The following is a 112,194-nucleotide window of genomic DNA, read 5'->3' as shown; positions in this document are numbered from 1 at the left end:
AGAGCATTTCGGTACGGCGCTTTTTCGCCGCCAGGGGCGAGGACTGGTCCTGACGCTGCCCGGCAATGCCTATTTCCAGCAAATCAGCGTGCATTTTGACGGCCTGCGGGCCGCCGGACAGATACTGGATCGCAGCGCCGGACGCGCGGTCATCCGTCTGCACTCGTTTACTACCTTTGCCACCCGCTGGCTTATCCCAAGGCTTGCTAAATTCCAGCTGGCGAACGCCGATATCGACGTTCGGCTGACTACGGCTTCGCAATGGGACGATGAGATGAACTACGATGCCGCCATTCGCCTGGGACGGGGAGACTGGCCGCGCAGCCGCGCCGTGGCGCTGGTGAAAAACATACTGGTTCCTGTGTGCCGGCCGACGCAAGCGCGCAGAACGTTAGATCTTAGCGATCTGGCAAAGCACAGGCTGCTGATGGTGCGCGGAAGGCCGGACGACTGGTCGCTGTGGTGTCACGCCTTTGGCGTGGATATGAAAACGCTGCTGCGACGCCAGGAGATGGAGAGTTCGGCGCTGGCCTACCAGGCGGCGCTGGAAGGGCAAGGCATCGCTCTTGCGCAGCGCGTGCTGGTTGAAGAAGAGCTGCATTCCGGCACGCTCATCGCGATGGAAAATCACCAGTGGGACTGCGGCGAGCTGACCTATTACCTGGTCTCGGACGAGGATAGCCCGAAAAGGTCGACGATTATGAGGCTGGAGAAGCATCTTACCCGCCAGGCTTAAGGCATTGAGCGCTCGTCACGCATGCTGTGGCTTTGCCGACATTCCCTTAACCACCAGCAAATAAGCCAGCGCGATGGCGACCATCAGCACCACAAACAGCGTCGACGGCGCAAACCAGGTCAGCAGCAAACCCGTGACCAGCGGATTGCACGCGCCGCCAAGCCAGCCGAGCTGCTGCGCTGAGAAGTAGCTCGCTTTCAGGCCCGGCGGGGCGATGCCATCGACCAGCATGTATTCGCCCGGCGCGTAAATCAGCTCGCCCACGGTAAACACCGCGGCGGAAAGGCCCCAGAACAGCAGGTTGCTTCCGGACAGCATGAATCCCGCAAGGCCGGCTATAAAAAACAGCGTGCCGCAGAGCATCAGCTTTTTAATGTTGTCCGCACGGATCCTTTTGCCCACCAGATACTGAAACACCACCACCACGAAGGCGTTGACCGGCAGCACCACGCCCACCACTTTTTCAGCAAGCCCGGAATCGGAAATGGCGATGGCGTATTGCGACAGGCAGGCGGCAAAAGATCCGTAAACCAGCGAGCCGAGAAACGCGGAAAAGGTGAAATACCTCAACGCCCTGTCTTTGAGCATGCTGCGCGGGGAAAGCACGACGTTTCCACTTTGCCCGGGCGCGCTGACAGGGGAGCTGTAAACATAGCGGCTGATTAAGATAAAAGGGATAACCGCCGTCAGCCCGGATAGCCAGAAAGGTAAGTTAGTGCTGTAGAGCACGGCGAGCGTGCCGATCGGCGGCCCGACGGTCCAGCCGATATTTGAAAAGGTGTAGTTGAGGGAAAATATTTTGGGTTTTTGGTGCAGTGTCAGGGTGTCGGAAAAATAGCCCTTCAGCACCGTAGAAAATACCGAGTAGGCGCAGTTAATAAGCGAGTAAAAAATTACTACCAGGACGGAATTATTAACCAGCGGTATGGCAATAAATCCGGCAAGAAAAATGGCGATGGCCAGCAGCATATATTTTTTCTTATCAAATCTGTCCGCCAGAATACCGAACCACAGGCTGAAAATAACGCCTGCCGTTAGCGCAGCGGTTAATGCAAAACCGATCTCTTTGAGCGGCATAGCGTACTGACGCGAAAGATAGATGGTCATAAAAGGCAGGGTCAGACCGCGGCCGACGGTCAGCAGCAGGGAGGCGATAAGTAAAACGCTTGTTGATAATTGCTTGCCGGAAAATAACTTCGCGAGGGTTGCCATTGTTATCGGTATCTGCGCAGGGCGTGGAAGACAGCGCTCAGATTTATCATGAAGAAACAGTGAAGTACAGGCCATGCTTTTAGCCAGTGCACCGGATGACGCATCTGTATGGCTGTGATTTACTGCGATCTGTATCTGTTCATCCGCCGCTTTTAGGCTTAGCTTTTAACAAATTTATAAAATAAACAGGGGCGGGTATGACACGTAAAGACGGGCTGCTGGCGATGCTGGTGGTGATAGTTTGGGGGCTTAATTTCGTGGTGATTAAGATGGGGCTGCACAATATGCCGCCGTTGATGCTGGCGGGGCTGCGCTTTTTACTGGTGGCGTTCCCGGCGCTGTTATTTGTTGCGCGCCCGAAAATCCCTTTTCGCCTGTTAGCGGCCTATGGCCTGACAATCAGTTTCGGCCAGTTCGCCTTTTTATTCTGCGCGATTAAATTCGGCATGCCCGCAGGCCTTGCGTCGCTGGTATTACAGGCGCAGGCGTTTTTCACCATTATCCTCGGCGTTTTTGTTTTCGCGGAACGGCTGCAGATAAAGCAGATAGCCGGCATCGCCCTTGCCGTTATTGGGGTACTAATTCTTATCGAGGGCAGCCTTGGCGGACAGCACGTGGCGCTGCTGGGCTTTATGCTGACGCTGGCCGCGGCGTTCAGCTGGGCGTGCGGCAATATTTTCAATAAAAAAATCATGCAGCTCGAGGCCCGCCCGCAGATTATGTCGCTGGTGGTGTGGAGCGCGCTTATTCCGGTGATCCCGTTCTTCGTCGCCAGCCTGCTGATGGACGGCCCGGCCTTGATGCTGCAAAGCCTGGTGGCTATCGATCTCACCACCATTTTATCGCTGGTGTACCTGGCGTTCGTCGCCACCATCGTCGGTTACGGCATCTGGGGAAGCCTGCTCGGGCGTTACGAAACCTGGCGCGTGGCGCCGCTTTCACTGCTGGTGCCGGTCGTGGGCATGGCGAGCGCCGCGCTGATCCTTGACGAAAAGCTCAGCGCCACGCAGCTGGCTGGCGCGGCGCTGATCATGGCCGGGTTGTATATCAACGTGTTTGGACTGCGGGTGCGTAAGGCAGCGCTCGGCCGATCTTAGGGCGGGCAAGCGCTAAGGCTGCCCGACGCCTGTGTTTTATTCGCGGCCGTGGTAATAGGGCGCGCCCAGCTGTTCTGATTTATCGCTGAGGGTATTGCTGGCCGCGCTGCGGCTGTCGGAAGGGGGGATAATCATCCCGCCCTGGTTGGCGTGGGCTGCGTTAAAGCTGCCCGGTTGTTCCGCCCACAGATTGCCCGATGCCAGAGCTAAAAGCACGGCGGCCCGCGCAGACAAAGCGTTTCATGACTTCCTCGTTTACGTCCGTTTGCACAGACGGTTATGTTACTTGTACAGCTTAATGGTTTAGCGGGTGGATATACTTTCCGTCGCCGGTCAGGTGCGTTACGCGATACTTGTGCGGCGGCACGGAAAAGTAGTTTTTAAACGTGCGGGTGAGCGTCTGCTGCGACTCAAACCCATAACGTTCCGCTAAGTAGAGAATTGGCTCGTTGCTGTCTTTAAGCTTCAGAGCAATCTCGGTCAGTTTGCGATTGCGGATGTACTGGCCTAATGAATGGCCGGTTTCTTTTTTGAACATCCGCTGCAGGTGCCACTTCGAGTAGCCAGAACGCTGCGAAACCTTCTCAAGCGAGAGAGGGGTTTCCAGGTTCTCTTCTATCCAGTCCAAAATGCTGTTTACCGTTATCGCATCGTTATTGCGTCTGGACATCGTCTCACCTCTTTTCAGGTTTACGGCAATACCTTTTTTAGCAGGTAATGAAGCGTATCGACTTCATCTGCCGTCAGGTTTTTTGTCAGTTCCTGGTGCAAATCTTGCCCCACAAGGCTGTGGCACTGCTCACACAACATTTTCCCTTCAGGCGTAAGCCTGACCAGAACGCCGCGCTTATCATTCGGGTTCGGCAAGCGCTCAATCCACCCTTTGCAAAGCAAACGATCGAGCATGCGGGTAAGTGCGCCGAGGTCGACCGACAGCACTTTTTTTAACTCCACCGGGGTAATACACACTTCGCAATGGATGGAGCACAGCACCTTAAACTGCGTTGAGGTGATATCCAGCGGTGAGAGATAAGTGTTGAGCAGGCGGTCCTTGTGCTGATTAACCATGTGAATCAGGCGCCCCAGCGGGATCATTTCGTTAAAGAGATCACTTGTGCTTTTCACTATGGTTGCCCAGGCAAGTAGATTAATCACGCGAGATATTATTGCCCGGGCAAGTATAAGTCAACGTGATGCTTCCCCGACGGGACGCGAATGCCACAAATAGCTAAAACGGTTCAGTCAGCGCGCCGTTTAAGGGAAGTTAATGCTTTTGATGCTTATACTTGGCTGGATTGCCGCTACCGCAGAGAAAGGAAAGAAAATGATGGATTTAATGAGGGCCATTGGGCTGGGGCTGGTGGTTCTGCTGCCGCTGGCCAACCCGCTGACCACGGTTGCGCTGTTCCTGGGCCTTGCCGGGAATATGAACAGCAAAGCCCGTAACCGTACGGCGCTGATGGCCTCGGTAAACGTGTTTATCATTATGATGGTGGCCTACTACGCAGGCCAGGTGGTGATGAGCACCTTCGGGATTTCGATTCCCGGGCTGCGTATCGCCGGGGGGCTAATCGTCGGCCTGATTGGTTTTCGTATGCTCTTCCCGCAGCAAAAAGCGCACGAGTCGCCGGAGTCAAAAACCAAATCGGAAGAGCTGAGCGAAGAGCCGGACGCGAATATTGCCTTCGTTCCTCTGGCAATGCCGAGCACCGCGGGACCGGGCACCATCGCCATGATCGTCAGCTCCGCGTCGACGATTAAACACGGCGTGGATTTCACTCCCTGGGTTGTGCTGGTCGCGCCGCCGTTGATTTTCGCGCTGGTCAGCGTGATTTTATGGGCCAGCCTGCGCAGTTCGGGGGCTATTATGCGCCTCGTCGGCAAAAGCGGCATTGAAGCGATCTCGCGCCTGATGGGCTTCCTGCTGGTGTGCATGGGCGTGCAGTTTATTATTAACGGCGTACTGGAAATCATTACGACCTGGCCAAAATAAGGGAAGGGAATGAAGAATTTAAAGCTACCTGAGCAAGAGTATAAAAACGTCGTCGCGCATATCGTCGACTATATGGAAGACAAGCATGACCTGCAGCTGGGGCAGTTTGAGGCCGAGTTTTTCCTTGATGAGCTGGTAAAAAAAATCGCGCCGCTTTTTTATAACCAGGGCCTTAATAAGGCGATGGACGTGATTCACAATAACGTGCTGACGCTTGAGGAGCTGCTGGATCTGGAGAAGGAAGTTTGAGGCGGACAGGTCCGCGACAAACTTATCATCCGCATTCACTCCGTTAAATTTTAACGGCTTACAATTTAATCCAGACCTGGAACGCGTGCTTTAGCCCGATGAGCTACGGCCATTGCCACGGTTAACGGCGGCGTGAATACCGCCGTTAACCGTGATGAGGCTGCTCTTCAAGCGCGACCGGCCAGCGGCGGAAAATCAGCACCGACCAAATTAGCGCCGCCAGCGCGGGCACGGCGCCTGCCAGGCCAATGCTGGACATGGAAAAATGCAGGCTGACCTGATTTCCCAGCAGGGCGCCGGCGCCGATCCCGATATTAAAGATGCCTGAGAAGAGCGACATCGCCACGTCGGTGGCATCCGGCGCCAGCGCCAGGACTTTTACCTGCATGCCCAGCCCAATCACCATAATGGCGATCCCCCAGAACATGCTCAACACCGTGAGGTTAACGTTGCTGGTGGAGGCGGGCAGCAGCAGGACCAGGCACAGCACCAGCAGCGTTATCGCGCCGCTTATCAGCGACGAGGCGTATTTGTTACCCAGCCTGCCAAACACAAGGCTGCCCACAATACCGGCGCCGCCCAGAACCAGAAGCAGCAGGGTCGCAAAGTTAGCGCTCAGCCCGGCGACGTTCTGTACAAAGGGTTCTATATAGCTGTAGGCCGTGTAATGCGCCGTGACGACGACCGCCGTCAGCACATAGATGCTGACCAGCGCCGGGCGACGGAACAGCTCGGGCACGCTCGAAAGGGAGCCCGAATGTTCGCTTGGCAGCCTGGGCAGCAGCTTCATCAGGCAGAACAGCGTGATGGTCGCCACCACGCCTATCGCAAAGAAGGTCGTACGCCAGCCGAAGTACTGGCCGACGATGCGGCCCAGCGGCAGCCCTAATACCATCGCCAGCGCGGTGCCCGTCGCGAGCAGGCTCAGCGCCTGCGCTTTTTTACCCGCCGGGGCCATGCGGATAGCCAGCGAGGCGGTAATCGACCAGAAAATAGCGTGGGCAAAGGCGATGCCGATGCGGCTTATCACCAGCACGGTAAAGTTCCAGGCGAGGAAAGAGAGCGCGTGGCTGCCGATAAACAACACGAAGATGCCGATAAGCAACCTGCGGCGCTCCACCTGGCTTGTCAGCAGCATAAACGGCAGCGACATCAACGCCACAACCCAGGCGTAGATGGTGAGCATAATGCCAACCTGCGCGGTTTCCATGCCGAAGCTGCCCGCAATATCCGACAGCAGCCCAACGGGTACGAATTCGGTGGTATTAAAAATAAAAGCCGCGACAGCAAGGGTAACGACCCGCAGCCACGCTGTCCGGCGTGAGACTGTGCTTAGTGTCATAAAATAGTTTCGCGTTGGTGAATGGAAAGTCAGAAGAGGAGGCGATCATAAAACCATCAACCCGGGCATACAACCTATTTTGTGATTTATGTCTCATTTTTTTGCCCGACTGTGAGCGCATAAAAAAACACATGCGGATACCGGGTCTCTCATGGCATGGTAGAGGTCACGCAGCCACCAGTAACAACACGGGATTTATGCTATGCAACCAATTGACTTTTATATGGTAGACGCCTTTGCGGATACCACTTTCGGCGGCAATGCGGCGGCGGTATGTCCGCTCACGGAATGGCTGCCGGACGCCACCTTATTAAAGATGGCAAAGCAGCATAACCAGTCGGAAACGGCTTTCTTTATCACCACCGACGAAGGGTTTGAGCTGCGCTGGTTCACCACCCAGGGCGAGATCAATTTGTGCGGCCATGCGACCCTTGCCGCAGCGCACGTTATCTTCGAATACTTCGATTACGCTGAGACGTCGATTCACTTTTCCACGCATTTTGTCGGCCCGCTTAGCGTTACGCGCAGCGGCGAGTGGCTGACGCTCGATTTCCCGGCGTGGGGCACGGAGCCGGTCATGCCGCTGCCGCTGCTGCTTGAGACGCTGGGCATCAGCGAATGCAAAGAGGTCCGCGTGGCGCGCGATTATATGGTCGTGCTGGAAACCCAGCAGCAGGTCGAGGCGGTGCGGGCGAATATTAACGCCATGATCCCGCTGGAGAAAATGGTCTGTATCACGGCGCCCGGCGAGGGCGAATATGATTTTGTCAGCCGCTTCTTCTGTCCTGGCGAAGCGGTGGCGGAAGATCCGGTCACCGGTTCCGCGCACAGTATGCTGATCCCCTACTGGGCAGAAAAGCTGGGCAAGACGCAGATGCTCGCCCGTCAGGTATCTGAACGCGGAGGGGATTTACGCTGCCAGCTGGCAGGGGATCGCGTGCTGATCGGCGGCAAGGCGGCGACTTACCTGATTGGCAAAGTGCTGCTGCGTTAATAGCTATAAAGCGCCCTTCGGCGGGGCGTTTTTATTTACGGCAAACGCTGAATATTCGCTTTAATCACCGTCAGCGAATGCGCGAACTTCTGCTGCTCGTCCGGGGCAAGCTGGAGTTCGATAATCTGCTGCACGCCGCTTTGCGCCAGCACCGCGGGCACGCCAACCGCCACGTCAGACTCGCCGTACTCCCCGTCCAGGATGCACGAGATCGCCAGCGCCCGGTGGCTGCCGGTGAAGATATTGCGGCAGATTTCGGCGATGGTGCCGGCAACGCCGTACTCGGTGCAGCCCTTGCGGCTGTAAATCTCAAATCCCTGCTTACGTACTTTTTCGGCAAGGCTCGCCATATCCAGCGCCTGACCCGTTTTGCGTTTATACACATCGGCGACCGGCGAGCCGTACACCGACGAATGCGACCAGACCGGGAACTGGGTGTCACCGTGCTCGCCGAGAATAAACGCGTCAATGCTTTGCGCGCCGATGTCCAGCGCCTCGGCCAGCGCGCGGCGCAGGCGCGTTGTATCCAGCCAGACGCCGGTGCCGATCACCTGACTGCGCGGCAAGCCGGAGAGTTTCCACACCTGGTAAGTGATGATGTCGCAGGGGTTGGTGGCAATCAGAAAGATGCCGTTGAAGCCGCTGCTCATCATGTCCGGAACAATTTTCGCCACGATGCGCGCGGTATTGGTCAGCTCATCAAGACGGGTCTGGCCGGGTTTCAGCGCGCCGCCGGAGACGGCGATAACCGCGATGTCTACATCCGCGCAGTCGCGGGATTCGCGGGTGCTGATTTTCATCATGCCGGGCATATAGGCCGCGGCGTCCGCTAAATCCTGGCAGTGGCCTTCGACGCGCTGCTTGTCCAGGTCCACGAGGATCAGCTCTTCGCAGATATTCTGGTTGAGCAATGCATAGGCCGCGGACGCGCCGACGTTTCCCGTGCCGATAATCATGACTTTGCGAGCTTTGGTATTCATTAGTGGCTCCGGCCTGCGAGTTATTTTCTGCTTTGTGAGTAAATTACACCGAAGCCGGAAAGGGAAAAATCAGTTTTTTTCCGCCGCCTGCTCATCAAGCGTAACGGCCCGATCCAGCAAGCTCATAAACGCATCCAGCTGGCGGGTTTTCGCGCCGCGCCGCCAGATAAGCCAGGTTTTCAGGTAGCGCCAGTCGGGCGACAGGGGCCAGGCGCTCGCCTGATGGCTGCCGGGCATGCTCTCAAGCATGCTGCGCGGCATCAGGGCCAGGCCCGCGCCGGCAATGACGCAGGCCAGCATGCCGTGGTAGGACTCCATTTCATGGATTTTCCCCGGAATCGCCTGGCCGTGATGAAACCAGCTTTCAAAGTGCCGGCGGTAGGAGCAGTTCGCCCGGAAGGCGTAAAGATTTGCGCCGTTGACCTGCTGCGGATCGGTTATCGGAGCGTGATCGGCCGGCGCTACGATCACCATTTCTTCTTCGTAGACGGCTAGTCCTTCCAGCGCGGGGTGCAGCACCGGCCCGTCGACGAAAGCAGCCGACAGCCTTCCTTCCAGCACGCCGTCTATCTGATCGCCGGACGGCCCGGTGGAAAGCGAAAGCTGTATTTTAGGATACCGTTGATTAAAAGCCGCCAGCAGGCCGGGAATGCGCACCGCGGCGGTACTTTCCAGCGAACCCAGCGCCAGCATGCCCTGCGGCTCATGACCGGAAACGACCATTCTCGCCTCGTCCACCAGCTCAAGGATGCGTTTGCTGTACTGCAGAAAGCTGTGGCCGGCGGGGGCGAGTTTCAGACGCTGGTTTTCACGGATAAACAGGTCGACGCCCAGATCCGCCTCAAGCTGCTTAATGCGCGTGGTGAGATTAGACGGCACGCGGTGCACCTTCAGGGCGGCGGCGTTGATGCTGCCGGTTTCCGCTACGGTGGTGAACATCTCAAGCTGAACAAGATCCATGATTCATTCTCATTTTGTGAATAACTGACTCAACATTATTCATTTTCCATCACTTCACCGCAAGCGTAGGGTAATTACACATTCTTTAATGAGGCGACACCATGCATTCTGTTACCGCGCAAACCCACGCGATCTCTGTTAACCCGGCGACCGGCCAGCAGCTCGCCGCCTATCCTTATGCGTCAGACGCCCAGCTGGATGCGGCGCTGGTGCGGAACCACAGCGCTTTTGCAGCCTGGCGGCAGGTGCCGGTTATGCAGCGCGCGCAAAAACTCCGGGATCTGGCCACGGTACTACGCGCTAATGCCGAAGCTGTGGCACAGACGATCGCCGCTGAGATGGGCAAACCTGTCGTGCAGGCGCGGGCGGAGGTCGCGAAGTCGGCCAGCCTGTGCGACTGGTATGCGGAGCACGGCCCGGCGATGCTGGACACCGAATCCACGCAGGTAGAAGAGAACAAGGCGGTAATTGAATACCGTCCGCTGGGGCCGATTCTTGCGGTAATGCCGTGGAACTTCCCGCTGTGGCAGGTGCTGCGCGGGGCGGTTCCCGTGCTGCTGGCGGGCAACAGCTACGTGCTTAAGCATGCGCCGAACGTCATGGGCTGCGCGTTGCTTATCGAAGAGCTGTTTATTAAAGCGGATTTCCCGGCGGGCCTGTTTGAAGTCATCAACGTGACGCCCGCAGGCGTGAGCCGGGCGATAAAGGATCCGCATATTGCCGCCATCACCGTGACCGGCAGCGGACGAGCCGGCGCCGCAATTGGCGCGCAGGCAGGAGCGGCGTTGAAAAAATGCGTGCTGGAGCTTGGCGGTTCCGATCCTTTTATCGTGCTTAACGACGCGGACCTGGATGAGGCCGTAAAAGCGGCGGTAGCCGGGCGTTTTCAGAACACCGGCCAGGTCTGCGCCGCGGCGAAACGATTTATCATCGAGGAGGGCGTTGCCCCGGCGTTCACCGAAAAGTTTCTTGCGGCCACGCAGCAGTTAAAAACAGGGGATCCTACTCTTGAGTCGACGCAGGTCGGGCCGATGGCGCGCTACGATCTGCGCGACGAGCTTCATCAACAGGTGACAACGTCACTTAAAGAGGGCGCTACGCTGCTGGCAGGCGGCGAGAAACTGGTCGGAGAGGGCAACTATTACGCGCCGACGGTGCTGGGTAATGTAACCCGGGAAATGACGGCGTTCCGCCAGGAGCTGTTCGGCCCGGTCGCGGCGATTAGCGTGGCCCGGAATGCCGAACATGCGCTTGAGCTGGCCAACGACAGCGAGTTTGGGCTTTCCGCCACCCTCTTTACCGCGGACGGCGATCTGGCCTGCGAGATGGCCGCACGCCTGGAATGCGGCGGCGTATTTATCAACGGCTACAGCGCCAGCGACCCGCGCGTGGCGTTTGGCGGCGTGAAAAAAAGCGGCTTTGGGCGCGAGCTTTCTCATTTTGGCCTGCATGAGTTTTGCAACGCGCAGACCGTGTGGAAAGATCGCCGATAATACCGCCGGGTGGATGACGGCCCGCGTCATTCACCCTTTCATAAATCTGAAATGGTTCTGTCATTTTCGCCAGCTACACTCGGCATCCTCAATGTGTTACTGAAGAAAATCATGAACATAAGTAAAATTTTCAGGGCAGGGAAGCCAGCCAGCCGGTCCTTTGGGCTCCTGAGCGGCGTTGTCTGCGTTATCGCGCTGTTTTCCGTTTTACAAATCATGTCGACCTTTCTCCTGTCCGCTATTTTGCGCGATACCCAGCGCGATGTTCTCGCAAGCGATCGGCGGCACGAACAGCAGGTATTTATGGATAAAGCGCGCAGCTCGCTGCTGATGGCAAGCGATCTGTTAAACCGGGCCGGCATCTATTTTCTGCAGGATAAAGAAACGGGCTCCGTGGGCAGCTGGAACAGCCTGCTGGACGAGGCGCAGGAAGCGCTCAAAGCTTCGGCCGCTGATTTTAACCGCTACCAACGGCTGCGCGACGCTAACAGCGAGGGGGAAAAGCAGCACAGCGAAGCGCTGGTCGGCAGCTACAGGCTATTTTTTGACGGCCTGAAAGAGCAGGCGGACGGCCTTGCGCAAAGCAGCGCCATCGACGCCTTTTTCGCCGTTCCGGTGCAGGCGTTTCAAAGCGATTTTAACGAGCGCTACGCCAGTTTCCAGAATGAAAACGAGCAGCAGACTCGTGCGGCCAGCGGCTCGCTGCTGCGGAGTCTCGGCCACGCTCAGAATATGTTTATCGCCGCGCTGGGCGTATTGATGCTGGTAGCGCTCGGCGTCTGGCTGGCCGTGACGCGCTGGGTTATCAGGCCGCTCAGCGAGGTGATCGCCCATATTGATGTCCTTGCCGCAGGCGATCTTTCACGCGCGCCGCCTGTACAAACGCACGTGAACCGGGAAGTGAATCAGCTGGGCGGCAGCGTGGTGGCGATGCAGCAGGGGCTGCAGCATCTGGTTGAGGAAGTACGGGACGCCGCCGCGACGATGGCGCTGAACATCAACCAGCTGGCGGAAGGGAACCAGAAGCTGTTCAGCCAGTCCACGCGGCAGGAGCAGGAGCTGCAGAGCGTGACCAGCCACATCACCGAGCTGGGTTCGCGTGTAAAGGAGAACAGCGACTATGCACGGCTTGCGAACCTTCGCGCCGACGAGGCCCGTGAAATCGCCGCCGGCGGCGACCGGATGATGCAAACGGTGAATGACTCGATGCAGGCTATCGTTACGCAGTCCTCCGAGATGCGCGGCATCGTGGCGATGATTGACGGCGTGGCGTTTCAGACCAATATCCTGGCGCTTAACGCCGCCATTGAGGCGGCGCATGCGGGCAACCACGGAAGAGGGTTTGCGGTGGTGGCCAAAGAAGTCGGGCTGCTGGCGCAAAAGAGCAGCCGGTCCACGCGTAATATCCAGGCCCTGATCAACGACGCCGTGCAGGGGGTTGAGCAAGGTTCGGACGCGGTAACGGTGCTGGAGACAAATCTGCAGAAGGTCATCGCCGTGGTGAATAAACTCAGCGGCCTGCTAAGTGAAATCTCCGCCGCCACGCTCAATCAGGGAGAGAGCGTGCACCACGTAACGAAACGTATTGCCGCGCTTAATGAAGTGGCGACGCAAACCAACCGGCTGATCCGCGAAACCTCTGGTTCATCAAGGCTTCTGCGCGACGAATCATCTCGCCTGGAAAGCGCGGTGGCGCGCTTTAATCTGCCGGCGCCGCAGCGTTACACATTGTAAAACTTTATCGAGGATATTAACGGCGTCGCGGCGCCGTATTCCTGTCGGTTTTACCCTTTTTATACCATGCTTTATTCACCCTCTATTTGCTGTGAATGCAACATCATGGACATAGAATCACGTCGTCAACTCAGTGAATTACGCAGGCAGGGCAAGCGGGAACGCGAGGAGCTGCTCGCCGATCCTGCGGATTGTGAACCGGAAACTACCTTCGGGCAGCGAATGGCGGATGTGATAACCGGCGGTATCGCCACCTGGACTTTTATCCTGGCGCAAACCGCCATTATTATCGTCTGGACCACCTACAATCTGCTCTCCAGGAAAAGCGGCTTTGACCCTTATCCGTTCGTATTATTAAACCTGTTTCTCTCATTCCAGGCGGCTTATACCGCGCCGGCTATTATGATGAGCCAGAAACGGCAGAATATTAACGACAGCCGCCGCACGGAAATGGAATCCAACGTTAACGTTAAAACCGATCTTGAACTCTATGCGCTGCATGAAAAAATCGATGCGATAAAAGATAAGGACATCGCTGAATTAAAAAACTGCGTTAACGAACTGCTCGAAGAATTAAGAAAGGTACGCCCACCCACGGCCAACAGCGCCTGACGGTCTCTTACGCCATCCCTGGCCCGTTTTCACCTGCCTGCGAGCGATACTCTGATATAATCCGGGACCTTAAGCCCCCGCCGCTCAGGAGATTGTGGTGCCAGGTTTGTTGGATAATCCATTGCTGGAAGAGATTCTGGCGCAGGTCAGACCGCTTATCGGTCAGGGTAAAGTTGCGGATTATATTCCCGCGCTGGCGGAAGTCCCCGCCGATAAGCTAGGCATAGCCGTCTGTACCGTTAACGGCGAAACGTTCTGCGCCGGCGACGCGCAGGAGCGTTTTTCTATCCAGTCTATCTCGAAAGTGCTGAGCCTTGTGCTGGCGATGGGCCGCTACGAAGAAGATGAAATCTGGCGGCGGGTGGGAAAAGAGCCTTCCGGTCAGCCCTTCAATTCGCTGGTGCAGCTGGAGCTTGAACAGGGCAAGCCCCGCAACCCCTTTATCAATGCCGGCGCGCTGGTGGTGTGCGACATGCTGCAAACGCGCCTGAGCGCGCCGAGGCAGCGCATGCTTGAAGTGGTGCGCCTGCTCGCCGACAAAACGGATCTGGCTTACGATACGCGGGTTGCGAAATCGGAGTTTGAGCACTCCGCCCGCAATGCGGCCATCGCCTGGCTGATGAAGTCGTTCGGTAACTTTGATAATGACGTCATCACCGTTCTGCAAAACTATTTCCATTATTGCGCGCTGAAGATGAGCTGCCTTGAGCTGGCTAAAACCTTTCTTTTTCTGGCCAATCAGGGGCGCGCGCTACAGCTTGATGAGCCTGTTATCAGCGCCCGGCAAACGCGTCAGATAAACGCCCTGATGGCGACAAGCGGAATGTACGACGGGGCCGGCGAATTCGCCTTCCGCGTTGGCATGCCGGGCAAATCGGGCGTCGGCGGCGGGATTATTGCCATCGTGCCGCACGAGATGTCGATTGCCGTCTGGTGTCCGGAGCTGGACGCCTCAGGGAACTCTCTGGCCGGCACCGCCGCGCTGGAGATTCTTGCGCAGCGCATCGGCCGCTCTATTTTTTAAGGCGGCCGGCTATCTGCCGCAATCGGCCATACCAGCGCTATAAGTATTTCCTCTGGCGCGCCTTATTGACGTCTTTTCGCAGGTCAGCCAGATTACAGAGCACTCTGGTGCTCTGGATCCTACAAAATGTCCGATTTTTTTATCCGTCCGCTGCCTTTTTCTGAATTTGACTCCCGCCTTGCTGAACTCAATGAAGTACTGATCGGCTGCGTGGCGGACGGCGCTTCGGTGAGCTTTATGCATCCGCTCTCCGGCGAGAAAGCCGCGAGTTTCTGGCAGGGCGTTGCCCGCGGCGTAGCAAAGCAGCAGCGCGTGGTTCTGGTCGCCGAAAATGAGCTTCAGCAGATAGTGGGCACCGTGCAGCTGATTCTCGACCAGCCGGAAAACCAGCCTCATCGCGCCGACGTGGCGAAGCTGCTGGTTCACCCGCGCGCCCGTCGTCGCGGCGTCGCACAGCGGTTGATGCAGCGGCTGGAGGCCTGCGCTCAGGAAGCCGGAAAATCCGTGCTGGTGCTGGATACCGCAACCGGAAGCGATGCGGAGATTTTCTACCGCCAGCTTGGCTGGATACGGGTAGGGGATCTGCCTAAGTACGCCCTGATGCCTGACGGCGCGTTCTGCTCAACCACTTTCTATTTCAAACATCTTTAGTTATTCAGAAGAAAGAGCGCCGGTTAACGGACGGCGAGGCTCTTCTGAACTGACCTGTCAGGTGAAAAACTTGGTATACATCTCATGCCGGGAACGCCTTAATTGGTATAACAACTTTCCTTGATCAAAACGGGGTTTCACCTTTTTTCCTTCTGCTAGTGTTGACGGGACCTGATTGCTGGTTCGTCACCTCTGATGCTAACGAAGGAACATAACAGTGAATACGCTAAACCGTCATGATTTTCCCGGCGCGCAATATCCCTCTCGTATTATCCAGTTCGGAGAAGGCAACTTTTTACGCGCCTTTATCGGCTGGCAGATAGATTTACTTAATGAGCACACGGATCTTAATGCCGGTATTGAGATTGTACGCCCCATCGACAGCGCTTTTCCGCCGTCGCTATCAACCCAGGACGGCCTTTACACCACCATTATTCGCGGCCTGAACGAGCAGGGCGAAGCCGTCAGCGACGCGCGTCTTATCCGTTCGGTCAATCGCGAAATCAACGTTTATCAGGACTATGACGAGTTTTTGCAACTTGCGCATAACCCGGATATTCGCTTCGTGTTTTCGAATACCACCGAAGCGGGCATCAGCTACCACGCGGGCGATAAGTTTGAAGATAAGCCGGCGGCAAGCTATCCGGCCAAACTGACCCGTTTGCTGTTCGAACGTTTCTGCCGCTTTGATGGCGCAGCCGACAAAGGATGGGTGATCGTTCCCTGCGAGCTTATTGATTACAACGGCGAAGCGCTGCGGGAGCTGGTGTTGCGCTATGCGCAGGAGTGGGCGCTGCCGACGACCTTTAGCCAATGGCTGCAGGAAGCCAATACCTTCTGCTCCACGCTTGTCGACCGCATCGTTACCGGCTACCCGCGCGACGAGGCCGCCGCTATTGAAGCGCAGCTTGGCTATAAGGATGCTTTCCTGGACACCGCGGAGCACTTCTACCTGTTTGTTATTCAGGGCCCCGCCTGGCTGGCAAAAGAGCTGCGCCTCGATCGTTATCCGCGTAACGTGCTTATCGTCGATGACATTAAGCCCTATAAGGCGCGCAAGGTCGCTATTCTGAACGGCGCCCATACGGCTCTGGTGCCGGTTGCCTGGCTTGCGGGTCTGAACACCGTCGGCGAGGCGATGAAAGATGCGGAAGTTTGCCGCTTTGTGGAGCAAACCATCAGCGAAGAGATCATCCCGGTGCTGGATTTACCCCGCGACGAACTGCTGTCGTTTGCCCGGGCCGTCACCAGCCGGTTCCGCAACCCCTACATTCAGCATCAGCTTTTATCCATCGCGCTAAACGGCATGACCAAATTCCGCACGCGTATTCTGCCGCAGCTTTTAGCGGGCCTTGAAGCCACCGGCAAACTGCCGCCGCGCCTGACGTTCGCTCTTGCCGCGCTGATTGCGTTTTATCAGGGCGAGCGTAACGGCGAAAGCTATCCGCTGCAGGACGACGAGCGCTGGCTGGTGCTTTATCAACAGCTGTGGGCGGATCTGCGCGACCAGCAAATTAATATGCAGCAGCTGGCGCACAGGGTGTTAAGCGACAGCAGCCACTGGGAGCTGGACCTGACCCAGGTGCCGGGCTTAGTCGACCGGGTCGCTGAGGAACTGCTGCTGATTCAAAGCCGGGGCATGCGCGCGGCGCTGGCTCGTTACCGCTGATTTTTACATGTTATAGTGCCTGTCATTTGGTCTGGCAGGCGCTGTACGCATGGAAAATTCCGCCCTCTGGTTTCGCAAATTCGGCCAGCCCGAACGGGTGCTGGCCCTCGAAAATGCCGCTTTAACGCCGCGCGCCGCGGGTAAACTTCGCGTGCAAATGCTTTATTCCCCCGTTAACCCCTCCGATCTTATTCCCGTTACCGGCGCTTATCGCCATCGTGTTGTTCCGCCTCGCGTTGCCGGCTATGAAGGCGTGGGGGTGGTGGCCGGCGCCGACGATCCGGCGTTAATTGGCCTGCGGGTGTTGCCTTTGCGAGGCGAGGGAACCTGGCAGCGCTGGCTGGACTGCGATCCCCTGTGGGCGGTGCCCGTACCTGATGCCGTGCCCGACGTTCTTGCCGCGCGCGGTTATATCAATCCGTTAGCGGCCTACGTGATGCTCAGAAAGTGGCCGGTGCGCGGAAAAAAGGTATTGCTGAGCGCCGCAACATCTTCCTGCGCGGGGCTACTGGCGCAGTGGGCGATAAGCCAGGGAGCGCAAGCGGTGTTCGGAGTTTATCGCCCGCAAAATCAAAGCGCGGCGCCTGATCTGGACGGGATTATTCCCGTCAGCATTGACGATACAAGCGGGCTGCGGCTGGCCGCCGGGCAGGCTGACGTTGTCTTCGACGCCGTTGGCGGCGAGCTGGCAACGGCTTTGCTGCTGCATATGCGGCCGGGCACGGAGTTTGTTTCATACGGCCTGCTCAGCGGCAGGCTTTATCAGCTAACGGGCGGAAGCATTCATCCGCAGCGCTTCCATCTGCGCGATACGCTCGCCGTCACCGCGCCCGATGAGTGGCAGCGGTGGTTTATTGATTTGTGGAAGATGCTAGCGGTAAGCCGGCTGCCGGAAGTACGCTTGTTTCCGCTGGAAAACTGGCGCGAGGCTTTAGAAGCGTTTGCCGTTCCCGGAAGGCGCGGCAAACCGATGCTGAGGATGTAGCGCCCGAAAGGGCGCATTATCTTAAGGCTTATCGCCCATAATCGCCTGCAGGGCCTCGTCGTCCGGCAGACCCTGATGCTGCTGAAGGCGACCGTCTTTATTGAGATAATAAATAGAAGGGGTGGCGCTGCCGCCCAGCTCATCCATCAGCGCCAGGTTGTTTTTCAGCGCTTCGGTAATTTGCGGGGTGACGGCCGCAGGGGCCGTGAGCGCCATTTTTCCCTGGCTGTTTTCATAATCCGCCAGGGTTTTCACCGGGTCCCTGGCCATCATGATTGCCGCCGCCTTTTGGGCGCTGTCCGGACGCAGCATGCCGACCATCAGCACCCGCAGCTGTACCTTGCCCGAGGCCAGCCAGGGCTGCGCCTGGTGCCAGAACTGGGTGCAGTACGGGCAGTAGGGATCGGCAAAGGCATAGACGATATGCGGCGCATCCGCTTTACCCGCTGCTATCCAGCGGTTTTTTTCCAGCTTCTGCCACATCTCTTTGGCCATCGGGGCGTAAACCCACTTTTCGACCTGCTCATCGCTAAGGTTCCTGCCGGATGCGTCGACTAAATTGCCCATAATCGCATGCTGCTTATCAGGGGTCAGATAGACGGTGGTGCCTTGCCCCTGGTACTGCATGGCATAGCCCTGAAGATCGCCCGGCGCTTTAAATTCGCCTTTAAGCTCAAAGCCCTGCTTTTGCAAAGCTGCAATCGGGGCAGGAAGCGTGGGTTCCGCCGCCGTCACGGAGGCGGCGGCGAGAAGCGTGAGAGGTAAAACCCAGCCTGCTGCAGTTTTCATTAGTCGTCCTTAGCCCGGTTAACGGATTTTGACCAGCGTTCGTCCCTGGATTGCGTTGTTCAGAAACGCCCCGGCAACCGCAGGCGCTTCTTCGAGCGAAATTTCCGTTGCCGCATCTGCATAGAAGCTTTCCGGCAGCACTTCCGCCAGTCTTTGCCATGCCGCGGTACGGCGGGCAAGAGGAGCGCTGACAGAGTCCACGCCCTGCAGGCGAACGTTACGTAAAATAAACGGCATAACGGTAGTCGGCAGTTCGAAACCGCCGGCCAGGCCACAGGCCGCCACGCAGCCGGAATAATTTATCTGCGCCAACACTTTCGCCAGCACCGCGCCGCCAACCGTATCTACTGCGCCTGCCCAGAGCTGTTTTTCCAGCGGACGGGTTTGCGCAAAATCGCTGCGCGGAACAATCCGGGCGGCGCCAAGCTTTTGCAGGTAATCGTGCGTGCTTTCACGGCCCGTTACGGCGGCAACCTGGTAACCAAGCGCATGGAGCAAGGCTACCGCGGTGCTGCCCACGCCGCCGCTTGCGCCTGTCACTACCACTTCTCCTGATTCGGGCGTCACGCCTGCTTCTTCAAGAGCCATCACGCACAGCATTGCTGTCAGGCCGGCGGTGCCGATAATCATCGCCTTGCGGGCGGTTAAACCCGCGGGAAGAGGGACCAGCCAGTCGCCCTTCACCTGCGCCTGTTCCGCCAGGCCGCCCCAGTGGTTTTCTCCCACGCCCCAGCCGGTTAAGACAACCTGCTGGCCCGCGCTGAAGCGCTCGTCGTTGCTGTGGTTCACTACGCCTGCGAAATCAATCCCCGGCACCATCGGGAAGTTGCGAATAATTTTGCCTTTTCCGGTAATCGCCAGCGCGTCTTTATAATTGAGCCCGGACCAGTCGACATCAACCAGCACCTCATCGGGGCCCGCAGCGGGAAGCGCGGTTTGTTTTACGCTTGCCAGGGTTTTACCTTCGGCCTGCTCAAGAACTATCGCTTTCATTATTTATCCTCGTTAATCATTAAATGGCGTTAGCAGATATTGGCTTGCAGGGCGCGTTTGAAAAACGCCCAGAAATCATCCAGCGGTTCCGTGCTGCAATAGAGCTTTGCGCGCATGACCGCGCCTTCCCAGCCCGTCCAGAAAGTGATGGCCAGTTCAGGGGCAGGCCGCGTGTCCGCGATCTCGCCGCAGCTGATGGCTTCCTGCAGGCAGCGGGCAATGCGCGTTTGCCAGTCATAAAGGACAGACCTGAGCACTTCGGCAAAGGTGTCCGGCAGCAGCGGCGATTCCTGCAATAAATTGCCGACCAGGCATCCGCGCGTGAAGTTAAAACGCGCCATGCCAGCGCCCGCGGAACGCACGAAGTCATCAATGCGGGCAAGGGGAGACAGGTTATCGTTTAGCAGATGCTTATCGAGCTTTTGCGCAAAGTAGACCTGATAGGCCGCAAGCACGGCCAGGCCAAAGGCTTCTTTGTTGGTGAAGTAGTGGTAGAAGGAGCCTTTCGGCACGCCGACAGTTTTGACGACGCTATCAATGCCTGTAGAGAGAAAGCCGCTTTCGGTGACCATCGCCACGCCGGCGCGGATCAGCGCTTCACGGGTATCCGTAAACTCTCTGTCTCTTCTTGGGGGCCGTCCCCGACGGGGTTTCATCACTGCAGCGTCTGTCATCAGAATTTAGACCGATCGTTTTTTAATTGCCATTACCCTATGCCTGTTTGGCTAAGCAATCAATATTGCGCCGCAAAAGTTGCAGAATAGTTTGATTTCGCTCAGTTTAAGGAGGTGGACTATTCCCCTGGAGGCAGACCTTCAGCCATCTGAAAGAGCGGGATGCACCATCCTGATTTCCTCTATGCGCCTTTTTCCCATGTTGATCTGGCAGCTTAATGCTATTAATCCATAACCATTAATTCCTTCAGCCCCTGTGCTGGCTGCCTTACAATAGTCCTGACGATACTTAAGCCATAACGCCTGACTATGGATAAAAGATTTCTTCATCTCTTCACGTTGCTCTTGTTCCCCCATCCACCATTGGCTGTAATCGTAATTTGAAATTTCTTTTAATTTATCCTGATAGATGTCATTCAATTCTTTTTCTGTTCGCTTACTTAACGAGCTCAGGCATTCACTATTAATATCACCATTTTTTTCTGCGCAGGCATCCACATCCTTGTTTTTGATAATGGTCGATGAATTTAATTGGCCATGGCAATTCATAGTCGAAAAGGATAAAACTATGCCAAAGATGGACTGTGAAAAATATTTACTCATTTACCTAAGCTCCTCAACCTTATTTCATTTCTGCGTCTATTGTCCTTACATCATCGGGATAATTGGAACCACAAATTCAGGTTGAATGGTTTTTAGGAAATTTGCCCGGGGTTTTATCCTGGTTTTGTTCAGAATATTCAGCATGCCTTCATCGTTCATCGAGCGCGGGGTTGCAAGAACCATTACCGTTTGGCTAAGCAGTCAATAATGCGCCGTGGGAGTTGCAGAATAGTTTAATTTCGCTCAGTTTAAGGAGGTGGACTATTCCCCTGGAGGCAGAGCATGAAAGTCAGGCTGGCATCACCCCATGAGGCGCACGCGCTGTGGAATATCCGCAACCAGGCGATAAGATACGGCTGTCGCGAAAGCTATACGGCAGAGACGATCGCGGCCTGGACGCCTGAAGCAATGCCCGCAACTTTTCCCCGCGCCGTGGCGAATAATCCTTTCTTCGTCGTAGACGCTCCCACAAACCACAGGCCCGCTGCTACCGGCTTTCTGGATCTGGCCTCCGGTTCGGTAGAGGCCGTCTTCACGCTGCCGGCATTTTTAGGGCAGGGGATGGCCAGCAGGATTTTGCAGGCGATAAAAGAAGAGGCGATAAAACGAGGGTTCACCCAGCTAACCCTTTCATCAACGCCGAACGCCTACACGTTTTATGAAAGAAACGGCTTTACCCTTATTCAGGAGGCGCTTTATCCGTCATCTTTGGCTGGAACCAGCCTGCGCTGTATGGAGATGGTTTGCGTACTGGATGACTAATCCGCTTATTGCACAAGGCTTTTAGAGTCAGTAAGGTGTGCGCAATTTCTCAAGTATCGCAGGAAAAAACATGACCACACATTCCTCAAAAGATCCGCTGCACGGCGTTACTCTTGAAGCATTGCTGACCGATCTGGTGGCTAAATACGGGTGGGCAGAACTGGCGAAGCGTATCAACATTAACTGTTTTAAAAGCGATCCGAGCATCAAATCCAGCCTGAAATTCCTGCGCCGCACGCCCTGGGCGCGCAAGGAAGTGGAAGAACTTTATATTGATTCTCTGTCAGACAAATCCGCGCCAAAAGAGCCGCCAGCCGATAACCCATGGGCAAACTGGCAGGGCAAAAAGAACCAGCAGTCGTGAAAATACGAAAAACTAATGAAAAAGACATTGAGCGTTTAGCTGCAATTGAACGCTCGGCGGATCGCGCCTTTTTAAGCTTACCGACGCTGGCCTGGGTGGCTAACGACGGGGTAATGCCGGTTGAAACTCACCGGAGATTGATTGCTGAGGGATTTTCCATCGTCGCGGTTGATCAGGATGATACGCCCGTCGGATTTCTTAGCGCAGAATGTAAAGATGGCGAGATGCACATCCTCGGGCTGGCTGTTGAGCAAGGCTGTCAGGGTCAGGGAGTCGGTACACAATTGCTTTCCCGGGCGATTGAAGATGCAAAACAGGAACACAGGCAAGCCATAACGCTGACTACATTCCGGGATGTAGCCTGGAACCAGGGATTTTATGAACGAAATGGATTTAAGGTGCTAGACAAAGATGAACTGTCTGCGCAGCTAAAAGAAATTCTGCTCCATGAAATAGAACATGGCTTCCTGGCTGAAACACGCTGTGCAATGCAGCTTAGTCTGCCGAAGCCAATTTGATTGAGCGACGATCGTTGAAAGGCGCAGGAGGCTGCATCCAAAGTGAAAATCATCGTTATGCGAGCCGACATGAGGATTGCTGTATGAGCACAACCAACGTGGGCAAATCCTTAGCGCAGCCAGATATGATGACCTTGGTGCGCATAATGTATATTATGTTAAATAGCATATCCTGATAAGTAGCTTCATAAAGCCAACCCTCGCTTATAGCCTTCTCCTCTGTAACAATGAAAAGTATCAATGCGTTCTGAGTTTCCATCAACCTCGCCACAGGTTAAGACTCTGAACCTCTCCCGTATTCGGGGATACGGGAGATAATCGATTTAACGCTTCAGCTTTTTCTCAAGAAACTGGAAAACTTTATCTAAATTCTCTTTCGCCTCAAATTCGGCTGTGCCGTGTCCTGCGCCCTGAAGCTGAACGTAGGCAACATTATCTTCACCAATCATAGCTTGTAACGCTGCGGCAAAATTTTCGCTTTGTTGGGTTGGCACGATGGGATCTTCCGTACCATTCATCAGAAAAAATGGAACGGTATCCTTGGAAATATAGCTCTGCGGATTAGCAAATTTTACTAAATGGGGAATTTTACTGATTTGCACACCCATATATTGTGATTCCCCCGAGTCCGCGGCATTGTGAATTTGCAATGACTTTTTACCGCTGGCTTTGAATTGAGCATCCATCGCACTAAAGTCGGTCGGGCCAAAGAAGCTGACGACTGCATTCACGCGGCTACTTTGCTCTGCATTGCCCTGGGTTAAATCTTCCAGCGCAGGATTGCCTGTCGTTGTGCCAAGCATTGAGGCTAAATTGGCCCCTGCTGAATCCCCCCACGCCACCACCTGGTTAGCATCTAAGCCATATTTTTCCGCGTTCGCTTTGACAAAACGCACCGCAGCTTTCACATCGTACACTGCCGCGGGGAAAGCCGCCTCGCCCGCCAGCCGGTAGTTGATCGACACTACGGCATAGCCCCGCTTTAGCCCTGTCATTGGGGCGTCTACTTCGCTAGTGCGTTTATCGCCTGAAATAAAACCGCCGCCGTGAATGGCGACGATCACCGGATATGGCGCTTTGCCTTTGTTGGGCAGGTAGATATCTAATTTTTGTGCGTTCGACTGGTTGGCATAAGGCACATCAAGCCATTTTTGAGTGACGCCATGCGTATTCACCGGTGGCATTTTGCTCATTATTTCACGCAATGAATCCATGTTAGCAGACGGTTCACTAGCCATAACATTCACGCCCCCAAGCGCTAATATTCCAAAGGTAAAAAAGGTCGCGAATTTTTTCATTGTATTGTTTCTCAATTTAGAATCAGCACAAGCCTGCTAAGAAATAAAAAAGGCGTGCAGAACACGCCCCAAAATGGCATTAAAGTGCTGCTTTAACCGCAGTAGCTAAATCCTGCGTTGGGCGACCGAGCAGACGGGAAAGCGTTCTGTCGGTTGAGAATAAGCCCCCTTTTGAGGCATCCACATCTGCCTGAGCAAGTAAGTGCGCCAGGCCTTCTGGCAAACCTGCTTTTAACAGCGCGCTTTCGTAATCTGCGGCGGGAATATCCACATATGGGATCTCTCTACCCGTTTGTTTGCTGATTTCTGCTGCTAATTCCGTAAGGGTGTAGGCGTTGTCTCCGGCCAGTTCGTAAGTTTGGTTATCATGCCCTTCGCCGAATGCAACATTTGCTGCGGCTTCCGCATAATCGGCACGTAATGCGGAGGAAATTTTCCCGTCTTTTGCCGAGCCGTAAAATGCATTTAACGCTAATGCCGGTTGCACAGAAACGGTATAGTTTTCGGTGTACCAGCCGTTACGCAAAATCGTATAAGTGAGTCCTGATGCTTTTAATGCCTGTTCGGTAGCAATGTGTTCACCTGCCAGTAAACCAACGGTATTTCCACTGGTTGCACCGAGTAAGCTGGTGTAGATAATATGCTTCACCCCGGCTTTTTTCGCCGACTCGATCACGTTTTTATGTTGTACTTCACGCTGGCCCACTTCACTACTTGATACCAGAAGAAGCGTATTTACGCCTTGCAGCGCTTCCACTTGCCCTTCCACTTTTGAATAATCAAATGCCCGAGCTTCCGCCCCTGAAATTTTTGCCGGATTACGTACAAGGGCGATTACGTTTGCCCCTTTTTCCTGCAATTTTGCCAGCGCGATTGCACCGAATTGACCTGTTGCACCTGTGACTGCGATAGTTTTCATCACGTTTTCCTTTGAAAAATAAATTGAAACTCAATGATTGCCGAAGCGTTCGGCGGCGATGCGATTAATTATAGGTCAAGACTTACTTTTAGGAAGTACATACAAAAGTGTAAGCATGAGAGTAATTTGCAATTTCCACATAACAGATTGATTTTCAATGAAATAAATTTTATGGGTTTTATAGAAATCGGTTATCTGGTCTTAGAAACAGACCGTTCTGACGGGTTTTTGTGTTTTTAGTTGTAGGCGGGCCCTGAACTCACTAAACTTCTTTTTAGTAAGTGATTATTTTTAATAAGGGTTGAAAATGCACGATCAGTTGAATCAAACCGCGCTGCGCGAGACGATCCCTGAAGAATTTTTCGTAGACGGCAGAATGGTGGGCAATGTGTTGCTTTCACAATGCCCTTCCCGCGAAATTTTGCACCAGATAATGGGCAAATGGGGATTGCTGGTGATGTTAGTACTGAAAAATGGCACCAAACGCTTTGGCGAGCTTCGCCGGGAGGTGCAGGGTGTCAGCGAACGAATGCTGACCCAAACGCTACAGCAGCTTGAAGAAAACAAAATGTTGGTGCGGAAATCCTTCAACACCGTCCCGCCCCACGTTGAATATACCCTCACGCCGCTTGGCGAAGAGGCCGCGAGTAAAATTAAAGAGCTGGTGGATTGGCTGCAGTCCAATATTGGGGATATTCTGGTTAAGAAAATAGCGAAATAGAAAGGCAGTAAATGAGCCCGCACTGCTGCTCCGGATTCAGCGTAACCATCAAGCATATCCGGGGATATAAATACTGGCGCCCGCATTTATCCACGAGCCTGCCCGCCTGGCTTATTGACTAAAATGCGAATAATAAGAGAATGATTCTTTCAGTGCGTCGGTCAGAAAAAACGGAGTCTATCATCAGCTGTTCTTGTCGCTTTTCGCGCATCGCCAAAGTGAAGCAGTCGGGCGCCCTTCTTGCCGCTGCGCTTTTACTTGCCAGCTGCGCCTCTGCGCCGCCGCAGTCGCTTGTTACTCCGCTTCCTCATGGCGTTAAGCCTGCGCCGGGTAAAGCGGCCCGGGATCAGGAAGAGCTGCGCGGCGTCTGGCTGACGACGGTTTCCCGCCTTGACTGGCCGCCCGTAGCGTCAGTTAACGGCGACGGCGCCGCCAGCCGCATTGGCCAGCAGCAAAAAGCGCTGACAGATAAATTAGATAATTTGAAAAGCCTCGGCATCAATACCGTGTTCTTCCAGGTTAAGCCCGATGGCACCGCTATGTGGCCGTCCAAAATTTTGCCGTGGTCAGATATGCTGACCGGCCATATTGGCGAAGATCCAGGTTACGATCCGCTGCAGTTTATGCTCGACGAGGCCCATAAACGCGGCATAAAAGTCCACGCCTGGTTCAATCCCTATCGCGTCTCCGTTAACACCAGGCCTGCCACCGTTGCGGAACTTAATCGTACCCTGACGCTACAGCCGCCCAGCGTGTTCGTGCTGCACCGCGACTGGATACGCACGTCCGGCGAGCGCTTCGTGCTCGACCCGGGTATTCCTGAGGTGCGAGACTGGATAACCAGCATCGTGGCCGAAGTGGTTACGCGCTATCCCGTTGACGGCGTACAGTTTGATGACTACTTCTATACCGAATCACCCGGCTCGGCGATTAATGACGCCCAAACGTTCAGAACCTATGGCGCAGGCTTTAGCGCAAAAGCGGACTGGCGCCGGCACAATACCCAGCAATTAATTGAGCAAGTTTCCCGCACTATCAGGCAGCTGAAACCCGGCGTGGAGTTTGGCGTCAGCCCTGCTGGCGTATGGCGCAACCGCTCGCACGATGCGGCAGGTTCCGATACCCGAGGCGCTGCGGCATATGATGAATCCTATGCCGATACCCGCCGCTGGGTACAGCAGGGTTTGCTGGATTATATCGCCCCGCAGCTGTACTGGCCCTTCGCGCGCGACGCGGCCCGCTATGACGTGCTCGCAAAATGGTGGGCGGAGGTGGTGAAGCCGACAAACACGCGCCTTTATATCGGCGTTGCGCTGTATAAAGTGGGGATGCCATCGAAGAACGAGCCGGACTGGATGATAAACGGCGGCGTGCCGGAGCTAAAAAAACAGCTGGATTTGAACGAGTCGCTGCCGCAAATCAAAGGCACCATTCTGTTCAGAGAGAACTATCTCAATCAGCCGCAGACCCGGGAAGCCGTGGGCTATCTCAAAAGCCGATGGGGAAACTGAACAAGTCCGCATGCCCATCGTTTGCCGTAACGACTAAGCCTGATGGAAAGTGATAGCAAATCCCTGTTCCTGCCAGTGCTCCAGCTGTTCCTGCTGGCGCCGCGATAGCCCTTTACCCGTCCACACAAAGATTTGCTGGCCGGGAAAGAGTTCGGGACGCGGCGAGTCAAGCGGCTCCGCCAGCACATCGATGCGCCAGCCGCGCCGGGAAAGACGCCAGGCTTCGAGCCACAGGCGCGTGCGGTCATCGCTGTCCCAGCCGATGAGCAGCGCGTCTTTGCCTTCTTTATTACGTGAATCGGCAATGCTCAGAACGGCATAATCGATCAGCACGCCATCGAGCATGCTGCACATGGCGCGGGCGGTGTTTTGATCGCGGCTTAGCCGCTGACGAACGGGAATAAAAATATGATCGATTAGCGCGTCAACGGGGCATTCCAGCCCTATTGCGGTAATTTTTTCGCGCAGCTTAGCGGGATGGACAAAGCGCAGCACGGCCATCATATCTTCCTGCAGCGAGGTCCAGTCGTCATGCACCGTAACCTTACTGCCTTCCAGCAGCGCCTTGACCTTGCTAACCGGCACCCCGCTTTTTATCCAGCGCTTAATCTCTTCGATGCGCTGAATGTCTTCCTCATCAAACTGGCGGTGGCCGCCTTCACTGCGCTGGGGCTTAAGCAGCCCGTAACGACGCTGCCAGGCTCGCAGCGTCACGGGGTTAATTGCGCATCGTTCGGCGACTTCGCCGATACTGTAAAAGGCCATTGATTCCCTCACACTTAAAACGTCCGTGTCCAAACTAAACAATCCTGACAGGCTGTACAAATAATTTTATATTGTACAACTAAGCATCGTGCCCTGCTCTCTTTTCGGGCCAGGTCACCGGCGGGATGCCGTTAAAACACGGGCTGGCGAACAGGTGGCCCTGAAACTGCGAAATACCCGCGGACTCCAGCCACATCCACTCTTCCGCCTTCTCGACCCCTACGGCGGAAACCGCTATTTCTAGGGAAGAGCAGCATTTAATGATCGCCTGAATAATAGCCTGGCGGGGGCCGCTTTTATGCACGTCCTGAATCAGGTCACGGTTGATTTTGATTCTGTCGGGCTGAAACTGCGCCAGCAGCAAAAGCCCGGCGAAGCCCGCGCCGAAGTGGTCGATGGCCACGCTTAAGCCTGCGGCTTTCAGCTGCCTTATCGCATCGGTGAACTCGTCAAGGCGCGAGATAACCTCGCTTTCGGTGAACTCAACGATAACCTGCTCCGGCACCAGCCCGTTGGCTTTTATTTCCTGCAGCAGGAAGCTCACCGCGCCGGGAACTTTAACCAGCGTCATCGGAAGCAGGTTCACCGACAGCGTTTGTTCCCTGAGCTTTAACGCGCCGGCCATAGCAAACGCCACCTTCTTGCTTCTGAGATCGGCCTCGTAGAGTTCGTTGCCGGTTAATCCCGCGAAACAGGCCTGCGGCGACTGGCCGTCGGGCGTACGGAGCAAGGCCTCAAGGGAGACAATTTGCTGGGCGAACGGGTCGATAATCGGCTGAAAGGCAAAGCTGCAGTCCGCCTGGTTATCGGCAATCAGGGTTTGCGCGCTTTTTGCGCCGTCGTCGGCAACAAAGTCCCATGAGTCGCCGGGCGGAATTTCAAAATAGTTTTCTTTTTCCGTCGATTCCACGAAGGTGCGGAAGAAACGCAGCGCGCGATCGTTATAGATTAGCTGATACTTAGAGGTGCCTTTATCAAGCACCGCCTGCAGCACTTCATCCCTGTCATGCTCTCTTAAATCAAAGAGTTCCATCCCCGTCTTGCCAAATCGCCGTGCCGGCGCGTAGTCGCACAGCAGCTCGACCACGTTATAGTGGCGCGGATCTTTGCAAATCTGACGGTAAATTTTAAAAACGTTCTCTTCCGGCCCTTCGAGCAGCTGGAAGAAATGCGCGCCGTTGAACAGTAAAATTCCTGTTATATCAGCCTGCTCATTTGTTTTATTTGCTGTAGCGACCATTTCTACAAGCGATTTGACCGGAACGTTGTCGCAGATATGGCTGCGATAAATGATGGTTGTGAGCATGTTTTTTCCGAAGAATGGGCGTCCAGCGGCAACCTTAGCAGACGCACGTTTATACGTCCTGTGAAACCGCATCAGAAATTAACAAATATTCTACAAGGCAGCGCCTTACCCTGCGGCCGCACGGGCAAAACGATTGCATATCAAACTTCCTGTCGCCGTTCTTGTACAAGATTCCGAAAAAAAGCCTCTACATTTGAACAATATAAGCCTTTGATATAAAACAAATAGCACTTTTTGATCAAAGTATATGGCCTATTTGTACACCTTCTTATGTACAAGTTTTTAATATTTGTATAGCTTTAGTCACAACTTTACTGATTACAACGACTTTACAGGAGTGACATATGCACCAGAACGGTTACCTTCCGGATACAGCGAATGCCATTACCCGCTATTTCAATAAAGCCGCCCTGCCTTCCCAGCAGGAAACCCTGGGACAAATTGTGGTGGAGATCCTGAGCGACGGCCGCAGCCTGAACCGCAAGGCCATCTGTACCAAACTGCTTCGTCGCGTCGAACAGGCATCCGACCAGCAGGAAGAAAACCATTACCACACGCTGATTGGTCTGCTGTTTGAACGCTAAGATCGGACAGATTACGGCGACAAGGACAGATGACCTGGGTTAATTCTGGCGGGAGAAATATTTCAGGCCGGTAAATGCCTGGCAACCTTAAGCTGACTTCCTTCACCGGAGGACTGACTTTATGCCGCTTTTCCATTCCGGGACGGTGCGGCGCTTAGAGACGCAGTTATGAACAGAAGTGATGATGAATACCTGACAGATATTGTTATCGGAGAGGCCCGCCCTTTCTTTGCTGCACGAACGTGGGCCAGTCAGCACCCAGGCGCTCATCGTGAGGCTGCAGAGCATGGAGGCTACGGAACCCGATCCTTCGCGACGCGCGGCAATTGCCAACGTTATTGCTGATATCAGTAACAACAATATGGCATCCATGATTCGCACCACGCGTGAACGCAAGAAGCGTCCGGGTAACAAGGACAACGTGTATCCATTGTTTGCTAATAATCAGCAGCCAGGCGCCGGCAAAAAGCACTGACTGCCCCACTTACTACTAACTGAAACGGTGAGAGTTAAATGACTCAGATGATGCTTCAAAAAACAGATATTCACGCATATCTGCCCGACACGGCACTGTCTGCATACTTTCGTAACGCCGGCGATATGCTGGCAGAAGAGTCCGCTTTACTGGGAGCCGTGATCCGCAGCATTCTGGCTTCCGGCGAGCATCTTACGAATAAAGCCATTATCTTAAAGTTAATAGAGGCGCTCGAATCTATTGATGATGTCGTCACCAGCGACATTATCCGCAAGACGCTGGAAATTGTCGTCGATCATACAACGGATGACATTTGAGTACGCAGGAAGGTTATTGTATGCGTAATTCATTGAATTAATATAAAAAAACCAAAAAACGAAGCGCTACGTAAATTCTGAGTATTCAGCAGCATAGCGCTACTGCAGAATTCACACAGCAGCGTCAAAAAAGGGCAGTTTCCTGCCCTTTTCCCTGTCCATGATGCTATTGCGCGGCGCTCACGCGCCAGATGGCATCGCCGGCGTCATCGGCGATAATCACTGCGCCCTGTTTATCCATCGCCAGCCCTACCGGCAGTCCACGCACCTCTTTCTTGTCGTCGGTTAAAAAACCGGTAACGAAGGGCTGCGGTAAGCCAACCGGCCGGCCGTTTTCAAACTTCACCCAGGTGACCTGATAGCCGTTCAGAGGCTTCCGGTTCCAGCTGCCGTGTTCGCTGATAAACGCGCCGTCCCGATACTGCGGCATGTTGTCGCCGGTATAAAACAGAAAACCAAGCGGCGCCACGTGGGAGCTGAGCGCATAGTCGGGCTTAATGGCTTTCGCGACCAGATCCGGACGCGGCGGCTTAACGCGCTCGTCAACGTGCTGGCCGAAGTAACTGTACGGCCAGCCGTAAAATCCTTTGTCCTGTACAGACGTCATGTAGTCCGGCACAAGATCCGAGCCAATTTCATCCCGTTCGTTGACGATAGCCCACAGTTTGCCGCTTTTGGGTTCCCATTGCAGGCCGGTAGGATTGCGCAATCCGTTAGCGTAGATCCGGCTGGAGCCGGTGGCCGCGTCCACTTCCAGCACGGCGGCGCGCCTGTCTTCCGCCCCTATGCCGTTCTCGGTAATGTTGCTGTTGGAACCGACGCCGACGTACAGCTTGCTGCCGTCCGGGCTTGCCAGCAGGGATTTCGTCCAGTGGTGATTAATGGGGCCGCCCGGCAATTCCGTGACAACGTCACCTGGAGCGGTGATTGCCGTCTGGCCTTCCTGATAAGGGTATTTCACCAGGCTGTCCGCGTTGGCCACCCACAGGGTATTGCCGGTAAGCTGCATGCCGAAGGGCGAATTCAGGCGTTCTATAAAGATGTGTTTTTCCCATTTACCGTTCACGTTACGCAGCAGCGTAATGCGGTTGCCGCCCTCGCCGCCTTTACCCGATGACTTTTGCACCAGGCCCATAATCATCTCTTTCGGCCGGGCCGGCGCCGATTTTTTCGGGCCGTTTGCTTCCGCGACCAGGATGTCATTATTAGGCAGCACGTAAACCTGGCGCGGATGCTTAAGCCCGTCGGCGATTTTTTCAATCTTCAGCCCTGCGGCCACCTTCGGCATTTCGCCGCTTTTCCACGCCGTCGCTTTCGGCACGCTCATCGGCGGCAGAAGGAAGTTTTGCGCTTTGGGGAGTTCCGGGTTGGCGCCCACCTGCTTTTGCGGATCCAACTGGGCTTCGTCGTCGCAGCTGCTTAGTAAAGCGGCCAGAAGAAGGGCAAGTAACGCACGCTTATGGATTTTCATGCAGGCTGCTCCTTATTACCGTGCGCTCGCGCAGGGCAAGCTGAACGTTACCCAGCAGCATAATCACCACCACCAGCGTGGAAAGAATCACCCCTGCCGGCACCACCGCATAGGCGTCGCGGCTATGGATAAAGGCGTTGAATATAGCCAGCACGATGGCAAGCAGGCTCAGCCAGAAATGCGTTTTTATCGCCGGATGCAGCGGGCGTTTTGGCCCGGCCCAGACAAATATCAGGTTGAGAATGCGGGGAATAATGGCGATCAGCAGGCCAATGACGATTAACCAGTTGGCCGCGTCGGTCCACATCTGGCTAAAGGTTTTCATATACACAATGTCGAAAATCCAGGCGGCGACAAAAAAACCGAGAGGAATGGGATTTAGCAGTTCATAAAGCGCCACGACCGGTGTCGGGCGCCCTGTTGCAAGGTGCGTTTGCATTTCCGTCTCCTTTGCTCTTCCAGATGGGCTGCGCCAGCTATGCGCAAATTATCTTATTGACCTACCTGTAAAGATTAGTAAATCTGAAGGATAACGGCGGGTTAATTCTCAGACCTGCCGGCCTGAGTGTCTCAGACGACAACGCCCGATGCCATATTCAGCTCCCCGTGCAGCATAGCAACCGCGGCCGGAGGCGGAAGCAGGTTATCCAGGTGGCCTTTGGTAACGGCGACCCGGTCTATCTCCCCGTCTTCATGATGAAATACCGTCAGCACCCTTGCCTGGTTGAGCTGCAAGGCCAGCTGCTCGCTAATGTGCAGGCTGGCCGCCAGCTCATTTTTTTCCAGCTCCGGCCTGCGCTTGCGCCGTTCAACGCGAAAGCGGTGCTGGTTGTATTTCGCCCAGCCGATAAGCACCACGGTGTTTATCAGGGCGATAAGGAGATAGATGGTCACCGTATTAAGGGTGGTAAAAAAGGGCCTCAATCCCATAAAGGGAGAATGCGCAAGCGCGACTATCAGCCCGTGATAGATCAGATAAGAAAACCCAATCCAGGCCACCAGCGTGAGGATCATATCCATCAGCCGCGGGAAAAAACGCAGTTCGGTAAATATCAGAGGTTGGTTCATGGTTCAATCCTTCCAATACCGCGATCGGGGCTGACCCAACGAGCCCGCCCGCGCTTACGCTTGAGCATGACTTTTGGGAAAGACACGAGGGTTGTGAACAGGCTTAGCATCCAGTAGACCACCGGAAACCAGATTATCCAGAACAGCGAGGCGGAAATCCCTTTTTCATAGCGCCGTTCAATGAGCAAGCTGACCAGGAACTGCAGGAGACATACCACGCCAAGCATCAGCCCGGTAAAGGCCGGCGGGAACAGATGTTGTACGTAGAGGCTGTCCGGCATCGGCACAAAAAAGCCGATGATAAACAGCAGGATACTCACCGCATAGGCGAAGGCCCAGACGGTGGACAGGCAGAACTCAAAAAATAGCGGCCACATGCGGCGATACTCCCAGGACCACAGGCGGCGCATATTGACGATAAACACTTCCGCCCCGCCCTGGGCCCAGCGCAGGCGCTGCTTCCACAGGCCTTTTAAGGTTTCCGGCATCAGGATCCAGCACAGGGCGCGTGGTTCGAAGAATACCGACCAGTGCCGCAGCTGCAGCTTCCAGCTGACATCGATGTCCTCGGTGATCATATCCGGGCTCCAGTAGCCCACCTCGGACAGCGCGCGGCGGCGAAAAGCGGCGACGACGCCGGACACGGCAAACACCTGACCGTAAATACGCTGGGTGCGTTTAATCAAGCCGATAATGGAGGAGAACTCGCCTACCTGTACGCGCCCAATCAGCGTCGAGCGGGTACGAATACGCGGATTGCCGGTAACGGCGCCCACCCGCGGGAACTGCAGCAGCGGCGCCACCATATAGGCCACCGCATCGCGCTCAAGCAGCGCGTCGCCGTCGATGCAGACCAGAAAATCACTGCGGGCCGCCGCCGCGCCGGTTTTGAGCGCCACGGCTTTGCCCTGGTTTTCCGCCAGATGAATCACGCGCAGGCGCGGGTATTCATTGGCCAGCTGGTCGAGCACCTCGCCGGTGTTATCCTTCGACCCATCGTTGATGGCGATAATTTCAATATTCTGATAGCGCTGCGCGTTTGCGGCCTCAATGGTTTCCCTTGCGTTGACCCCCTCGTTGTAACAAGGGATAAGAATGGAAACCAGCGGGTTGCCCTCAAGCGTCGGCGGCGGCGTTCCCTCTCCCCATTGCCAGTGGCGCTCCCGGTAAAACCAGAAATAAAGTCCTCCGCTAATCCATAGCGCTGACATAAACAGCGGCCAGAAAAAGACGAAATTCAGCATCACTTCGCCGGTAAAAATGGCGGCCATGCCTAACGGCAGGCTGAACATCAGGCAAAGGATGAGGAAAGCTACGATGCGATCGGTCATTTTTGCGGATACCAGTATGATGAGAAGGTAGAGCGGATCTCTGACATCTCAGGTTTATCGTTGATGAAATCGTCGGGATAATAGCCGTAGTTATTGGCGCCGCTGAGCTTCAGCTGACGCATCCAACCGGCCAGCTGTTTGCCGTCGATTTCGTCGTTGTTTTCGTTTTTACGCCAGTCCCGCGCCTGCAGTTCAAACACGGTTTTATCCAGCGCGCCGGGATACCGGGCAATGGTATTCACCATGTTGTCCAGCCAGGCATCGGCCCGGTCGGCCGGCACCTTCTCCATCAGCGGCATGGCCATCGGCGCCGTCCAGTCGTAGGCGCCGAGGAAATCGCCGAGGTTTTGCGCAAACCAGGCCTCGCTTTTCGGCTCCATCACCGGCAGCGCATAGATGTTGCGCGCCGTTTTCACCTGCGGGCCGCGAATAGCCCGTACGGCCTGGGTGAGCTGCAGGGTAAAATCGATAAGCGCCCGGCTTTTAAAGCGCGTCCAGCGCTCAAAGGTTTGCGGATCCTGACGGATCTGAGCGAGGCTGCCCGGGAAACCGGCGGCGCGGTAGGCCGCCAGCGCGTCTGGCGAGGCATCTTCAAAATCCGTCAGGAAGGCATCGTCATGGAATAAAATTCCCCGGAAGCTGGTCTGTTTTGCCAGGTCCTGATAAATCTCGGTGATGCGCCGGCGCGCTTCGCTGCTCCAGGGGGAGAGGCGTACGTACTGCTGCGGGTCTACCGCACTCCCGCCCGTTTGCGGATCCCATTTCATGACGCGCGGTACGGACTTATCCAAATCGAAAGCCAGCACCGGCATCCAGGCGAAAACGTCTACGTTGGCGCGGCTTTGCAGCTGCCAGGAGACGAAGTTAAATAAGTCGGCGCGCATCGGCAGCCAGCGGTTCGGGAAATACAGCTCGCGGATATTGCCGTCGCCTTTCGGATCGGCATAGGCCTGCAGGAAGACGTGCGAAATACGCATGTCGTAAACCCGCTGGATAAGCTTGTCGATGTTTCGCCGCTGCTGGGCCGGGTCGGTATCGTAGACATAGTCCAGATCGACATGCATCACGCGCATCGTCCGCGGCTCGCGAACCTGCGCCACCTGGCTTGCGAAGCCTTTAAGGGTAGGGTTGTCGGAAATTAAGATGCGCGGGACGTCGTCCAGATCGGCGGCGTTAGCCAGCCCTTCGTTAAGGGTGAACGCCATACGGTAGCCGTGCTCTTTGGCAAGCTGCAGGGTCACTCCGCTCGCGGCGCCGTACGGCCAGACCCAGGCGCGCGGCGGCTTGCCGGTTACCTCGGTGATTTTTTTGGTGATGAGCGTGACGTCTTTATTCACGCGCAGATAAAACTGCTCGTCCGTTTCGTACTTGCCGGTGACCGCGTCATATTCACGGTTGGCAACGGCAGGCAGCTTGCTTCCCTGAGGGTTGCCCACCGCTCCGTAATGCGAAGCCCAGGTGTGCGCCCCAATTTCAACCAGCGGGGATTTTCCCATCTCGCGCACCATATCCCAGGTGGCGAACTTGCTGCGCGCCGTGATAAGGCCGCCAAAATCGACGGGCTTGTTGGCCGGCGCATCGACCCAGCTGCCGACCGGTGCCCACAGGGCCGGCCAGTTATAGGCTTTCAGCAACGGCCAGACGCGGGTGTAGAAGCTGCTGTAGCCGTCATCGAAGGTCAGCAGCACCGCCTTTTCCGGCAGCACGATTTTGCCGTCGTGGGCGTCCAGAATTTGCTGCACGCTGACCGGGTGATAACCGTTGTCGCGCAGCCAGGCTATCTGATCGCTAAGGGCGCTGGTGCGTACCGCGAGGTAACGCTGATCGGCGGCTCCATCCTCGACGTCGTGGTAGCCGATAACCAGAAAGCTGTTTTTGGGCCACGCGTTATCCGCCGTTAGCGGCGCTCTGTCCGCCGGCGAAACGTAGCGTGGTGATTGTGCGCTTCCACAGGCGGTGATCAGTATCCATCCGACGATTAAAATTGCGGCTCGCAGCCATCTTTTAAACATGTGCTGTCCTTAAAACCTGACGTTCAAATCGAAGGCAAGCGAAACATTTCGCTCGCGTTTACCGTCGTACGGGCGTTTATCCCAGGTCAACATCACCCCGCCATCCACGACGTTGTTCCACTGAACCCTCTGGCCATACCCCAGCTGGGTAATAGCGCCGCTGCCCTGGTTTTTCTGCCAGTAGCTGCCCGCGGCGGCGGTGATCTGCTGGCTCCAGACCGTGTCGTAGCGGCGATAAAGCACGTGCTCGGCGCTCAGCCCCGGCACGACGGCAAAATCGCGTTTCGGGTTGTAATACGGCACGTCTTCCTTGCTGTTGGTGCTGCCGCTAATGCCGGGCGTGAAATCCAGCGTAAAGCGCGGCGTGGTCCACAGGCGCTCTTTGCCGCTCAGGCCGTATTCAAGGCGGTCGTTGCCGTCGGAGAAATGGGATGCCGCGAACGACAGCTGATACTCGCGTCGTTCATTCTGATACCAGCGGACATAGCCGGTGCCGCCGTTAGAGCTGACGCCGTTGCGAAGCGCGCGCAGAGGCGTATCCCTGGAGAGACGCTCAGCGGAACCGCCGATGCGCCAGTTGTCGTTAAAGTCGTGCCAGGCCGACAGGCGGCCGCCGATTTTTTGCCCGTCGCCATAGTTGTGGCCGGAGATTTCCATTTCGGCCCAGTAGTTGCGCGAGGTCCATTCGGCGCCGGCGGCCAGATCCCGGCTGATGCCCTTGCCCTCTTCAAATTCGCCGGTGGCGAAGTTGAAGCCGGTGAACAGCCGCCAGTTATCGTCGACAGGCGGGCTGTAAATCGCCGACTCGAGGGTGAAATCGTGCTTGCCGCTGATCGGACTGTCGGAAGCTATGCCCTGCGAACCGCTGATGCGCAGCTCTGACATTTTGTGAACGTCGCGGATGCGCGACAGCCGCAGCGTCGAGGTGTCGTCCGGGCTGCGGGCAATCACATCGTCGGTCAGCTCGTCGGCCTGTTTCCACTCCTGTAAATCAAGGGCGACGTAGGCCTGCTGGCGCTCCAGCTCCAGGTTGCTGGGCTCGATGACTTCGGCAAGCTTAAGCTCCTGTTCCGCCTTGCGCGGTAAGCCTCGGGCCTCAAGCACCGAGGCGTAGGTAATGCGCAGCCCCTGGTTTCCCGAGCCGGTGCGCGCCAGATGCTCGGCCTGCTTTTCCGCGCCGGGCAGATCGTTGACGGCGACTTTATACTGGTTGCGCAGCGTCTGGCCCAGCAGCCAGGCGTCGTTGGGCTGCGGCGTGGGCGAGCCATAGACTCGCCGCAGGTAGGGGCTCTCTTTGACCAGCTCGTCAGCCTGGCGTTTCGCCGCGTCGAAGCGTTCGTTATCAAGATGGGCGAAGAACAGATCCTGGCGGTCATCCGGGGTAAGCGGGGCCGCCGGCAGGGTGCCGTTCGGGTAATAGATGCTCATCAGCATCGCTTCGGCTTTTTCGGGCTGTTCATCGTTAAGCCAGGCCGTGGCCACCCAGCGTTTGGCATAAGAAGGCACCGCGCCGCCGTCCGCGGTGAGGGATTCATATTCCGCTATCGCTTCGGCGTTACGCTTGCGAATCACCAGCGCGCCAATGCGATCTATCCTGGCGCGCCGGATGTCCGCCTGCGCATCCGGGTTATCTTTCCAGGCCGCCAGCAGCTGGTCATAACGTGCAAGCGCCTTATCCGCGACGATAAACCGCTCTTCTTCGTTACGCGTGGGCGTAAACGCGGCGCGAACGGTTTCCGCCGCGGCGTCCAGTTCAAGACGGCGCTTCATCGGATCGGCGCTGGAAATACTGGAGGACAGCTCCAGCGCCGGGCCCACCACCCGATTAGCCGATAACGCGGCGATAAGCGTGGCCTGAGAATTTTTGTTCTGTGGCGCCTCGTCCTGCGCGCGGCTGGCGGCGAGCAACGCATCCCAGTTTTTACCCTGCGCCTGGTATACGTAGGCCACCAGCGCATCGCGGTCGGGACCCGGCTCGCGCTGCGCCCAGCTATTGGCTTCGGTCAGGGCCTGTTCATTGCGCCGCGCGTCGGCAAGCGTCATGATCCAGCCGGTGCGCGCGTCGGCGTTATCCGGCTCTTCACGTAAAATGCTCTCCCACACGGAGAGCGATTCATCCCATTTCTTTTCATTGCGTAACGCCCGGGCAACGGCAATCTGCCCGCGCGGCGGGATGGCAATCTGGTTGTGGTACCGTTGCCAGACCCTGAGCGTCTCCTCATTGTTATCCGCCCAGCCGGAAACCTGTAGCCAGTCAGCAACCTGATTCTCCGTAAGCTCCGTCTGTTTTTCCTGCGCCTGCAGATATTGCAATAAAGGCGCCCGGTTTCCCGCGCGCGCTTCCATTATTAATTCATCGTAATCAGACGTAACGGCATAGGCCTGCATCGGTAAAAGAATACAGACGGTAAATAAACAGGTTCCGGACTTTAAATATCTTATCGAATTGGCATGTCGATGAATGATGAACATAGCTGCCCTTATATCCTTATGCCAGAGTGGAAATAAGCATTATCATTAATTTATTGCCGTCGCGTGACGGCGCATGCTGCCAGAACGCGCCCGTGGCGCGCCTTAAAATATATTCCAGATAAAATTAGTACTTTCGTATTATTGACTAAACGTATAATTAAAACTTAAAAGCGCCCTCGCTTAATTAATACCAAAACGTTAACATCCGATTAAAGGCATGGCTACCAGATAATAATATTATGGGATCTAAAAAATATTTTTGCCTAATTTTTTCTACTACTTTCGGGATTGAATGCTGGCGGGAAGTTAAAAACACGTTTAAAGATCGCGCGGCGCGTTTAATTATTTACCCCTGCAACGTAATCCGTCGGCGCATTATTTTTAACCTTTATTTTAAGCCAGACGGCCGCGGCTTAAGGCCCGCGGCGGCGATCGGCGAGCCGCAGGTTACTGTAAACTTAATATTACACATGCCGTAATCCTCATTTGACGGGCATAGCGTTTTCCCCTACCCTGCGCGGCACAATGTCGTTATTAAAAGTATAAATACAGAGGGAAGCGTGAAGAATCGCACTCTTGGCAGTATCTTTATCGTCGCCGGCACCACAATTGGCGCAGGAATGCTGGCGATGCCGCTGGCGTCGGCGGGCGTGGGGTTTGGCGTCACGTTTTTGTTACTCCTCGGCCTGTGGGGAGTAATGTGCTACACGGCGCTGCTGCTGGTGGAGGTTTATCAGCACGTGCCTGCCGACACCGGGCTTGGCACGCTCGCCCGCCGTTACCTCGGCCGCCCCGGCCAGTGGCTGACCGGTTTTAGCATGCTTTTTTTAATGTACGCCCTTACCGCCGCTTATATCAGCGGAGCCGGAGAATTACTTGCCGCAAGTCTTAGCCAGTGGCTAGCCACCAACATTTCCGCGACCGCGGGCGTACTGCTGTTTACGGTTATTGCCGGCGGCGTGGTATGCGTGGGGACGCATATGGTGGATATGTTTAACCGCGTATTGTTCAGCGCCAAGATTATTCTGCTGGTGGTCATGCTGGCGCTGATGATGCCGCATATTCACCATACGAACTTATTATCCCTGCCGCTTGAGAAAGGCCTGGCGCTGTCCGCGATCCCGGTTATTTTCACCTCCTTTGGTTTTCACGGCAGCGTGCCGAGCATTGTCAGCTATCTGAACGGCGATTTACGCAGGCTGCGCCGGGTATTTATTACCGGCAGCGCCATCCCGCTGGCGGCGTATATTTTCTGGCAGCTGGCGACGCTCGGGGCTATTGATTCCGGGGTCTTCCATTCGCTGCTGGCCGATCGCGCCGGATTAAACGGTCTGCTGCAGGCCGTACGTGAGGTTGTGGCGACGCCGCAGGTCGAGCTTGCGGTACACCTGTTTGCCGACCTGGCGCTGGCGACCTCTTTCCTGGGCGTATCTCTGGGGCTGTTCGACTACCTGGGCGATTTGTTCCAGCGCAGCCGCAAAGCGTCCGGCCGCGCGCAGACAGGGCTGATGACCTTCGTTCCCCCGCTGATCTTCGCCTTATTCTATCCGCAAGGTTTTGTCATGGCGCTGGGCTATGCGGGCGTGGCGCTGGCGATCCTGGCGCTGATCGTTCCTTCGCTGCTGGTCTGGAAAAGCCGACAAAACCACGCCGCCTCCGCTTACCGGGTCGCCGGCGGTAAGCCTCTACTGCTGCTGGTGTTTGCCTGCGGTATCGCGGTAATCGTTATTCAGGCGCTGATCGCCGCCGGCGCTTTGCCGGAGGCAGGCTAGCGCCAGCGGGGATGGGAACGTCAGCGTTTATCGCCGCCTTCAGGACGCGATTTGGCGTCACGCCGGGGCAGCTACTCTGGCTGACTAAGGGTAGGTAATGCCCGGAGGATTCACTTGCGAAGCCGCCACTTCTTCGCCCTTTTCTCCCCAGCGGGCTAATACCTGCTGGTATTCTCCGCTTTTCGCCGCGCCTTCCAGCGCGGCCTGCAGCGCATAGACCAGGCCATTCCCTTTTTTCGTCGTGGTGGCGACAAAGGCCTTTTTGGGCCCCAGGCCGACCACGCTGGTTTTCCCGGTCAGCGCGGCCTTGTAGGCGGAAACGCTTTGCGGCCCGAAGAACACGTCCGCCCGGCCAGACTGAATATAAAGATTGCCGGAGGCGTCGTCCGTCAGATAAACCGGCAGCGCCGGCCTGCGCCCTGCCTGCTGATTCTGTTCGTTCCAGCCCAGCAGGATTTTCTCCTGGTTGGTGCCGGAGCCCACGATCACCCGCAGCCCGGCGAGGTCCTCCGCTTTGCTGATGGATTTAATCCGGCTGCCCGCTTTTACCGAAAACGCCAGCGAATCCACGCGGTAGGTGGCAAAATCAAACTTCTCTTTACGCTGTTCGGTGACGGCGATATTCACCAGCGCCACGTCATAGCGGCCGGAGGTGATCCCCAGCGGCCAGTCTTCCCACGCCGTTGGCACAAGCTTAAGCTTCAGGCCCAGGCTATCGGCGAGCAGACGCGCGATATCCGGATCGCTGCCGATGCGGGTCCGGTTATCGCTCGCCAGCATCGCCAGCGGCGGCGAATTAAGCGCGGAAATAGCCACGGTCAGGGTGCCCGGCTCGATAAATTTATACGTCGGCGGGATCTTGCTGATGGCCTGAGGATTTTTCGCCGTGTGAATCGGCTGCTCGTTGGCCTTAAGATCGATGCCTTCCTGCGCAAGGCCCGCCGTGCTGAACAGCATCAGCGCCAGTACTCCTGTTTTCATCCCGGCTCCTTAAAGTACTTTCGATAAAAACTGGCGGGTGCGCGAATGCTGCGGGCGGTTTAACACCTCGTCGCTGCTGCCCTGCTCAACGATTTTTCCGTCGACCATAAACACCACCTTGTCTGCCACCTCGCGGGCGAAACCAATTTCGTGGGTGACGACCACCAGGGTGGTGCCCGAACGGGCGAGTTTCTTGATAACGTCCAGCACCTCGCCAACCAGCTCCGGATCCAGCGCCGAAGTCGGCTCGTCGAACAGCATGACGCGCGGACGCAGCGCCAGCGCGCGGGCGATGGCGATACGCTGCTGCTGCCCGCCGGAAAGATGACGCGACCAGGCGTCGGCCTTGTTGCGCAGCCCCACCACGTCCAGCAGCTCAAAGGCCCGCTCGATGGCGGCTTTGCGGCTGAGCTGCCCGTGGGCGATGGGCGCCTCAATCAGGTTTTCCAGCACCGTCAGATGTGGAAACAGGTTGAAGTTCTGGAACACATAGCCGACGTTCACGCGCTGGCGCAGGATCTCCTTCTCCTTAAGCTCATAGAGCCTGTCGCCCTGCAAACGGTAGCCGATATAGTCGCCGTCTATCTGAATAAAGCCTTCATCCACGCGCTCTAAATGATTAATGGCGCGCAGCAAAGTAGACTTCCCGGAGCCGGACGGCCCGAGAATGACCGTGACCGAACCCGGCGGCAGCTCAAGGGAAACGTTATCCAGCGCCTTATGGCGGCCAAAGTATTTGCTGACCCCGGTAATGGAAATATGGCCGGGTTGATTAAGGGATGGGTGCATGGGCCGCCTCCTGAGTTTGCAATGCAGGCTGGGTTGCCTGGCTGCGCGCCGGGCTTTGTTGATTGATAGCCGAGCGCCGTTCGCTGCGGGCAAGCCAGCGCTCCACCAGATGCTGGATCAGCGACAGAACGCTGGTGATCGCCAGGTACCAGGCCGCGCCGACCATCAGCAGCGGGATCACTTCCTGGGTGCGGTTGTAGATCATCTGGATGGTGTAGAACAGCTCCGGCATCGCCAGCACGTAAACCATCGCCGTCCCTTTGGCGAGGCTGATAATTTCGTTAAATCCGGACGGTAAAATTGTGCGTAAGGCCTGTGGAAGAATGATGCGCAGGGTGCGCCGCCAGGCGGGCAAGCCGAGCGCGGCGGCCGCCTCATACTGACCGTGATCGACACCCAAAAAACCGCCGCGGATGATCTCGGCGGTATAGGCGCTTTGCACCAGCGTCAGGCCGACAACCGCCGTGGAAAACTGCCCGAGGACGTTAATGGTTTCATAGCTGCCCCAGCTAATGCTGGTAAAGGGGATGCCGAGCGACAGCGTGTCGTACAGATAGGAGAAGTTATAGAGGATTATCAGCACCACAATCAGCGGCAGCGAGCGGAACAGCCAGATATAGCTCCACGCCAGCGCATTGAGCAGCCACGACGAAGACAGCCGCGCCAGGGCCAGCACGCCGCCGATCGCCACGCTCAGCACGGTGCCGATAAGCGTCAGCAACAGCGTTTGCGCCAGCCCTTCAAGGATGACCGGGTCAAAGAACCAGCGGGCGAACACGCCCCATTCCCAGCGCGGGTTAAAAGCCACCGACTGGATGACAATCGCCAGCACGAACAGCGCCACAACGGCGCCGGCCGTGCGCATCGGGTAGCGCGCCGGCACAACTTTAATGGTGGAGGGAGTGGTCATATCTTTTCCTCAGGCGGTTTTGCGGTTATCAAGCGCGAGCCGTTTGGTGAAGCGCAGGCGTCCGTCGTAAGGCGCAATGCTGTACTCCTCCGGATCGCGATAAATATCAAACTGCGGCTCATAGCCCTGGCCCAGATAGAGCTTCACGGCCTCGGGCTGGCGAAAACCGGTGGTGAGATACACCTTGCTGTACCCGGCCAGCAGCGCCCTTCTTTCCAGCTCGCGCACTATCCGCCCGGCCAGGCCCTGCTTGCGCAGGGCGGAGTGGGTCCAGATGCGTTTTAGCTCGGCGGTATCCTTATCAAAGGGCTTATAGGCGCCGGTGGCGACGATCTCGCCGTCGCGCTCCAGCACGATAAACAGGCCCTGCGGCGCCAGGTACCACTCGGTAAGCTCTACTTCCGCATCGCGGGAAAAGTAATCCCCGTAGCGCGCCGCGTATTCGCCAAACAGGCCGCTGATGATCGGCTGCAGTTCTGGCGCTTCGGGGGAAACATCACGAAACCGTTCGCTCATTGCGCTCTCCTTAGTCGCCAAGGCCTGGCGGATTGATTTCGGAAGAAGGGATTTGCTCAACGCTTTCTCCCCAGCGGCTCAGCACTTTGTCGTAGTCACCGTTTTTGATGACGCCGTTAAGCGCGGTTTGCACCGGCTCAACCAGCCCGCCGCCCTTTTTCAGCGTCACCGCAATGTGCGCCGCCTTCGGCCAGCCGCCATCCACGCGCCTATGACGTTCGGACCAAAAAAGGCGTCGGCACGGCCGGACTGCAGCGCCAGCGTCTGGGCGGCGTCATCTTTGGTATAAACCGGCGTAAAGGGCTTAAGCCCTTTCTTCTCGTTTGCGGCGTTCCACGCCAGCAGGATGGACTCCTGGTTGGTGCCGGAACCCACGATAATGCGCAGGCCGGCTATATCTTCGGCCTTCCCGATAGCCTTAATCGGGCTGGTCGACTTCACGTAGAAGCCGAGGGAATCCTTGCGGTAGGTGGCAAAGTCAAACTTCTCTTTGCGCTCTTTGGTGACGGTAATATTGCTGATTGCCGCATCGTACTTGCCTGAGGTGACGCCCAGCGGCCAGTCCTCCCAGGAGGTGGGCACCACGTTCAGCTCAAGGCCAAGGCTGTCCGCCACCAGGCGGGCGATGTCCACCTCGCTGCCGAGCAGCGTCTTGTTATCCTCGGCGAAAACGGTGAGCGGCGGCGAATTAAGCGCCGCTACCGCCACGGTAAACTTGCCCGGAACGGCGAAGCGGTAGTTTTTGGGTAATTCGGCGATAGCCTGCGAATTTTTCGCGGTGTTTACCGGCGTTTTGTTGGCGTCAAGGCTTACGCCCGCGCCGTTGATAGTAACCTGCTGGGCCAGGACGGCCGCGGGCGCAAACGCCAGAGCGATGGCCAACATAAGCGATGATTTCTGCATAGCGTAGTCTCTTATGATTATTTTTGTTGTGCGTACTGGTTAACCGGGACGGACAGGCCCAGGCTTTCGCGCAGGGTGGTGCCGGGGTATTCCCTGCGGAACAGCCCCCGCGCCTGAAGGAGAGGAACCACTTCATCCACAAAGCGCGGGAAGGTGTCAGGCGTGCCGCCCTGGATGATGAAGCCGTCGGTGGCGAAGCTTTCAAACCACCGCTGCAGGCCGTCCGCCACCTCTTCAGCCGTTCCGGCAAAGCGCGGACGCGGCGAGGCGGCTTCCAGAGCGACCTGGCGCAGCGTCAGGCCCCGTTCGCGGGCGTGACGTTTGATTTCGTCCGTGGTGCTGCGGAAGCTGTTCTGGCCTAAATCGCCGATGTCCGGGAACGGCGCGTCCAGCTCGTACCGGCTGAAATCGTGATGCTCAAAGTAGCGTCCCAGATAGTTAAGCGCGTCTTCAACGGAAACCAGCGCGGCGGTGGTCTGATACTGGTTTTCCACGTCCTGCGCGTCCGCGCCCACAATCACGCTTACGCCCTGGAAGATATGCAGATCGTCCGCCCGGCGGCCGTGGCCGGCCAGCTGGCTTTTTACATCGCGATAAAAATATTGCGCATCTTCCAGCGTTTCATGATGGGTAAATATGGCGTCCGCGTGCCTTGCGGCTAATTTTTTGCCGTCGTCTGAAGCGCCGGCCTGAAAGACTATGGGTCTGCCCTGCGGCGTGCGGCCGATATTTAGCGGCCCGGCGACCTTAAAGAAATCGCCGTGATGATTAAGCGCGTGTAACTTATCCGCCGCAAAGAATTTGCCGCTCGCTTTATCGCGAATAAAGGCGTCCTCTTCCCAGGAATCCCACAGCCCTTTCACCACGTCCAGATATTCATCGGCGATGCGATAGCGCAGCGCGTGCTCCGGATGCTTATCGCGGGAGAAGTTTTTCGCCGAACCTTCCAGCGGCGACGTCACCACGTTCCAGCCCGCGCGGCCGTTGCTCAGGTGGTCGAGGCTTGCGAACTGGCGCGCCACGGTAAAAGGTTCGCTGTAGGAGGTGGAAAGCGTGCCCACCAGGCCTAAATGCGTGGTGATGCTCGCCAGCGCCGATAATAAAGTCAGCGGTTCAAAGCGGTTAAGGAAATGAGGAATGGATTTTTCATTAATATAGAGGCCGTCGGCCACGAAAAGAAAATCCAGCTTTCCCTGTTCGGCCTTTTTGGCGGTCTCTATAACAAAGTTAAAATTAATGCTCGCATCGGCAACGGCCGCCGGATGTCGCCATGCGGACATATTTCCCGACGCGCCGTGCAATATAGTGCCGAGCCGTAGCTGACGTTGTTCAGACATTGTTCATCCTCATCTTCAGGGCGCACGATCCCCGGGGCGTTGTTCCCCAGGCTTACGGCGAAAGGTTAATTTTCGAGCAGGGCTTGTTCAGCGAGCGAGGCAAAGTAGCGCGCCGCGTCCTCAATTAATGCTTCATTCGGGTTAAAGGCCGGGTGGTGCAGGCCATACTCGCTGGCGCTGCCGATGCTGACGAACGCGCCCGGCACGGTTTTGAGATACACCGCGAAATCTTCTCCGCCCATATGTACGTCCGCGGTCCGGGTTTGATACCCCACGTCCCGGGCCACGCGGGCAGCAAAGGCCGCCCATTTCTCATCGTTGACCAGCGTCGTCGGCCCGGCGAACCATTCCACCTCTATCCGCGCGCCAAAGGCGGCGGCAAACCCGTCGGCAAGCTCACGGATACGCTTTTCGACCTGGCGCTGCACGTCCGCCTGATGGGTACGCACCGTACCTTCAAGCTCCACCTTTTCCGGCAGCACGTTCCAGGTATTGCCGCCCTGAATACGCGTCACGCTCACCACCACCGACTCCAGAGTATTGATATTGCGGCTGGCGACCGACTGCAGGGCCGTCACCAGCTGGCTTGCCAGCACGATGGAATCGTTGCCTTCATGCGGACGGGCCGCGTGCGCGCCTTTGCCCTTCACGCGGATCACAAAACGATCGACGTTGGCATAAAACGCGCCGCCTCTGGTGGCAAAGGAGCCCACGGGCAGGCCCGGCTCGTTGTGCATGCCGAAAATGGCGCTGACGCCTTCGAGCGCGCCGGCTTTAACGATGGCTTTGGCGCCGGTAAAATTCTCCTCCGCCGGCTGAAAAATAATCCTTACCCTGCCCGGCAGCTGCTTTTCATGCTCTTTAAGCAGCAGCGCGGCGCCCAGCATGACGCTGCTGTGAACGTCGTGCCCGCAGGCGTGCATAACGCCCGCCCGCTGCGAACGGAAAGGAACGCCGCTTGCTTCTTCGATCGGCAGCGCGTCAATATCCGCACGCAGCGCGATAGCTTTCTCGCCTTGCCCCACTTCGGCCACCACGCCGGTATTGAGCTGATAAGGCAGCAGGCGCAGGCCTGCGCCTTCAAGCCAGTGGCGGATACGGCCGGTGGTCTCGGTTTCCTGCCCGGAAAGTTCCGGATGCTGATGCAGCTCGCGCCGCCAGTCGATTAATTGTTGCCCGAATGCCATATGCGTTCCCTTACCAGACTTCATGTTCAGCGACAAAGTCCGCGGCGGCCGGCGTCGGGCGGTTTCCCGCCAGCAAACGCAGCGAAAGATTGCGGGCCTGATGTTCGGCAATCGGCGTATCGATAATGAATTCGTCGATGCCGAACTCCTGCTGTAAAGCCGCAAGGCCCGCGTGGACCGTTTCGGCGGTGCCTTTAAGCAGCGAAGGTTCGCGGCGTTCGATACGCCTGGCCGGGCTGCCCGCCTGACGGGCGAACGCATGGGCCTGGGCTTCGCTTCCCACGCTCACCCGCTGGCCGTTTTCCAGCTCAACGCCCCAGATTTCCACCCGGCTTGCCAGCTCGTCCGCTTCCTGCGCGCTACCGGCGACGATGGCCTGCACCGCGACAATCACGTCGCGGCGGCTGCGTTCACGCCACGTGCGCAGCACTTCGCCCAGCAGCGCTTTATCGCCGTTAAGGTGGGCGGCGAATACAAAGTCCCAGTCGAGCTGCGCCGCCAGCAGGGCGCTTTCCCGGCTGGCGCCCAGTAAAAATCGTCCTGCGCTATGTTCAGGAACAGGGGTTGCGCGCAGCGCTTCTTCGTCCTCTTCCGCCGCCGGCAGCGACAGCCAGTTATCAAGCTGCGCAAGCTGGTCGGCAAAGGATCCCTTCTCATCCTGATGCAGCCCGCTTTGCAACGCGCGGGTGGAAAGCGGCAGGCCGCCGGGAGCTTTGCCCACGCCTAAATCGACGCGGCCCGGGGCAATCGACGCCAGCAGGTTGAAGTTTTCCGCCACCTTATAAGGGCTGTAGTGCTGCAGCATGACCCCGCCGGAACCGACGCGAATACGGCGGGTCTGGCCCAGGATCCAGGCAATCAGGAGTTCAGGCGAAGGGCTGGCCAGACGTGAAGTGTTGTGGTGCTCAGCAATCCAGAAGCGATGATACCCCCAGCTCTCCGCCTGTTGAGCAAGGCTCAGGGTATGTTTTAACGCCTGCGCCGGCGTTTCATTTTTAGCGACCGGGCTTTTATCCAGCAGGCTGATTCTATAGGACATATCACGCACTCGATTTAATTAACCTGGGTTCATTAATAAAGCGTCGCGAAGGCGGTGAGAAACAATTAATTTACATTTGGTTAGTTGAAAAACGGCAAAGCATAGCCGTAGTTTTTATGAGGGAATGACGCTGGCGAGGGGTTGAAAAGATTTAAGAGCGATATAAAAGCTCTTAAGCGCTAAGACGATAAGGGCTGCACAGACAGCCCTTATTTTCAGGCGGGAAAATCAGAAGGTTTCCCAGTTCTCATCCGTGGTGCTGGCCGGTGCGGCCTTGCGCGGCGCTGCCGCAGAGGTCTTAAGCTGCGGGGTTTTCAGCTCGAGTTTCTCTTTAACGGCATCTTGCGTAATGCGGAACACTGATACGGCCTGCGTCAGGCGGCTGGCCTGTTCTTCCAGCGCGGCTGCGGCTGCGGCGGATTCTTCCACCAGCGCGGCGTTCTGCTGGGTGACGCGGTCCATTTCAGAAACGGCCAGACCGACCTGGTCGATGCCGCGGCTCTGCTCATCGGAAGCAGAGGCGATCTCGCCCATGATGTCGGTCACACGCGTAACGGCATTCACGATTTCGTCCATCGTTTCGCCCGCGCTTTCCACAAGCGTGGAGCCGGTGTCAACCTTATTGACCGAGTCTTCAATCAGGCTCTTAATCTCTTTTGCCGCCTGGGCGCTGCGCTGCGCGAGGTTACGTACTTCGCCCGCCACGACGGCAAAACCGCGGCCCTGTTCACCGGCACGCGCGGCTTCAACGGCGGCATTAAGCGCCAGAATATTGGTCTGGAAGGCGATGCCGTCGATAACGCTTGTGATATCGGCGATTTTCTTGGAGCTGCCGGCGATATCGTTCATGGTGCGCACCACGTTATCCACCACTTTGCCGCCCTTCTGCGCGGTTTCGGAGGCGCTTAACGCAAGCTGGCTTGCCTGACGGGCGTTTTCGGCGTTCTGCTTAACGGTCGCCGTAAGCTCTTCCATGCTGGCCGCGGTTTCTTCCAGCGAGGCCGCCTGCTGCTCGGTGCGGGAAGAAAGGTCGTTATTGCCGATGGAAATCTCGCTGGCGCCGCTGTAAATGGCGTTTGCGCCGTTACGCACGTCGCCTACGGTGCTCACCAGCTCCGCCTGCATGTTTCTCAGGCTGTCGGCCAGCTGCCCCATTTCGTTGGTGCCTTCCACTTCAATCTTGCGCACCAGATCGCCGCCGGCGATATGACGAATGCTCGCAATCAGGCTGTTTAACGGCGCGATAAGGGTGGATTTAATGCCCAGCCAGACGATAACGATAACCGCCAGTACGGCAAGCAGGATCGTCATCAGGATCCAGATAGCCATGCTGTAGGAGCTGTTATTATCATCAACGGCCAGCTGATAGAGGTGGTCGTTCTGCTCAAGATAGTTAACGTACTGCTGTTCAAAACCATCCTGGTACTTCTGCGTAGGCTGGTCGAAGAACTCATTGATTTTACCCGCGCCCAGCAGCTGAATAAGCTCGGCCAGCGCGCCGTGGTAGATATCATAGTTACGCTTGATCTCCTGCTTCGCCTCGTCGCTTTGACGCGGGTCGCGAGGAAGGTCTTCATAAATGGCCCACTGCTCTTCGGCGCGCTTCAAAGAGGCGCTGGCGATTTGCATAAGTTCATTTACCGTCGAGCCGCTGCCCGTATTGGTGGTATCCATCATATAGCGAATACCGGCGCGGTTAAGGGTGTTACGGGTTTGCAGCAGCGCAACCCAGCTGGCGTTCAGCGTGGACTGCTGCTGACGGATGGTTTGCAGTACGGTGAAATTTTCCTTGTCATTTTTCAGGGCGTTAAAGAACAAACCGCCAGATGTTAATTGTAAAATACCGAACAATCCCAGCACAAAGAGTAGGCTGGTTACCACTTTTATACGATTTAACATGCTTTCCCATTCTTATTGCGACAGATACCCAGAGTATGTCGGCGCTTTAAGGGAAAACTTTATGCCTGCGGGGGGTCTTAAGGTGAGAAAAAAGCGCTACGCGGATTTAACGTCGCCCCGGATGCGGGACGACGGGCAGGCTGGGTCGCAAAGTTAGCTGCGTTCGATATCTTTCGCCGCCTTATCGAGGGTATCGATAATTTTATGCAGCGTTTCCTGCGGGATATCGCCCCTGGCCAGCTTCGTGTTGAGCGCGATCTTAAAGTTCTGAATCGCGCGCTGCACTTCCGGAATGCGGCGGTTATCGCCCAGCACGCCAAGGGAGGCCAGGCGGCTGATGACAGCGGTAACCTCGTCTCGCTGCTGTTCAAGAGAGGCTTTCCCCTCCGGCGTCAGCTCCCAGACTTTTTTACCGCTCAGGGAGTCTGCGGCGCGGATAGCGCCCATTTCTTCAAGCAGGGTCAGGTTAGGATAGATAATCCCCGGGCTGGGCACATATTCGCCCCCGGCCAGCGCTTCAATGGCTTTGATCAGCTCGTAGCCGTGAGCGCTGTTGGCAGAAAGGAAGTTCAGGATCAGCAGACGGATATCCTGGGCGTCAAACAGCCTTTCGCGACGGGAACGTCCCCGCCCTTCGGCACGGCCGCCGTGGTGCCCGTGCCCACCGTGAACGCCATGCCTTTCGTGTTTTTCATGTCTTGCATGCGGCAAATGTCGAATACGCATTGTTAATCTCCGGTTTATTTATTGTGCCAGTAGGCCACGGCGCGCACGTAATCAGCGTCCAGCCCTTGGGTGGCCTGCAGGTTATCGCTGAGTTTTTTCACCTCTTCGCCTTCGCCCGTTATCCATACGAAGTAATCCTGTTGCGGCACGGTAAGCGTTTTTAACTTTTCAGCGAGGGTTTCACCGTCGAGCCATTCAATCTCAGCGTTGGCGAACTCGCCAAGGTAGGATTGGGTTCCGCTGTGATGGCTGTTGACCATGACCCGCACGGTGATGTTTTCAGGTAATGACAGCAGTCGGCGACGTACCGCCGGCAGGCCGCTTTCGTCACAGACATACAGCTGCCAGCCGTAGTCGGTTGGGATCACCAGCGAACCGCGCGGGCCGCCGATCGTCAGCGTATCGCCCGCTTTTGCCGCGGCGGCCCAGCTGCTTGCCACGCCGCCCTGGTGAATGTAGAAGTCGATGGTCAGTTCGTTGCGCCCGGCATCAAACGCCAGCGGCGTGTAGTCGCGCGATACCGGACGCGGTCCGTCGCCCCATACGACGCCTTCGCTGGTAATTTTCGGCAGGGAAACTTTGCCGTCGCCTTCCGGGAAGAAGACTTTAATGTGGTCGTCAAAACCCTGCGAGGAGAAGCCCGCAAGCTGCTCGCTGGCAAAGACGATGCGATAGAAACATCCGGCGACTCTTTCTTTGCTTATAACCGTCAATTCACGGAACTTAAGCTCGTTTTTAACGCGTTTTGGTAATTTTGGTTTGGCTTGTTGTAAGGTCATAGCGTGCTCTTTTTGGGCTTTAAAATATATCATAGACATGTTTTAGCACACGGCAAAACGTTTGTCTTTACCAAAATGCGTTTTTATCAAGCCGGTGAATGGATGAAATCTAACCGTTGCGCCAGCACGCTACCGGGATCGCAAATTGACAATCCCATACGTTTCAAAGCTTCCCTTTCGCGCCGGCACTTTCCTACACTGGCTTTGGCATTTGCGAAGTATGCCTGGCAACACTCCATCCACCGCTTCACCGTCTACGGGAGGTTTGTAATGTTTCCTGAATACCGCGAGCTGATCGCCGAATTAAAATCCGCCAACCCACGTTTTCTCAGCCTGTTCGACAAACACAATCAACTCGACCACGAAATCCTGCGCCGGGAGGGCCCGCAGGGTACGGGATACAATGAAAAGGTTATCCAGTTGAAAAAACAGAAGCTAAGGCTGAAAGATGAGCTTTACCAGATGTTGCAGAAAGCCAGCCGGTAAGACGTCGCGAGGAAGGGCCAGCCCTTCCTTTTCTTCTGCGCCGGCGCCTGTTAAAACTCTTTTTTATAGCCCCGATATTTACCTTTGTTTTTTATATGCTTAAATGCGCAGGAGCAAAAGTGCGCGCTATTTAAGAATTTGCTACTGTAGATAAAGTGTCCTCATCTGGTTATTATGCGTCCGTCCGCCATTATTGCCGCACATCATAAATTTATATTTTGATGCGCGCCGTCGCGTGTAAGGATTTATCCAGAGGAATATTTCTATCGGTTATGCCGCACACGCCTAACAGAGTGTTAATTGTGTTAAAGTTTTTAATTAAATCTATTTTGCTGGTTTTATTTATCGTCTCGCCTTTGTTTGCCCCGCAGGCTTTCGCAACAGAAAACGCCGGCTTTCGCAGCAAAAATAATTTAACGCGCGCAGATATTTCACATTTTTATCATAACTGGAAAGGCGTGCGCTACAAGGCTGGCGGCTCCTCAAAGCGGGGAATTGACTGTTCCGCCCTGACGCAGCGCGCTTTCAAAAAAAAGCATATAAGCTTACCCAGAACAACCTCGGCGCAGATTGCTCTGGGTAAGTCTATCGCCAGAGGCCAATTACGCACCGGCGATCTGGTCTTCTTTAAAATAAATAAAAGGCAGCGTCACGTCGGCATTTATATCGGCAACGGAAAATTTTTGCATGCCTCCACCAAAAAAGGCGTGACGATTTCTTTTCTGGCAAATGAATACTGGAAAAAGCGTTACGAAACTTCGCGGCGAATTACCTCTTAATCATGCCGTAATATTGCAGGCTGTCGACCATATAAAAGCCCTGCTCCATACAACCGTGGAACAGGGCTTTTTATTACGCTGCCGCCCGTTCGAAAGAGATGACGTACAGCTCGTTGAGCCCCGGATAAATCTCGCCAATCACTTCCTTTAGCTGGGGCAAGGTCATATTTTCCTGGCGCGCGTGCTCTTCCGTCAGTTCGCTCAGCAGCACGGGAGAGACGTCTGTGACTTTGATATTGCAGAACCAGACATCATCTTCATAACGCCCGACGCGCAGAAGCTGCCCCGGCTGGAAATGCGATTCCGCCTCATCACGCAGGGTGATGGTTTTACGGCCTGCGACAATGTCGGCTTCGAAGCGCTGGAAAAAGGTAATATCGTTCATGACGGCATCCTGTAAGTCTTGCTCAAGATGCGCATCATAAGGCGCTCAGACAAAGGCCGCCAATGGATCTGCGGTTTCAAAGGCAATTTTGCGATCGGCCTTCGGCGGATAGATAAGCTCGCTGGTGATGGAAAGCTTCAGTTTTTTGGCCTCCGCGCGGGTGAGTTTCACCTCCTGCTCCCAGCCCTCGGTGTATACCGCGCCCCAGCCGCCAAGATCCAGACAGGTCACATAGTTCACCTGACGATAGGTCAGCGGCTCCACGCCCAGCAGGGATGCGGCGACGTTATGCCCGACAAAGCGGCCTAACATGATGGCGTGCTGGCAGGTCATCAGCGCAAAGTTGCCTTTGTCATCCGTTGCCGCCCGCGCCACATCGCCGGTTGCGAAAATATCGTCGTAGCCCGGCACCTGCAGGAATTCGTTTACGTGCAGGCGCCCCTGTGCGTCGCGCTGCGCCGAAATTTGCGCGGTGAGCTGGCTTGCCTGCACGCCAACCGTCCAGATAACGGTGCTGGATGGAATGCGTTCGCCATCGGCGAGGGTAATCCCGTGCCCGTCCACTTCGGCAACTTCGGCGCCCAGGCGCCACTCAATGCCCAGTTCATCGCTTGCTGCGCGGATCACCTCGCGCAGCGCTTCGCTGTAGCGTCCGCCCATCACGCTGCCGCGTTCAACGACGATGACACGCGGGGCGCAGCCTGCGCCCAGAATGGCGCGCAGGCGATGCGGCAGCTCAGTGGCGACCTCGATACCGGTAAAGCCGCCGCCGCACACCACGACGGTATTACGCGCCGGCGAATCCGGCTGCTGGCCAAGCTGGCTGATATGCTGTTCCAGACGCAGCGCGGTTTCCAGCTGGTCGAGGTCGAACGCGTGCTCGGCGGCCCCTTTCACCAGATCCCGGCGCAGGTAGCTGCCCGTGGCAATCACTAAGCGATCGTAATTTTCGATGGTGCTTTCGTTTTGCGCATTGCGATACCACACGTTTTTCCCCTGCGCATCAATACGCTGCGCCTCGCCCTGCAGGAACTTCACGCCGGTCACGTCAAACAGCGGCAGCAGCGGAGAAACCAGCGTCTCCACCTTTTGCTCATAAAAACGCGGACGCACGCGCAGCTCCGGCTGCGGGGCCAGCACGGTGATTTCCACGTCGTTGCGTTGATGCAGCGCCGCCAGACGAGCCGCGCTCAGGGCGGCCCACATTCCTGCAAAACCTGCGCCGAGAATCAGGATCTTTTGTTTCATCTATTCTGCCCTTATCAGATAAGGCCGCCAGCGGGCCGTTAACTGCGACTATACTTGTCGCAGTTAACTCCGACAAGATCTTTCGTAGTTAAATTTTTTATTCCATTCGCCCGGCCCATTTTCATTGCAAGCAGGCGGGGATGACCCTACATTACTCGGAATAATCATATCGGGGGTTTTATGGCGTTTTACAGTGCGGGCGTGGAATACGGCATTCACAGCCTGGTATGCATGGTGGATAACAAAGGTAACGGCGTCGAAATGAGCGTGCGCGAAATCGCCGCGCTGCAGGGCGTACCCTACGACTATCTGGCAAAGATATTTACCAAACTGTCCAAAGCCGGTCTGGTCGCCAGTACGGAAGGCAAAGGCGGCGGCTTTATGCTGGCGCGCCTGCCGGAGCAGATAACCGTGCTGGATATCGTCACCGCCATCGACGGCCCGAAAAGCATCTTCGACTGCAAAGAGATCCGCCAGCGCCTCGCCGTATTCGGTGAAACCCCGCCCGCGTGGGGCCTGTGAAGGTATTTGCGGCATTCGGGCCGTAATGAACACCGCCCAGCAGCGCATGGAAGAGGCGCTGGCGCAGCACACCATTTTGGATCTGGCGCGCCGCGTGTACCGTAAAGCTCCCGATGAGTTCGTAGTGGAGGTTCAGGACTGGATCCAGGACAGACGCAGGCAGTAGGTTCCGTTTTCCATAGACAAATTATGGCAAAGCATTTTCGGCGCGCGCATTTCCGCGAGCGTGCATTGCGCATAAATCCCTCGTTTTAGCCCTTTTCAGACTTTGTTTAGCCGTCGATATTTCTAAACCGCCATACGGCTCTCCTTCCCTACGGCTGCTTTAGCAGATTATATTACTTTTAGCACTATAGGCTGGTTTTAAGTTCTTTAGCGGCCGTATTTCACCGTCCTATTATCTGCAACATGAACACTTTTCATGTTGTGAGAAAACCATGGCGATTGTAAATTCCGTCCTCGATTTGATTGGCGATACCCCGCTGCTGCGCCTTAACCGGCTTGATACCGGCCCCTGCGAACTGCTGCTGAAACTTGAAAACCAGAACCCTGGAGGATCGATAAAAGATCGCGTGGCGCTGGCGATGATAGCCCACGCCGAACGCAGCGGCGCGCTTGCGCCGGGCGGCACGATAATAGAAGCCACGGCGGGAAATACGGGGCTTGGCCTGGCGCTGATTGCCACGCAGAAAGGCTACCCGCTGATCCTTGTCGTGCCGGATAAAATGAGCCGCGAGAAGATCTTCCATCTGAAAGCGCTTGGCGTGGACGTGCGCCTGACGCGTTCAGATGTCACCAAAGGCCACCCCGATTATTACCAGGATTACGCCCGCCGGCTGGCGCAGGATATTCCCGGCAGCTATTACATCGACCAGTTCTCCAATCCGGCTAATCCCCGGGCCCACGCAGAAACCACCGCCGTCGAGCTTTGGCAGCAGACCGCAGGCAAGATTGACGCCATTGTCGTCGGCGTTGGGTCAGGCGGCACCCTCGGCGGGCTGCAGAGCTTCTTTAAAACCCGCTCCCCGCAAACCGAATTTATCCTTGCCGATCCGCAGGGCTCGATTCTGGCCGACGTGGTCGAACACGGCACGCACCGGCAGCCGGGAAGCTGGCTTGTCGAAGGTATTGGCGAAGATTTTATCCCGCCGCTGGCGCAGATCGAGGGCGTCTCCCACGCGTTTCGTATCGAAGATGGCGAGGCCTTCGCCACCGCGCGCGAATTGTTAAGGCTTGAAGGCATTCTGGCGGGTTCTTCCACGGGCACCCTGCTCGCCACAGCATTGCGCTACTGCCGCGCCCAGACCGAGCCTAAACGCGTAGTCACTTTCGCCTGCGACAGCGGCAATAAATATCTTTCAAAAATGTTTAACGATGAATGGCTCAGCGACCAGGGCCTCGCGCCACAGCACCAACAAGGAAAACAAAATGACTAAATTTGCCACCGATAGCGTACACAGCGGCGCCTTCAGCGATGCTCACGGCGCGGTTATGCCGCCGATTTACGCCACCTCGACCTTTGAACAGCCCGCGCCCGGCCAGCACACGGGCTATGAATATTCACGCAGCGGCAACCCCACCCGCCACGCGCTGGAAAGCGCTATTGCCACGCTGGAAAACGGCAGCCGCGGCTTTGCGTTCGCCTCAGGTTTAGCGGCGATTTCCACGGTGCTGGAGCTGCTGGACAGCGGCAGCCATATCGTGGCCATCGACGACGTCTACGGAGGCACCTATCGCCTGATAGAAAACGTGCGCCGACGCACCGCGGGCCTGCAGGTAAGCTGGGTAAAGCCGGACGATCTGGCGGGGCTTGAGGCAGCGATTGGGCCGCAGACGCGCATGATCTGGGTGGAAACGCCCACCAACCCGCTGCTGAAGCTTGCCGATCTCGCGGCCATCGCGGCCATCGCCCGCCGTCATAACCTGATTAGCGTGGCGGATAACACCTTCGCCTCGCCGGCCATTCAGCGCCCGCTGGAGCTTGGGTTTGATATCGTGGTGCACTCGGCGACGAAATACCTGAACGGCCACTCCGACGTGGTGGCGGGCCTCGCGGTAGTCGGCGCGAATCAGCAGCTGGCCGATAAAACCGCCTATCTGCAAAACGCCGTGGGCGGCGTTCTGGATCCGTTCAGCAGCTTCCTGACGCTGCGCGGCATCCGCACGCTGGCCCTGCGTATGGAGCGCCACAGCGCCAACGCGCTGCATCTCGCCCACTGGCTTGCGGAGCAGGCGGAAATCGAAAACGTTTACTACCCATGGCTGGAAACCCATCCGCAGTACCGGCTCGCCCGGCAGCAGATGTCGCAGCCGGGCGGCATGATCTCGATTGTGGTGCGCGGCGGCGAACAGCGGGCCGCTGAAATCATCAGTAAGCTAAAACTTTTCACCCTGGCGGAAAGCCTGGGCGGCGTGGAAAGCCTGGTCAGCCAGCCCTTTACCATGACCCACGCCTCTATTCCGCTGCAACAGCGCCTGGCCAACGGCATTACGCCGCAGCTTATCCGCCTGTCGGTGGGTATTGAGGACGTTGGAGATTTACAGGCCGACCTGCAGCAGGCGCTGCGGTAAGGCTTATAAGGCATCTGGCCCGCCAAGCCAAAACCACATTATTATCAGGGATGATACGCTGCGTGACGGAAATATATTCTCCGGGCGCAGCGGCGATTAAAAAGCAGGCCTTTACTCCAACGCGTAACAATATCCGCGAACGGATAAAGGCCATTTTAAAACAGGGAAAATCGCGCATTAATGACGATAATTATCGTAATTAACTATTAAGCGAAATATTGCTCCCGCACAATAGTCGCGCTGTCGTCAATAGCCCTGACGATAGCATTTACGCAGCGGCTGACGTCTCCTTCGGCAAGCCCCGCCAGTAAATCATCGTAATTATGATACCCCTGCGCTATTTCCCCGGCCTGCGGATACAGATGGTTAAAACAGGGGCCAATACGCACCCAGAGCTGCTCAATAAGCGCGGTCAGCGTGGGCATCTGCGCATACGCATAAAGCTGGAAACGAAACGCACGGTTAGCCTGTAAAGCCTGCTCAACGTTCCCCGCCGCCTTCGCCCCGAGAAACGCTTCATACAAGCGGCGCAGCGTCTCCAGCGACTCGCCGTTCATAAAGCGCACGGCTTCGGCTACCGCCATTGCTTCCAGATTTTTACGAATAGCGTTAATTTCATGATAGCGGCTAAGGGAGATCTCCGGGACCAAAAAAGCCTGCGCTGGCGTGGCATCCAGCGCCCCGGAAGAGACCAGCCGTAATAACGCTTCGCGCACCGGCGTAATACTGGTGCCTAATTGCTCCGCAATATCTTTAGTGACCAGCCGCGCGCCGGGTTTTAATGCGCCTACTATTAATGCGCCTTTAAGGCGCGCCTCAACCTGCGAGGTTAAACTCATTCTCTGGGCCTTTTCCAGCTCAAGCATGTTTATTTCCTGTGGCAGAAAAAATATTTTGACATTGTGGTTTCACAACTGGCCTGGCATAAACAGAACTTATAAGATATATGACGCCTTCGACATTGCTCGTTTATATTGCCGGCGGAAATTGGCAGGCTGACTTTTAAAAGCGTCCGTGATGACGCTTTACGCAGAGATTGACGATAAATGAAACAATCGGGTCGTAAATCAGCCGTATCTTTCCGCCTGTCCGTATAAGTAAAGCTGGTGGTTGCGGAATTTGCACGAAAACCTGCTGAAAGCGACGCATAGAGATTAAAAGAGCTTATCCAAAGTGGGCGAGCCGTAAGGCGGGTCGGACAAAAGCGTGGCTGCCCGCAGGGCTGGCGACGGCGTTGCTCTTTGTTATCGTTAATTTATTGATTGGTTTGCTGCCTATGTTGCCCAATCCAGGGATCAGTTATGACACAACTTCTTGCTACGCTGGATTTACTCCGCGAGCTTACCTCCTTTGCCAGCGTGGCGGGCAACCTGTCGCAACAGCAGGCGCTGGCTCAGCGGCTTGAAGACTGGCTGGCGGCTGAAGTCGACGCGCAGGTCGTCTGTCCGGTAAGCGCCCAGCTTGCGGAAACCTCCCCGCCGCTGGTTCACGTGCGCGTGGATATCGGCGCGCCGCAAACCGTGGTGCTGTACAACATGTACGACGTTATGCCCGCGGCGCGGGAGGAAGGCTGGGAAGTTGAGCCGTTCGTCGGCGGTTTCTCCCACCGGGCGGATAAAGGCGATATTTTTATCGCGCGCGGAGCGGAAAATAACAAAGGTCCGCTGGCCGGCATGCTGATGGCATTAAGGGATCTTCATCATGCCGGCCAGCTGCACGCCAACGTCGAAATTCTGCTTGAAGGCGAAGGCGAAGGCGAAACGGGCAGCGGCCATCTGCGACGATACCTCGCGGGCAACCCGTGTCCGCTTGAGCCGGCGCAGGCCGTGCTGTTCCCGTCGCTGTGCGAATACGACAACGGCGCGCCGCGCATCTACCTTGGTTTTAACGGTCTGAGCACGAGCCGTCTGTGCGTCAGGGACGCTAATCAGGACGAGTCTGCGGCTAGCGTTCATGCCGGGATGGTGGCGTGGATTGCCGATCCCGCCAGCGGCGTCCTGTCCCGCCAGCCGCTGGATGAAGAAGCCGCCCTGCTGCTTGCGGATCTGGCCCGGAGCGTTAATCACCACGATGAGCTTCGTTTCAGGCGCGGTGAAAAATCGATCGTCACCGGCGATACCTTTAACTGCCTGTCCGGGCTGTTGACCGGCGCCGTGTTAAGCATTGCCGATTTTACCAGCAGCCCGCAAACACTCCCCGGGCAGGCCTGCGCTGAACTGGCGTTGCGCACGCCGCCCGGCATGGATGCCGAAGCCCTGCTCCGGCGCATTCGCCAGCGCCTGCAACACCCGGATTTTGCAGGCGTAACGCTGGAGCCGGACGACACCTATCCCGGCTATCGCTTTAGCGAGGAAGACGCGGGCGTGCTGGAACTGATGGCCAGCTATCACCAGCAGCAGGCAAGGCCCCGGATTTGGCCGTGGGCGCCCGATTGCGTCCCCGCCAGTGCTTTTGCCCCGGTCGCTCCGGCGTTTGTGATTGGCGGGCTGGGTGAAGGCGGCAACGCCCGCGGCGTAAACGAATTTGTCACCCTGCGCGGCTTAGAGCGTTATCAACGCTCTGTTCGAGACTGGCTGCTGGCATTTTAACCTCGCCTGCGAGCTGGAAAATCATCACTTTCAAAAAGATAAAATCGAAACCGCATGTGTTGCGGCAATAAAAAAGGCCATCCTGAAGATGGCCTTTAGCGTTTTAACTGAAGTTACTGTTGCGGAACTGAGTCAATCTGATAGTCACCTCCGTTTCATCGCTGATACTGAGCTCAACATACTCCAGTCATCCGGCAAGAAACAAAACCTGACTCACAGTTTCGCCCGCGCCATCGGAAACGTTTTCTTCAGAACAGCGAGAACATCAGCGCCACGGGAAAGCTCATCGGCCAGGTTGCGCCGACCAGTACGGAACTTAACAGTTTGATTCTTTTAGTATCGCGGGCGAGAAACCAGGTAATCACGGCGGAGATTAACGACATTACGGCGTAAAAAACCAACATATGTTGATACAGCGTCATACAAATTTTTATAAATTGATAAAAAAGTTGGCAAATTATGCGCTTTTTTTATGACGCAGATCAAGTTTTTAAGCGGGTGAAAACCGTCCGCAAAGCCAGCCGCATGGCAGACAAAAAAAGCGGGCATAAACCAAAGCTATACTTTAAGTCCGATCGACGGAGGTTTGTATGTGCGGACGCTTTGCCCAATTCCAGATGCGCGAAAAATATCTGACTTACCTCGTTGATGAGGATGAAAGAGAGATTCCCTACGATCCGCAGCCCGTTGCCCGCTACAACGTGGCGCCCGGCACCAGGGTTTTGCTGCTGAGCGAACGAGCAGACCGGCTGCATCTCGACCCGGTGGTCTGGGGCTACGCGCCGGGATGGTGGGACAAAGCGCCGCTAATTAATGCGCGCGTTGAAACCGCCGCCGCCAGCCGGATGTTTAAACCGCTTTGGCAGCACGGCCGGGCGATTGTCTTCGCCGACGGCTGGTATGAATGGAAAAAGGAAGGCGAGAAGAAACAGCCCTACTTTATTCACCGCGCCGACGGGCAGCCGGTGTTCATGGCGGCCATCGGCAGCACGCCGTTTGAGCGAGGAGATGAGGCCGAAGGATTTGTGATAGTGACGGCCGCAGCCGACCGCGGGCTGGTTGATATCCATGACCGGCGTCCGCTGGTTCTTGCTCCGGAGGCGGCGCGGGAGTGGATGAGGCAGGATACAGGCGGCAGGGAAGCCGAAGATATAGCCGCGGACGGCGCCGTAACGGCCGATGAGTTTATCTGGCATCCCGTCACGCGCGCCGTGGGCAACGTGAAGAATCAGGGGCCGGAGCTGATAGAGCCCGTCGGCGAATAGCAGACAAAAAAGCGGCCGCGGTATAAAAACTTTATATTGCGGCCGCCGGGTAGCAGGCTAGTGTTTTATCATCACATGTCGAATGACGGTGTAATCCTCCAGCCCGAAGAGAGACATATCCTTGCCGTAGCCCGAAAGCTTTTGCCCGCCGTGCGGCATTTCGCTGACCAGCATAAAGTGCGTATTCACCCATGTGCAGCCGTACTGCAGCCTGGCGCTCAGACGATGCGCGCGCCCGACGTCCTGCGTCCAGACGGACGACGCCAGCCCGTAGGGAGAATCGTTCGCCCAGTCCAGCACCTGCTCTTCATCGCTAAAGGAGGTCACGCTCACGACCGGACCGAAAACCTCTTGCTGCACGATGTCATCTTCCTGCCTGGCCCCGGCCAGCAGCGTCGGCTGGAAGTAGTAGCCGGGCCCTTCAACTTTCTCGCCGCCGGTTATCACTTGTACGTGCGGCAGCGCTTTGGCGGCGTTCACCGCTTTGGTCACACGCTCAAGATGGGCCTGTGAGCTCAGGGGGCCAAGTTCCGTAGATTCTTCTTCCGGCGCGCCATATTTCAGGCTGGCGACGGCCGCGCCAAGCTTTTCCACCAGCCTGTCGTAGACGCCCTGCTGCGCGTAGATGCGGCAGGCGGCGGTGCAGTCCTGGCCGGCATTGTAATAGCCGAAGGTGCGCACGCCTTCCACAACGGCGTCCAGATCCGCATCGTCAAAGACGATAACCGGCGCTTTGCCGCCCAGCTCCATATGCGTGCGCTTAATCGACGGCGCGGTATGGCTGATGATGTGCTCGCCGGTAGCGATGGAGCCGGTGAGCGACACCATGCGCACTTTTGGATGCCCGGTCAGCTTATCGCCTACCGACTGCCCGCGGCCGAACAGTACGTTCAGCACGCCCGCCGGGAAAATGTCTTTCGCAAGTTCCGCAAGCTTAAAGGCGGTCAGCGGCGTGATTTCCGAAGGCTTAATCACCACGCAGTTTCCCGCCGCCAGCGCGGGCCCGAGCTTCCAGGCCGCCATCATCAGCGGATAGTTCCAGGGGGCGATAGAAGCCACTACGCCTACCGGATCGCGACGGATCATCGAGGTGTGCCCGCTGAGGTATTCTCCGGCGGCCAGGCCGTTCAGACAGCGGCTTGCCCCGGCAAAAAAGCGGAATACGTCCACCACCGCCGGGATCTCGTCATTCAGCACGCAGTGATAAGGTTTGCCGCAGTTAAGCGATTCCAGACGGGCAAACTCCTCGCCGTTTTGCTCGATAGCGTCGGCAAGTTTTAAAAGGTGCCCGGCGCGCTCTTTGGGCGTGGTTTGCCCCCAGCTGCGGAAGGCCGCGTCCGCGGCGCTCACCGCATCGTTAACCTGCTCCCCGGTGGCTTCTGCTATCTCCAGCAGCGCCTCGCCGGTCGCCGGATTATAAACCGGCAGCTTTTCGCCCAGCCCTTCCACTAACTGGCCGTTAATCAACAATTGGCTTTGCATAGCGATACCCTTCTCAAGTTATTTCCCGCCGCCCGCAACGTCGTCTCCGCCGCGGCTCAGCCAGTACGCCCCTAAAATCGGTAGGGTGGTCATCAGCATTATCAGCAGCGCCACCACGTTAGTCACCGGCACTTCCCGCGGCCTGCCCAGCTGATTGAGCAGCCAGAGCGGCAAGGTGCGTTCATGGCCGGCGGTAAAGGTGGTCACGATAATTTCATCAAACGACAGCGCGAACGCCAGCATGCCGCCCGCCAGCAGCGCCGAGCCAAGATTGGGCAGGATCACATAGCGGAAGGTTTGCCAGCCGTCCGCGCCTAAATCCATCGACGCCTCGATCAGGCTATAAGAGGTGCGTCGAAACCTTGCAATGACGTTATTAAAAACAATCACCACGCAAAAGGTGGCATGGCCGATTACGATGGTGAGAAACCCCGGCTCAATATTCAACGATTTAAACGCGGTAAGCAGCGCGATACCGGTAATGATCCCCGGCAGCGCGATGGGCAACAGCAGCAATAATGAGATGGCGTTTTTACCAAAGAACTCACGTCGCCACAGCGCCGCGGCGGCCAGCGTGCCGAGGAGTAAAGCAATTATAGTTGCCAGCGCGGCAATTTTAAGTGACAACGTCACGGCCTCAAGAATGTCGCCGCGGGATAACGCCACGTGGAACCAGCGTAGCGTCAGCCCCTGCGGCGGAAAGCTGAACGCCGCCTCTTCGGTGTTAAAGGCGTAAAGCGCGATGATCGCCAGCGGAAAATGCAGGAAAATAACGCCGCCCCAGGCGGCGACTTTTAGCAGCAGCGGCGCGCGTTCAGAGTGCATCGAAAGCCCCCAGCCGTTTTACAAGCGTCAGATAAACGGCGATCAGCACGACAGGCACCAGCGTAAACGCCGCCGCCATCGGCATATTGCCTATCGCTCCTTGCAGGGAATAGACCATGTTGCCGATAAAATATCCCGGCGGCCCCACCAGCTGCGGAACGATAAAGTCGCCGAGCGTTAAGGAAAAGGTGAATATCGACCCCGCAGCCACCCCCGGGATCGCAAGGGGTAAAACAACGTGGCGAAAGGTTTGCGACGGGCGCGCGCCCAAATCCGCGGAAGCCTGAAGCAGCGACGGCGGCAAACGTTCAAGCGCGGCCTGAATCGGCAGAATCATAAACGGCAGCCAGATATAGAGAAACACCAGAAACCGCCCGAGGCCGGAGGTGGAAAGCGTGTTTCCGCCGACCGCCGGCACGGTGAGAACGGCGCTAAGGATGCCTTCCAGCCCGAGATGCTGCAGGAACCACTGCGCCACGCCGTCACGCGCCAGCAGCAGCGTCCAGGCGTAGGCCTTGACGATATAGCTCGCCCACATCGGCAGCATTACCGCGATATAAAAGAACGCCTTGAGCCTGCCGCTGGTATAGCGCGCCATAAAATACGCCATCGGAAAGGCCAGCACCGCGCTTGCCAGCGTCACGAGGATCGCCATGGTGAGCGTGCGCAAAATGATGTCGTAGTTGGCCGGCTGGAAAAGCGCGGCCAGGTTTGCCAACGTCAGGTCCGGCGTCACCGACATGGTGAAGTCATCGAAGGTGTAGAACCCCTGCCAGAGCAGCGTCAGCAGGGAGCCGAAGTAGATAATGCCGAACCACAGCAGCGGCGGCAGCAACAGCAGCGCCAGCCAGAACGTGGGGCGCTGCCAAAGAAAGGTGGTGATACGGCGCATAAGCCGCCGGTCATTGCGGGCCGCGGGAAGGCTCATATCCATCTCATCCTTCTCCGTGTAGCGGCACCATCGCCGCGCGCGGCCAGGCCGCTGTCACCTGCTGCCCAATCTGATAACGCTCCTCGCTTACCAGCCGCTGGGGGTTAGCCTCGCTGACCAGCAGCTTTTCGCCGCCGTCAAGGCGCAGCTCCAGACGCGTCGCCGCGCCCTGATAATGGATTTCCTGGATGGTTCCGGCCGCCTGAACCTCTCCTTGCCTGTCGATAACGATATGCTCCGGCCGCAGCGAAAACAGCCGCTCCTCGCCGCACATCCTGCGCGCAAGCGCCGGGGCAATCACGTTAGAGGTGCCGACAAAACTGGCGACAAAAGCCGTGCGCGGCTGCATATAGAGCTGGCGCGGCGTATCAACCTGCTCAATACGCCCGTTGTTGAACACCGCTACGCGGTCCGACATCGACAGGGCTTCGCTCTGATCGTGGGTGACGAAGATAAAAGTGATGCCCAGCTCGCGCTGAAGTTTTTTCAGCTCGCCCTGCATCTGCTCGCGAAGCTTAAGGTCGAGCGCGCCGAGGGGCTCGTCCAGCAACAAAACGCGCGGACGATTTACCAGCGCGCGCGCCAGGGCCACGCGCTGACGCTGCCCGCCCGATAGCTGCGAAGGCTTGCGGGCATGAACGAATCCCAGCGCGACCTGCTCAAGCGCCGCCTGGGCCGCCGCCTGCCGGGTTTTCTTATCAACGCCCTTCACCATCAGGCCGTAGGCGACGTTTTCCAGCACCGTCATATGCGGAAACAGGGCGTAGTCCTGAAACACCGTGTTCACATCGCGCTGATACGGCGGCACGTCCTGCGCCTGCCGGCCGAAGATGGAAAGGGTGCCGCTGGAGACCTGCTCGAAGCCGGCGATCATCCGCAGGCAGGTCGTTTTGCCCGAGCCGGACGGCCCGAGCAGCGAGAAGAACTCTCCGTCGGCGATATCGATGGTCACGCCATCCACGGCGCGCACGTCGCCATACACTCGCGAAACGTTATCAAACTGAACGGCGTAAGACATAGCGGCCTCCGGGCTTAACGACCGCCCATAATGGCGATGTAGTCCTGCGTCCAGCGGCTGTAGGGCACGAATTTGCCGCCCTGCGCGACCGGAGTTTTCCAGAACACGATCTTGTCGAAGTAGCTGTAGCCGTTGGTTTCACAGCCTTTGTCGCCCAGCAGCGTGCTGGCTTTGCAGCCTTGCGCCACGGCGGGCAGCGAGCCGAACCACGCCGCCACGTCCCCCTGGACTTTTGGCTTAAGCGACCAGTTCATCCATTTATACGCGCAGTTCATATGCTTCGCCTCGGCGTGCAGCATGGTGGTGTCCGCCCAGCCCGTTACCCCTTCTTTCGGAAAAACGGTGGCGATGGGCTGGCCTTCACCTTTTAAGGCGTTGGCCTGATAGGGCCAGGCGCTGGAGGCCACCACGCCTTCGTTTTTAAAGTCGCTCATCTGCACCGTGGTGTCATGCCAGTAGCGGTGGATCAGGGCGTGCTGGTCGCGCAGCACTTTCAGTACGGCCTGGTACTGTTCTTCGGTGAGCTGATAGGGGTCGTCGATACCCAGCTGCGGCTGCGTGGCCTTGACGTAAAGCGCGGCGTCGGCGATATAAATCGGGCCGTCATAGGCCTGCACGCGGCCCTGGTTAGTTTTGCCGTCGGGCAGGTTTTGTTTCACAAACACCACGCCCCAGCTGTCAGGCGGCGTCGGGAAAGTTTTGGTGTTGTACATCAGCAGGTTCGGGCCCCACTGATAGGGCGTGCCATACACCTTGCCGTCCACGTTAAACCAGGAGCCTTTTTGCAGGCGGGGATCGACATCCTTCCAGTTCGGGATAAGCGCAGTGTTAATCGGCTGGACGCGTTTGCCCATAATCAGGCGCAGCGACGCGTCGCCCGACGCCGTCACCAGATCGTAACCGCCCTTCGCCATCAGGCTGACCATTTCATCTGAGGTGGCCGCCGTTTTAACGTTCACCTTGCAGCCGGTCTCCTTTTCAAAACCGGTTACCCAGTCGTACTGCTTGTCGGTGTCGCCCCGCTCGATATAGCCCGGCCACGCGATGATATCCAGCTGCCCTTCGCCGTCGCCAACCTGAGTGGGCAGCCCCGCCGCCTGCGCTGAAAGCACGGTCAAACAGAGGGAGGAAAAGGTCCACAGAACCCGTTTTGTACGCATTTCGTGTACTCCTGTCTGAAAGATAAAGGCGGCACGCTGCTAAGTGCCGAAACCGCGAAAAAATCCCCGTAGAAAAACAATAGTCTGCGCCAATATGGCGAGCATGGCGGCGGCGGTAAATTTCATCAGGTTGTGATAGACCGCGCAGTAAAACTGGCCGGACCGCTTCGCGTATTTAGCCGCTCGGCGGTAGCATAAGGGGATATTTTTCAAGTGTAGACAGCGGATTACCGCGCCGCTTCGCCAGCGGCCGGTTTTTAGTAAGTATCGAAATTTCATATGGATGGAGGCAGAGTATGCAGGTAGCCCATATCGCTTTATGGACCAACAATCTTGAACGGGCGGCCTCTTTCTGGCGCGAGCATTTTAATGCAACGGTGGGCGAGGCTTACCGCTCGAAGCGGCGCGAGGGCTTTATCTCGCACTTCGTAACCCTGGAAAAGGGCCCGGCGCTGGAGTTAATGACGCTGCCGGGGCTGGAGGATAAACCGCCCCGCGAAGACAACCGTACCGGCTGGGCGCATATCGCCATAAGCCTGGGCTCAGTCGAGGCCGTGGACAAGCTGGCCACGGCGCTCGAGCCGCTGGGCGCGCTGGTTCATGCCGCGCGCTGGACCGGCGACGGCTTTTATGAAGCGGCGATCGCCGACCCGGACGGCAACCTGATTGAGATCACATCCTGATGTTCTACGCTTAAGGCTAACTTTTTATTTTTTTGGAGGCTACATGACCATCTCTTCTCGCAACCAGTTAACGGGCAAAGTCAGCCAGGTGACCGACGGCGCGGTAAATGACGAAGTAGAAATCACCCTCAACAGCGGAGGCAAGCTGATAGCCGTCGTCACGCGCAGCAGCGTGGAAGCGCTGGGTTTGCAGCCCGGTAAAGAGGTTATTGCTTTGATTAAAGCGCCCTGGGTGACCCTCGCCACCGAGGACTGCGGCTATCAGTTTTCCGCGCGCAATCAGTTTTCCGGCACGGTGCTTTCCCTGCTAAGGGGCGCGGTAAACACCACGGTAAACGTCTCCATTGACGGAGGCGGAGAAATCACTTCGGTGATTACTAACGAAGCCGCCGATGAAATGGCGCTGAAGAATGGCTGCCGCCTAATCGCGCTGATTAAGGCTTCCTCCGTTCTGCTGGCGGTGAAGAAATAAGCTCCGCGCTTCCTTATCCTGAACGGTTTGTCCGCGAAAGGTCAGGATAAGGAGCGCCGCAGATGTTAGCGTATCAAGACCGCGGTTCGCCGCCCCTAATCGATGCGCATACTCTCCAGATCGGCAATCAGCCCCGGCCCCGTTGGCCGCCACGCCAGACGCTGCTGCGTCAGCGCGCTTGAGGCCGACATATCGTGACCGATAAAGATATTCATCCAGCCGAAGTGGGCGGGCGCATCTTCCTCATTAATCCGCCGCACCGGAATATTCAGTATGCGGCCGATGGTTTCGGCAATAGTGCGCATCGCAATGCCTTCTTCCGCCACCGCGTGGTAGCGGCTGCCGGCGATATTCTTCTCCAGCGCCAGCGCGTAAAGCCTTGCCGCATCGCTCAGATGCACCGCCGACCAGCGATTCTGGCCTTCGCCGACATACGCCGACACGCCTTTTGCGCGGGCCAGCTCAATCAGCGGGCTGATTAAGCCTTGCTTGAGCGGATCGTGCACCTGCGAAAGACGAATCACGGACACGTTCACGCCACGCTGCGCGACCGCGATACCCGCCAGTTCAGAAGCCTTACGCGGGTTGGGGTGATCGGGATTGAAATAATCTTCGTGGGCCATGGCGTTGTTTCCGCGGGCCCCCATGCCGACGCCAGAAGTGATAAGCAGCGGGCGCTGCGACCCCTGCAGGGCTGAACCCAGAGCTTCAATAGCCTGGGCGTCTCTTTCACAGTTCGCCGTTAAGGTCGTAAAGTCGTGGTTGAAAGCCGTATGGATCACGCCGTCGGCCATGGCCGCCCCGCGACGCAGGCTTTGCGGATCTTCGATATTGCCGTAAAACGCCTCGACGCCGGCCGCCGCCAGCGCCTGCGCGCCCCGCTCGCTTCTGGTTAAGCCCAGCACCTGATGCCCGGAGGCCTGCAGCTCACGAATAACGGCCGTACCGATAAAACCGGTCGCGCCGGTAAGAAAAATACGCATGATGATGTCGCCTGTACGTGGATGAAGGGCTGTCTGCCGCCCGGTGTCCACCATTCTGGATTCTGCATGCGGTACGATCTATGCTGTAAAGTCGTTATTTATCGTCCCATCGTCCCGAGGTGCTATGGATCCGCTTTCCGAACTGCTGTCTTTGCTTAAGCCCGAGAGCTATGCCTCCGGCGGCGTCGCCCTGCGGCGAGAGATGGCCATTCAATGGCCGCAGCATGACGGCGTCAAATGCTATGCCGTGGTTTCCGGCCAGTGCTGGCTATCCGTGGAAGGCGAACAGCAGCCTGTTTTGCTCAGCGCCGGAGACTGCTATCTGCTGCCGCCCGGCCCGCCTTTTTGCCTGAGCACGGATTTGGCGGCAAGCCCGGTGGACTTCGCCATACTGCGGGCGCAAGGACGTCTGGGCAGCCTTGCGAACGGCGGCGGAGAAGACGGATGCTTTCTGGTCGGTGGGCATTTTCTGCTTTCCGGCCATCTTGCGCAGATGCTTTTAGGCGCCTTGCCCCCCATCGTGCATATCCGCAAAGAGAGTGATATCGCCGCCATGCGCTGGTCGCTTGAGCGAATGGCCGACGAGGTGCGCCACCCGCAGCCAGGCGGCGTGCTGATAGTGCAGCAGCTGGCTTATATGATGCTGATTCAGGCGCTGCGGCTGCATCTGAACAACGCCGCCAGCATCGGCGTCGGCTGGCTGTTCGCCCTTGCCGATAAACAGATGAGCGCCGCCATCGCCTGCATGCACGATGACCCCGGGCATGGCTGGACGCTGCAAATGCTCGCGTCCCGGGTGGGAATATCCCGCTCGGTGTTCGCCAGGCGCTTTAAGGAAACGGTTGGCATGTCGCCCATCGACTACCTGACGCAGTGGCGGATGCAGCTGGCCTGCGAGCGGCTTAAAAATACCGACGAGGCCATCCAGCGCATAGCTTTATCGCTGGGCTATGAGTCTGAGAGCGCGTTTGGCAAGGCGTTTAAACGCGTTATCGGCCACTCGCCGGGACGGCATCGCTAAACCGCGTGCCGTTTGTTTTGCGCCCATAGGCAAAGCAGCAGGCGCGCGGCCTGACACATTACACTTGTTCCTTAATCTGCTGCTGAATTAAACGTGACAACGTCACTACGGCCTGCTGCTCCCTTTCGCCCCACGCCCAGGAAACATTCAGGCGGAAGTAGTTATCCCAGGCGCGGCCGGTGGTGAACATTTTTCCCGGCGCGATGCTGATTTTATGCGCGATGGCCCGCTCATTAAGCAGGCTGGCGTCCATGTAGTCCGGCAGCTCAATCCATAAAAAGTAGCCGCTTTCGCTGTGGTGAATCTTCACCCCGGCGGGCAGGAGCGTATGCAGCGCCTGCCACGCCTTCTGTTTGCGCTCGGCCAGCGTTCGGCGCAGACGCCGCAGATGGGTGTCGTAGCGCCTGGTCGCCAGATAATCGACCAGCGCCAGCTGCACGGGCGAACTGGTGGACAGCGTGCTCATCAACTGCAGCTGCTGAATGCGCCGCGCGTGTTTGCCCGCCGCTACCCATCCGATACGAAAACCCGCGACCAGGCACTTTGAAAACGACGAACAGTGCAGCGTAATGCCCTGCTCATCCCAGGCCCGGGCGGGTAGCGGACGTTCGCGGCCGTAATAGAGCTCGCTGTAAACGTCGTCTTCAATCAGCGTGACGTTATGCTGCTGCAGCAGCGAAACGAGCTGGCGTTTTTTCTCCGGCGTCAGCGTCACGCCCAGCGGGTTCTGGCTGTTGGTCATCAGCCAGCAGGCCTTGACGGGATAGTCGTTCAGCGCCTGTTTCAGGGCCGCGAGATCGATGCCGTTTTGCGGATCGGTCGCCACCGAAAGCGCTTTAAGACGCAGCCTTTCAAGCGCCTGCAGCGCGCCGTAAAAACAGGGGTTTTCAACGATGACCCAGTCGCCGGGCTCGGTCACGGCCTGCAGGCTGAGGTTTAAGGCCTCAAGCGCCCCGGCGGTGATAACAATCTCATCGGGCGATACCTGCATCCCCTGCTGCGCGTAGCGGCGTGCGATGGCGTGGCGCAAGGCCTCGTTGCCCGGGGGCAGGTTTTCAATAACGCTCATGGCGGTGGCGGTTTTGCTGACCGTCGCCAGGGAGCGGTTTAACTGCTGCAGCGGGAACAGGCGCGGATCGGGAAACGCGGAGCCAAACGGCACTACCGAAGCGTCGCAGCTCGCCTGCAGCACGTCAAAAATATAGGTATTGATATCGACTGACTCGTCGCGCGTGACCTTAACCTGCACGGGCGCGCTGCGCGCAACCGGACGCGGCGCAACGTAATAGCCGGACTGCGGGCGGGCCACTATTACGCCCTGGCTTTCCAGCACCTGATAGGCGTGGCCGACGGTCATAAAACTCATGCCGCTGTGCGTCACCTGCTCGCGCAGCGACGGCAGCCGCTCTCCCGGCAGCCAAATCCCGAGGGCTATCTGGTCGATAATTTGTTGCGCCAGCTGCTGGTATTTTTTCATTTTTGCTCTTGTCCGTAACTATATCAGCTCCTTAAAAATACGCTTTTTTCACTAACTGTTATAGCTAATTAAACCTTTTCTGTTTCTGACCCTGACTGCGGCGACGGACTAATATGGCCGGGTCTTTTATGTACCCAGAGGTTATGTATGTTTGGTTTAGACGCTTTTCATCTGGCGAGGATTCAGTTCGCTTTTACTATTTCCTTCCACATTATTTTTCCCGCTATCACCATCGGGCTTGCCAGCTACCTGGCGGTACTTGAAGGACTGTGGCTGAAATCGAAAAACCCGGTTTACCGTGCGCTCTACCACTTCTGGGCGAAGATTTTTGCCGTCAATTTCGGCATGGGCGTGGTTTCCGGGCTGGTGATGGCCTATCAGTTCGGCACCAACTGGAGCGGCTTTTCACAGTTCGCCGGCAGCATTACCGGCCCGCTGCTGACGTATGAAGTGCTGACCGCTTTCTTCCTGGAGGCCGGTTTTCTGGGGGTGATGCTGTTTGGCTGGCAGCGCGTCGGGCCCGGCCTGCACTTTTTCGCCACCTGTATGGTGGCGCTTGGCACCCTGATTTCCACCTTCTGGATCCTGGCTTCCAACAGCTGGATGCAGACGCCGCAAGGCTTTGACATCCTCAACGGCCAGGTGGTGCCGGTGGACTGGTTCGCCGTGGTGTTTAACCCGTCCTTCCCCTATCGCCTGCTGCATATGTCCATCGCGGCGTTTCTCAGCAGCGCCTTTTTTGTGGGCGCCTCTGCGGCCTGGCATCTGCTGCGCGGCAATAAAACGCCGGCGGTGAAAACGATGTTTTCTATGGCGCTGTGGATGGCGGCGATCGTCGCCCCCGTCCAGGCCATGCTCGGCGATATACACGGCCTGAACACCCTTGAGCATCAGCCGGCAAAAATTGCTGCAATCGAAGGCCACTGGGAGAACGCGCCGGGCGAGCCGACGCCGCTGCTGCTGTTCGGCTGGCCTGATATGCAGCAGGAGCGCACGCGCTACGGGCTGGAAATTCCGGCGCTGGGCAGCCTGATCCTCACGCACAGCCTGGATAAACAGGTTCCGGCGCTAAAAGAATTTCCGAAGGAAGACAGGCCAAACTCCACCGTGGTGTTCTGGTCGTTCCGCGCCATGGTGGGCCTCGGCCTGCTGATGATTTTGCTCGGCGTAACCAGCCTGTGGCTGCGCTACCGGCATCGTCTGTATGAAAGCCGTCCCTTCCTGCATTTCGCGTTATGGATGGGGCCTTCAGGGCTGGTGGCCATTCTGGCCGGCTGGGTCACTACCGAAGTGGGCCGCCAGCCGTGGGTGGTTTATGGCCTGCTGCGCAGCAAAGACGCGGTTTCCGCGCACGGCGAGCTGCAGATGAGCATCAGCCTGCTGACGTTTTTCGTGGTCTACATGTCCGTGTTCGGCGTAGGCTACAGCTACCTTATCAGGTTAATCAAAAAGGGCCCGCAGCCCTTCGACGACACCGCTCCCCCGACCGACGGCCGGCCCACACGCCCGCTTTCCGCAGTCCCTGAATCCCTTGAGGAGAAACGCTAATGGGCATCGATCTTTCCGTGATCTGGTTTGCGATCATCGTCTTTTCCACGCTGATGTATATCGTGATGGACGGGTTCGATCTGGGCATCGGCATCCTTTTCCCCTTTATCCGCGATAACCAGGATCGCGACGTGATGGTCAACACCGTCGCTCCGGTCTGGGACGGCAACGAAACCTGGCTGGTTCTCGGCGGCGCCGCGCTGTTTGGCGCCTTTCCGCTGGCGTACGCGGTGATTGTGGATGCCCTGACCATCCCGCTGACCCTGATGCTGATTGGCCTGATTTTCCGCGGGGTGGCCTTTGAGTTTCGCTTTAAAGCCACTCCGGCGCATCGCCCGTTCTGGGATAAGGCGTTTCTTAGCGGATCTATCCTTGCGACTTTCTGTCAGGGCGTTGTCGTCGGAGCGGTGATTTCCGGCTTCCCGGTTGCGAAACGCGCCTTCGCCGGGGCGCAGCTTGACTGGCTGACGCCCTTTAATCTGTTTTGCGGCGCGGGGCTGATTGTGGCCTATGCCCTGCTGGGCGCCAGCTGGCTGGTGATGAAAAGCGAAGATCCGCTGCTGGATAAGATGCGCGGGCTGCTAAAGCCGCTGCTGCTGGCGCTGCTGGCTATCATGGCCGTCATCAGCATCTGGACGCCGCTCGCCCATCCGCAGATTGCCGCCCGCTGGTTCAGCTTGCCCAATCTGTACTGGCTGCTGCCGGTTCCGGCGCTGGTAGCGCTGTGCAGCCTGTGGCTATGGCAAAGCGCCGGCTCGGCCACCGGCCTGCACAGCACGCCTTTTGTGCTGACGCTGGCGCTGGTGTTTCTCGGGTTTGGCGGCCTTGGTATCAGCATCTGGCCCTGTATCATTCCACCGGCAATGACGCTGTGGCAGGCGGCAGCCCCGCCGCAGAGCCAGGGCTTTATGCTGATCGGCGCCCTGTTTATTATCCCGGTCATTCTGATCTACACCTTCTGGAGCTATTACGTGTTCCGCGGAAAAGTGCAGCATGGCGAGGGCTATCACTGATGAAAATAAAGCAGTTCAGTAAACGCCTGCTGTGGATGGCGGTGCTCTGGGGCGGCAGCGTACTGGCGCTGGCCGCGGTGGGCATGGTGTTCCGGCTGCTGATGAACGCAGCAGGGTTTAAATCCTGACCTCGTGGCGCAAGGCGCGGCAAAGCCTCAACGCGGCAGCACGCCTTGCGCCACATCCATATAGCGCAGCGAGAAATAGACCCTGTCCTGCCCGGCCGGCAACGGCGTTGCCAGCCATTGCTGCTGCTGAGCGCCGGAGAGCGGCGAAGCCTGAAAACCCGCGGCGTGTTTATCCTGCCGGAAGAGCTCGACTATCTGACCGGCCGCCGGCGCGTGCAAATACAATGCGCGCGCCGCCGTCGGCAGCTTTTGCGTGCCCGCCCCGTCCTGTATCCAGATTCTTACGCCGCTATCGCCGAGCATGGCGACCCATTTCGCCCAGCCGTCAGGCGTCATATTGCCGGCGAAAAAACTGCTCACCGCCACCGGCCTGTCCGCTACCGCCGTCAGCGCATGCCTCGTGTTGAACAGCCAGTCCCGGGCGGCCCTGCTGCATTTGCGGCGTGCGCCAGTGCAGATCGTCCAGTTCGCTGCTGATATACCAGCCGGCAATTTTAGCCTTGCCCAGCACTTCTACCCAGCGCGCAGCGGCGGCGACATCTTCGGCGCGCAGACGGTGCAGATAGTTTATCCGCGCCGCATAAGGCTGCTTCTGGCGTTCGAAAAAGCGCTCGTCCGCCGCCAGCCCCAGCACCAGCTTCAGATCGCACCCGGCCGCTAAGCTGGCCTTATGTTCAAGCCAGCGGCGGGACTCTCCGTCGCGAAAGGCGTCGCCATAGCGGCTCCACTGCAGCACCAGGGTGTCGATGCCCTGCCTTTTTAACTGTTGCAGCATGGCCTGCCACTGCGCGTCGCTCACAGACATATCGCGCAGCTGCGGTTGATACATCACGGCGTTGACGGCCTGGGCGAACGGCGAAACCAGCAGCGTTAGCGCGATAAAAAACGGCAGCAAAATATTCATTACCAGCGCACTCCCAGCGTCAGAAAAAGGTTATTTTCCGCGTTCGTTTCGCGGCGATGGCCGGCGGAAACGTATTGATACTCCAGTCCCAGGCTCGCTTTATGCGGAAAGGCCTGATAGCGCGTTTCACCAAACCAGTGGTTTAGCCGCACGCCAGCGCCTTCGAGGGCGGAATCCCGACAGAAGCGGGATCCGTCGCCGTTCTCGTAATCAGGCGTATTGACCGCGGCGTTGTACTGCGCGTGGGCGTACGGTTCAAGCGTCTGGTGGTCGCTGATTTTGTGATGCCAGCTCACGCGGTAATCCGCGGTGTAAAGCTGGTAATCCTGCTTCACATAGTGGGCGGCATCCAGATAAAGATTCTGGGCGAACCAGCCCCTGCCGACGGGGTGCCAGTCGTCGCTGAATTTGCCGCCGTTGAGAAACGACGCGCTGGCCCGCAGCATGACGTCAGCCTTTGCCTCATGCCTGTCCAGCGGCAGCTGCTGTTCCAGCGCGAGGTAAAAGATCTGTTCGTGAAGGGGCTGCCAGCGCACGCCTAAGCCCAGCATGGGCTGGTAAACCGGCGCTATGTTCGTATGCCCGCCGCTGCCGGCAAAGGTGCGGCCATAGGCTGAGAGCAAATCGCCGGCGAAAAGCTGATTACGCCCGATGCGGTATTCCGCCTCGGCCTGGCCGTAGCTGCGATTGCTTTTATCCCGCGGCGCGTGCGGATCGGAACCGCTGCCGGCGCCGGAGCTTTTCGTCAGGCCAGGCGAGGCGTCGAAGGAAAACGTCCAGCGGCGGGCGGTATCTTCGTCAACGCGGCGCAGGGCAAAGCGTTCTTTTTTCTGCTCGTCCGTCAGCCCCTGGCGCGGCGCGGCGGCGTTGTCGATGTCATCCACCACTCGCCTGCTGTAAAAACGCGTCCGCGCTTTGTCATCCAGCCGCTGATTGACGTACGCCAGCTGGCGCAGGATTTCCGGCGAATCCGGACTGGCACGCAGCGCTTTTTCAAACGCGCGGCGCGCGCCTGCAACGTTGCCGCCACGCAGCAGCGCAAAGCCTTTTTCTGCATCATCCTGATACGGAGCGGAAGTAAAGTTAATTTCCGGCATTGCGCGCTGCCATGCGATCTCCTGCCAGTACGTCAGCGAGCCGTCATCGTCGGCCAGCCGGGCGCTACGCGCAGCGGCCACAACGTCGTCATCAGTCATACTCTGCGCCGGGATTTTCGCCCAATAGTCGCGCGCCAAATCGTAATCTTCCACGGAGAATGCCAGGCAGGCGGCCTGACGCCGGTAGTAAGGTGTCGGATCGCGTTCAACGGCACGCTGCGCGGCGTACAGCGCAAGCCCCGGCGAGGTCTGCTGATAGCATTCCGCAAGGCGCGACCAGCTCGGCGCATCGTAAGCCTGCGCAAAATCACCCAGCATAGTCATGACGACGGCGCAGTTTTCTGCCCCCGTGAACAGGCGCGCCTGCCGCATGCGCTGCTCTGCCGCAGGCAGCGGCTGCGCCAGGCGAGCCTTATCTTTAGCGGACAGCCATTGCGGATGGGCGACAAGCAGCGCGTACAGCCTGTCGGCGAGCGTTTTTTGCAGGCCCCCGGCGTGCGTAAACGGCCAGTATTCAAGCAGCAGCGCGCTGGCGGCGCGGGCTTCGCCGAAGGTCACCAGATGAAAGCTGTAGCTGTCCAGCTGCCGGGCGGACAGCCGCCTGCTCCGGCTGATTTGTTCAATCATCCGCACGCTCTGCCGGCGATCCTGCTGCGCGAGGTGCAGATCCAGACGCTGCTCCAGCACCGCGTCCGGCGGGAATTCGCTCAGCAGCTGCGAAGCGCCCTGCCAGTCCTTCTGCTGCATGCGGACAGGCAGCAGCGTCGTCAGTATGTACTGACGGTTCTGCGGATATTTTATCTCCCTGCTCGCCACGGCTTTTCCCGGATTCTCACCGTAGGTCGCTAATAATCCGAGCCAGTTATGCTCTTCGCTTGCGGATGCAAAAACCGGATTGTGTCGGGAAAGGTAGCGCCGTAACGGCTTAATCGCCTTGCGCTGCGCCAGCGACTGGGCGTAAGCCAGCTGCATGGCGGGCGTGTTCATCACGCCCTGGCGTTGCAGGTCGAGGATGCGTTCATCGCGCTGCATAAACAGTAAAATACCGAACCACTGTTGGTACTGCGCTTCGCTAAGCGTTTGCTGCTCATCAAGCAGGGCGAAGCTCTGATCGGCCAGCCGCCACTGCTGCAGAAAAATCGCTCTTTGCGACAGCTCATCGGCCAGCGCGCGGCCCTGGGACGAATGGCGAAACGCCAGGTCGGAGAGCTGCATTTTCGCCACGTTAAGCTGCGCCAGCCTTATGGCGTTTCTGCCTACCTCGCTGCGGCACTGAAGCGAAGGATTCGCGTCGCAGGCGATTTGCTGCGCGTGTAAAGCAGCGGCGGTTTCCACCTTCTGCTCCGGCAAGGGAATAACATCCCGGGCCAGGCGCGCGTCTTTATCATTCGGCGTTTTTCGCAGCTGCTCATCAAGCAGCGCTCGCGCTTTATCGTCATGACCGAAATGACGATACGCTTCGGCAAGCCACAGCGTTATCCGCACGCTCTGCGGCGCCATTTCATGGGCATGTTTAAAGCTCCCTATCGCCCGCGCTTCATTGTTTTCTTTCAGGGCCTGGCGGGCGCGGGCCAGATGCGGATAGACTTTAAAGTAGCGGTAGTCGCTAAGGCCCAGCTGCTGGCGCGTAACGACCTGGGCGGCATTAGCCGGCATGGAAATAAGCGCGCTGCAAACCAGCGCGGCAAGCGGCGTCAGGAGCCGTCTCATGGCTTACCCTCCATCAGACACGCCAGCTGCAGGCTGCTAATTCCCGCCTTTTGCAACAGGCCTTGTAAAGAGGGCTGAAGCTTTTGCTGACGCGCCAGCGCCTCGTTTACCGTCTGCTGGCCGACAACGCCCTGCTGCACTAAAAACTCGCCGAACAGCATGTCGCTGCGCTCGTAGCGCAGCAGGACGGCTCTGAGCACCGCCTCATCAAGTTTGTTTTCGCTGACCAGCACTTCGGCAAAAAAGATCTGCCCGGCAACGTACTCGTCCCAAAGATTATTGGCCTGGCTTTGCGTTAAGAAGCCCGCCGCCACCGTGCGTTCCAGCAGCCGCCGCTTGTGCTGAATCTGCTGTTGGCCATACCAGTAGCGAAGCCCGACCACCACCTGCCCACGCGGGACGATAACGTAGCCCACTTTGCTTTTCACTTTGCGCGACAGCGCGGCAAGGGAGACCGGATCGATGGCGCTTTCGCTGGCGAAAATCAGCGTGCCGTCCGCTACGCGCAGCGGCAGAATGGCGTAATGTAAGGCTATTTTTGCCGGCACGGAGTGAATCAGCTCCGGGTTAAGCTTGCGGAAATCAAACGGCTGAGCAGGCACATGAACCTGCTCAGCCAGCGCCTGCGCCAGCTGCAAAGGGCTTATCAGGCCGCGCTGCACCATACAGCCGCCGAGTTTTAAGCCCGGCGTGCGGTTGCTCAGAACGTCTTCCAGATCGGCGGTCGTAATGACGCCGCTCTCCACCAGAATTTGCCCCAGCGGACGCAAAATGCGGTTAATAGTTACTGTTGGAAAATCGTGCGTGGTTTTATCCCATGCCACGCGGTGCGGATCGCCGTGCCGCACCACCTGGCGAATGGCTCGCCAGTTAGCCATAAAGTTAATCAGGTTGCCCCAGAACAGGCGCGGAATGGCCATCAGCCCCTGCAGCAAACCGTAATACGCCGTAACGAAGATGATGCGCTGGGCAATACGGTTCACCATCAGGAAGAAGTTTACCCACAGCAGCGTGGTGAGCCACGCCCCGCCGATAAAAATCGACAGGAACTGCCAGGCATCCTCCACCGCATGCTGATAAATCAGCAGCGCCACAAGCTGCAGCATCACCAGCATGGCGGCGAAGCTGAGAAAGTTGGCGATGGCCCCTTTGCGGTCGCGCCACAGGAAATAATTAAGGATCGCGCTGTCGCTCCAGCGGTGGGTTTTAAAACCCTGGAAGACAATACCTGTTATCCAGCGCGATTTCTGCCGCACCGCGGCGGCGTAGGTATCGGGAAAATATTCCCGCACGCAGATGACGTTTGCGGTTCTTGCCCGCTGGCCAAAGGAAACGGGCTTCTTTTCGTCGTGAATCACCGGCAGGCGGCAAAAAATTTCCTCCATGCCCTTCTGCCGCAGGCGGAAACCAATGTCGTAGTCTTCGGTCAGGCTTTGCTCGTCAAAGGCGATGCCGTCGCCGTCGGCCATCAGCGCCAGTAAGGCCCGGCGGCTAAAACAGGTGCCTACGCCCGCGCTCGGCACCTGGCCTGCAAGCGCTTCACGCACCGGCACATCTTTGCCGTGCAGTTCCGCGAACTCGTCCAGATAGCTAAGGCTTGTGAAGTGCGTCCATGGGCGTTCAAAAGGATAAACCGGGATCTGTATAAGATCTTTGCGCGCCACCAGATAGTTAAACAGGCGCAGTTCGAGGGGCGAAATCACGTCTTCCGCGTCGTGCAGAATAAACCCGGAAAAGCTGAACCGGGCGTTACCTTCGAACTGTAAAATCGCATCGAGAATATTGTTCAGGCAGTCGGCTTTACTGGTAGGCCCCGGGCGGGCGCAGACGACTTTATGCACGTTGGGAAACAGCGAGCAGACTTCATCCACATCGCATTGGGTCTCAGGATCGTTAGGATAGGTGCCAACAAAGATATGGTAATTTTCGTAATCCAGCGTGTTCGCCGCAAGCGCCGCCATGTTACCGATAACACCTTTTTCCCGCCATGCGGGCACCATCATCGCCAGCGCTTTCTCCTCTGGCTTATAAAGCTCCTGCCCGGCTAAAGGCGTATGTTTACGATAGACGGTAGTGGCCCGCCAGAAGCGGCGCGCCCAGTAGACGATATCGATAAAGAGATCGTCTATGCCGCTAATAAATAAAAGGATTGCCAGAAAAATGGCCATTATTTTCAGGCCATAAAGATATGTTGAGAAATAATCGACCAGCCAGTCCATAACTCGCCCTTGAGAAGACGTGAATTAAAATCACTATCCATAAGGGGTCGAGCCGGAAAGGTAAGGCTACGCCTCTTACGTTACCGGTATCATAAAAACTTTAAATTAATTTTCAAAGAACATAATGTCGCCATAAGCGGCATTTAGTGCTCAATAAGGACTGCATTTAACAAATTAACGGGTTAATTAAACTTGATTTAACACAAACAGCGATATTAATTACCACAAGATGAGATTGATAGTGATTTACGCCCTGGCCGTTCAGCTTTTGCCGACTCCAGGCGCGGGGCCGTTAGGGTTTGCAACGCCCTGCGGCTATGAATATTATCGACAGGCCGCCTTATTTATTCACTATGGAACATAAAATGACCTATCTCTGGCTGACGATCGCTATCGTTGCGGAAGTAATCGCCACCTCCTCGCTAAAGCTTTCAGAAGGGTTTAGCCGCCTGTGGCCGAGCGTGGCAACCGTGCTGTTCTACGCCGTGGCGTTTTACTGTCTGTCGCTGACGATGCGCACCATTCCCACCGGCGTGATTTACGCTATCTGGTCAGGCGCAGGCATAGTGCTGATTGGGGCGGTAGGATGGCTGTTTCTTGGCCAGAAGCTGGACTGGCCGGCGCTGGCGGGGATGGCGCTGATCGTTCTTGGGGTGCTGGTGATTAACCTGTTCTCAAAATCCGTCGCCCACTAAGCGAAGGCTGCCGCCAGTAGCTGGCGGCAGCGGCGAAATATTCCGCCGTAAACTTACTTCTCGCCGAAGTGAATCACCGTACGAATCGATTTCCCTTCATGCATCAAATCGAACGCTTCGTTAATTTGCTCCAGCGGCAGGCGGTGCGTGATAAAAGGATCGAGATTGATTTTACCCGCCATCGCCTCTTCTACCATGCCCGGCAGCTGGCTACGGCCCTTTACGCCGCCGAACGCCGAACCACGCCATACGCGGCCGGTTACCAGCTGGAACGGACGGGTTTTAATCTCCTGACCCGCGCCCGCCACGCCGATAATAACGCTCTCGCCCCAGCCTTTGTGGCAGCATTCCAGCGCGGAACGCATAACGTTTACGTTGCCGATGCATTCAAAGCTGAAGTCCACGCCGCCGTCCGTTAGTTCAACGATAACGTCCTGAATCGGCCTGTCGTAGTCCTTCGGATTGATGCAGTCCGTAGCGCCCATTTCGCCGGCGAGCCTGAATTTTTCCGGGTTGGTGTCGATGGCCAGAATGCGCCCGGCCTTCGCCTGCACCGCGCCCTGGATTACCGCCAGACCAATACCGCCCAGGCCGAACACGGCGACGGTGTCGCCTTCCTTCACTTTTGCAGTGTTGTGCACGGCGCCGATGCCGGTGGTAACGCCGCAGCCCAGCAGACAAACTTTATCCAGCGGCGCCTGCGGGTTCACTTTCGCCAGCGAGATTTCCGCCACCACGGTGTATTCACTGAAGGTGCTGGTGCCCATATAGTGGTAAATCGGTTCGCCGTTATAGAAAAAACGCGTGGTGCCGTCCGGCATTAAACCTTTACCCTGGGTGGCGCGAACGGCCTGGCAGAGGTTGGTTTTGCCTGATTTACAGAACTTACACTCGCCGCATTCCGCGGTGTACAGCGGAATAACGTGATCGCCTGGCTTCAGGCTGGTGACGCCCTCGCCCACTTCAACTACGATCCCGCCGCCCTCATGGCCCAGCACCGCCGGGAACACGCCTTCCGGATCGTCGCCGGATAAGGTAAACGCGTCGGTATGACAGACGCCCGTGTGGGTGATTTTTACCAGCACTTCGCCTTTTTGCGGCGGCGCTACGTCAATTTCTACGATTTCTAACGGTTTGCCCGGTCCGAATGCTACTGCAGCACGTGATTTCATGTTCTTCTTCCGTTATCAGGTGGGAATAAGTGTTATTTTAGATAAGAGCGAATTAATTTTCCGACTTCTGCCATACGCCGCGCGCGCTGCTCCTCGGACGTATCGCCCGTGACCAGCTCGTCTTTCAGGTGGATTTCCATCATTTCGCCCATCAGGCCATTGGCGGCCCCGCGCACGGCGGCGATTTGTTGCAGGATGGCGATGCAGGGATCGCCATTTTCTAAGGCGCGCTCCAGCGCCTCCGTCTGGCCGCGGATACGTCTTACCCGCGTCAGGATGCGTTTTTTATCTTCAGGTGAATGTGGCATAGCGGCCTCTATAGATACTATAGGGGGGTATTGTAACCTAATTTTCAGATGATTGGTGAAATTGAATTTTTCTTTTTTATTAGCAGGTTAAAGAGCAGCAGCAATGGACGCGTGGATCCATATACAGTGTTTATAATGCCCCTAAATTTGCCCCCAAAGTCATTTTTGGGTGTGTTCTATCCCTAAAATGCCCGTGAATTTGGACGTGTTTTAGAGCCATTTAACTGACAACCAGCAGATCGGAGTATCTGTACCATGTTGAAACAGGGAGTCCCTCGGTCATTCTTTGCCTGCATTCCATTGCCCTATCAGCAAAGAAATGAGAACTGGCAATCCCTTGCTTCGTATGACCTCCCAGAACCAGACATGCTTTGCCGCGTAATTTATAAAGGGCCGAATGTCATACATACGAGTGCAACGCTGAAATTCTTACGAATAAATAGTACGTATCCCTGACCATAGAGTCTGTCTATCTTCTCAGCAGACAGAGAAGCTGTCGCAAAAAACTGAAAAGGTTAGATGCCGGGGTTAGTCCCTAGTCCGCCAAATATTAAATCTGATTTTTTTCAGTACAAATGGGTACCTGTTGCTTCGCTTCCGGCGTAGTACAAGATAGAATGCGGGCCCTACCGCAAAGAAAGGAAATAGTACAAATGTCACAGCGTAATGAATTATACGGCCTCACAATATTTAGATTTATCGCTGCATTTTACGTTTTCATATTCCATTGCAATCTTAGATATCCAGCTGATGTTTCTATTTGGTTAGCTGCCATTTTCAAAAACGGTGCTATTGGCATGTCATTTTTCTTTATACTCTCAGGTTTTGTCATGGCATGGGCATATCAAGATGGCATAAGAGAAAATTATTTAAAATCCAGAATTGCGCGTATATATCCAGCATATATTGCAATGGGTATAATATCGTTACCTTTTATTTTCTCTTATGACCTTGCAAAAATTACGACTTACATATTTTTATATCTTACTGCAAGCCAATCCTGGATTCCCTCTTCATTTAGCATCTGGCACTTCAGTGGCTCATGGTCGGTATCGACTGAAATGTTTTTCTATATAACATTTCCTTTATTGCTACCTTTAATTAAGAGAAATCCTTTCCTGTCAATCTTCATTGCTTATGTTGCCACTTCATTAATGGTACCCTTGACTATGAATATTAACGACAGAGGTTGGTTCCCCTTGCTTTATATAGGTCCTATGTACAGACTACCTGAGTTCGTCATTGGTGTAGCTCTGGGATGCATCTATAGCTCCGGCTTGAGATTAAAAAAATCATTACCAATATTGACACCTGTTGCAATCTTAGTTTTATTAATTCTCTCACCTGTAGATAACATTGGGTGGGTGAAAAACAATTTCATTACTGTCCCAGCTACAGCGGTTCTCATTTATTGCATAGCTTGCATGGATATCGCTAATACCAGGATAGCAAAACCATTTATTTATCTTGGAAAAATCAGCTATTCTTTTTATTTGATGCAACTACCTGTAATGATTTACATTACAAACAACCATTCCATATTAGAATCCATGGCCACATGGCAAGCATGGCTAATAATAGGCATTATTAATATACTAATGGCTTCAGCTTGCTATCACATAGTCGAAAATAATGTTAAAGTGAAAGCCTTTATATTAAAAGCAAAACCAATTAAACTATAACCTCACGTAACTTACATCATGTAATATTTATCTCGCCGGAAGAAGCAATCGCTTCCGGCGCATCCATATAGTCAAATAATTGTTTGATGAAAGAACTGCCAAATCTAATTGAACTATATAATGAGATGCCAACTGAAATCTGCGGCGATGCAGTCTCAGCAAACAAAACCGCACCGGCCATAATTAATTAAGTTAATACAATATGAGAAAGAATACATACGCAAATATTTTTCTGCCGCTTCAATCAGCACTAGTTCACTGCTGCCAAATGGTTAGATATATTTTTTTGCAATCAAGAGCATCAAAGTTGATAGAGTAAAATTGTCTTTAATTTTGTTTTCTCTTACAGCATTGATGATCTCATCTTTTGAGTATAAATTACAAGACAACACACCTTCTTCTGCCTGCACCATAAGCGTATCGAGATTTTTTACTTTGCATCTAATTGCTTTCACATTATCACTAATAAGACCGGAATCTGTACGTAAATCGCCAAGCAACTCTATATCTTGAGCTACAACATTGAGCTCTTCCTTTAGTTCTCTTTCGCCTCCAGCTAAATGGGACTCACCGCTCTCAAGAAATCCTCTGGGAAACTCCAACAATATTTCATCCCCTCGAGCATGTTTAATTAAGGCGTAGCTCTCGTTAAAATAAGGCGCAATGACTACCCCGCCAGACTTTTGAACAATACGCACATAGCCATCAGCACCCATAGTAACAATAACGTATTGATTTTCAATTACTTTAGTTTCCAAAGTTTACTATCCACGTTTTATGTTTAGCCGAACTACGAATTACCATTATAGTACTTTTTAGATATATAAAAACATATGTCAGATAGCATAAAGCTTCCATAAAAAAAGCAATATCCTTACTTTGGATCTTCATAATTATTGCCAATTCTTTCATCAACATTGCCGCCGGCAATCCTGAAATAAAAATCATCCCAAAAACCACTCTATTTTCAATTCCTTTGAATAAGTCTTTAATTTCCATTTTTGAATTAAGCCTGTCTTTTTTGGAAAAAAATGCTGCAGATACTCGATTTACATCTTTCAACTTTAAAATATCTCTGGCTATAATCATGTTCAAAAGCAAGATTGCGCTACTGTATTGCATATGCCAGGAACGTAATCCAGACAGTGTTCTTATTGTCATCCCGCTAATCAACACCATTACCACATTAAATAAAGCAGGAGCATACACGCCAGTTAAAAATTTAGTCACGTTACTGTATGAGCCAAAATAGAAGGATATAACCACAAGATAGAAGGCTATTGCCTGGTCCCTCTTGGTAGACTGATCTCTAAGATGTTCATTGCATCTTTCATAAACGCTAAGAAGAAATTCTCTTGATACAGCCATCTTGCCCTCAATTATTAAAAAGTGACATACGGAAGCCTATCTTAGGTGATAATGATTTCCATTTCATCCGATTGTTACTAACTGATTTAATTGCATATATTACTGGCACATCTATCGGGCTGAGCGCAGGACCTACTCTCCTTTTAACATCAACATCCAATATTGATGCATACTGGAAATTCCCTAACGTTCAAGCCTGACCTCTAACATTTTCGGCCCGGTAAACTTATTTTAAAATCCAGCACTCAGGCGCTCTGTTCGGCCACCAGAATCGCCATGGTATCGGCTTCCAGCGCCTTAAACAGGTGCTCCCGGTCCGCCGGATAGCAGATGTAATCCCCGGTATTCAGCTCCTGCGCGTCTTCTGTCGTGCCGACCAGCGCTCTGCCCTGGGTGATAATAATATGCTCCACGGAACCGGCCGGATGCGGCAGCGAACGGCGTTCTTCGCCGGGCTGGGTCATCAGCAGATAGACATCGCGCCTGGCCCCCGGCGGGCAGGTCGCCAGCAAAGTAGCCTGGTAGTCCGCGCGCTCGGAAGCCACCTTTGTGCCCTCTCCTTTACGAATCACCCGGGTCGTATTTCCCTGCGGCTCCAGCAGCTTCGCAAAAGGAATATTCAGCGCGACGCACAGCGCCCACAGCGTTTCCAGACTAGGATTTCCGTTACCGGCCTCCAGCTGTGAAAGCGTGGATTTGGCGATGCCGGCGCGCCTTGCCACCTCCGCCAGAGACAGGTTGGCGCGTTCACGTTCCCTGGCCAGGCTTTTAGCAATGATGCTGATGGGCTGTGTCATGGCTCTCCCCTTAAGCACGCACCGTTCGTTATAATGAACGTTTCGTTCGACTTGATCAAAAATGTCATTTTGTTCATTATAAAGTACAAAGTGTTCGTTATGAGAGATTTTTATGTCTGACCTGCGTTTTTCGGCGGTGCCGGCAGAAACCAAAAAGGCCATTTTCCTGATCTGTCTTGCGGTAGGCTTCGTCGGAATTTCCTATGGCTCGCTGTCGGTGGCTTATGGTTTTCCGCTATGGCTGCCCGTTGTTTCTTCAATTGTGGTTTTGGCAGGCGCGTCGGAGTTTATGTTTATCGCGATTATTGCCAGCGGCGGAAGCCCCTTTGCCGCCGCGCTTGCCGGGCTGCTGGTCAATGCGCGCCATTTCCCGTTCGGCGTGGCGGTTCGGGAGTTTGTCGGCTCGCGTCTGGCGGCTTACGTCGGCTGCCATATCATGAACGATGAAAGCGTGGTATTCGGTTTATCCCAGTCAACGCCGCAGGCGCGCAAGGCCGCCTACTGGCTGTGCGGCACCGGCGTCGCGCTCTTCTGGCCGCTGGGCACCGTGACCGGCGGCTTGGTCGGCAAACTGCTGCCTGCCCCGGAAACCATCGGCCTGGACGCGGTATTTCCAACCATTCTGCTGGCGCTGGTTATCCCCGCCTTTAAAAATCGCACCACTCTGCTTCGTTCATTAACGGGCGCCGCCGTCTCCCTGCTTGCCGTACCCTTTACCCCGGTCGGCATGCCGGTTTTACTGTCGATGCTTGGCATCCTTGCGAGGAAAAAATAATGGCCGCAACCCTGAAGATTATTGCCGGCCTGGCGCTGTTGTCGGTGGGAACCTATTTAATGCGTCTGGCCGGCGCAAAACTTGGCAACCGGCTGCTGCTTTCTGAATCCTCAAAACTGCTGCTTGCCGATGCGGCAACCGTTTTGCTTTTCTCCGTCGCCGTTGCGACCACTTTTTATGAAAACGAGCATTTTGCGGGGATCGCGCGCGTGGCGGGCGTAGCCGTCGCCGTGCTGCTGGCCTGGCGTAAGGTGCCGCTGATTATCGTAATTTTTGTAGCGGCGTTTATTACCGCGGGGCTGCGTTATTTCGGCGTGGCGTAGAAGACTCCCGCCGGCAGGCGGGAGCCGTGTTTATTACAGACGATCTTTCTTCCCCGGCAGCATGCGCAGCAGGGTGTTGTCTTTCCAGATGTAATGATGGAACAGCGCGGCAAAGGCGTGAATGCCGATAACAAAATAGCCGGTGTTGGCGATCAGCTCGTGGATTTCTTTTACGGTAAACTGCCGGTCCTCATCTAATTCCGGGGCATGCGGCATGGGAATGCCCAGCACCGACCAGTCGTGGCCTTTGAAATAGACGGTAAGAAAGCCGAAGATCGGCAGTACGATAAACATCAGGTAGATGATGGTGTGTACCAGATGCGAAAGGCCGGTAATCGCCGGATGGGGCTTCGGCGTGATGGCCGGAGCGCGATATTTAATCCGCACCAGCAGGCGCACGACCATCAGCACCAGCACGCTCAGTCCGCAGGTAACGTGGATGGCGTTAATGGTTGGCCGGTAGCTGCGCGGGAAAAAGCCCTTCAGCTCCATGGCGCAGTAGGCCCCGACGATTAAAAGAAAAACCAGCCAGTGAAGCGTTATCTGTAACGAAGTGTATTTGCTACGCATTAAAGGATCTGCCCTGTGACAATGATGGCACCAGGATAACGGCAAACCTTTAAAAAATCATTCACATCTGCACAAATCCCCTCATATTTCGCCCCGCCGCCGCGGTTTGCGACACCCTTGTTTATGAACTATCACTAGTGATGATTACGGTTTTTGCTGCTTCCAACTGTGAATAACGGGGTAACGGTCATGAAAAAAATCGGCATTAATGGCTTTGGCCGCATTGGACGTCTGGTGCTGCGCCGCGTTCTGGAAACGAAAAGCGAGGTGGAGATCGTCGCGATAAACGATCTTACCTCGCCGAAAGTGCTGGGCCTACCTGCTTAAGCATGACTCAAGCTACCGAAATTTCGACGGCACGGTGGACTACACCGAGGATGCGCTGGTCGTAAATGGTAAAAAGATCGCCGTGTATGCGGAAAAAGACGCGAAGAATATCCCCTGGGGCAAGGACGGGGTCGAGATTGTGATTGAGTGCACCGGCTTCTACACCTCGCAGGAGAAAGCCAGCGCGCACCTGGACGCCGGCGCGAAGAAGGTGCTGATTTCCGCCCCTGCGGGGGATATGAAAACCATCGTTTTCAACGTTAACTGCAACACCATCACCCCCGAAGACAAAATTTTATCCGTCGCGTCGTGCACCACCAACTGCCTGGCGCCGATGGCGAAAGCGCTGCACGACAGCTTCGGTATCAGGCTCGGCACCATGACCACCATTCACGCCTATACGGGTACGCAGTCGCTGGTTGACGGACCGCGCGATAAGGATCTGCGCGCCTCACGCGCCGCCGCGCAGAATATCATTCCGCACACTACGGGCGCCGCGAAAGCTATCGGGCTGGTTATCCCCGAGCTGCAGGGCAAGCTGAAAGGCCACGCGCAGCGCGTGCCAACCCTCACCGGTTCGGTCACCGAGCTGGTCTGCGTGCTTGAGAAAAAAGTGACGGTGGATGAAATTAACGCCGCGCTGAAAAAAGCGACGGAAGGTAACGAATCTTTCGGCTATACCGATGAGGAGATCGTCTCTTCGGATATTGTCGGCACCAGCTTTGGTTCAGTGTTCGATGCCACGCAGACCGAAGTCACCGAGGTGGGTGACTTACAGCTGGTGAAAACCGTTGCCTGGTACGATAACGAATACGGGTTTGTGACGCAGCTGGTGCGCGTGCTTGACGCCGTGGCAAAGGAGTAGCTTTGCCCCGTCCCTCTCCCCCGAAAGGGAGAGGGTTTAGCGCCTGGAACCTTAGTTGATGCGCGCCCCGCTGTGCTCATCGAACAAATGCGCCTGGCGCACGTCCGGCAGCAGCTGCAGCGCGCTGCCGGGGCTGGTCTGCACCCTGTCGCGAAATACCGCGATGGCCTTTTGCCTGCCGATGCTGAGGGCAATTTGCGTTTCCGCGCCCGTAGGCTCCACCACGTTCACCTCTGCCGCCACGCCGCCCTGCGCCACTTGGGCGAAATGCTCCGGCCGCACGCCATACAGCACGCGCCTTCCCTGGATTTCGGCAGGAACGTTGATTAACGGCAGACGCAGCCCGTCGTCGGTCACCACTGATTCGCGATCGACCCTGCCGCTGAGCAGGTTCATGGATGGCGAACCGATAAAGCCCGCGACGAAGGCATTGCGCGGCCGGTCGTAAAGCTCAAGCGGCGTGCCCACCTGTTCGATAACGCCGTCTTTTAGCACCACAATCCTGTCGGCCATGGTCATAGCTTCAACCTGATCGTGGGTCACATAAACCATGGTGGCGTTCAGGCGCTGGTGCAGCGCTTTAATTTCCGTTCGCATCTCAACGCGTAATTTTGCGTCGAGATTCGACAGCGGCTCGTCAAACAGAAAGACGCGCGGATTACGCAAAATGGCGCGCCCCATCGCCACGCGCTGACGCTGGGCCGCCGGAAAGCTGTCCGGGTTTGCGTTTCAGCAAGGCGGATAAGCCGAGCGTTACCGCAACCTGCGCGACGCGCTCATCAATCAACGCTTTTTTCACCCCCTGCATCTTCAGCGAAAAGCCGAGGTTGTCCGCCACCGACATATGCGGGTACAGGGCGTAGTTCTGAAAGACCATCGCGATATTACGCGCCTGCGGCGAGATATCGTTGATCACTTCGCCGTCGAGCGCGATTTCGCCTTCGCTGATGCTTTCCAGCCCGGCGATCATGCGCAGCAGGGTGGATTTCCCGCAGCCGGAGGGCCCCACGAGCGCGACGAACTCGCCTTCGCGAATGGTTAAATCCAGCCCCTGAATAATCACATTATCTTCATAGCGCTTATGGATACTGCTTAACGTAATGGTCGCCATTGTTTAATCCTTCAGACCGCCAGCGGTCAGGCCGTGAACCAGATAGCGCCGCACCAGCAGCGTAAACGCCACTACCGGCAGCATAACCAGCGTGCCGCTGGCGGCTATCTTGCTCCACTCCCAGCCTTCGTACTGGAGAAAATTAACGATTGCCACCGGAGCCGTAACCGCCTGGGTGCGCGTCAGGATCAGGGCATAAAAGAAATCGTTCCACGAGAAGATGAAACAGAGGATCGCCGTAGCCGCAAGGCCTGGCGCCACAAGCGGCAGCGTGATGCTCCAGAAGGTTCGCCAGACCGGGCAGCCGTCAAGCCAGGCGGCCTCTTCGAGGGCCGCCGGCACCGCGGCGAAAAAGGTTTGCATCAGCCAGATAACGATCGCCAGGTTGAACGTCAGGTAAACGATGGCAAGGCCGAGCACCGTGTCCTGCAAGCCCAGCCAGCGCCACGCCAGATAAAACGGAATGGTAAAGGCGATAGGCGGCGCCATGCGGGTAACCAGAATCCACAGCGCTACGTGCTGACGGCCCGGAAACTGCCAGCGCGTTAAAACCCATGCGGCGGGCACGCCGATAACCAGCGACAGGCCGGTAGAAAGCGTGCTGACCAGCAGGCTGTTGCCAAAGGAGTGCAGGAAATTGCCCTGCCACAGCGAGCGGAACGCCTCAAGCGTCGGCGTGAACCACAGCGTTAGATCAAATACCTCCATCGCCGGGCGAAAGGCCATAATCACCATCCACAGAAACGGAGCCAGTACGGCGAGCAGCAGCAGCCAGACCGCCGCCTCCCGCCCGCCGCGCAGGCGAAACGGCCTGCGTCTGCGCGCCGCTTGCGCGTTAATTCTCTCAAGCGTTAGCTTTTCGCTCATCGCTCCACCCCGCTTTGCCGACGATATAGCTCAACACAAACACCCCGACGAGAATGACTACCGCGATCGCGCTGCCGTAGCCCCAGTACGAGAAGTTAAACGCCTGAATGAAACCGTAATAGTTGGTCACCTCGGTGACCGACCCCGGCCCGCCGTCGGTTAACACATAAATCAGCGGAAAGGCCTTAAAGCTGTCGATAAGCCTGAACAGCGTGCAGACCACCAGCACCGGCCTGATGTAGGGCAAGACGATGTAGCGGAAAATATTGCCCGAACCTGCGCCGTCAAGGCTTGCCGCCTCCAGCGGATCTTTGGGAACCATCTGCAGGGCGGCCAGCACCATCAGCATGGTAAAGGGAAACCACTGCCAGATATCCGCCGCCACGATCGCCCAAAGCGCGGTAGCCGGATTGGCAATAAGCGAGGGCAGCGTAATGCCCCATATTTCTAAGACCTGATGCAGCGGGCTAATATCAGGCGTATAAATTATTTTCCAGATCAGCGCTACAATAATGGGCGGCAATACCATCGGAATAAGAAATAATGTTCTGGCGGTATGCAGCCAGGCCGAAGATCCGTTAAGTAATAACGCCAGCCCCAGCCCGATAGCCACCTGAAATAACACGCTGACCAGCGACATTTTTAATTGCGTGATAACGGAATGAATAAATCGCGGGTCGTCCAGCAGCTGGCGATAATTAATTAGCGGGTCGCTAAACTGAAATGTCGCCTGGGGATTGGTCAGGCTAAGCGGCGTCAGGCTGGTGACAATCAGGGCCACGGCCGGCAATAAAGTAATAATCGTCAGCACCACCAGCGACGGCATCAGCCCCGCCAGGTAAGCGTTACGCTGCTGGCTGCGCCAGCTGGTCTTAGCGTGCATAGTCGCTCCTTAAATCTTCGCGCCCGCGCGTTTCAAATCGGCAATGGAAGCGGTCTGCGCCTGCTGCATCGCCTCCTTTGCCGAAAGCTGGCCGGAGACAATCAGCGCAATAGCTTTGTTAAGCTGCTGATCCACCTGCGGATAGACGTCCACCGTGCGGTACTTCATATATCCGCCCTGGGCCGCGCGCTCCATGGCGTTCAGCGATAGCCCGGCTAAATCCACGCCGTTGATGATCTGCTTGCTTCGATAGGCCGGAGAAAGGATATCGCTGCGGCGGGTCGGCGAACCGTACCCGGCCTGCACGGCGCGCTGGGTGGTTTGCTTTGAAAGCGCCCACTGGATAAACGCCCAGGCGGCCTCTTTGTTTTTCGAGCCGGTCGGTATGCCCAGCGCATGCACCGCCATGCCGGGGAAGCGTCCGGCGGGGCCCCTGCACCACCTGGCCGAAGCTCGCGGTCTTCAGGGTGCGGGAAGAGGCCGGATCGCCCAGCTGCGCAAGGTAGGCCAGGCTTGAATCGGAGAAGTTAACCCGGCCAAGCTTCAGCGCCTGCGTCGACTGGTCTGCGGTATAGGTCAGGCCGCCGTTTGGCCCGAACTCGCGAATCAGACGGGCGAAGTAATCCGCGGCCGCCACCGCCTCAGGCGTATCGAGCGTCGGGAACAGGTCGTCCGGCGGGTTGCGGAACACGTTGCCGCCAAAGGCCTGCAGATAAGGGATAAACGTCCAGCCGTAGTGGCTGTCCGTTACGTAGCCGGCAACGCGCTGCTTTTTATTTACCGCCTGCAGGACCCTGACTAAATCATCGGTAGTGTCCGGGAACGTAAAGCCGGCTTCGCTCACCAGATCAAAACGCGATGAGCCCGCTAACATGCCCTCCACGACCCACGGAATGCCGTACAGCTTGCCGTCGCGCCCGGTTTCCGGCGCTATGCCGCCCTGCAGGAAATCGTGCACGTCCCAGTCGGCGCTGGTCAGGTTAGGGTTAGCGATAAACTCATCAAGCGGCGTTAACCAGCCGGAGTTAATCCAGCGGCTGCTGTAGATAAAGGTGACGTTGACCACGTCATAGGCCGTTCCCTTAGTGGAAAGCTCCAGATCCGCGCGCTGGTTGTAAACCGGGAAAGCAGGCGTATCAAGATTCACCTTTGCGCCGGTCAGCGCCTCAAATTCCGGCAGCCACTGGCGTAATAATGTGGGGTAAGCGGTGCTAAACGTCGAGACATTCAGCGTCACGCCAGCATATTTTTTTGCGCCGTTTGCCCCGCGGGCAAAGGCCGGCACCATGGCGTACACCCCAAAGGCCGCCATCGCCTTTAACAGATCTCGACGTTGCATCATTATGTTCCTTTTTAGAATGGGTAATCAGGCAACGGCGCTGACGGGAGACGGCTGCTCGGGACGGGCAATGGTGCGGCTGCGGCTGCCGTCGACGGCAACAGCGGCTTCGCCTTCAATGGTTACGCGGCGCACCAGGCGCGGCTGCGTGCCGTAGTCATTGACGGCGTAATGCTGCGTCGAACGGTTGTCCCAGATAACCACGTCGTCCTGCTGCCAGCGCCAGCGCACGGTGTTTTCCAGCTGGATGACGCGGTTTTGCAGCAGCTCGAATAAACGGGCGGACTCGCGGCTGCTAAAGCCGGAGAGGCGCTTAAAGAAATGGCCCAGCAGTAAGGCTTTTTCACCGCTCACGGGATGGACATGCACGACGGGATGCTCGGCTTCATACACGGCAGAAACGAACACTTTGCGATGGTGATCCAGGCGCTGCTGTTCCGCGACCACGCGCTCGGCGCCGTAGTCGTAATCATTGCTGTGAACCGCGCGCAGGCTTTCCGCAAAGCGTTTTAACTCTGCGGGCAGGTTTTCATAGGCGGTAACGGTATTGGCCCATACGGTATCGCCGCCGTAAGCCGGGATCTGCACGCCGCGCAGAATAGAAATTTTCGGGAAGGCTTCAACAAAGGTGACGTCGGTATGCCAGGAGTCCGCGCGGCCGCCGCCTTTTGACGCGTCCAGCTCAAAGAGTTTGGTGCCGGCCGGCGACGGTACGGTAGGGTGAGCCACGATTTTGCCAAAGCGCGCGCCGAATTGCTGATGGCTTTCATCCGTTAATTGCGTCTGATTACGGAAAAAAAGAACTTTATATTTAACCAGCGCCGCTTCTATTTGCGAAAATATTTGCGCATCGATATCCGGCGTTATTTTAACATTCACAACCTCGGCGCCGATATTCCCGGCAACGCGGCGAATGGTCAGGTCAGGAAATTCACTGTCAGGCTGAGAAGCATTAATCGACATAACGGCGTACCCTTAATTGTTAAGTGGATCCGCAGTATAGAAACAGCATGTTAACAATTAAAAGAATCGATATTTATATGAATAGACTTTTTGCCTGGCAAAGCTAAGTTAATTTTTAGCTAACGGCGGCAGGTAAAAAAACAACCCTCACGCTGAGGGTTGTTTAGAGAGGCGGTTATTTAAAGCTAATACGCACTACGTCGTCCGGGCTGGCCGGCTCTTTATCGCGCGAGCCAGGCTGCTTGACGCTGACAAACAGCGTCTGGCCATCGGCGGACAGCGCCAGGCTGTTAGGATGCGTCGGGGTATCAATGGTGTTGAGCACCCGGTAGGTCTTCGCATCGATCACGCTGACCTTGCCCGTTTCGCGGTGGGTGACGTACACCTCGTTGCGCTGAGCGTTATACAGCACGGCCAGCGAGACCGGCAGCTCGATTTTCTTCAGCACTTTGCCGTTGCGGGTATCCACCACCAACAGCTGCGGCGATTTAGAGTCGGTGATGAACGCGCGATGGTTCTCGGTATCAAGACTCAGGTTCAGGTAGAAATGCTCACCCTCTTCCAGTTTGCTGCGCGCGATAACTTTGTTCGTCGCGGTATCGATGGTGATGAACTCATTATCGCCGTTGGTCATATAAATGCGGGCGGCCTTCGCGTCGATAGCCAGGCCGGTAGCCATTTTACCCAGCCCTTCAACGGTGGTGCGCAGCGTCAGGCTATCGCCATCCACCACCCACAGCACGCTTGACGGACCCAGCCCGCCTACGTAAAGGGTGTTGGTTGTTTCATCGACGACCAGCTCGCGAGGTGCGAAAGGACGCACTTCTTTTGTACGCTGACGCTCGTCGAGCACCAGGGATTTCTTCACGTTGCCCGACTTCACATCAACGGCGGTCACCGCGCTGCTGGTGGTGTTGCCGAGGAACAGCGTGCCCGTGGTGCGGTTCACGGCCATGCCGAACGGCTTCAGGTTGTTGTGGATGGCCTGGGTAATTTCAAGCGTGGCCGGATCCAGACGGTAAACCACCCCGCCCTTGTCCAGCTTGCGGCTCTGGGAAGTCGCCACGTACAGCGCCGAAGGCTCGCCGGTAACGGCCATCTCGTAAGCGCCTTTGCCTACCGGTTTACGATCGAGGGTGAAGCTGGTATCGGCGAATAGAGAAGCTGAAAACAGCAGGGTTGAGAGCGCAAGCACAGGCAAAGCGCGGCGTTTAGCCGGGGCTGCAAATTCCGTTGAAGAAAACATATATCTCCTTGTTGGGGGGGCAAACATTCAGGTGGTAATGATTATCATTATCTGCAAGCAAAAGTAAATAATTATCATTAACAAATTAACATAATCATAATTATTTGATGAATATGGAAAAATAATTTTCAGACGTAAAGATTGTGGGTCAAATGTGGGGAAATTATGAAGATTGCCGCCTGAGGTTGTAATGATAACAATTATCATTACTATCCAGAACCCTGCGCTAATTTGTTTCACAATATGGAAATATCACGCATGAATGTAAAAAATAATTACACAAAGAGTCGGCTGGCGGTGCTGATGGCGGGGCTTTGCAGCAGCGGGGTCTGGGCGGCGGAAGAGCCGATGCTGGACGGCGGCGATACTATGGTGGTACAGGCTACCGCTGAACAGGAATTAAAACAGCAGCCCGGCGTGTCGATTATCACCGCCGAAGATATTAAAAAAGATCCCCCGGTCAACGACCTCTCCGACATCATTCGTAAAATGCCCGGCGTTAACCTTACCGGCAACAGCGCAAGCGGCAGCCGCGGCAACAACCGCCAGATCGATATCCGCGGCATGGGTCCGGAAAACACCCTGATTCTTGTCGACGGCGTGCCGGTCACCTCGCGCAACGCCGTGCGTTACAGCTGGCGCGGCGAAAGGGATTCCCGCGGCGACAGCAACTGGGTGCCGGCGGAAATGGTCGAACGCATTGAGGTCTTGCGCGGCCCGGCCGCCGCCCGCTACGGTTCCGGCGCCGCGGGCGGCGTGGTTAATATCATCACCAAACGCCCGACCAACGACTGGCATGGCGCACTGTCCCTCTATACCAATCAGCCGGAAAACGACAAGGAAGGCGCCACCAGGCGCGCTAACTTTAACCTGAGCGGCCCGCTGGCGGGTGACGCGCTCACCATGCGCCTGTACGGCAACATCAATAAAACCGACGCGGATGCTTACGATATCAACACCCAGCAAAACGGCTCCTATGCCGCCGGGCGTGAGGGCGTACGCAACAAAGACATTAACGCCGTGCTTTCCTGGAAACTCACGCCAACGCAGATTTTCGACTTTGAGTACGGCTACAGCCGCCAGGGCAATATCTACGCGGGGGATACGCAGTACAGCAACGCGAACCTTAGCCCGAACGGCCTGATCGAGCAGCTTTACGGCCAGGAAACTAACCGTCTGTACCGCCAGAACTACGGGATTACGCACAACGGCGTCTGGGACTGGGGGCAGTCAAAAATCGGCTTCTACTATGAGAAAACCAACAACACGCGGCTAAAAGAAGGTTCTACGGGCAAAGTTGAAGGCATGATCAACGACACCACCTACGACACCAGCCGCCTTGAGGATTACCGCTCTACTGCCGAGGTGAACGTTCCGTTATTCCTGCTGTTCGACCAGACCGTTACGCTTGGCGCGGAGTGGGAACGCCAGGCGCTGAACGACCCGGCGTCCATGACCGCGACGGCCGCCTCGGGCGTGGACATCGGCGGCGTCTCGGGCGATCCCTCCTCGCGCAGCACCAAAAATAGCGCCAGCACCAGCGCCGTTTATTTTGAAGACAATATCGAAGCGGCCGAAAGCACCTATATTATCCCCGGCCTGCGCTTTGACTATCACAACCAGTTCGGCGGCAACTGGAGCCCGAGCCTCAATATTTCTCAGGGCCTGGGCGATTTCTTCAAGCTGAAAGCCGGCATCGCCCGCGCCTTTAAAGCGCCAAACCTGTATCAGTCCAGCGAAGGCTATCTGCTTTCGACCCGCGGCAACGGCTGTCCAAACACCATCACGACGGGAAGCTGTTATCTGCTGGGCAACGACGATCTGGACCCGGAAATCAGCATCAATAAAGAAATCGGCCTTGAGTTTGCCCGGGCAGGCTATAACGCGGGCGTGACCTGGTTTAGAAACGATTATAAAAACAAAATCGTTTCCGGCACGGACATCGTCGGCTACGCCTCAAACGGCTATAACGTTCTGCGCTGGGAAAACGGCGGCAAGGCGGTAGTGGAAGGCCTGGAAGCGAACCTGACGGTGCCGCTTATTCGCGACACGCTGGACTGGCGCACCAACGGCACCTATATGATCAAGTCCGAGAGCAAAAAGACCGGCAACCCGCTGTCGATCATCCCGGAATACACCGTGAATACCATGCTTGACTGGCAGGTGACGGATAAGCTTTCCGCCAACACCACCTGGACGATGTATGGCCGCCAGAAACCGCGTCAGTATGCGGAAATTCGCACCGAAGCGGGCTCAATGTCTGATAAAGAAGTTGGCGCTTATTCCATCGTGGGCGTAGGGCTGAACTATCAGCTAACCAAAAACCTGCGCGCCAATACCGGCATCAGCAACCTGTTTGATAAGCAGATTTACCGTGAAAACGAAGGCGCTTCGACCTACAACGAGCCGGGCCGGGCCTATTATGCGGGCGTAACGATGTCGTTCTGATAGCGGTACCGCACGGCTTACCCCCTCTGTGCCAGAGGGGGTAAAAAAATAGCTATACCTGCAGATAAACCATCTGGGTTTGCAGATATTCGTTCAGCCCGTGACGCCCGTCCGCCCCGCCGATGCCGGATTTACGCCAGCCCGCATGGAACCCCTGCATCGCCTCGAAGTGCTCGCGATTGATATAGGTTTCGCCAAACTTCAGGCCCTTAATGGCTTTCATCGCGGTGTTTAAATCGCGGGTATAAATGGATGAGGTCAGGCCGTAGTCGCTGTCGTTGGCCATCGCCACCGCCTGCTCCAGGGTGTCGAAAGTGGTGACCGGCAGCACCGGGCCAAAGGTTTCATCGTGCATAATCGCCATCTCCTGGCGCACGTCGACCAGCAGCGTCGGCGGATAGAAGTAGCCTTTGCCATCCGGCTTTTTGCCGCCGGTCAGCACGCGCGCGCCCTCGCTCACCGCCTTAGCCACCTTTTGCTCTACGCGCTGCAGGGCCGCGGCATTAATAAGCGGCCCCATCGCCACGTCGTTACGTTCGCCGGTATCGCCAAAGCTCACCTGCTTAAAGGCCTCGCTCAGGCGCGTGATAAATTCGTCGTAGATGCCCTTTTGCACGTAGACGCGTTCCGCGCAGTTACACACCTGTCCGGTGTTGATCATGCGCGAATCAACGACAGCTTTCACCGCGATATCCAGATCGGCATCGTCCATCACGATCGCCGGCGCTTTACCGCCCAGCTCCAGACACACCTTAGTGATATTTTTCGCCGCCGCTGCCATGATTTTCTCGCCGGCCGCCACGCTGCCGGTCATGCTGACCATTGCCACCTTCGGGTTGCCCGCCAGCTCCTGGCCTACCGTTTCGCCACGGCCAAGCACCAGGTTAAAGACGCCTTGCGGCAGGCCGATAGCGTGAACAATTTCCGCAAAGGCGACGGCGTTATTTGGCGTGAACTCGCTGGGCTTAATAACGATGGTATTGCCGGTTACCAGGGCTGGCGCCAGCTTGCGGGCGATAAGAAAGAACGGGAAGTTCCATGGCAGAATGCCGGTGGTAACGCCAAGCGCGCGCTTGAAGACCAGAATGTTTTCACCGGGACGATCGCTTTGCAGAATTTCACCTTCGTAGCGGCGCGCCCATTCGGACATGTAGTCGAGATAATCCGCGGTGAAGGCTACTTCAACCTCAGCTAGCTGCTGCGTTTTGCCGCCTTCCGCGACGATCAGCGCGCTGATGGCCGCCGCGCGTTCACGGATGCCAGCCGCGATTTTTCGCAGCCAGCCCGCGCGCTCGATAGCCGGCAGCGCCTCCCAGGCATCCTGCGCCCGCGCTGCGGCGTCAATGGCCTCTCGCGCCTGCGCGGCGCTGCCGTCAGGAATACGGGAAATCACCTCTTCCGTGGCGGGGTTCACCACATCGATCCACTGTTCGCCCTGCCAGTGAACGAACTGGCCGTTAATATACATTGGGTGCTGTACGGGTGCTGTCATGACCGACTCCTGTATGTGCAGAGTGAATGCCTGTTGTTATGAATAGGTAAAATATTTGTAACCACTTTAGGCAGCAAAAATCGCCATTCGGGCAAAACGGTCATTTTTTGTGATGGCACTCAATAAAATGGGCGGGAAGAAGCTGATTTATTTACAGATAAACGACCTGGAGATGACCGTTTCAGGCGCGGCTTCCTGAAAACGGTCAACTCGGGCAGGCCGTTATGCGCCCGGGTGCGTTATTTCACCGCAGGCGGCTGACGACGCTTAATGATTTCCGCAGCAGCTGGCCAGCGCGCGGGCGAGACCGGCAGGGTTTTCCCATGACATAGCATGCCCGGCGTTGGGAATAACAAGGGTGTTTATGCCCGCGGCCTGCACGGCGTCGAAATCGGCGTCCGGCAAAGAAGCTTCGCCAAAAATAAGCGACTTCGGCAGCTGGATAGCGGTGAAAGTCTCAAACCAAGCTGGCTCGACGCCCTTGAGCAGGCTATCCGCACCGCGCCACAGGGCATAAGGGGCGTTGCTGAGCAAACTCCCTGCCCACGATGTCTGTTCCGCAGCCAGCAGTTCGTCATAGCCCAGGCTGACAAACGCGCTTTCATCCTGCCCGGCAATGCTGCGGCTGAACGTGCCGCCTCCGGCGTGGAAATTCGGCTCCGAGACGATAAGACCGGCGATTTTTGCCGGCATCAGCGCGGCGACTTCGATTGCGATGCTGCCGCCCATGCTGTGCCCGTACAGATAAAAACGGTGCAGCCCCATATGTTCCACCAGTTCGGCCACCACTAATGCCTGGTCGCTCGTGCTGTAGGAGTACTCTTCCGGCTTTTCGCTGAACCCGCAGCCGGGCAGATCGATCAGCACGCCGCGCCGGTTGCCGAACGCCGGATCGGCAAATACCCGGGGATATTCATAAGAAGAAGCGCAGCCCAGGCCGTGAATAAACAGCAAAGGCACGCCGCCGCCGGGCAAATCGTGGTAACGAACCCTGCACCGGGCATGTTGAGAGTAAAAGCTCTGCATGGGATTCCTTTCAGAAGATAATAATGATTATGTAAGCGTAGCGGGTAGTTGGCTACCACTCCATCCATGCCCCCTGCTGGTCGCTGCTGGCGCGCAGCGTTTCGATAAAGCGCATGCCGGACAAACCTTCTACGATCCCCGGCAGCAGCGGCGCAGTGCCGCCGCGTATTTTTACCGCGGCCTCACGGTAGATTTGCGCAAACCCTTCCAGATAACCTTCGGGATGGCCGGCCGGCGTGCGGCACTGGTGGCGGATGGAATCATGGTTGTTGACGCCGTTACGCGTGACAACGTAACTATTACCGTGCAGCGGATAAATTTCAAGAATTTCAGGCTGCTGCTGGCGAAAGCTCATGCTCCCCCGGCTGCCGACGATGCGGATCCGCAGATCGTTTTCAAAGCCGGGCGCCACCTGGCTTGCCCACAGCCGTCCTCTTGCCCCGTTGGCGTAGCGCATTTCAGCGTAGACCTCATCGTCCAGCTCGCGGCCTTCGATGCGCGTGAGCAATTCACCGCGAATCGACTCTGGTTCCATGCCGGTCACGAAGGCGGCAAGCTGCCAGGCGTGGGTGCCGATATCGCCAATCGCGCCGGCGCCGGCGAACTGCGCCTTGCCGCGCCAGCTCGCCTGCTTGTTATCGGTGAGTTCCAGCCTGTCGTTCAGCCAGCCCTGCAGATACTCCACTTCCACATTGCGAATATCGCCAATTTCGCTGTTGGCGATGCGCGCCCGCGCCTCGCGTACCATCGGCAGCGCGCTGTAGTTGTGGGTGAGAATAAAATGGCAGCCGGATGCGTTAAGCACGCGCGCCAGCTCTTCGCCTTCGGCAAGCGAAATGCCCAGCGGTTTGTCGCAGATGACGTGGATCTTTTTTTCCAGAAACGCTTTGGCGATGGGCACGTGCAAAAAGTTCGGCGTGACTATCGCCACCGCTTCAATGCCGTCGGCCCGCGCCGCCTCCTGCCGCGCCATCTCCTGCCAGCTTGCATAGCTGCGTTCCGGCTCGACAAACAACGCTTCACCGCTGCGCTTTGCGACTTCGGGCGAGGATGAAAAGGCGCCGGCGACCAGCTCAAACCGATCGTCAAGCCGCGCGGCGATGCGGTGTACGCCGCCGATAAACGAACCTTCGCCGCCGCCCACCATACCTAACCGGATGCGTTTCATCATTGCTCCTCCAGCCCAAGCATTTTACGTAGCGCCGCCTGTTCGCCGCCGCGCAGGGCGAAATCATCGAAAGCGTAATCGGCCACCGGAATAATGTGTTCGGCGATAAATTTCGCCCCTTCGCGCGCGCCCGCCTCGCCCGATTTCAGACAGCACTCCCACTCAAGCGTAGCCCACCCGCCATAGTCGTACTGCGCAAGCTTGCTGAAAATACCTTTAAAATCCACCTGCCCGTCGCCGAGCGAACGAAAGCGCCCCGGACGTTCGGTCCACGGCTGGTAACCGGCATACACGCCGCTTTTCCCGGAGCGCTGAAACTCCGCGTCCTTAACGTGAAAGGCTTTAATGCGTGAATGATAGAGATCGATAAAACCGAGGTAGTCCATATGCTGCAGCAGCATATGGCTCGGGTCGTAGAGAATGTTGCAGCGGGGGTGGTTATCAATGAGCGTCAGAAAACGCTCAAAGGTGACGCCGTCGTGCAGGTCCTCGCCGGGATGCAGTTCGAAACAAACGTCAACGCCCGCATCGTCAAAACTGTCCAGAACGGGCCGCCAGCGTTTCGCCAGCTCTTTAAAAGCCTCGTCGATAAGCGCCGCGTTGCGCGGCGGCCAGGGATAAAAGTAGGGCCAGGCCAGCGCGCCGGAAAAGGTGGCATGAGCTTTTAGCCCCAGATTTTGCGAGGCTCGCGCGGCCTGCTTCAGGCAGGCGATGCCCCACTGCTGACGCGCGGCGGCATCGTGTGCAAGCTCCGGCGGAGCGAACCCGGCAAACGCTGAGTCGTAGGCGGGATGCACGGCAATCAGCTGCCCCTGTAAATGGGTGGAAAGCTCGCTAATTTCCAGGCCGAAATTTGCAAGCGTACCGCTGATTTCAGCGCAGTAGTCCTGGCTTTCCGCCGCTTTGCGCAGGTCGAAAATATGCGGTAGATGGGTGGGGATCTGCACGGCCTTATAGCCCAGCCCTGCGACCCAGGCCGCAAGCGTTGCCAGCGAGTTAAACGGCGGCTGCTCGCCGATAAACTGGGAAAGAAAAATAGACGGTCCTTTCAGGGTTTTCATTACAACACCTCCTTAATATTGACCATGCGCTGTTCGCGAACCGCAAGATCGGCCGCCAGCACCACGGCCAGGCTTTCAATCGCCTGCTGCTGATGCAGCGTTAAATCCAGGTCTTCAAAGACCGAGCGCGCAAAAAACTGCTGCTCAAGGCGGCACAATGCGAAGTGGTCCGGCTCGTCGGCGGCGGAGATCCACTCGTCCTGACAGGCAAACTCCCCCTGCGGGTTAAGCTGTGAATGATGCAGGCGCAGGGATTCGGTTCGCGTGTGCGCCTCGACGCTTGCTGACTGCCCTTCGCCGCCCGCTTCGCGCGCCACGATCGAGGCCGATCCTTTTGGGCCGATAACGTCTTTAATAAAGAACGCCGTCTGGCTCATCATCGGCCCCCAGCCGGCTTCGTACCAGCCGACGGAACCGTCGGCGAAACGCACCTGCAGCTGGCCGTAGTTGAACTGCTGCGGCGCTATCTCTTCGCTCAGGCGCGCGCCGATGGCGCTGACGGAAAGCGGGCTGGCCCTGCGTCATCTGGCACATCACGTCCAGATAATGCACGCCGCAGTCCACTATTGGCGACAGCGACTGCATCAGCATTTTGTGGGTGTGCCACGCGCCGCCCGAGCTTTGCTGGTTGAGGTTCATGCGCATCACCAGCGGCTTGCCGAGGTTTTGCGCCAGCTCAATAAACTGCCGCCAGGCGGGATGGTGGCGCAGTATGTAGCCCACCACCAGCTGTTTGCCCGCAAGCCTTGCCGTCGCCACCACGCGCTTCGCGCCGGACAGGGTGGTCGCGAGCGGTTTTTCCAGAAAAACATGGCAGCCTGCGGCGAGCGCCGTCAGCGCTAAAACCTCATGGCTGTCAGGCCAGGTGGCGATGCAGACCGCGTCCGGGCTGGTCTGTTTGATGGCGTCGTGCATTTCTTCGAACAGCGGGATATTTTCGCCAAGCCGTGCCTGCAGGCGCTCTTTGGAAGCTCCGCGGGCAACCAGCCCGCAGAGCGTAAACGCCTCCAGCGCTGCATAGGCCTGAGCGTGAGCCGCGCCCATATTGCCGCAGCCCACGACCAGCACCCGCAGCGCCCTATCGGCCATCGCGCGCCCCTTCTTTGTAGTTGAAGGTAAAGAAGAAGATGGCGGCGATGATCACCGCAGCAATCGCCGGCAGCCACCAGAACTGCTGCCACTGCGCCAGCGCCTCGGCGCCCTGGGCGGTGACCGAACGGTTGAACACCGCGCCGCTGATTTGCGAACCAATCAGCATCCCCAGCCCGTAGGTGAACAGCACCAGCAGGCTCTGCGCCTGGCCCTTCACTTTGTCCCCCGCCACCTTATCGGTGTAAATAAAGCCGATAACGAAGAAGAAGTCGTAGCACACGCCGTGCAGAATAATGCCGATGTAAATCATCCAGCGTGTTTCCTCCGCGATGCTCAGGGCAAACATGGCGTAGCGCGCAAACCACGCCAGCATGCCAATCAGCAGCATCATTTTGATGCCAAGGCGGCGGAAGAAGAACGGGATCAGCAGCATAAACAGCAGTTCAGACATCTGTCCGAAGGCCATCACGCCGCTGACGTTTTCAAAGCCCAGCGCGGAGATAAAGGGCGCGGCGTAGGCGTAGTAGGCGGCAAGCGGAATGGAAATCAGCGTGGCGCAGATGATAAACACCATAAAGTGGCGCTGTTTGAGCAGGGCGAACGCGTCGGCGCACAGCAAGTCGCGCATCGAAAGCGGCTTGCCGCGATCCGGCGCCGGCGTATTGGGCAGCGTAAAGCTGTAGATGCCAAGAATGACCGATGCCACGGCCGCCATGGTAAAGATGCCGGTGCTGTCAGAAAGCCCGCTCAGCCCGACGATTAAACCGGCGACAATCCAGCCGATGGTGCCAAAAGCGCGCACGACCGGGAAGCCCTTCTCGCTGTTCGCGAGGCTGTGGAACGCCACGTTATTGCTCAGCGCGATGGTCGGCATATAGCAAAGCATATAGGCAAACACCACCCACAGCAGGCTGGTTTGCCCGCTTTCGAACAGGCCCGGCAGCCACCACAGCAGCGCGGCCCCGACCAGATGCAGGACGCCGAGAACCTTTTGCGAGGCGAAGAAGCGGTCTACCAGCATGCCCAGCACAAAGGGCGAGAGGATGGAGGCTATCGGCCCGGTGGAGTACGCGTCGCCGATGACCGCGCTCAGGCCGTATTTGCCCATCACCACGCCCAGCGTAACGTACCAGGCTCCCCAGACGAAAAACTCCAGAAACATCATTAACGACAGGCGTGGAATAACCCATTTATGGGTGATGACCTGCGCCCCAACGGCTGAGTGAGAAGACATAAATCCTCCGCGACAGAGTATTGATTAAGGGTAAGAGGTTATTTTTGTAATCGATTACATTAACACTTCACTAAAAATGTAATCGATTTCAGAGGGGTTTCCATCATGCGGAGGAATTATTTGGTACTATTGATTGCGATCTGGAATGTGCTTCACAAATAATCAATCTGGCCAAAGGATCAGCATGTCGATAGATAAAGTGGCTCGTCTTGCAGGGGTTTCCACCGCTACCGTTTCCAGAGTGCTGAACGGCAATCCGGGCGTAAAGGCCGATACCCGCGAGAAGGTGCTGGCGGCCATTGAGTCATGCGATTACCAGCCGAACCTCCTCGCCCGCCAGCTGCGCACCGCCCGCAGCCGCATGCTGCTGGTGCTGGTTTCCAATATCACCAACCCCTTCTGCGCGCGCGTGGTTCGCGGTATTGAAGAGGAAGCGGAGAAGCACGGCTACCACATTTTGCTGTGTAATTCTGAATCCCGCCTGACGCGCGAATCCGCCTACCTGCAGCTGCTGAGCGGCAAGGTTGTCGATGGCGTGATCACTATGGACGCCATCAGCTGCTTGCCGGGCTTAACGACGCTTATCGGCGATTCGCCCTGGGTACAGTGCGGCGAAGGCGATCCGGCGTTCAACGCATCCTGCGTAACCATCGATAATTTCAAGGCCGCCGCCGCTGCGGTCGATCACCTCGCCAGCGCTGGCTATAAACGTATCGCGCTCATTAACGGCGACCTGCGCTATCTGTATTCGCAGCAGCGCGAAGCGGGATACCGGGCGGGCCGCGGCTTAGGCTGGCAGGCCGTGGTGTATGCGGACAGCCTGGAATACCAGGCGGGCGTGCAGGCCATGGCGGAGCTGTTCACCATGCCCGAGCCGCCGGACGCGGTTTTTGCTATCTCCGATGCGCTGGCCGGCGGCGCGCTGCATTACGCCCACGAGCACGGGCTGCGCGTACCGGAAGACGTGGCGATTATGGGCTTTGACGGCGTGCCTTTTGGCGCGGTCACCACCCCGCCGCTCACCACCGTTGAACAGCCGATGCACCAGCTTGGCGTGCGCAGCGTGCAGCTGCTGCTGGAGAGAATCGATAACCCGCAGGCGGAAAGGGTAAATGAGATCCTTGACTGGAAGCTGGTGGTCAGGGGATCGGTTTAAAGACCGAGCGCTTTGCACAGGAAGAGATCCGCAGGCCCGAGCGGCTTTCCGTTGCCGCCCTGATACAACCTCTCTGCCGTCCCGGGCAAAATTTAACAGGTGGCCAGTCGGCCGTTTTATGCCTACAATTCGCACACCCATCAACTTGCTGAATATAAGGAGGATCCCATGCTGTCTTGTGAACGCTTTAACCGTTCGCATACTTTTGGCGATCGTCATAGCTCAAGCGTTATCGATAGCGTGCTGCGATAACTTCGGCTTGAGCGAAGATCACCAAAACTATCCCTTCCCTCAGGCTTACTGAGTTGTCGTCAGTTTTATAGACGAAGGCGTTTTACGCCTGTAACTCTTGAGTAAGCACTATGACAACCTTATTAAACGCCCGGGCTCTTAGCCTCGACACGCCTTTTGGCCCGCTGCTGGCCGACATTAACTTTACGCTTAAAAAAGGCGACCGGCTGGGTTTAATCGGCCATAACGGCTGCGGCAAAAGCACCCTGCTAAAGCTGCTCGACGGCTCGATTTCGCCCAACAGCGGCAGCGTGACCCGCGCGCACCAGTGCCTGATGGCGCGCGTAGAGCAGCATCTTCCGGAATCGCTCCATCCCCTTAACATGCTGGATGCGGTGCTGGCGCGCATTGACGAGCCAGCGCGCCTGGGCGATAGCTGGCGTGCTGAAGCCCTGCTTGCCGACATGGGCTTTAGCGAGGCGGACCGGCATCTCACCGCGGGCGCGCTAAGCGGCGGCCAGCATACCCGCCTGCTGCTGGCACGTGCGCTGATAACCGAACCGGATCTGCTGCTGCTTGATGAACCCAGTAACTACCTCGACCTGCCGACGCTGCTGTGGCTCGAGCGGTTTCTGCGCGGCTGGAACGGCAGCTTTGTGCTGGTTTCCCACGACCAACACCTACTGGACAACGTCACCAACGGCACGTGGATTTTGCGCGACCGCACGCTGAGCTTCTTCCAACTGTCCTGCTCCGCGGCGCGGGCAGCCCTTGACGAGCGAGACCGGACGCAGGCCCATCGCCACCAGGCAGAGCAAAAAGAGATCGACCGCATTGCTGCCAGCGCGAAACGGCTGGCGATATGGGGGCGCGTATACGATAACGAGGATCTGGCGCGCAAGGCTAAGCAGATGGAAAAACGCATCGACAAGCTAAAGGACGGGCAAACAGAGCCGAGCGCCGGTCATCCGTGGCAGCTTGTCCTGCATGGCGAAAGGCTCCAGGCCGACCGGCTGCTGGAGATGGAAAACCTGCGCGTGCGCCCCGCACCTGACGCCGAACCGCTATTCCACCTGCCGTTACAGCGCGTGAAAAGCGGCGATCGCGTGGCGATAATCGGCCGCAACGGCTGCGGTAAGTCTTCTTTGCTGCGCCTGCTCTGGCGGCATTACCAGCAACCGGAAAGTGATGAGAATATCCGTGTTGCATTCTCGTGCGCAGATGGGCTATTACGACCAGACGCTGCACCAGCTGCGGGATAACGACACGCTGACCGAAGCCCTCGAACCTTTTGCATCGCTGAGCGAACAGGAGCGTAAGCTGGCGCTGATCGGTGCCGGTTTCCCCTGGCTGCGCCATCAGCAGACCGTCAGTACCCTGAGCGGCGGCGAGCGTTCACGCCTGCTGTTTGTCGGGCTGACGCTTGCCCGCTATTCACTGCTGATGCTCGATGAGCCGACCAATCACCTGGATATGGAGGGCAAAGAGGCGCTGACCGCAGCGCTGCAGAGCTTCGAAGGCGGCGTGCTGCTGGTCACGCACGATCGCTCGCTCATCGCCAGTAGCTGCAACCGTTTCTGGCTGATTGATAACGGCGAGCTAAGCGAATGGCACGATCTGGAACAGCTTTATGCGCGGCTTAGCTTCGAAGAGAGCGGCGAACGGATTGCGGCACTTGTCGAGCCGTCAGCTGAAAACAAAGCGATCAATAACGAAGCGGATTTATTGCTGGAACGGCTGGTGGAGCTGGAAAAACGGCTGGCTGAGGATCTGGCGCGTAAGGAGAAACACCAGAAACCGGTCCTGCAGCTGGCGTGGCGTAGAGAAATTGCCGCGCTGGCTGCGAGGCTGGCGCTGGAGTAAACATCAATGCCATCGGCGGATGGCGCCGCCGCTTATCCGCCCTGTGAAAGCTGAAGTAAATCCTCTGATAGCGGACGGCAAGGATGCTTGCCGCCATCACCGTATCTCAGAGAAAACGTAGCGCTACGGGCACGCTGTTGAAATGTGTGCTGTCGTGGTCCACGGGCGCCATAGCCTGTTCTCTGAGCAAAGTTAAGTCCAGCTGACGCAACAGCTGGGCTACGGGCGAGGCGGAGCGCACAACCAGCACGGCGCTGGAGATAGCCTCTGCCATCTCCAGCGATTCGGGTTTATCCAGCGGATGAATCAACAGTCCCACTTTATCAAGCGGTATAAGGGAGGTTTCCTGGTGCCAGACGCCGGTATCCACCTCTCCCTGAAAGACCAGCCGGGGCAGCAGCGTAAAATCGACTTCCACATACTCGTGTTCCTGTTCGGGGAACTGCGCCCGCGTGAGCCGCTGGTGATCGCTTGAATGGCAGTCAATCCCCACGCGCGGACGGCTACCACGACCCCCCTCGTCTCTTTCGACAACCACCAGGCTTCCCGGCCGGTAATAGCTGCCGCAGCCGACCTCAAACATTTCCCAGGACTGCGTCAGCGAATCCGCCAGCAGCATCTGCGCCGAGCCGGAAGAGAGCAAAACGATATCCGCTGCACCGCGTTCAAGGGCGGCAAGACGAGAATGCGCGCCGCGCAGGTAGCTCGCCGTCGCGACCACATCCCACTGGCTACACTGTTGCGCAAAGGCACAGGCAATTTGTGTCGCCTCCCGGGAGCCGCGGGGCGGGAGAAGGATATGCACCGGCGGCATACGCGCCGCATCCCAGAGCAGGGAAAAATGCCAGGAGACCACGAAGGTCCCCTGATGACCGCGGGAAACAAGGTTGACGGCGCCAGATTTTTTCAGCTCCTGCAGGGCCTTTTGCACCGTGCCGGAGCCTATTTCCAGCACCTCCTGAAACCAGGAGGTGATGGGCAAACGCCCACCCAGCCCGCGGGAGATGATAGTGCGGGCAATAAAGGCTACCGGGGAAAGCTGTTTAACATTATCAGTAATGACCGTCATTGTTTCCGTCAACCCTTATCCTTCCAGAAGCCGTGACGCCTGCCCGACGCTTTGCTTTTCATGCACCACCGCATTTAACGCGCGGAGAACCCCGGCGGGATGCTGCGCACGGAAAATGCGTCGTCCAAACATCACTCCTTTCGCGCCTGCCCGCATGGCGTCGGCCGCCAGCTGCAGCGTAGCCTGCGGATCCTCACCGCCTGCGCCGCCGGCAAGCAATACCGGAGTATAGCAAGTGCTTGTTACCGCTGCAAAATCATCCACGGAGCCGGGCCAAAGCGCCTTCACCAGATCGGCGCCGATATCTGCCGCAATGCGGCAATACATGCTCATCACCTTCGCACTAAGCGCGTCCGGATCGATGCCTTCCAGCGCGGAACGCGGCTCGATAATCAGCGCAATACCGTGCCGTTCGCAGTCGCGGGCAATGCGCGTGTTGCGGACAATCTCCGCCTGCTCCAGCGCGGTGTCCTTCTGGCCCAGATACATGTAGGTCATCACCGCGTCGATACCGCAGGCCGCCACTTCGCTAATATCCGCCAGCTGCGCCAGGACGCCTTCCGATCGCCCGTCCTTCCCCGGCGTGTAGATGCCGCGCGCATGGTTCTTCCAGTCCAGGTGAAGGACAAAGCCGGGCCGGTCGCGGCCCACGTAAGTCTTTTCAACCAGCGGGATCATCCCCGGCGACACCATTACCCCATCGGCACCGCGTAGCTGGGTAAAGACTGATTCAATTTCACCGCGCGTTTTCAGGCCGGATGGCGGGCCTGCCATCACGCCGTGCGATGCCGCGACGACCACTGCGCAGCCTGTTTCCGGACGTAAAATACGACCCAGTCGAACAGCTTTTCCGGTGCGGGAATCCATGTTGATCTCCTTCACAAAGTTGTCAAAACGGTTAAATGCAATTTGCAGATTTCTGCAAATTGATCGTATATTAGCCTTCAACACGATGTCAATGAATTATGCCCCGTCTGATTTTGCCTGACAAATTCAGCGGGGAGCCTCTAAAAGTTGTGCACAAGGAGTAGGTATGTCCAACGTTTTGCAGCTGGTTGCCGCACTGAAAAAAATCGTGCCTGAAAAGCAGGTATTAACGGATGCGGATTCGCTTCAGGCATCCAGCCACGATACCTGGCCGCTGTCCACCAAACTCAGGCGTTTAGGCTGCCATGCTTATCAGGCGGATGTTGTGGTGAAGGCCACTGAAGAACGGCATATCCAGCAGATTCTGGCCCTTGCGACCGAAAACGATACGCCGGTGACGCCGCGCGCCCTTGCCTCCTCCGTGACCGGCCAGCCGCTGCCGACCCGCGGGGGAATCGTGCTGGATCTCAGTGAAATGGCGCAGAACAGAGAAATCAACACCACTAATATGACGGTGGAAGTTTCCACCGGCTACAACGGCGGCAGGCTTGAAGACGAACTGCAGGAGATGGGCTGGACGCTGGGACATTCTCCCCAGTCGCTTTATCAGTCAAGCGTCGGCGGCTGGCTGTCCACGCTGGCAACCGGGCAATTTTCTTCCTATTACGGCGGCATTGAGGATTTAATTACCGCATACACGGTGATTCTCGCCACCGGCGAGCGCGTGCGTCTGAAAGCCTCCCCCCGCGCTGCGATGGGCCCGGACCTGCGCCAGCTGTTCATCGGCGCGGAAGGCACACTCGGCGTTGTAACCTCCGTTCAGCTAAAGATGTTCCCGCTGCCCCAGACGCGGCTTTTCGACACCCTTGAGCTGCCTTCCGTCGAGGCGGGACTGAATATCATGCGCGAACAGGCAATGGCCGGCTTGCGTCCTTTCCTTCTGCGCCTGTACGACACGGCTGAGGCGCGCCACGCCATGCAAAACCCCGACCAGGGTAAACCGGTGATGTTTCTCGGCACCCAGGGCGTTGACGCCGTGGCCCATGCGGAAATGGACGCCTTCTTAGCTATCAGCAGACGTCACGGCGGAAAATCGCTGGGCGGCGAAGGCGCGCTGAAATGGATGGATCGGCGCTTCGATTTTTCAACGGTGGAAAAACTGCTCGACAGCGATGGCGGCTTCGCCGAGACCATTGAGGTTGCTCATACCTGGGACGGTATCGCCGGCCTCTATCATGACTTAACCCAAACGCTGCACCCCCTTGCCGGCGAGGTGCTGTCGCATTTCTCCCACGTCTATCCACAGGGCACATCTATGTACATGATCCTGCTTGGACGCGAAGAAAACGATACGGCAGCGGTAGAAAAACTCCGTACTATCTGGCGCGAAACCATGCGCGTATGCCTTGAGCATAAGGCCGAACTGTCGCATCACCACGGCGGCGGGCTGGTTCGCTCTCCGTATGCGCGAGAGTCGCTGGGTTCGGCGCATCTGCTGCTTCGGCGGGTAAAACACGCCCTCGATCCGAACGGCATTCTTAATCCCGGCAAACTGGGGCTTTAACTGGGGGCAGTCACGATGTGGTTTCTCGGCATTGATATCGGCACGACCCATATAAAAATCATCGGCATCGCTCAGGAAGGCGCGCTGCTGCCGGTGAAAAAGTGCCGCACGCCCGTCCTTTGTCGCGACGGGCTGACGTTTCATGATGCAGGCGCGGTGTGGCAAACCCTGTCCACATTAATTGTGGAGTATGCGCAACAGGAGGCAAAAGCCTGTGGCCCGCTGGCGGCAATATCGATCGGGACCTTTGGCCAGGAGGAGTCGGTGGCCGTCAACGCCCGCGGCGAGGTGATCTACCCTTCTCTGGCATGGTGGGAGAAATATCCGCAGACGGCGCTTGCGCAAGAGACGCATCGGTGGCTGGACAGCCGGGAGCACTATGCTGTTTCAGGCATGCGCTCGCGCCCAAACCAGACTCCGGAACGCCTTAGCTGGCTGCGCAGGCACCATCCGGACATCTGGAAAGAGATTGCTCAGTGGGTCGATTTCGGCAGCTATGTCGCCTGGCGGCTTACGGGCGAATGGCGCGCCAGCAGCTCGCAAATCACCCATTCTCAATGCTTCGATCTCCAGTCCATGCGGCCACATGAGCCAA

At 56.7% G+C, this 112,194-nt stretch carries 105 protein-coding genes and 8 pseudogenes (2 of these 113 only partly in view); 44 read left to right on the top strand and 69 right to left on the bottom strand.

Translation table 11 applies throughout. The features are described from left to right. Nucleotides 1-736, top strand: the 3' portion of a protein-coding gene (locus WLO32_RS10345; RefSeq protein WP_435948218.1) for a LysR substrate-binding domain-containing protein. The gene continues 131 nt to the left of window position 1, outside the view; 736 of the gene's 867 nt are visible here — the last part of the coding sequence; the start codon falls outside the window, past its left edge; the stop codon is at nt 734-736. A gap of 15 nt (nt 737-751) precedes the next feature. Here WLO32_RS10345 and ydeE read toward each other — a convergent pair whose 3' ends face one another. Next, nucleotides 752-1,948, bottom strand: coding sequence for an efflux MFS transporter YdeE (ydeE, locus tag WLO32_RS10340; RefSeq protein WP_435948217.1), 1,197 nt, complete (start codon nt 1,946-1,948; stop codon nt 752-754). Between the two features lie 197 nt (nt 1,949-2,145). Here ydeE and eamA point away from each other — a divergent pair, with 197 nt between their 5' ends. After that, nucleotides 2,146-3,045, top strand: a complete 900-nt coding sequence (gene eamA, locus WLO32_RS10335; RefSeq protein ID WP_435948216.1) for an O-acetylserine/cysteine exporter — start codon at nt 2,146-2,148, stop codon at nt 3,043-3,045. Between the two features lie 36 nt (nt 3,046-3,081). On the opposite strand, the gene marB is transcribed toward eamA, so the two are convergent. The 3 genes from marB to marR all read right to left on the bottom strand — a co-directional run bounded on the left by marB (nt 3,082) and on the right by marR (nt 4,170). Continuing rightward, nucleotides 3,082-3,279: a multiple antibiotic resistance regulatory protein MarB gene (marB, locus tag WLO32_RS10330; protein ID WP_435948215.1), complete on the bottom strand. Its 198-nt coding sequence runs from the start codon at nt 3,277-3,279 to the stop codon at nt 3,082-3,084. Between the two features lie 61 nt (nt 3,280-3,340). Then, complete coding sequence (gene marA / locus WLO32_RS10325) at nt 3,341-3,715, bottom strand: MDR efflux pump AcrAB transcriptional activator MarA (protein ID WP_121268301.1); 375 nt, start codon at nt 3,713-3,715, stop codon at nt 3,341-3,343. Nucleotides 3,716-3,735: 20 nt separating this feature from the next. Next, a complete protein-coding gene (marR, locus tag WLO32_RS10320) occupies nt 3,736-4,170 on the bottom strand; it encodes a multiple antibiotic resistance transcriptional regulator MarR (RefSeq protein ID WP_435948214.1) in 435 nt (144 codons plus the stop codon). A gap of 199 nt (nt 4,171-4,369) precedes the next feature. Between marR and WLO32_RS10315 the strand changes: the two genes are divergently transcribed. Then, complete coding sequence (locus WLO32_RS10315) at nt 4,370-5,038, top strand: MarC family NAAT transporter (RefSeq protein ID WP_435948213.1); 669 nt, start codon at nt 4,370-4,372, stop codon at nt 5,036-5,038. 9 nt (nt 5,039-5,047) lie between these two features. Then, nucleotides 5,048-5,287 carry a DUF2164 domain-containing protein gene (locus WLO32_RS10310; protein WP_435948212.1) on the top strand — a complete coding sequence of 80 codons (240 nt, stop codon included), beginning with the start codon at nt 5,048-5,050 and terminating at the stop codon, nt 5,285-5,287. A 145-nt stretch (nt 5,288-5,432) separates the two neighbouring features. On the opposite strand, the gene WLO32_RS10305 is transcribed toward WLO32_RS10310, so the two are convergent. Further along, the gene (locus WLO32_RS10305) at nt 5,433-6,629 is read right to left on the bottom strand and encodes a sugar transporter (protein ID WP_435948211.1); all 1,197 of its coding nucleotides are present in this window, start codon (nt 6,627-6,629) and stop codon (nt 5,433-5,435) included. Nucleotides 6,630-6,831: 202 nt separating this feature from the next. Here WLO32_RS10305 and WLO32_RS10300 point away from each other — a divergent pair, with 202 nt between their 5' ends. After that, nucleotides 6,832-7,623, top strand: a complete 792-nt coding sequence (locus tag WLO32_RS10300; RefSeq protein ID WP_435948210.1) for a PhzF family phenazine biosynthesis protein — start codon at nt 6,832-6,834, stop codon at nt 7,621-7,623. Nucleotides 7,624-7,658: 35 nt separating this feature from the next. Here WLO32_RS10300 and WLO32_RS10295 read toward each other — a convergent pair whose 3' ends face one another. Both WLO32_RS10295 and ptrR read right to left on the bottom strand, forming a co-directional pair. Further along, a complete protein-coding gene (locus tag WLO32_RS10295) occupies nt 7,659-8,603 on the bottom strand; it encodes an L-lactate dehydrogenase (RefSeq protein WP_435948209.1) in 945 nt (314 codons plus the stop codon). A 69-nt stretch (nt 8,604-8,672) separates the two neighbouring features. Next, nucleotides 8,673-9,563, bottom strand: coding sequence for a putrescine utilization regulator PtrR (ptrR, locus tag WLO32_RS10290; RefSeq protein WP_435948208.1), 891 nt, complete (start codon nt 9,561-9,563; stop codon nt 8,673-8,675). 101 nt (nt 9,564-9,664) lie between these two features. On the opposite strand from ptrR, the gene WLO32_RS10285 reads away from it, so the two are divergent. The 7 genes from WLO32_RS10285 to WLO32_RS10255 all read left to right on the top strand — a co-directional run bounded on the left by WLO32_RS10285 (nt 9,665) and on the right by WLO32_RS10255 (nt 17,731). After that, entirely contained in the window at nt 9,665-11,056 is a 1,392-nt protein-coding gene (locus WLO32_RS10285) for an aldehyde dehydrogenase family protein (protein ID WP_435948207.1), read from the top strand. A 111-nt stretch (nt 11,057-11,167) separates the two neighbouring features. Then, nucleotides 11,168-12,790 carry a methyl-accepting chemotaxis protein gene (locus WLO32_RS10280; RefSeq protein ID WP_435948206.1) on the top strand — a complete coding sequence of 541 codons (1,623 nt, stop codon included), beginning with the start codon at nt 11,168-11,170 and terminating at the stop codon, nt 12,788-12,790. 105 nt (nt 12,791-12,895) lie between these two features. Continuing rightward, nucleotides 12,896-13,402: a DUF1003 domain-containing protein gene (locus WLO32_RS10275; RefSeq protein ID WP_435948205.1), complete on the top strand. Its 507-nt coding sequence runs from the start codon at nt 12,896-12,898 to the stop codon at nt 13,400-13,402. Between the two features lie 97 nt (nt 13,403-13,499). Continuing rightward, nucleotides 13,500-14,426 (top strand): glutaminase B, encoded by a 927-nt coding sequence (gene glsB, locus WLO32_RS10270; RefSeq protein WP_435948204.1) that lies wholly within the window; start codon nt 13,500-13,502, stop codon nt 14,424-14,426. Nucleotides 14,427-14,552: 126 nt separating this feature from the next. Next, nucleotides 14,553-15,077 (top strand): GNAT family N-acetyltransferase, encoded by a 525-nt coding sequence (locus tag WLO32_RS10265; RefSeq protein WP_435948203.1) that lies wholly within the window; start codon nt 14,553-14,555, stop codon nt 15,075-15,077. A gap of 217 nt (nt 15,078-15,294) precedes the next feature. Continuing rightward, complete coding sequence (locus WLO32_RS10260) at nt 15,295-16,746, top strand: tagaturonate reductase (RefSeq protein ID WP_435948202.1); 1,452 nt, start codon at nt 15,295-15,297, stop codon at nt 16,744-16,746. A 49-nt stretch (nt 16,747-16,795) separates the two neighbouring features. Next, nucleotides 16,796-17,731 (top strand): zinc-dependent alcohol dehydrogenase family protein, encoded by a 936-nt coding sequence (locus tag WLO32_RS10255; protein WP_435948201.1) that lies wholly within the window; start codon nt 16,796-16,798, stop codon nt 17,729-17,731. Nucleotides 17,732-17,752: 21 nt separating this feature from the next. On the opposite strand, the gene dsbG is transcribed toward WLO32_RS10255, so the two are convergent. From dsbG to WLO32_RS10235, 4 genes are all read right to left on the bottom strand, one after another. Beyond that, nucleotides 17,753-18,520: a thiol:disulfide interchange protein DsbG gene (gene dsbG / locus WLO32_RS10250; protein ID WP_435948200.1), complete on the bottom strand. Its 768-nt coding sequence runs from the start codon at nt 18,518-18,520 to the stop codon at nt 17,753-17,755. Nucleotides 18,521-18,538: 18 nt separating this feature from the next. Further along, nucleotides 18,539-19,513 carry an MDR family oxidoreductase gene (locus WLO32_RS10245; protein ID WP_435948199.1) on the bottom strand — a complete coding sequence of 325 codons (975 nt, stop codon included), beginning with the start codon at nt 19,511-19,513 and terminating at the stop codon, nt 18,539-18,541. Between the two features lie 29 nt (nt 19,514-19,542). Further along, nucleotides 19,543-20,169: an acrylate utilization transcriptional regulator AcuR gene (acuR, locus tag WLO32_RS10240; RefSeq protein WP_435948198.1), complete on the bottom strand. Its 627-nt coding sequence runs from the start codon at nt 20,167-20,169 to the stop codon at nt 19,543-19,545. A 159-nt stretch (nt 20,170-20,328) separates the two neighbouring features. Continuing rightward, complete coding sequence (locus WLO32_RS10235; protein WP_435948197.1) at nt 20,329-20,790, bottom strand: lysozyme inhibitor LprI family protein; 462 nt, start codon at nt 20,788-20,790, stop codon at nt 20,329-20,331. A 282-nt stretch (nt 20,791-21,072) separates the two neighbouring features. Here WLO32_RS10235 and WLO32_RS10230 point away from each other — a divergent pair, with 282 nt between their 5' ends. The 3 genes from WLO32_RS10230 to WLO32_RS10220 all read left to right on the top strand — a co-directional run bounded on the left by WLO32_RS10230 (nt 21,073) and on the right by WLO32_RS10220 (nt 22,434). Further along, on the top strand, nt 21,073-21,552 hold the full coding sequence (locus tag WLO32_RS10230; protein WP_435948196.1) for a GNAT family N-acetyltransferase: 480 nt from the start codon (nt 21,073-21,075) through the stop codon (nt 21,550-21,552). A gap of 70 nt (nt 21,553-21,622) precedes the next feature. Beyond that, a complete protein-coding gene (locus WLO32_RS10225; RefSeq protein WP_435948195.1) occupies nt 21,623-21,916 on the top strand; it encodes a VF530 family DNA-binding protein in 294 nt (97 codons plus the stop codon). Beyond that, nucleotides 21,877-22,434 carry a GNAT family N-acetyltransferase gene (locus tag WLO32_RS10220; RefSeq protein WP_435948194.1) on the top strand — a complete coding sequence of 186 codons (558 nt, stop codon included), beginning with the start codon at nt 21,877-21,879 and terminating at the stop codon, nt 22,432-22,434. The genes WLO32_RS10225 and WLO32_RS10220 overlap by 40 nt, the downstream gene beginning before the upstream one ends. 323 nt (nt 22,435-22,757) lie before the next feature. Here WLO32_RS10220 and WLO32_RS10215 read toward each other — a convergent pair whose 3' ends face one another. Then, a complete protein-coding gene (locus WLO32_RS10215; protein WP_435948193.1) occupies nt 22,758-23,732 on the bottom strand; it encodes an alpha/beta hydrolase fold domain-containing protein in 975 nt (324 codons plus the stop codon). 79 nt (nt 23,733-23,811) lie between these two features. Beyond that, nucleotides 23,812-24,651: an SDR family oxidoreductase gene (locus tag WLO32_RS10210; RefSeq protein ID WP_435948192.1), complete on the bottom strand. Its 840-nt coding sequence runs from the start codon at nt 24,649-24,651 to the stop codon at nt 23,812-23,814. 307 nt (nt 24,652-24,958) lie between these two features. Between WLO32_RS10210 and WLO32_RS10205 the strand changes: the two genes are divergently transcribed. Both WLO32_RS10205 and WLO32_RS10200 read left to right on the top strand, forming a co-directional pair. After that, complete coding sequence (locus WLO32_RS10205) at nt 24,959-25,372, top strand: winged helix-turn-helix transcriptional regulator (RefSeq protein ID WP_435948191.1); 414 nt, start codon at nt 24,959-24,961, stop codon at nt 25,370-25,372. Nucleotides 25,373-25,581: 209 nt separating this feature from the next. After that, nucleotides 25,582-26,883: a glycoside hydrolase family 10 protein gene (locus WLO32_RS10200; RefSeq protein WP_435948281.1), complete on the top strand. Its 1,302-nt coding sequence runs from the start codon at nt 25,582-25,584 to the stop codon at nt 26,881-26,883. Between the two features lie 33 nt (nt 26,884-26,916). Here WLO32_RS10200 and WLO32_RS10195 read toward each other — a convergent pair whose 3' ends face one another. Both WLO32_RS10195 and WLO32_RS10190 read right to left on the bottom strand, forming a co-directional pair. Further along, nucleotides 26,917-27,648 carry a MerR family transcriptional regulator gene (locus tag WLO32_RS10195; RefSeq protein ID WP_435948190.1) on the bottom strand — a complete coding sequence of 244 codons (732 nt, stop codon included), beginning with the start codon at nt 27,646-27,648 and terminating at the stop codon, nt 26,917-26,919. Nucleotides 27,649-27,727: 79 nt separating this feature from the next. Continuing rightward, nucleotides 27,728-28,954 (bottom strand): diguanylate phosphodiesterase, encoded by a 1,227-nt coding sequence (locus WLO32_RS10190; protein WP_435948189.1) that lies wholly within the window; start codon nt 28,952-28,954, stop codon nt 27,728-27,730. Nucleotides 28,955-29,298: 344 nt separating this feature from the next. Between WLO32_RS10190 and ycgZ the strand changes: the two genes are divergently transcribed. The 3 genes from ycgZ (at nt 29,299) to WLO32_RS10175 (ending at nt 30,330) form a co-directional block, all read left to right on the top strand. Next, on the top strand, nt 29,299-29,538 hold the full coding sequence (gene ycgZ, locus WLO32_RS10185) for a regulatory protein YcgZ (RefSeq protein ID WP_435948188.1): 240 nt from the start codon (nt 29,299-29,301) through the stop codon (nt 29,536-29,538). Between the two features lie 271 nt (nt 29,539-29,809). Then, on the top strand, nt 29,810-30,013 hold the full coding sequence (locus WLO32_RS10180; protein WP_435948187.1) for a hypothetical protein: 204 nt from the start codon (nt 29,810-29,812) through the stop codon (nt 30,011-30,013). Between the two features lie 50 nt (nt 30,014-30,063). Further along, nucleotides 30,064-30,330, top strand: coding sequence for a biofilm development regulator YmgB/AriR family protein (locus tag WLO32_RS10175; RefSeq protein WP_435948280.1), 267 nt, complete (start codon nt 30,064-30,066; stop codon nt 30,328-30,330). Nucleotides 30,331-30,496: 166 nt separating this feature from the next. Here the strand turns inward: WLO32_RS10175 and WLO32_RS10170 are convergent, their stop codons facing one another. The 6 genes from WLO32_RS10170 to pgaA all read right to left on the bottom strand — a co-directional run bounded on the left by WLO32_RS10170 (nt 30,497) and on the right by pgaA (nt 38,684). Then, on the bottom strand, nt 30,497-31,801 hold the full coding sequence (locus WLO32_RS10170) for a PQQ-dependent sugar dehydrogenase (RefSeq protein WP_435948186.1): 1,305 nt from the start codon (nt 31,799-31,801) through the stop codon (nt 30,497-30,499). Further along, complete coding sequence (locus tag WLO32_RS10165; protein ID WP_435948185.1) at nt 31,788-32,240, bottom strand: DUF2231 domain-containing protein; 453 nt, start codon at nt 32,238-32,240, stop codon at nt 31,788-31,790. Before WLO32_RS10165 ends, WLO32_RS10170 begins: the two co-directional genes overlap by 14 nt. Nucleotides 32,241-32,371: 131 nt before the next feature. After that, the gene (gene pgaD, locus WLO32_RS10160) at nt 32,372-32,869 is read right to left on the bottom strand and encodes a poly-beta-1,6-N-acetyl-D-glucosamine biosynthesis protein PgaD (RefSeq protein ID WP_435948184.1); all 498 of its coding nucleotides are present in this window, start codon (nt 32,867-32,869) and stop codon (nt 32,372-32,374) included. Beyond that, a complete protein-coding gene (pgaC, locus tag WLO32_RS10155) occupies nt 32,866-34,200 on the bottom strand; it encodes a poly-beta-1,6-N-acetyl-D-glucosamine synthase (protein ID WP_435948183.1) in 1,335 nt (444 codons plus the stop codon). Before pgaC ends, pgaD begins: the two co-directional genes overlap by 4 nt. Next, nucleotides 34,197-36,212, bottom strand: coding sequence for a poly-beta-1,6-N-acetyl-D-glucosamine N-deacetylase PgaB (gene pgaB, locus WLO32_RS10150; protein WP_435948182.1), 2,016 nt, complete (start codon nt 36,210-36,212; stop codon nt 34,197-34,199). The genes pgaC and pgaB overlap by 4 nt, the downstream gene beginning before the upstream one ends. 9 nt (nt 36,213-36,221) lie before the next feature. Beyond that, nucleotides 36,222-38,684 (bottom strand): poly-beta-1,6 N-acetyl-D-glucosamine export porin PgaA, encoded by a 2,463-nt coding sequence (gene pgaA, locus WLO32_RS10145; protein WP_435948181.1) that lies wholly within the window; start codon nt 38,682-38,684, stop codon nt 36,222-36,224. Between the two features lie 560 nt (nt 38,685-39,244). Between pgaA and tyrP the strand changes: the two genes are divergently transcribed. Beyond that, nucleotides 39,245-40,456, top strand: coding sequence for a tyrosine transporter TyrP (tyrP, locus tag WLO32_RS10140; protein ID WP_435948180.1), 1,212 nt, complete (start codon nt 39,245-39,247; stop codon nt 40,454-40,456). Nucleotides 40,457-40,540: 84 nt separating this feature from the next. On the opposite strand, the gene WLO32_RS10135 is transcribed toward tyrP, so the two are convergent. The 10 genes and pseudogenes from WLO32_RS10135 to WLO32_RS10090 all read right to left on the bottom strand — a co-directional run bounded on the left by WLO32_RS10135 (nt 40,541) and on the right by WLO32_RS10090 (nt 51,522). Next, the gene (locus tag WLO32_RS10135) at nt 40,541-41,437 is read right to left on the bottom strand and encodes a transporter substrate-binding domain-containing protein (protein ID WP_435948179.1); all 897 of its coding nucleotides are present in this window, start codon (nt 41,435-41,437) and stop codon (nt 40,541-40,543) included. 9 nt (nt 41,438-41,446) lie between these two features. After that, the gene (locus WLO32_RS10130; protein WP_435948178.1) at nt 41,447-42,226 is read right to left on the bottom strand and encodes an amino acid ABC transporter ATP-binding protein; all 780 of its coding nucleotides are present in this window, start codon (nt 42,224-42,226) and stop codon (nt 41,447-41,449) included. Continuing rightward, nucleotides 42,210-43,136 carry an amino acid ABC transporter permease gene (locus WLO32_RS10125; RefSeq protein WP_435948177.1) on the bottom strand — a complete coding sequence of 309 codons (927 nt, stop codon included), beginning with the start codon at nt 43,134-43,136 and terminating at the stop codon, nt 42,210-42,212. The genes WLO32_RS10130 and WLO32_RS10125 overlap by 17 nt, the downstream gene beginning before the upstream one ends. Nucleotides 43,137-43,145: 9 nt before the next feature. Next, on the bottom strand, nt 43,146-43,652 hold the full coding sequence (locus WLO32_RS10120) for a GNAT family N-acetyltransferase (RefSeq protein WP_435948176.1): 507 nt from the start codon (nt 43,650-43,652) through the stop codon (nt 43,146-43,148). A 10-nt stretch (nt 43,653-43,662) separates the two neighbouring features. Then, nucleotides 43,663-45,892, bottom strand: a pseudogene (locus WLO32_RS10115) (NtaA/DmoA family FMN-dependent monooxygenase). A 65-nt stretch (nt 45,893-45,957) separates the two neighbouring features. After that, a complete protein-coding gene (locus WLO32_RS10110) occupies nt 45,958-47,079 on the bottom strand; it encodes an amidohydrolase (protein ID WP_435948175.1) in 1,122 nt (373 codons plus the stop codon). Between the two features lie 10 nt (nt 47,080-47,089). Further along, nucleotides 47,090-48,118 (bottom strand): LLM class flavin-dependent oxidoreductase, encoded by a 1,029-nt coding sequence (locus WLO32_RS10105; RefSeq protein ID WP_435948174.1) that lies wholly within the window; start codon nt 48,116-48,118, stop codon nt 47,090-47,092. A 228-nt stretch (nt 48,119-48,346) separates the two neighbouring features. Next, on the bottom strand, nt 48,347-50,017 hold the full coding sequence (tsr, locus tag WLO32_RS10100; RefSeq protein ID WP_435948173.1) for a methyl-accepting chemotaxis protein: 1,671 nt from the start codon (nt 50,015-50,017) through the stop codon (nt 48,347-48,349). A gap of 153 nt (nt 50,018-50,170) precedes the next feature. Beyond that, nucleotides 50,171-50,743, bottom strand: coding sequence for a PadR family transcriptional regulator (locus WLO32_RS10095; protein ID WP_435948172.1), 573 nt, complete (start codon nt 50,741-50,743; stop codon nt 50,171-50,173). Between the two features lie 14 nt (nt 50,744-50,757). Then, nucleotides 50,758-51,522 carry a siderophore-interacting protein gene (locus WLO32_RS10090; protein ID WP_435948171.1) on the bottom strand — a complete coding sequence of 255 codons (765 nt, stop codon included), beginning with the start codon at nt 51,520-51,522 and terminating at the stop codon, nt 50,758-50,760. Between the two features lie 270 nt (nt 51,523-51,792). On the opposite strand from WLO32_RS10090, the gene WLO32_RS10085 reads away from it, so the two are divergent. Both WLO32_RS10085 and WLO32_RS10080 read left to right on the top strand, forming a co-directional pair. Beyond that, entirely contained in the window at nt 51,793-52,008 is a 216-nt protein-coding gene (locus WLO32_RS10085) for a YdcH family protein (protein WP_121267387.1), read from the top strand. Between the two features lie 221 nt (nt 52,009-52,229). After that, nucleotides 52,230-52,787 (top strand): NlpC/P60 family protein, encoded by a 558-nt coding sequence (locus WLO32_RS10080; RefSeq protein ID WP_435948279.1) that lies wholly within the window; start codon nt 52,230-52,232, stop codon nt 52,785-52,787. Between the two features lie 73 nt (nt 52,788-52,860). Here WLO32_RS10080 and yqfB read toward each other — a convergent pair whose 3' ends face one another. Both yqfB and WLO32_RS10070 read right to left on the bottom strand, forming a co-directional pair. Further along, a complete protein-coding gene (gene yqfB / locus WLO32_RS10075) occupies nt 52,861-53,172 on the bottom strand; it encodes a N(4)-acetylcytidine aminohydrolase (RefSeq protein WP_435948170.1) in 312 nt (103 codons plus the stop codon). A 45-nt stretch (nt 53,173-53,217) separates the two neighbouring features. Continuing rightward, nucleotides 53,218-54,420 (bottom strand): NAD(P)/FAD-dependent oxidoreductase, encoded by a 1,203-nt coding sequence (locus tag WLO32_RS10070; protein ID WP_435948169.1) that lies wholly within the window; start codon nt 54,418-54,420, stop codon nt 53,218-53,220. A gap of 180 nt (nt 54,421-54,600) precedes the next feature. On the opposite strand from WLO32_RS10070, the pseudogene WLO32_RS10065 reads away from it, so the two are divergent. The 3 genes and pseudogenes from WLO32_RS10065 to WLO32_RS10055 all read left to right on the top strand — a co-directional run bounded on the left by WLO32_RS10065 (nt 54,601) and on the right by WLO32_RS10055 (nt 57,513). After that, nucleotides 54,601-55,108 (top strand): annotated as a pseudogene (locus WLO32_RS10065) (RrF2 family transcriptional regulator). 271 nt (nt 55,109-55,379) lie between these two features. Beyond that, a pseudogene (locus WLO32_RS10060) lies at nt 55,380-56,375 on the top strand (PLP-dependent cysteine synthase family protein); the annotation flags it as partial. Next, nucleotides 56,371-57,513 (top strand): trans-sulfuration enzyme family protein, encoded by a 1,143-nt coding sequence (locus tag WLO32_RS10055; RefSeq protein ID WP_435948168.1) that lies wholly within the window; start codon nt 56,371-56,373, stop codon nt 57,511-57,513. The pseudogene WLO32_RS10060 and the gene WLO32_RS10055, both read left to right, overlap by 5 nt. A gap of 206 nt (nt 57,514-57,719) precedes the next feature. Here the strand turns inward: WLO32_RS10055 and WLO32_RS10050 are convergent, their stop codons facing one another. Continuing rightward, a complete protein-coding gene (locus tag WLO32_RS10050) occupies nt 57,720-58,379 on the bottom strand; it encodes a GntR family transcriptional regulator (protein ID WP_435948167.1) in 660 nt (219 codons plus the stop codon). 435 nt (nt 58,380-58,814) lie between these two features. Between WLO32_RS10050 and WLO32_RS10045 the strand changes: the two genes are divergently transcribed. After that, on the top strand, nt 58,815-60,101 hold the full coding sequence (locus WLO32_RS10045) for a M20/M25/M40 family metallo-hydrolase (RefSeq protein ID WP_435948166.1): 1,287 nt from the start codon (nt 58,815-58,817) through the stop codon (nt 60,099-60,101). Between the two features lie 248 nt (nt 60,102-60,349). Here WLO32_RS10045 and WLO32_RS10040 read toward each other — a convergent pair whose 3' ends face one another. After that, nucleotides 60,350-60,523, bottom strand: coding sequence for a GhoT/OrtT family toxin (locus WLO32_RS10040; RefSeq protein ID WP_121267395.1), 174 nt, complete (start codon nt 60,521-60,523; stop codon nt 60,350-60,352). Between the two features lie 168 nt (nt 60,524-60,691). Between WLO32_RS10040 and WLO32_RS10035 the strand changes: the two genes are divergently transcribed. After that, the gene (locus WLO32_RS10035; RefSeq protein ID WP_435948165.1) at nt 60,692-61,366 is read left to right on the top strand and encodes an SOS response-associated peptidase; all 675 of its coding nucleotides are present in this window, start codon (nt 60,692-60,694) and stop codon (nt 61,364-61,366) included. A 57-nt stretch (nt 61,367-61,423) separates the two neighbouring features. Here WLO32_RS10035 and patD read toward each other — a convergent pair whose 3' ends face one another. The 5 genes from patD to ydcS are packed head-to-tail and all read right to left on the bottom strand — an operon-like array spanning nt 61,424 to nt 66,782. After that, a complete protein-coding gene (gene patD, locus WLO32_RS10030; protein ID WP_435948164.1) occupies nt 61,424-62,848 on the bottom strand; it encodes an aminobutyraldehyde dehydrogenase in 1,425 nt (474 codons plus the stop codon). An 18-nt stretch (nt 62,849-62,866) separates the two neighbouring features. Next, a complete protein-coding gene (locus tag WLO32_RS10025) occupies nt 62,867-63,673 on the bottom strand; it encodes an ABC transporter permease (RefSeq protein ID WP_435948163.1) in 807 nt (268 codons plus the stop codon). Next, nucleotides 63,663-64,565, bottom strand: coding sequence for an ABC transporter permease (locus tag WLO32_RS10020; RefSeq protein ID WP_435948278.1), 903 nt, complete (start codon nt 64,563-64,565; stop codon nt 63,663-63,665). The genes WLO32_RS10025 and WLO32_RS10020 overlap by 11 nt, the downstream gene beginning before the upstream one ends. Before the next feature lie 43 nt (nt 64,566-64,608). Further along, the gene (locus WLO32_RS10015; protein ID WP_435948162.1) at nt 64,609-65,622 is read right to left on the bottom strand and encodes an ABC transporter ATP-binding protein; all 1,014 of its coding nucleotides are present in this window, start codon (nt 65,620-65,622) and stop codon (nt 64,609-64,611) included. 14 nt (nt 65,623-65,636) lie between these two features. Beyond that, on the bottom strand, nt 65,637-66,782 hold the full coding sequence (gene ydcS / locus WLO32_RS10010; protein ID WP_435948161.1) for a putative ABC transporter substrate-binding protein YdcS: 1,146 nt from the start codon (nt 66,780-66,782) through the stop codon (nt 65,637-65,639). Nucleotides 66,783-67,078: 296 nt separating this feature from the next. Here ydcS and WLO32_RS10005 point away from each other — a divergent pair, with 296 nt between their 5' ends. Both WLO32_RS10005 and WLO32_RS10000 read left to right on the top strand, forming a co-directional pair. After that, on the top strand, nt 67,079-67,465 hold the full coding sequence (locus tag WLO32_RS10005; RefSeq protein ID WP_435948160.1) for a VOC family protein: 387 nt from the start codon (nt 67,079-67,081) through the stop codon (nt 67,463-67,465). 43 nt (nt 67,466-67,508) lie between these two features. After that, the gene (locus WLO32_RS10000; RefSeq protein WP_435948159.1) at nt 67,509-67,937 is read left to right on the top strand and encodes a TOBE domain-containing protein; all 429 of its coding nucleotides are present in this window, start codon (nt 67,509-67,511) and stop codon (nt 67,935-67,937) included. 95 nt (nt 67,938-68,032) lie between these two features. Here WLO32_RS10000 and WLO32_RS09995 read toward each other — a convergent pair whose 3' ends face one another. Further along, on the bottom strand, nt 68,033-68,920 hold the full coding sequence (locus WLO32_RS09995) for an SDR family oxidoreductase (protein WP_435948158.1): 888 nt from the start codon (nt 68,918-68,920) through the stop codon (nt 68,033-68,035). Between the two features lie 124 nt (nt 68,921-69,044). Here WLO32_RS09995 and WLO32_RS09990 point away from each other — a divergent pair, with 124 nt between their 5' ends. After that, nucleotides 69,045-69,941 (top strand): AraC family transcriptional regulator, encoded by an 897-nt coding sequence (locus WLO32_RS09990; RefSeq protein ID WP_435948157.1) that lies wholly within the window; start codon nt 69,045-69,047, stop codon nt 69,939-69,941. Between the two features lie 58 nt (nt 69,942-69,999). Here WLO32_RS09990 and WLO32_RS09985 read toward each other — a convergent pair whose 3' ends face one another. Continuing rightward, on the bottom strand, nt 70,000-71,418 hold the full coding sequence (locus WLO32_RS09985) for a PLP-dependent aminotransferase family protein (RefSeq protein WP_435948156.1): 1,419 nt from the start codon (nt 71,416-71,418) through the stop codon (nt 70,000-70,002). Nucleotides 71,419-71,565: 147 nt separating this feature from the next. Here WLO32_RS09985 and WLO32_RS09980 point away from each other — a divergent pair, with 147 nt between their 5' ends. From WLO32_RS09980 to WLO32_RS09970, 3 genes are read left to right on the top strand one after another with little or no spacing between them, the layout of a single operon-like run. Continuing rightward, complete coding sequence (locus WLO32_RS09980) at nt 71,566-72,966, top strand: cytochrome ubiquinol oxidase subunit I (protein WP_435948155.1); 1,401 nt, start codon at nt 71,566-71,568, stop codon at nt 72,964-72,966. Continuing rightward, nucleotides 72,966-73,979: a cytochrome d ubiquinol oxidase subunit II gene (gene cydB / locus WLO32_RS09975; protein ID WP_435948154.1), complete on the top strand. Its 1,014-nt coding sequence runs from the start codon at nt 72,966-72,968 to the stop codon at nt 73,977-73,979. Before WLO32_RS09980 ends, cydB begins: the two co-directional genes overlap by 1 nt. Continuing rightward, a complete protein-coding gene (locus tag WLO32_RS09970; RefSeq protein ID WP_435948153.1) occupies nt 73,979-74,107 on the top strand; it encodes a DUF2474 domain-containing protein in 129 nt (42 codons plus the stop codon). The genes cydB and WLO32_RS09970 overlap by 1 nt, the downstream gene beginning before the upstream one ends. A 27-nt stretch (nt 74,108-74,134) precedes the next feature. On the opposite strand, the gene WLO32_RS09965 is transcribed toward WLO32_RS09970, so the two are convergent. From WLO32_RS09965 to nfrB, 4 genes are read right to left on the bottom strand one after another with little or no spacing between them, the layout of a single operon-like run. Continuing rightward, nucleotides 74,135-74,467 (bottom strand): hypothetical protein, encoded by a 333-nt coding sequence (locus tag WLO32_RS09965; protein WP_435948152.1) that lies wholly within the window; start codon nt 74,465-74,467, stop codon nt 74,135-74,137. Continuing rightward, a complete protein-coding gene (locus WLO32_RS09960) occupies nt 74,433-75,011 on the bottom strand; it encodes a DUF4434 domain-containing protein (protein ID WP_435948151.1) in 579 nt (192 codons plus the stop codon). The genes WLO32_RS09965 and WLO32_RS09960 overlap by 35 nt, the downstream gene beginning before the upstream one ends. Then, entirely contained in the window at nt 75,011-77,818 is a 2,808-nt protein-coding gene (locus WLO32_RS09955; protein ID WP_435948150.1) for an NfrA family protein, read from the bottom strand. Before WLO32_RS09955 ends, WLO32_RS09960 begins: the two co-directional genes overlap by 1 nt. After that, nucleotides 77,815-80,037, bottom strand: coding sequence for a cyclic di-3',5'-guanylate-activated glycosyltransferase NfrB (gene nfrB, locus WLO32_RS09950; RefSeq protein WP_435948149.1), 2,223 nt, complete (start codon nt 80,035-80,037; stop codon nt 77,815-77,817). Before nfrB ends, WLO32_RS09955 begins: the two co-directional genes overlap by 4 nt. 365 nt (nt 80,038-80,402) lie before the next feature. Here nfrB and WLO32_RS09945 point away from each other — a divergent pair, with 365 nt between their 5' ends. After that, nucleotides 80,403-80,732: an SMR family transporter gene (locus WLO32_RS09945; RefSeq protein ID WP_435948148.1), complete on the top strand. Its 330-nt coding sequence runs from the start codon at nt 80,403-80,405 to the stop codon at nt 80,730-80,732. A gap of 53 nt (nt 80,733-80,785) precedes the next feature. Here WLO32_RS09945 and WLO32_RS09940 read toward each other — a convergent pair whose 3' ends face one another. Beyond that, entirely contained in the window at nt 80,786-81,904 is a 1,119-nt protein-coding gene (locus WLO32_RS09940) for an S-(hydroxymethyl)glutathione dehydrogenase/class III alcohol dehydrogenase (RefSeq protein WP_435948147.1), read from the bottom strand. Between the two features lie 32 nt (nt 81,905-81,936). Beyond that, on the bottom strand, nt 81,937-82,212 hold the full coding sequence (locus tag WLO32_RS09935; protein WP_121267408.1) for a metal/formaldehyde-sensitive transcriptional repressor: 276 nt from the start codon (nt 82,210-82,212) through the stop codon (nt 81,937-81,939). 653 nt (nt 82,213-82,865) lie between these two features. Between WLO32_RS09935 and WLO32_RS09930 the strand changes: the two genes are divergently transcribed. Then, entirely contained in the window at nt 82,866-83,894 is a 1,029-nt protein-coding gene (locus WLO32_RS09930; RefSeq protein ID WP_435948146.1) for an acyltransferase family protein, read from the top strand. 272 nt (nt 83,895-84,166) lie between these two features. On the opposite strand, the gene WLO32_RS09925 is transcribed toward WLO32_RS09930, so the two are convergent. The 3 genes from WLO32_RS09925 to WLO32_RS09915 form a co-directional block, all read right to left on the bottom strand. Next, nucleotides 84,167-84,652 carry an NUDIX hydrolase gene (locus WLO32_RS09925; RefSeq protein ID WP_435948145.1) on the bottom strand — a complete coding sequence of 162 codons (486 nt, stop codon included), beginning with the start codon at nt 84,650-84,652 and terminating at the stop codon, nt 84,167-84,169. Beyond that, nucleotides 84,642-85,262: a hypothetical protein gene (locus WLO32_RS09920; protein ID WP_435948144.1), complete on the bottom strand. Its 621-nt coding sequence runs from the start codon at nt 85,260-85,262 to the stop codon at nt 84,642-84,644. The genes WLO32_RS09925 and WLO32_RS09920 overlap by 11 nt, the downstream gene beginning before the upstream one ends. 245 nt (nt 85,263-85,507) lie before the next feature. After that, a complete protein-coding gene (locus WLO32_RS09915; RefSeq protein WP_435948143.1) occupies nt 85,508-86,059 on the bottom strand; it encodes a helix-turn-helix domain-containing protein in 552 nt (183 codons plus the stop codon). A 112-nt stretch (nt 86,060-86,171) separates the two neighbouring features. Here WLO32_RS09915 and WLO32_RS09910 point away from each other — a divergent pair, with 112 nt between their 5' ends. Then, the gene (locus WLO32_RS09910) at nt 86,172-86,834 is read left to right on the top strand and encodes an AzlC family ABC transporter permease (protein WP_435948142.1); all 663 of its coding nucleotides are present in this window, start codon (nt 86,172-86,174) and stop codon (nt 86,832-86,834) included. Beyond that, entirely contained in the window at nt 86,834-87,157 is a 324-nt protein-coding gene (locus WLO32_RS09905; RefSeq protein WP_435948141.1) for an AzlD domain-containing protein, read from the top strand. The genes WLO32_RS09910 and WLO32_RS09905 overlap by 1 nt, the downstream gene beginning before the upstream one ends. Nucleotides 87,158-87,190: 33 nt before the next feature. Here WLO32_RS09905 and cybB read toward each other — a convergent pair whose 3' ends face one another. Continuing rightward, complete coding sequence (cybB, locus tag WLO32_RS09900; protein ID WP_435948140.1) at nt 87,191-87,727, bottom strand: cytochrome b561; 537 nt, start codon at nt 87,725-87,727, stop codon at nt 87,191-87,193. A gap of 189 nt (nt 87,728-87,916) precedes the next feature. Between cybB and gap the strand changes: the two are divergent. Further along, nucleotides 87,917-88,919 (top strand): annotated as a pseudogene (gene gap, locus WLO32_RS09895) (type I glyceraldehyde-3-phosphate dehydrogenase). Between the two features lie 51 nt (nt 88,920-88,970). Here gap and WLO32_RS09890 read toward each other — a convergent pair. From WLO32_RS09890 to WLO32_RS09855, 8 genes and pseudogenes are all read right to left on the bottom strand, one after another. Next, nucleotides 88,971-90,030 (bottom strand): annotated as a pseudogene (locus tag WLO32_RS09890) (ABC transporter ATP-binding protein). Between the two features lie 3 nt (nt 90,031-90,033). Then, nucleotides 90,034-90,897 (bottom strand): carbohydrate ABC transporter permease, encoded by an 864-nt coding sequence (locus WLO32_RS09885; protein WP_435948139.1) that lies wholly within the window; start codon nt 90,895-90,897, stop codon nt 90,034-90,036. After that, nucleotides 90,875-91,780, bottom strand: a complete 906-nt coding sequence (locus tag WLO32_RS09880; protein WP_435948138.1) for a carbohydrate ABC transporter permease — start codon at nt 91,778-91,780, stop codon at nt 90,875-90,877. The genes WLO32_RS09885 and WLO32_RS09880 overlap by 23 nt, the downstream gene beginning before the upstream one ends. A 9-nt stretch (nt 91,781-91,789) precedes the next feature. Continuing rightward, nucleotides 91,790-91,948, bottom strand: a complete 159-nt coding sequence (locus tag WLO32_RS09875; RefSeq protein WP_435948361.1) for a hypothetical protein — start codon at nt 91,946-91,948, stop codon at nt 91,790-91,792. Between the two features lie 189 nt (nt 91,949-92,137). After that, nucleotides 92,138-92,188 (bottom strand): annotated as a pseudogene (locus WLO32_RS09870) (hypothetical protein); the annotation flags it as partial. A 145-nt stretch (nt 92,189-92,333) separates the two neighbouring features. Next, nucleotides 92,334-93,068, bottom strand: a pseudogene (locus tag WLO32_RS09865) (ABC transporter substrate-binding protein); the annotation flags it as partial. A gap of 78 nt (nt 93,069-93,146) precedes the next feature. After that, entirely contained in the window at nt 93,147-94,082 is a 936-nt protein-coding gene (locus tag WLO32_RS09860) for a TauD/TfdA dioxygenase family protein (RefSeq protein ID WP_435948137.1), read from the bottom strand. A gap of 175 nt (nt 94,083-94,257) precedes the next feature. Next, entirely contained in the window at nt 94,258-95,328 is a 1,071-nt protein-coding gene (locus tag WLO32_RS09855) for a YncE family protein (protein WP_435948136.1), read from the bottom strand. A 303-nt stretch (nt 95,329-95,631) separates the two neighbouring features. Here WLO32_RS09855 and WLO32_RS09850 point away from each other — a divergent pair, with 303 nt between their 5' ends. Beyond that, nucleotides 95,632-97,776 (top strand): TonB-dependent siderophore receptor, encoded by a 2,145-nt coding sequence (locus tag WLO32_RS09850; protein WP_435948277.1) that lies wholly within the window; start codon nt 95,632-95,634, stop codon nt 97,774-97,776. A gap of 52 nt (nt 97,777-97,828) precedes the next feature. Here WLO32_RS09850 and aldA read toward each other — a convergent pair whose 3' ends face one another. The 7 genes from aldA to WLO32_RS09815 form a co-directional block, all read right to left on the bottom strand. Continuing rightward, complete coding sequence (aldA, locus tag WLO32_RS09845) at nt 97,829-99,268, bottom strand: aldehyde dehydrogenase (RefSeq protein ID WP_435948135.1); 1,440 nt, start codon at nt 99,266-99,268, stop codon at nt 97,829-97,831. Nucleotides 99,269-99,535: 267 nt separating this feature from the next. Beyond that, nucleotides 99,536-100,294, bottom strand: a complete 759-nt coding sequence (locus tag WLO32_RS09840; RefSeq protein WP_435948134.1) for an alpha/beta fold hydrolase — start codon at nt 100,292-100,294, stop codon at nt 99,536-99,538. A gap of 52 nt (nt 100,295-100,346) precedes the next feature. Further along, a complete protein-coding gene (locus WLO32_RS09835) occupies nt 100,347-101,465 on the bottom strand; it encodes a Gfo/Idh/MocA family protein (RefSeq protein WP_435948133.1) in 1,119 nt (372 codons plus the stop codon). Beyond that, entirely contained in the window at nt 101,462-102,523 is a 1,062-nt protein-coding gene (locus tag WLO32_RS09830; RefSeq protein ID WP_435948132.1) for a sugar phosphate isomerase/epimerase family protein, read from the bottom strand. Before WLO32_RS09830 ends, WLO32_RS09835 begins: the two co-directional genes overlap by 4 nt. Next, entirely contained in the window at nt 102,523-102,903 is a 381-nt protein-coding gene (locus WLO32_RS09825) for a hypothetical protein (RefSeq protein ID WP_435948131.1), read from the bottom strand. The genes WLO32_RS09830 and WLO32_RS09825 overlap by 1 nt, the downstream gene beginning before the upstream one ends. After that, a complete protein-coding gene (locus WLO32_RS09820; protein WP_435948130.1) occupies nt 102,875-103,612 on the bottom strand; it encodes a Gfo/Idh/MocA family protein in 738 nt (245 codons plus the stop codon). Before WLO32_RS09820 ends, WLO32_RS09825 begins: the two co-directional genes overlap by 29 nt. Further along, nucleotides 103,602-104,849 (bottom strand): MFS transporter, encoded by a 1,248-nt coding sequence (locus WLO32_RS09815; RefSeq protein WP_435948129.1) that lies wholly within the window; start codon nt 104,847-104,849, stop codon nt 103,602-103,604. Before WLO32_RS09815 ends, WLO32_RS09820 begins: the two co-directional genes overlap by 11 nt. A gap of 184 nt (nt 104,850-105,033) precedes the next feature. Between WLO32_RS09815 and WLO32_RS09810 the strand changes: the two genes are divergently transcribed. Both WLO32_RS09810 and WLO32_RS09805 read left to right on the top strand, forming a co-directional pair. Next, nucleotides 105,034-106,005: a LacI family DNA-binding transcriptional regulator gene (locus WLO32_RS09810; RefSeq protein WP_435948128.1), complete on the top strand. Its 972-nt coding sequence runs from the start codon at nt 105,034-105,036 to the stop codon at nt 106,003-106,005. Nucleotides 106,006-106,367: 362 nt separating this feature from the next. Next, nucleotides 106,368-108,099, top strand: a pseudogene (locus WLO32_RS09805) (ABC-F family ATP-binding cassette domain-containing protein). Between the two features lie 106 nt (nt 108,100-108,205). Here WLO32_RS09805 and WLO32_RS09800 read toward each other — a convergent pair. Continuing rightward, on the bottom strand, nt 108,206-109,168 hold the full coding sequence (locus tag WLO32_RS09800) for a YhfZ family protein (RefSeq protein ID WP_435948127.1): 963 nt from the start codon (nt 109,166-109,168) through the stop codon (nt 108,206-108,208). A 15-nt stretch (nt 109,169-109,183) separates the two neighbouring features. After that, nucleotides 109,184-110,035 carry a class I fructose-bisphosphate aldolase gene (locus tag WLO32_RS09795; RefSeq protein WP_435948126.1) on the bottom strand — a complete coding sequence of 284 codons (852 nt, stop codon included), beginning with the start codon at nt 110,033-110,035 and terminating at the stop codon, nt 109,184-109,186. A gap of 166 nt (nt 110,036-110,201) precedes the next feature. Between WLO32_RS09795 and WLO32_RS09790 the strand changes: the two genes are divergently transcribed. After that, on the top strand, nt 110,202-111,599 hold the full coding sequence (locus WLO32_RS09790) for an FAD-binding oxidoreductase (RefSeq protein WP_435948125.1): 1,398 nt from the start codon (nt 110,202-110,204) through the stop codon (nt 111,597-111,599). A gap of 15 nt (nt 111,600-111,614) precedes the next feature. Next, nucleotides 111,615-112,194, top strand: the 5' portion of a protein-coding gene (locus tag WLO32_RS09785) for an FGGY-family carbohydrate kinase (protein ID WP_435948124.1). 764 nt of this gene lie beyond the right edge of the window; 580 of the gene's 1,344 nt are visible here — the first part of the coding sequence; the start codon lies at nt 111,615-111,617; its stop codon lies beyond the right edge, outside the window.

This window comes from Dryocola mayonis, assembly GCF_051307045.1.
Taxonomy (GTDB): Bacteria; Pseudomonadota; Gammaproteobacteria; order Enterobacterales; family Enterobacteriaceae; genus Dryocola.
Note: the sequence above shows the minus strand (reverse complement) of the source record. Positions and strands in the feature narration are given on the sequence as shown.

Coding starts and splice junctions, on each gene's coding strand:
- ydeE (WP_435948217.1), bottom strand. CDS start 1,948: ATGGCAACCCTCGCGAAGTTATTTTCCGGCAAGCAATTATCAACAAGC.
- eamA (WP_435948216.1), top strand. CDS start 2,146: ATGACACGTAAAGACGGGCTGCTGGCGATGCTGGTGGTGATAGTTTGG.
- marA (WP_121268301.1), bottom strand. CDS start 3,715: ATGTCCAGACGCAATAACGATGCGATAACGGTAAACAGCATTTTGGAC.
- WLO32_RS10315 (WP_435948213.1), top strand. CDS start 4,370: ATGATGGATTTAATGAGGGCCATTGGGCTGGGGCTGGTGGTTCTGCTG.
- WLO32_RS10310 (WP_435948212.1), top strand. CDS start 5,048: ATGAAGAATTTAAAGCTACCTGAGCAAGAGTATAAAAACGTCGTCGCG.
- WLO32_RS10305 (WP_435948211.1), bottom strand. CDS start 6,629: ATGACACTAAGCACAGTCTCACGCCGGACAGCGTGGCTGCGGGTCGTT.
- WLO32_RS10300 (WP_435948210.1), top strand. CDS start 6,832: ATGCAACCAATTGACTTTTATATGGTAGACGCCTTTGCGGATACCACT.
- WLO32_RS10295 (WP_435948209.1), bottom strand. CDS start 8,603: ATGAATACCAAAGCTCGCAAAGTCATGATTATCGGCACGGGAAACGTC.
- ptrR (WP_435948208.1), bottom strand. CDS start 9,563: ATGGATCTTGTTCAGCTTGAGATGTTCACCACCGTAGCGGAAACCGGC.
- WLO32_RS10285 (WP_435948207.1), top strand. CDS start 9,665: ATGCATTCTGTTACCGCGCAAACCCACGCGATCTCTGTTAACCCGGCG.
- WLO32_RS10280 (WP_435948206.1), top strand. CDS start 11,168: ATGAACATAAGTAAAATTTTCAGGGCAGGGAAGCCAGCCAGCCGGTCC.
- WLO32_RS10275 (WP_435948205.1), top strand. CDS start 12,896: ATGGACATAGAATCACGTCGTCAACTCAGTGAATTACGCAGGCAGGGC.
- WLO32_RS10265 (WP_435948203.1), top strand. CDS start 14,553: ATGTCCGATTTTTTTATCCGTCCGCTGCCTTTTTCTGAATTTGACTCC.
- WLO32_RS10255 (WP_435948201.1), top strand. CDS start 16,796: ATGGAAAATTCCGCCCTCTGGTTTCGCAAATTCGGCCAGCCCGAACGG.
- dsbG (WP_435948200.1), bottom strand. CDS start 18,520: ATGAAAACTGCAGCAGGCTGGGTTTTACCTCTCACGCTTCTCGCCGCC.
- WLO32_RS10245 (WP_435948199.1), bottom strand. CDS start 19,513: ATGAAAGCGATAGTTCTTGAGCAGGCCGAAGGTAAAACCCTGGCAAGC.
- acuR (WP_435948198.1), bottom strand. CDS start 20,169: ATGAAACCCCGTCGGGGACGGCCCCCAAGAAGAGACAGAGAGTTTACG.
- WLO32_RS10235 (WP_435948197.1), bottom strand. CDS start 20,790: ATGAGTAAATATTTTTCACAGTCCATCTTTGGCATAGTTTTATCCTTT.
- WLO32_RS10230 (WP_435948196.1), top strand. CDS start 21,073: ATGAAAGTCAGGCTGGCATCACCCCATGAGGCGCACGCGCTGTGGAAT.
- WLO32_RS10225 (WP_435948195.1), top strand. CDS start 21,623: ATGACCACACATTCCTCAAAAGATCCGCTGCACGGCGTTACTCTTGAA.
- WLO32_RS10220 (WP_435948194.1), top strand. CDS start 21,877: ATGGGCAAACTGGCAGGGCAAAAAGAACCAGCAGTCGTGAAAATACGA.
- WLO32_RS10215 (WP_435948193.1), bottom strand. CDS start 23,732: ATGAAAAAATTCGCGACCTTTTTTACCTTTGGAATATTAGCGCTTGGG.
- WLO32_RS10210 (WP_435948192.1), bottom strand. CDS start 24,651: ATGAAAACTATCGCAGTCACAGGTGCAACAGGTCAATTCGGTGCAATC.
- WLO32_RS10205 (WP_435948191.1), top strand. CDS start 24,959: ATGCACGATCAGTTGAATCAAACCGCGCTGCGCGAGACGATCCCTGAA.
- WLO32_RS10195 (WP_435948190.1), bottom strand. CDS start 27,648: ATGGCCTTTTACAGTATCGGCGAAGTCGCCGAACGATGCGCAATTAAC.
- WLO32_RS10190 (WP_435948189.1), bottom strand. CDS start 28,954: ATGCTCACAACCATCATTTATCGCAGCCATATCTGCGACAACGTTCCG.
- ycgZ (WP_435948188.1), top strand. CDS start 29,299: ATGCACCAGAACGGTTACCTTCCGGATACAGCGAATGCCATTACCCGC.
- WLO32_RS10175 (WP_435948280.1), top strand. CDS start 30,064: ATGCTTCAAAAAACAGATATTCACGCATATCTGCCCGACACGGCACTG.
- WLO32_RS10170 (WP_435948186.1), bottom strand. CDS start 31,801: ATGAAAATCCATAAGCGTGCGTTACTTGCCCTTCTTCTGGCCGCTTTA.
- WLO32_RS10165 (WP_435948185.1), bottom strand. CDS start 32,240: ATGCAAACGCACCTTGCAACAGGGCGCCCGACACCGGTCGTGGCGCTT.
- pgaD (WP_435948184.1), bottom strand. CDS start 32,869: ATGAACCAACCTCTGATATTTACCGAACTGCGTTTTTTCCCGCGGCTG.
- pgaC (WP_435948183.1), bottom strand. CDS start 34,200: ATGACCGATCGCATCGTAGCTTTCCTCATCCTTTGCCTGATGTTCAGC.
- pgaB (WP_435948182.1), bottom strand. CDS start 36,212: ATGTTTAAAAGATGGCTGCGAGCCGCAATTTTAATCGTCGGATGGATA.
- pgaA (WP_435948181.1), bottom strand. CDS start 38,684: ATGTTCATCATTCATCGACATGCCAATTCGATAAGATATTTAAAGTCC.
- WLO32_RS10135 (WP_435948179.1), bottom strand. CDS start 41,437: ATGAAAACAGGAGTACTGGCGCTGATGCTGTTCAGCACGGCGGGCCTT.
- WLO32_RS10130 (WP_435948178.1), bottom strand. CDS start 42,226: ATGCACCCATCCCTTAATCAACCCGGCCATATTTCCATTACCGGGGTC.
- WLO32_RS10125 (WP_435948177.1), bottom strand. CDS start 43,136: ATGACCACTCCCTCCACCATTAAAGTTGTGCCGGCGCGCTACCCGATG.
- WLO32_RS10120 (WP_435948176.1), bottom strand. CDS start 43,652: ATGAGCGAACGGTTTCGTGATGTTTCCCCCGAAGCGCCAGAACTGCAG.
- WLO32_RS10110 (WP_435948175.1), bottom strand. CDS start 47,079: ATGGCATTCGGGCAACAATTAATCGACTGGCGGCGCGAGCTGCATCAG.
- WLO32_RS10105 (WP_435948174.1), bottom strand. CDS start 48,118: ATGTCCTATAGAATCAGCCTGCTGGATAAAAGCCCGGTCGCTAAAAAT.
- tsr (WP_435948173.1), bottom strand. CDS start 50,017: ATGTTAAATCGTATAAAAGTGGTAACCAGCCTACTCTTTGTGCTGGGA.
- WLO32_RS10095 (WP_435948172.1), bottom strand. CDS start 50,743: ATGCGTATTCGACATTTGCCGCATGCAAGACATGAAAAACACGAAAGG.
- WLO32_RS10090 (WP_435948171.1), bottom strand. CDS start 51,522: ATGACCTTACAACAAGCCAAACCAAAATTACCAAAACGCGTTAAAAAC.
- WLO32_RS10085 (WP_121267387.1), top strand. CDS start 51,793: ATGTTTCCTGAATACCGCGAGCTGATCGCCGAATTAAAATCCGCCAAC.
- WLO32_RS10080 (WP_435948279.1), top strand. CDS start 52,230: ATGCGCGCCGTCGCGTGTAAGGATTTATCCAGAGGAATATTTCTATCG.
- yqfB (WP_435948170.1), bottom strand. CDS start 53,172: ATGAACGATATTACCTTTTTCCAGCGCTTCGAAGCCGACATTGTCGCA.
- WLO32_RS10070 (WP_435948169.1), bottom strand. CDS start 54,420: ATGAAACAAAAGATCCTGATTCTCGGCGCAGGTTTTGCAGGAATGTGG.
- WLO32_RS10055 (WP_435948168.1), top strand. CDS start 56,371: ATGACTAAATTTGCCACCGATAGCGTACACAGCGGCGCCTTCAGCGAT.
- WLO32_RS10050 (WP_435948167.1), bottom strand. CDS start 58,379: ATGCTTGAGCTGGAAAAGGCCCAGAGAATGAGTTTAACCTCGCAGGTT.
- WLO32_RS10045 (WP_435948166.1), top strand. CDS start 58,815: ATGACACAACTTCTTGCTACGCTGGATTTACTCCGCGAGCTTACCTCC.
- WLO32_RS10040 (WP_121267395.1), bottom strand. CDS start 60,523: ATGACGCTGTATCAACATATGTTGGTTTTTTACGCCGTAATGTCGTTA.
- WLO32_RS10035 (WP_435948165.1), top strand. CDS start 60,692: ATGTGCGGACGCTTTGCCCAATTCCAGATGCGCGAAAAATATCTGACT.
- patD (WP_435948164.1), bottom strand. CDS start 62,848: ATGCAAAGCCAATTGTTGATTAACGGCCAGTTAGTGGAAGGGCTGGGC.
- WLO32_RS10025 (WP_435948163.1), bottom strand. CDS start 63,673: ATGCACTCTGAACGCGCGCCGCTGCTGCTAAAAGTCGCCGCCTGGGGC.
- WLO32_RS10020 (WP_435948278.1), bottom strand. CDS start 64,565: ATGCGCCGTATCACCACCTTTCTTTGGCAGCGCCCCACGTTCTGGCTG.
- WLO32_RS10015 (WP_435948162.1), bottom strand. CDS start 65,622: ATGTCTTACGCCGTTCAGTTTGATAACGTTTCGCGAGTGTATGGCGAC.
- ydcS (WP_435948161.1), bottom strand. CDS start 66,782: ATGCGTACAAAACGGGTTCTGTGGACCTTTTCCTCCCTCTGTTTGACC.
- WLO32_RS10005 (WP_435948160.1), top strand. CDS start 67,079: ATGCAGGTAGCCCATATCGCTTTATGGACCAACAATCTTGAACGGGCG.
- WLO32_RS10000 (WP_435948159.1), top strand. CDS start 67,509: ATGACCATCTCTTCTCGCAACCAGTTAACGGGCAAAGTCAGCCAGGTG.
- WLO32_RS09995 (WP_435948158.1), bottom strand. CDS start 68,920: ATGCGTATTTTTCTTACCGGCGCGACCGGTTTTATCGGTACGGCCGTT.
- WLO32_RS09990 (WP_435948157.1), top strand. CDS start 69,045: ATGGATCCGCTTTCCGAACTGCTGTCTTTGCTTAAGCCCGAGAGCTAT.
- WLO32_RS09985 (WP_435948156.1), bottom strand. CDS start 71,418: ATGAAAAAATACCAGCAGCTGGCGCAACAAATTATCGACCAGATAGCC.
- WLO32_RS09980 (WP_435948155.1), top strand. CDS start 71,566: ATGTTTGGTTTAGACGCTTTTCATCTGGCGAGGATTCAGTTCGCTTTT.
- cydB (WP_435948154.1), top strand. CDS start 72,966: ATGGGCATCGATCTTTCCGTGATCTGGTTTGCGATCATCGTCTTTTCC.
- WLO32_RS09970 (WP_435948153.1), top strand. CDS start 73,979: ATGAAAATAAAGCAGTTCAGTAAACGCCTGCTGTGGATGGCGGTGCTC.
- WLO32_RS09960 (WP_435948151.1), bottom strand. CDS start 75,011: ATGAATATTTTGCTGCCGTTTTTTATCGCGCTAACGCTGCTGGTTTCG.
- WLO32_RS09955 (WP_435948150.1), bottom strand. CDS start 77,818: ATGAGACGGCTCCTGACGCCGCTTGCCGCGCTGGTTTGCAGCGCGCTT.
- nfrB (WP_435948149.1), bottom strand. CDS start 80,037: ATGGACTGGCTGGTCGATTATTTCTCAACATATCTTTATGGCCTGAAA.
- WLO32_RS09945 (WP_435948148.1), top strand. CDS start 80,403: ATGACCTATCTCTGGCTGACGATCGCTATCGTTGCGGAAGTAATCGCC.
- WLO32_RS09940 (WP_435948147.1), bottom strand. CDS start 81,904: ATGAAATCACGTGCTGCAGTAGCATTCGGACCGGGCAAACCGTTAGAA.
- WLO32_RS09935 (WP_121267408.1), bottom strand. CDS start 82,212: ATGCCACATTCACCTGAAGATAAAAAACGCATCCTGACGCGGGTAAGA.
- WLO32_RS09930 (WP_435948146.1), top strand. CDS start 82,866: ATGTCACAGCGTAATGAATTATACGGCCTCACAATATTTAGATTTATC.
- WLO32_RS09920 (WP_435948144.1), bottom strand. CDS start 85,262: ATGGCTGTATCAAGAGAATTTCTTCTTAGCGTTTATGAAAGATGCAAT.
- WLO32_RS09915 (WP_435948143.1), bottom strand. CDS start 86,059: ATGACACAGCCCATCAGCATCATTGCTAAAAGCCTGGCCAGGGAACGT.
- WLO32_RS09910 (WP_435948142.1), top strand. CDS start 86,172: ATGTCTGACCTGCGTTTTTCGGCGGTGCCGGCAGAAACCAAAAAGGCC.
- WLO32_RS09905 (WP_435948141.1), top strand. CDS start 86,834: ATGGCCGCAACCCTGAAGATTATTGCCGGCCTGGCGCTGTTGTCGGTG.
- cybB (WP_435948140.1), bottom strand. CDS start 87,727: ATGCGTAGCAAATACACTTCGTTACAGATAACGCTTCACTGGCTGGTT.
- WLO32_RS09885 (WP_435948139.1), bottom strand. CDS start 90,897: ATGAGCGAAAAGCTAACGCTTGAGAGAATTAACGCGCAAGCGGCGCGC.
- WLO32_RS09880 (WP_435948138.1), bottom strand. CDS start 91,780: ATGCACGCTAAGACCAGCTGGCGCAGCCAGCAGCGTAACGCTTACCTG.
- WLO32_RS09875 (WP_435948361.1), bottom strand. CDS start 91,948: ATGAAGTACCGCACGGTGGACGTCTATCCGCAGGTGGATCAGCAGCTT.
- WLO32_RS09860 (WP_435948137.1), bottom strand. CDS start 94,082: ATGTCGATTAATGCTTCTCAGCCTGACAGTGAATTTCCTGACCTGACC.
- WLO32_RS09855 (WP_435948136.1), bottom strand. CDS start 95,328: ATGTTTTCTTCAACGGAATTTGCAGCCCCGGCTAAACGCCGCGCTTTG.
- WLO32_RS09850 (WP_435948277.1), top strand. CDS start 95,632: ATGGCGGGGCTTTGCAGCAGCGGGGTCTGGGCGGCGGAAGAGCCGATG.
- aldA (WP_435948135.1), bottom strand. CDS start 99,268: ATGACAGCACCCGTACAGCACCCAATGTATATTAACGGCCAGTTCGTT.
- WLO32_RS09840 (WP_435948134.1), bottom strand. CDS start 100,294: ATGCAGAGCTTTTACTCTCAACATGCCCGGTGCAGGGTTCGTTACCAC.
- WLO32_RS09835 (WP_435948133.1), bottom strand. CDS start 101,465: ATGATGAAACGCATCCGGTTAGGTATGGTGGGCGGCGGCGAAGGTTCG.
- WLO32_RS09830 (WP_435948132.1), bottom strand. CDS start 102,523: ATGAAAACCCTGAAAGGACCGTCTATTTTTCTTTCCCAGTTTATCGGC.
- WLO32_RS09825 (WP_435948131.1), bottom strand. CDS start 102,903: ATGATGAGCCAGACGGCGTTCTTTATTAAAGACGTTATCGGCCCAAAA.
- WLO32_RS09820 (WP_435948130.1), bottom strand. CDS start 103,612: ATGGCCGATAGGGCGCTGCGGGTGCTGGTCGTGGGCTGCGGCAATATG.
- WLO32_RS09815 (WP_435948129.1), bottom strand. CDS start 104,849: ATGTCTTCTCACTCAGCCGTTGGGGCGCAGGTCATCACCCATAAATGG.
- WLO32_RS09810 (WP_435948128.1), top strand. CDS start 105,034: ATGTCGATAGATAAAGTGGCTCGTCTTGCAGGGGTTTCCACCGCTACC.
- WLO32_RS09800 (WP_435948127.1), bottom strand. CDS start 109,168: ATGACGGTCATTACTGATAATGTTAAACAGCTTTCCCCGGTAGCCTTT.
- WLO32_RS09795 (WP_435948126.1), bottom strand. CDS start 110,035: ATGGATTCCCGCACCGGAAAAGCTGTTCGACTGGGTCGTATTTTACGT.
- WLO32_RS09790 (WP_435948125.1), top strand. CDS start 110,202: ATGTCCAACGTTTTGCAGCTGGTTGCCGCACTGAAAAAAATCGTGCCT.